102 protein-coding genes, 1 tRNA gene and 1 other annotated feature (1 of these 104 only partly in view) are annotated in these 115,343 nt (G+C 26.3%); of the genes, 21 read left to right on the forward strand and 82 right to left on the reverse strand.

Features of this window, described 5'->3' with window-relative positions:
• Nucleotides 1-129: 129 nt before the first annotated feature.
• From AC4FQV_RS07340 to AC4FQV_RS07350, 3 genes are all read right to left on the reverse strand, one after another.
• A complete protein-coding gene (locus tag AC4FQV_RS07340) occupies nt 130-771 on the reverse strand; it encodes an NUDIX hydrolase (protein WP_491165214.1) in 642 nt (213 codons plus the stop codon).
• A gap of 387 nt (nt 772-1,158) precedes the next feature.
• Complete coding sequence (locus AC4FQV_RS07345; protein ID WP_491165215.1) at nt 1,159-1,335, reverse strand: hypothetical protein; 177 nt, start codon at nt 1,333-1,335, stop codon at nt 1,159-1,161.
• 204 nt (nt 1,336-1,539) lie between these two features.
• Nucleotides 1,540-2,079, reverse strand: coding sequence for a GNAT family N-acetyltransferase (locus tag AC4FQV_RS07350; RefSeq protein WP_491165216.1), 540 nt, complete (start codon nt 2,077-2,079; stop codon nt 1,540-1,542).
• A gap of 422 nt (nt 2,080-2,501) precedes the next feature.
• Here AC4FQV_RS07350 and AC4FQV_RS07355 point away from each other — a divergent pair, with 422 nt between their 5' ends.
• Nucleotides 2,502-3,173, forward strand: a complete 672-nt coding sequence (locus tag AC4FQV_RS07355; RefSeq protein ID WP_491138085.1) for a YitT family protein — start codon at nt 2,502-2,504, stop codon at nt 3,171-3,173.
• Nucleotides 3,174-3,250: 77 nt separating this feature from the next.
• Here the strand turns inward: AC4FQV_RS07355 and AC4FQV_RS07360 are convergent, their stop codons facing one another.
• The 3 genes from AC4FQV_RS07360 to AC4FQV_RS07370 all read right to left on the reverse strand — a co-directional run bounded on the left by AC4FQV_RS07360 (nt 3,251) and on the right by AC4FQV_RS07370 (nt 6,765).
• A complete protein-coding gene (locus tag AC4FQV_RS07360; RefSeq protein WP_491165217.1) occupies nt 3,251-3,700 on the reverse strand; it encodes a GNAT family N-acetyltransferase in 450 nt (149 codons plus the stop codon).
• 39 nt (nt 3,701-3,739) lie between these two features.
• Nucleotides 3,740-4,867 carry an aminopeptidase gene (locus tag AC4FQV_RS07365; RefSeq protein ID WP_491138083.1) on the reverse strand — a complete coding sequence of 376 codons (1,128 nt, stop codon included), beginning with the start codon at nt 4,865-4,867 and terminating at the stop codon, nt 3,740-3,742.
• Between the two features lie 122 nt (nt 4,868-4,989).
• Entirely contained in the window at nt 4,990-6,765 is a 1,776-nt protein-coding gene (locus AC4FQV_RS07370; protein WP_491165218.1) for an aminopeptidase P family protein, read from the reverse strand.
• Between the two features lie 291 nt (nt 6,766-7,056).
• Here AC4FQV_RS07370 and alr point away from each other — a divergent pair, with 291 nt between their 5' ends.
• On the forward strand, nt 7,057-8,217 hold the full coding sequence (gene alr, locus AC4FQV_RS07375) for an alanine racemase (protein ID WP_491138081.1): 1,161 nt from the start codon (nt 7,057-7,059) through the stop codon (nt 8,215-8,217).
• A gap of 35 nt (nt 8,218-8,252) precedes the next feature.
• Here alr and AC4FQV_RS07380 read toward each other — a convergent pair whose 3' ends face one another.
• The 6 genes from AC4FQV_RS07380 to AC4FQV_RS07405 all read right to left on the reverse strand — a co-directional run bounded on the left by AC4FQV_RS07380 (nt 8,253) and on the right by AC4FQV_RS07405 (nt 17,733).
• The gene (locus AC4FQV_RS07380; protein ID WP_491165219.1) at nt 8,253-9,629 is read right to left on the reverse strand and encodes an MATE family efflux transporter; all 1,377 of its coding nucleotides are present in this window, start codon (nt 9,627-9,629) and stop codon (nt 8,253-8,255) included.
• A gap of 173 nt (nt 9,630-9,802) precedes the next feature.
• Nucleotides 9,803-10,258 carry a hypothetical protein gene (locus tag AC4FQV_RS07385; RefSeq protein ID WP_491165220.1) on the reverse strand — a complete coding sequence of 152 codons (456 nt, stop codon included), beginning with the start codon at nt 10,256-10,258 and terminating at the stop codon, nt 9,803-9,805.
• A 163-nt stretch (nt 10,259-10,421) separates the two neighbouring features.
• Nucleotides 10,422-11,858, reverse strand: a complete 1,437-nt coding sequence (locus tag AC4FQV_RS07390; protein ID WP_491165221.1) for a DEAD/DEAH box helicase — start codon at nt 11,856-11,858, stop codon at nt 10,422-10,424.
• A gap of 91 nt (nt 11,859-11,949) precedes the next feature.
• Nucleotides 11,950-13,086 carry a glycerate kinase gene (locus AC4FQV_RS07395; RefSeq protein WP_491165222.1) on the reverse strand — a complete coding sequence of 379 codons (1,137 nt, stop codon included), beginning with the start codon at nt 13,084-13,086 and terminating at the stop codon, nt 11,950-11,952.
• A 111-nt stretch (nt 13,087-13,197) separates the two neighbouring features.
• The gene (locus AC4FQV_RS07400; RefSeq protein ID WP_491165223.1) at nt 13,198-14,373 is read right to left on the reverse strand and encodes an iron-containing alcohol dehydrogenase; all 1,176 of its coding nucleotides are present in this window, start codon (nt 14,371-14,373) and stop codon (nt 13,198-13,200) included.
• Between the two features lie 291 nt (nt 14,374-14,664).
• Nucleotides 14,665-17,733, reverse strand: coding sequence for an alpha-mannosidase (locus AC4FQV_RS07405; RefSeq protein WP_491165224.1), 3,069 nt, complete (start codon nt 17,731-17,733; stop codon nt 14,665-14,667).
• 358 nt (nt 17,734-18,091) lie between these two features.
• Between AC4FQV_RS07405 and AC4FQV_RS07410 the strand changes: the two genes are divergently transcribed.
• Together AC4FQV_RS07410 and AC4FQV_RS07415 are read left to right on the forward strand one after the other, a co-directional pair.
• Nucleotides 18,092-19,579, forward strand: a complete 1,488-nt coding sequence (locus AC4FQV_RS07410) for a phytoene desaturase family protein (protein WP_491165225.1) — start codon at nt 18,092-18,094, stop codon at nt 19,577-19,579.
• A gap of 318 nt (nt 19,580-19,897) precedes the next feature.
• Nucleotides 19,898-20,200: a Dabb family protein gene (locus AC4FQV_RS07415; protein WP_491138072.1), complete on the forward strand. Its 303-nt coding sequence runs from the start codon at nt 19,898-19,900 to the stop codon at nt 20,198-20,200.
• A gap of 97 nt (nt 20,201-20,297) precedes the next feature.
• On the opposite strand, the gene AC4FQV_RS07420 is transcribed toward AC4FQV_RS07415, so the two are convergent.
• From AC4FQV_RS07420 to AC4FQV_RS07490, 15 genes are all read right to left on the reverse strand, one after another.
• Complete coding sequence (locus tag AC4FQV_RS07420) at nt 20,298-21,833, reverse strand: glycoside hydrolase family 31 protein (protein WP_491165226.1); 1,536 nt, start codon at nt 21,831-21,833, stop codon at nt 20,298-20,300.
• 152 nt (nt 21,834-21,985) lie between these two features.
• Nucleotides 21,986-23,554, reverse strand: a complete 1,569-nt coding sequence (gene cloSI, locus AC4FQV_RS07425) for a clostripain (RefSeq protein WP_491138061.1) — start codon at nt 23,552-23,554, stop codon at nt 21,986-21,988.
• A gap of 131 nt (nt 23,555-23,685) precedes the next feature.
• Nucleotides 23,686-24,180, reverse strand: coding sequence for a hypothetical protein (locus AC4FQV_RS07430; protein WP_491165227.1), 495 nt, complete (start codon nt 24,178-24,180; stop codon nt 23,686-23,688).
• Between the two features lie 247 nt (nt 24,181-24,427).
• On the reverse strand, nt 24,428-25,744 hold the full coding sequence (locus AC4FQV_RS07435) for an MATE family efflux transporter (protein ID WP_491165228.1): 1,317 nt from the start codon (nt 25,742-25,744) through the stop codon (nt 24,428-24,430).
• 182 nt (nt 25,745-25,926) lie between these two features.
• Nucleotides 25,927-27,717: an ABC transporter ATP-binding protein gene (locus tag AC4FQV_RS07440; protein ID WP_491165229.1), complete on the reverse strand. Its 1,791-nt coding sequence runs from the start codon at nt 27,715-27,717 to the stop codon at nt 25,927-25,929.
• On the reverse strand, nt 27,707-29,527 hold the full coding sequence (locus AC4FQV_RS07445) for an ABC transporter ATP-binding protein (protein WP_491138057.1): 1,821 nt from the start codon (nt 29,525-29,527) through the stop codon (nt 27,707-27,709). Before AC4FQV_RS07445 ends, AC4FQV_RS07440 begins: the two co-directional genes overlap by 11 nt.
• 348 nt (nt 29,528-29,875) lie before the next feature.
• Nucleotides 29,876-32,290, reverse strand: coding sequence for a glycoside hydrolase family 2 protein (locus AC4FQV_RS07450; RefSeq protein WP_491165230.1), 2,415 nt, complete (start codon nt 32,288-32,290; stop codon nt 29,876-29,878).
• Nucleotides 32,291-32,466: 176 nt separating this feature from the next.
• Complete coding sequence (locus tag AC4FQV_RS07455; RefSeq protein ID WP_491165231.1) at nt 32,467-33,408, reverse strand: hypothetical protein; 942 nt, start codon at nt 33,406-33,408, stop codon at nt 32,467-32,469.
• Between the two features lie 187 nt (nt 33,409-33,595).
• Nucleotides 33,596-34,519 carry a polysaccharide deacetylase family protein gene (locus AC4FQV_RS07460; RefSeq protein ID WP_491138053.1) on the reverse strand — a complete coding sequence of 308 codons (924 nt, stop codon included), beginning with the start codon at nt 34,517-34,519 and terminating at the stop codon, nt 33,596-33,598.
• A gap of 186 nt (nt 34,520-34,705) precedes the next feature.
• On the reverse strand, nt 34,706-35,053 hold the full coding sequence (locus AC4FQV_RS07465) for a hypothetical protein (RefSeq protein ID WP_491165232.1): 348 nt from the start codon (nt 35,051-35,053) through the stop codon (nt 34,706-34,708).
• 209 nt (nt 35,054-35,262) lie between these two features.
• Nucleotides 35,263-35,640 carry a DUF956 family protein gene (locus AC4FQV_RS07470; protein ID WP_491138051.1) on the reverse strand — a complete coding sequence of 126 codons (378 nt, stop codon included), beginning with the start codon at nt 35,638-35,640 and terminating at the stop codon, nt 35,263-35,265.
• Between the two features lie 116 nt (nt 35,641-35,756).
• Nucleotides 35,757-36,668, reverse strand: a complete 912-nt coding sequence (locus AC4FQV_RS07475; RefSeq protein WP_491138049.1) for a PTS system mannose/fructose/sorbose family transporter subunit IID — start codon at nt 36,666-36,668, stop codon at nt 35,757-35,759.
• Between the two features lie 18 nt (nt 36,669-36,686).
• Nucleotides 36,687-37,490, reverse strand: coding sequence for a PTS mannose/fructose/sorbose transporter subunit IIC (locus AC4FQV_RS07480; protein ID WP_491138048.1), 804 nt, complete (start codon nt 37,488-37,490; stop codon nt 36,687-36,689).
• Nucleotides 37,491-37,553: 63 nt separating this feature from the next.
• Complete coding sequence (locus AC4FQV_RS07485) at nt 37,554-38,534, reverse strand: mannose/fructose/sorbose PTS transporter subunit IIA (RefSeq protein WP_491138047.1); 981 nt, start codon at nt 38,532-38,534, stop codon at nt 37,554-37,556.
• A 325-nt stretch (nt 38,535-38,859) separates the two neighbouring features.
• Nucleotides 38,860-39,687: an HAD family hydrolase gene (locus tag AC4FQV_RS07490; protein ID WP_491165233.1), complete on the reverse strand. Its 828-nt coding sequence runs from the start codon at nt 39,685-39,687 to the stop codon at nt 38,860-38,862.
• A gap of 396 nt (nt 39,688-40,083) precedes the next feature.
• Between AC4FQV_RS07490 and AC4FQV_RS07495 the strand changes: the two genes are divergently transcribed.
• Together AC4FQV_RS07495 and AC4FQV_RS07500 are read left to right on the forward strand one after the other, a co-directional pair.
• On the forward strand, nt 40,084-40,410 hold the full coding sequence (locus tag AC4FQV_RS07495; RefSeq protein ID WP_491138045.1) for a hypothetical protein: 327 nt from the start codon (nt 40,084-40,086) through the stop codon (nt 40,408-40,410).
• Between the two features lie 203 nt (nt 40,411-40,613).
• Nucleotides 40,614-41,099, forward strand: coding sequence for a hypothetical protein (locus AC4FQV_RS07500; RefSeq protein ID WP_491165234.1), 486 nt, complete (start codon nt 40,614-40,616; stop codon nt 41,097-41,099).
• 83 nt (nt 41,100-41,182) lie between these two features.
• Here the strand turns inward: AC4FQV_RS07500 and AC4FQV_RS07505 are convergent, their stop codons facing one another.
• Nucleotides 41,183-42,472 carry an L-cysteine desulfidase family protein gene (locus AC4FQV_RS07505; RefSeq protein ID WP_491165235.1) on the reverse strand — a complete coding sequence of 430 codons (1,290 nt, stop codon included), beginning with the start codon at nt 42,470-42,472 and terminating at the stop codon, nt 41,183-41,185.
• Between the two features lie 219 nt (nt 42,473-42,691).
• On the opposite strand from AC4FQV_RS07505, the gene AC4FQV_RS07510 reads away from it, so the two are divergent.
• A complete protein-coding gene (locus AC4FQV_RS07510; protein ID WP_491165236.1) occupies nt 42,692-43,327 on the forward strand; it encodes a lysozyme inhibitor LprI family protein in 636 nt (211 codons plus the stop codon).
• 152 nt (nt 43,328-43,479) lie between these two features.
• Here the strand turns inward: AC4FQV_RS07510 and AC4FQV_RS07515 are convergent, their stop codons facing one another.
• From AC4FQV_RS07515 to AC4FQV_RS07525, 3 genes are all read right to left on the reverse strand, one after another.
• Complete coding sequence (locus tag AC4FQV_RS07515) at nt 43,480-43,986, reverse strand: hypothetical protein (protein WP_491165237.1); 507 nt, start codon at nt 43,984-43,986, stop codon at nt 43,480-43,482.
• A gap of 95 nt (nt 43,987-44,081) precedes the next feature.
• Nucleotides 44,082-45,917, reverse strand: a complete 1,836-nt coding sequence (locus AC4FQV_RS07520; RefSeq protein ID WP_491165238.1) for a glycoside hydrolase family 13 protein — start codon at nt 45,915-45,917, stop codon at nt 44,082-44,084.
• A gap of 157 nt (nt 45,918-46,074) precedes the next feature.
• On the reverse strand, nt 46,075-46,542 hold the full coding sequence (locus AC4FQV_RS07525) for a hypothetical protein (protein WP_491138036.1): 468 nt from the start codon (nt 46,540-46,542) through the stop codon (nt 46,075-46,077).
• Between the two features lie 409 nt (nt 46,543-46,951).
• Here AC4FQV_RS07525 and AC4FQV_RS07530 point away from each other — a divergent pair, with 409 nt between their 5' ends.
• A complete protein-coding gene (locus AC4FQV_RS07530; RefSeq protein ID WP_491138035.1) occupies nt 46,952-47,479 on the forward strand; it encodes a hypothetical protein in 528 nt (175 codons plus the stop codon).
• A gap of 77 nt (nt 47,480-47,556) precedes the next feature.
• Here the strand turns inward: AC4FQV_RS07530 and AC4FQV_RS07535 are convergent, their stop codons facing one another.
• Nucleotides 47,557-48,303 (reverse strand): hypothetical protein, encoded by a 747-nt coding sequence (locus AC4FQV_RS07535; protein ID WP_491165239.1) that lies wholly within the window; start codon nt 48,301-48,303, stop codon nt 47,557-47,559.
• A 206-nt stretch (nt 48,304-48,509) separates the two neighbouring features.
• On the opposite strand from AC4FQV_RS07535, the gene AC4FQV_RS07540 reads away from it, so the two are divergent.
• Nucleotides 48,510-49,097, forward strand: a complete 588-nt coding sequence (locus AC4FQV_RS07540) for a phosphatase PAP2 family protein (RefSeq protein WP_491165240.1) — start codon at nt 48,510-48,512, stop codon at nt 49,095-49,097.
• Nucleotides 49,098-49,135: 38 nt separating this feature from the next.
• Here the strand turns inward: AC4FQV_RS07540 and AC4FQV_RS07545 are convergent, their stop codons facing one another.
• From AC4FQV_RS07545 to AC4FQV_RS07555, 3 genes are all read right to left on the reverse strand, one after another.
• Nucleotides 49,136-49,639, reverse strand: coding sequence for a hypothetical protein (locus tag AC4FQV_RS07545; RefSeq protein WP_491165241.1), 504 nt, complete (start codon nt 49,637-49,639; stop codon nt 49,136-49,138).
• Between the two features lie 199 nt (nt 49,640-49,838).
• Complete coding sequence (locus AC4FQV_RS07550; protein ID WP_491165242.1) at nt 49,839-50,768, reverse strand: 2-dehydropantoate 2-reductase; 930 nt, start codon at nt 50,766-50,768, stop codon at nt 49,839-49,841.
• A gap of 32 nt (nt 50,769-50,800) precedes the next feature.
• Nucleotides 50,801-51,859 (reverse strand): PTS sugar transporter subunit IIC, encoded by a 1,059-nt coding sequence (locus AC4FQV_RS07555; RefSeq protein WP_491138028.1) that lies wholly within the window; start codon nt 51,857-51,859, stop codon nt 50,801-50,803.
• Nucleotides 51,860-52,202: 343 nt separating this feature from the next.
• Here AC4FQV_RS07555 and AC4FQV_RS07560 point away from each other — a divergent pair, with 343 nt between their 5' ends.
• The gene (locus AC4FQV_RS07560) at nt 52,203-53,582 is read left to right on the forward strand and encodes a GntP family permease (protein WP_491165243.1); all 1,380 of its coding nucleotides are present in this window, start codon (nt 52,203-52,205) and stop codon (nt 53,580-53,582) included.
• A gap of 47 nt (nt 53,583-53,629) precedes the next feature.
• Here the strand turns inward: AC4FQV_RS07560 and AC4FQV_RS07565 are convergent, their stop codons facing one another.
• The gene (locus AC4FQV_RS07565) at nt 53,630-53,785 is read right to left on the reverse strand and encodes a zinc-ribbon domain-containing protein (protein WP_491138026.1); all 156 of its coding nucleotides are present in this window, start codon (nt 53,783-53,785) and stop codon (nt 53,630-53,632) included.
• A 283-nt stretch (nt 53,786-54,068) separates the two neighbouring features.
• Between AC4FQV_RS07565 and AC4FQV_RS07570 the strand changes: the two genes are divergently transcribed.
• Nucleotides 54,069-55,340 (forward strand): DUF4317 domain-containing protein, encoded by a 1,272-nt coding sequence (locus AC4FQV_RS07570; protein ID WP_491165244.1) that lies wholly within the window; start codon nt 54,069-54,071, stop codon nt 55,338-55,340.
• A 28-nt stretch (nt 55,341-55,368) separates the two neighbouring features.
• Here the strand turns inward: AC4FQV_RS07570 and AC4FQV_RS07575 are convergent, their stop codons facing one another.
• Complete coding sequence (locus AC4FQV_RS07575) at nt 55,369-56,166, reverse strand: MerR family transcriptional regulator (RefSeq protein ID WP_491165245.1); 798 nt, start codon at nt 56,164-56,166, stop codon at nt 55,369-55,371.
• A gap of 127 nt (nt 56,167-56,293) precedes the next feature.
• On the opposite strand from AC4FQV_RS07575, the gene AC4FQV_RS07580 reads away from it, so the two are divergent.
• Entirely contained in the window at nt 56,294-56,920 is a 627-nt protein-coding gene (locus tag AC4FQV_RS07580) for a GNAT family N-acetyltransferase (RefSeq protein WP_491138022.1), read from the forward strand.
• 40 nt (nt 56,921-56,960) lie between these two features.
• Here the strand turns inward: AC4FQV_RS07580 and AC4FQV_RS07585 are convergent, their stop codons facing one another.
• Nucleotides 56,961-57,899, reverse strand: a complete 939-nt coding sequence (locus tag AC4FQV_RS07585) for a hypothetical protein (protein WP_491165246.1) — start codon at nt 57,897-57,899, stop codon at nt 56,961-56,963.
• 111 nt (nt 57,900-58,010) lie between these two features.
• On the opposite strand from AC4FQV_RS07585, the gene AC4FQV_RS07590 reads away from it, so the two are divergent.
• The gene (locus tag AC4FQV_RS07590) at nt 58,011-58,700 is read left to right on the forward strand and encodes a YjjG family noncanonical pyrimidine nucleotidase (RefSeq protein WP_491165247.1); all 690 of its coding nucleotides are present in this window, start codon (nt 58,011-58,013) and stop codon (nt 58,698-58,700) included.
• Between the two features lie 52 nt (nt 58,701-58,752).
• Here the strand turns inward: AC4FQV_RS07590 and AC4FQV_RS07595 are convergent, their stop codons facing one another.
• Nucleotides 58,753-59,163 carry a peptide deformylase gene (locus tag AC4FQV_RS07595; protein ID WP_491165248.1) on the reverse strand — a complete coding sequence of 137 codons (411 nt, stop codon included), beginning with the start codon at nt 59,161-59,163 and terminating at the stop codon, nt 58,753-58,755.
• Between the two features lie 157 nt (nt 59,164-59,320).
• Here AC4FQV_RS07595 and AC4FQV_RS07600 point away from each other — a divergent pair, with 157 nt between their 5' ends.
• On the forward strand, nt 59,321-60,520 hold the full coding sequence (locus AC4FQV_RS07600; RefSeq protein WP_491138017.1) for a PucR family transcriptional regulator: 1,200 nt from the start codon (nt 59,321-59,323) through the stop codon (nt 60,518-60,520).
• Between the two features lie 81 nt (nt 60,521-60,601).
• On the opposite strand, the gene AC4FQV_RS07605 is transcribed toward AC4FQV_RS07600, so the two are convergent.
• Nucleotides 60,602-61,537 (reverse strand): DMT family transporter, encoded by a 936-nt coding sequence (locus AC4FQV_RS07605; RefSeq protein ID WP_491165249.1) that lies wholly within the window; start codon nt 61,535-61,537, stop codon nt 60,602-60,604.
• 47 nt (nt 61,538-61,584) lie between these two features.
• Nucleotides 61,585-62,340: a creatininase gene (locus tag AC4FQV_RS07610; RefSeq protein ID WP_491138015.1), complete on the reverse strand. Its 756-nt coding sequence runs from the start codon at nt 62,338-62,340 to the stop codon at nt 61,585-61,587.
• A 437-nt stretch (nt 62,341-62,777) separates the two neighbouring features.
• Here AC4FQV_RS07610 and codA point away from each other — a divergent pair, with 437 nt between their 5' ends.
• Nucleotides 62,778-64,040 (forward strand): cytosine deaminase, encoded by a 1,263-nt coding sequence (gene codA / locus AC4FQV_RS07615; protein WP_491165250.1) that lies wholly within the window; start codon nt 62,778-62,780, stop codon nt 64,038-64,040.
• 601 nt (nt 64,041-64,641) lie between these two features.
• Nucleotides 64,642-66,099 (forward strand): cardiolipin synthase, encoded by a 1,458-nt coding sequence (gene cls / locus AC4FQV_RS07620; RefSeq protein WP_491165251.1) that lies wholly within the window; start codon nt 64,642-64,644, stop codon nt 66,097-66,099.
• A 39-nt stretch (nt 66,100-66,138) separates the two neighbouring features.
• Here the strand turns inward: cls and AC4FQV_RS07625 are convergent, their stop codons facing one another.
• From AC4FQV_RS07625 to AC4FQV_RS07635, 3 genes are all read right to left on the reverse strand, one after another.
• A complete protein-coding gene (locus tag AC4FQV_RS07625; RefSeq protein ID WP_491138011.1) occupies nt 66,139-66,450 on the reverse strand; it encodes a bacteriocin immunity family protein in 312 nt (103 codons plus the stop codon).
• A 160-nt stretch (nt 66,451-66,610) separates the two neighbouring features.
• The gene (locus AC4FQV_RS07630; protein ID WP_491138009.1) at nt 66,611-70,009 is read right to left on the reverse strand and encodes an FtsX-like permease family protein; all 3,399 of its coding nucleotides are present in this window, start codon (nt 70,007-70,009) and stop codon (nt 66,611-66,613) included.
• 15 nt (nt 70,010-70,024) lie between these two features.
• Entirely contained in the window at nt 70,025-70,726 is a 702-nt protein-coding gene (locus tag AC4FQV_RS07635) for an ABC transporter ATP-binding protein (protein WP_491138008.1), read from the reverse strand.
• A 266-nt stretch (nt 70,727-70,992) separates the two neighbouring features.
• Here AC4FQV_RS07635 and AC4FQV_RS07640 point away from each other — a divergent pair, with 266 nt between their 5' ends.
• Nucleotides 70,993-71,547, forward strand: a complete 555-nt coding sequence (locus AC4FQV_RS07640; RefSeq protein ID WP_491138007.1) for a TetR/AcrR family transcriptional regulator — start codon at nt 70,993-70,995, stop codon at nt 71,545-71,547.
• A gap of 47 nt (nt 71,548-71,594) precedes the next feature.
• Here the strand turns inward: AC4FQV_RS07640 and AC4FQV_RS07645 are convergent, their stop codons facing one another.
• The 4 genes from AC4FQV_RS07645 to AC4FQV_RS07660 form a co-directional block, all read right to left on the reverse strand.
• Complete coding sequence (locus AC4FQV_RS07645; protein ID WP_491165252.1) at nt 71,595-73,292, reverse strand: alpha/beta hydrolase fold domain-containing protein; 1,698 nt, start codon at nt 73,290-73,292, stop codon at nt 71,595-71,597.
• Nucleotides 73,293-73,481: 189 nt separating this feature from the next.
• Nucleotides 73,482-74,795: an APC family permease gene (locus tag AC4FQV_RS07650; RefSeq protein ID WP_491165253.1), complete on the reverse strand. Its 1,314-nt coding sequence runs from the start codon at nt 74,793-74,795 to the stop codon at nt 73,482-73,484.
• An 82-nt stretch (nt 74,796-74,877) separates the two neighbouring features.
• Nucleotides 74,878-76,164, reverse strand: coding sequence for a YeeE/YedE family protein (locus AC4FQV_RS07655; RefSeq protein WP_491138003.1), 1,287 nt, complete (start codon nt 76,162-76,164; stop codon nt 74,878-74,880).
• An 88-nt stretch (nt 76,165-76,252) separates the two neighbouring features.
• Nucleotides 76,253-77,953 carry an FAD-dependent oxidoreductase gene (locus AC4FQV_RS07660; protein WP_491165254.1) on the reverse strand — a complete coding sequence of 567 codons (1,701 nt, stop codon included), beginning with the start codon at nt 77,951-77,953 and terminating at the stop codon, nt 76,253-76,255.
• A gap of 341 nt (nt 77,954-78,294) precedes the next feature.
• Here AC4FQV_RS07660 and AC4FQV_RS07665 point away from each other — a divergent pair, with 341 nt between their 5' ends.
• The gene (locus AC4FQV_RS07665) at nt 78,295-79,191 is read left to right on the forward strand and encodes a LysR substrate-binding domain-containing protein (RefSeq protein ID WP_491138001.1); all 897 of its coding nucleotides are present in this window, start codon (nt 78,295-78,297) and stop codon (nt 79,189-79,191) included.
• 69 nt (nt 79,192-79,260) lie between these two features.
• Here the strand turns inward: AC4FQV_RS07665 and AC4FQV_RS07670 are convergent, their stop codons facing one another.
• The 7 genes from AC4FQV_RS07670 to AC4FQV_RS07700 all read right to left on the reverse strand — a co-directional run bounded on the left by AC4FQV_RS07670 (nt 79,261) and on the right by AC4FQV_RS07700 (nt 86,065).
• Nucleotides 79,261-79,437: a hypothetical protein gene (locus AC4FQV_RS07670; RefSeq protein WP_491138000.1), complete on the reverse strand. Its 177-nt coding sequence runs from the start codon at nt 79,435-79,437 to the stop codon at nt 79,261-79,263.
• Nucleotides 79,438-79,548: 111 nt separating this feature from the next.
• Nucleotides 79,549-80,571 (reverse strand): spore photoproduct lyase, encoded by a 1,023-nt coding sequence (splB, locus tag AC4FQV_RS07675; protein WP_491137998.1) that lies wholly within the window; start codon nt 80,569-80,571, stop codon nt 79,549-79,551.
• 116 nt (nt 80,572-80,687) lie between these two features.
• The gene (locus tag AC4FQV_RS07680; RefSeq protein ID WP_491165255.1) at nt 80,688-81,476 is read right to left on the reverse strand and encodes an HAD family hydrolase; all 789 of its coding nucleotides are present in this window, start codon (nt 81,474-81,476) and stop codon (nt 80,688-80,690) included.
• A gap of 222 nt (nt 81,477-81,698) precedes the next feature.
• Nucleotides 81,699-82,874 (reverse strand): AI-2E family transporter, encoded by a 1,176-nt coding sequence (locus tag AC4FQV_RS07685; protein ID WP_491137995.1) that lies wholly within the window; start codon nt 82,872-82,874, stop codon nt 81,699-81,701.
• Nucleotides 82,875-82,999: 125 nt separating this feature from the next.
• Nucleotides 83,000-84,004 carry a glycosyltransferase family 2 protein gene (locus AC4FQV_RS07690; protein ID WP_491165256.1) on the reverse strand — a complete coding sequence of 335 codons (1,005 nt, stop codon included), beginning with the start codon at nt 84,002-84,004 and terminating at the stop codon, nt 83,000-83,002.
• Between the two features lie 44 nt (nt 84,005-84,048).
• The gene (locus tag AC4FQV_RS07695; RefSeq protein WP_491165257.1) at nt 84,049-85,251 is read right to left on the reverse strand and encodes an alanyl-tRNA editing protein; all 1,203 of its coding nucleotides are present in this window, start codon (nt 85,249-85,251) and stop codon (nt 84,049-84,051) included.
• 310 nt (nt 85,252-85,561) lie between these two features.
• The gene (locus AC4FQV_RS07700) at nt 85,562-86,065 is read right to left on the reverse strand and encodes a GNAT family N-acetyltransferase (protein ID WP_491165258.1); all 504 of its coding nucleotides are present in this window, start codon (nt 86,063-86,065) and stop codon (nt 85,562-85,564) included.
• A 500-nt stretch (nt 86,066-86,565) separates the two neighbouring features.
• On the opposite strand from AC4FQV_RS07700, the gene AC4FQV_RS07705 reads away from it, so the two are divergent.
• Together AC4FQV_RS07705 and AC4FQV_RS07710 are read left to right on the forward strand one after the other, a co-directional pair.
• Nucleotides 86,566-87,696: an MGDG synthase family glycosyltransferase gene (locus tag AC4FQV_RS07705; RefSeq protein ID WP_491165259.1), complete on the forward strand. Its 1,131-nt coding sequence runs from the start codon at nt 86,566-86,568 to the stop codon at nt 87,694-87,696.
• A 70-nt stretch (nt 87,697-87,766) separates the two neighbouring features.
• Nucleotides 87,767-88,231, forward strand: a complete 465-nt coding sequence (locus AC4FQV_RS07710; RefSeq protein WP_491137989.1) for a hypothetical protein — start codon at nt 87,767-87,769, stop codon at nt 88,229-88,231.
• Nucleotides 88,232-88,365: 134 nt separating this feature from the next.
• Here the strand turns inward: AC4FQV_RS07710 and AC4FQV_RS07715 are convergent, their stop codons facing one another.
• From AC4FQV_RS07715 to AC4FQV_RS07805, 19 genes are all read right to left on the reverse strand, one after another.
• Nucleotides 88,366-89,535 carry an aminotransferase class I/II-fold pyridoxal phosphate-dependent enzyme gene (locus AC4FQV_RS07715; RefSeq protein WP_491137988.1) on the reverse strand — a complete coding sequence of 390 codons (1,170 nt, stop codon included), beginning with the start codon at nt 89,533-89,535 and terminating at the stop codon, nt 88,366-88,368.
• Nucleotides 89,532-90,014 (reverse strand): Lrp/AsnC family transcriptional regulator, encoded by a 483-nt coding sequence (locus tag AC4FQV_RS07720; RefSeq protein ID WP_491137987.1) that lies wholly within the window; start codon nt 90,012-90,014, stop codon nt 89,532-89,534. Before AC4FQV_RS07720 ends, AC4FQV_RS07715 begins: the two co-directional genes overlap by 4 nt.
• Before the next feature lie 70 nt (nt 90,015-90,084).
• Nucleotides 90,085-90,408: a binding site (T-box leader), on the reverse strand.
• Between the two features lie 214 nt (nt 90,409-90,622).
• Nucleotides 90,623-91,894: a conjugated bile salt MFS transporter gene (locus tag AC4FQV_RS07725; RefSeq protein ID WP_491137985.1), complete on the reverse strand. Its 1,272-nt coding sequence runs from the start codon at nt 91,892-91,894 to the stop codon at nt 90,623-90,625.
• A gap of 97 nt (nt 91,895-91,991) precedes the next feature.
• Nucleotides 91,992-92,981 carry a choloylglycine hydrolase gene (gene bsh, locus AC4FQV_RS07730; protein ID WP_491137984.1) on the reverse strand — a complete coding sequence of 330 codons (990 nt, stop codon included), beginning with the start codon at nt 92,979-92,981 and terminating at the stop codon, nt 91,992-91,994.
• A 478-nt stretch (nt 92,982-93,459) separates the two neighbouring features.
• On the reverse strand, nt 93,460-94,668 hold the full coding sequence (locus AC4FQV_RS07735) for an ABC transporter permease (protein ID WP_491165260.1): 1,209 nt from the start codon (nt 94,666-94,668) through the stop codon (nt 93,460-93,462).
• A 2-nt stretch (nt 94,669-94,670) separates the two neighbouring features.
• Nucleotides 94,671-95,561, reverse strand: coding sequence for an ABC transporter ATP-binding protein (locus AC4FQV_RS07740; RefSeq protein WP_491137982.1), 891 nt, complete (start codon nt 95,559-95,561; stop codon nt 94,671-94,673).
• Between the two features lie 209 nt (nt 95,562-95,770).
• The gene (locus AC4FQV_RS07745) at nt 95,771-96,277 is read right to left on the reverse strand and encodes a hypothetical protein (protein WP_491165261.1); all 507 of its coding nucleotides are present in this window, start codon (nt 96,275-96,277) and stop codon (nt 95,771-95,773) included.
• A 57-nt stretch (nt 96,278-96,334) separates the two neighbouring features.
• The gene (aroQ, locus tag AC4FQV_RS07750; protein ID WP_491165262.1) at nt 96,335-96,775 is read right to left on the reverse strand and encodes a type II 3-dehydroquinate dehydratase; all 441 of its coding nucleotides are present in this window, start codon (nt 96,773-96,775) and stop codon (nt 96,335-96,337) included.
• 121 nt (nt 96,776-96,896) lie between these two features.
• Nucleotides 96,897-97,406: a shikimate kinase gene (locus tag AC4FQV_RS07755; RefSeq protein ID WP_491165263.1), complete on the reverse strand. Its 510-nt coding sequence runs from the start codon at nt 97,404-97,406 to the stop codon at nt 96,897-96,899.
• 138 nt (nt 97,407-97,544) lie between these two features.
• On the reverse strand, nt 97,545-98,360 hold the full coding sequence (aroE, locus tag AC4FQV_RS07760) for a shikimate dehydrogenase (protein WP_491165264.1): 816 nt from the start codon (nt 98,358-98,360) through the stop codon (nt 97,545-97,547).
• A 421-nt stretch (nt 98,361-98,781) separates the two neighbouring features.
• Nucleotides 98,782-99,063, reverse strand: coding sequence for a chorismate mutase (locus AC4FQV_RS07765; protein WP_491137977.1), 282 nt, complete (start codon nt 99,061-99,063; stop codon nt 98,782-98,784).
• Nucleotides 99,064-99,157: 94 nt separating this feature from the next.
• Nucleotides 99,158-100,228 (reverse strand): chorismate synthase, encoded by a 1,071-nt coding sequence (gene aroC / locus AC4FQV_RS07770; protein ID WP_491165265.1) that lies wholly within the window; start codon nt 100,226-100,228, stop codon nt 99,158-99,160.
• Between the two features lie 62 nt (nt 100,229-100,290).
• Nucleotides 100,291-101,562, reverse strand: a complete 1,272-nt coding sequence (gene aroA, locus AC4FQV_RS07775) for a 3-phosphoshikimate 1-carboxyvinyltransferase (RefSeq protein ID WP_491137975.1) — start codon at nt 101,560-101,562, stop codon at nt 100,291-100,293.
• A gap of 51 nt (nt 101,563-101,613) precedes the next feature.
• Nucleotides 101,614-102,666 carry a 3-dehydroquinate synthase gene (gene aroB / locus AC4FQV_RS07780; RefSeq protein WP_491137974.1) on the reverse strand — a complete coding sequence of 351 codons (1,053 nt, stop codon included), beginning with the start codon at nt 102,664-102,666 and terminating at the stop codon, nt 101,614-101,616.
• A gap of 77 nt (nt 102,667-102,743) precedes the next feature.
• On the reverse strand, nt 102,744-103,757 hold the full coding sequence (aroF, locus tag AC4FQV_RS07785; protein WP_491137973.1) for a 3-deoxy-7-phosphoheptulonate synthase: 1,014 nt from the start codon (nt 103,755-103,757) through the stop codon (nt 102,744-102,746).
• Nucleotides 103,758-104,198: 441 nt separating this feature from the next.
• Nucleotides 104,199-104,699, reverse strand: a complete 501-nt coding sequence (locus tag AC4FQV_RS07790; protein ID WP_491137972.1) for a hypothetical protein — start codon at nt 104,697-104,699, stop codon at nt 104,199-104,201.
• Nucleotides 104,700-104,995: 296 nt separating this feature from the next.
• Nucleotides 104,996-105,643: a fructose-6-phosphate aldolase gene (gene fsa / locus AC4FQV_RS07795; protein ID WP_491137971.1), complete on the reverse strand. Its 648-nt coding sequence runs from the start codon at nt 105,641-105,643 to the stop codon at nt 104,996-104,998.
• Between the two features lie 358 nt (nt 105,644-106,001).
• Nucleotides 106,002-106,544, reverse strand: a complete 543-nt coding sequence (locus AC4FQV_RS07800) for an NADH peroxidase (RefSeq protein ID WP_491137970.1) — start codon at nt 106,542-106,544, stop codon at nt 106,002-106,004.
• 285 nt (nt 106,545-106,829) lie between these two features.
• Nucleotides 106,830-107,192, reverse strand: coding sequence for a YccF domain-containing protein (locus AC4FQV_RS07805; protein WP_491137969.1), 363 nt, complete (start codon nt 107,190-107,192; stop codon nt 106,830-106,832).
• Nucleotides 107,193-107,394: 202 nt separating this feature from the next.
• Here AC4FQV_RS07805 and AC4FQV_RS07810 point away from each other — a divergent pair.
• Nucleotides 107,395-107,483: transfer RNA gene (locus AC4FQV_RS07810), tRNA-Leu, on the forward strand.
• A gap of 236 nt (nt 107,484-107,719) precedes the next feature.
• Here the strand turns inward: AC4FQV_RS07810 and purD are convergent.
• The 8 genes from purD to AC4FQV_RS07850 all read right to left on the reverse strand — a co-directional run.
• Nucleotides 107,720-108,970: a phosphoribosylamine--glycine ligase gene (purD, locus tag AC4FQV_RS07815; RefSeq protein WP_491165266.1), complete on the reverse strand. Its 1,251-nt coding sequence runs from the start codon at nt 108,968-108,970 to the stop codon at nt 107,720-107,722.
• Between the two features lie 114 nt (nt 108,971-109,084).
• Entirely contained in the window at nt 109,085-110,590 is a 1,506-nt protein-coding gene (purH, locus tag AC4FQV_RS07820) for a bifunctional phosphoribosylaminoimidazolecarboxamide formyltransferase/IMP cyclohydrolase (RefSeq protein WP_491165267.1), read from the reverse strand.
• Between the two features lie 12 nt (nt 110,591-110,602).
• Nucleotides 110,603-111,217 carry a phosphoribosylglycinamide formyltransferase gene (gene purN, locus AC4FQV_RS07825; RefSeq protein WP_491137965.1) on the reverse strand — a complete coding sequence of 205 codons (615 nt, stop codon included), beginning with the start codon at nt 111,215-111,217 and terminating at the stop codon, nt 110,603-110,605.
• Nucleotides 111,205-112,206, reverse strand: a complete 1,002-nt coding sequence (gene purM / locus AC4FQV_RS07830; RefSeq protein ID WP_491165268.1) for a phosphoribosylformylglycinamidine cyclo-ligase — start codon at nt 112,204-112,206, stop codon at nt 111,205-111,207. Before purM ends, purN begins: the two co-directional genes overlap by 13 nt.
• Nucleotides 112,207-112,208: 2 nt before the next feature.
• A complete protein-coding gene (purF, locus tag AC4FQV_RS07835) occupies nt 112,209-113,654 on the reverse strand; it encodes an amidophosphoribosyltransferase (RefSeq protein ID WP_491137961.1) in 1,446 nt (481 codons plus the stop codon).
• Nucleotides 113,655-113,713: 59 nt separating this feature from the next.
• Nucleotides 113,714-114,421: a phosphoribosylaminoimidazolesuccinocarboxamide synthase gene (gene purC, locus AC4FQV_RS07840; RefSeq protein WP_491165269.1), complete on the reverse strand. Its 708-nt coding sequence runs from the start codon at nt 114,419-114,421 to the stop codon at nt 113,714-113,716.
• The gene (gene purE, locus AC4FQV_RS07845) at nt 114,421-114,900 is read right to left on the reverse strand and encodes a 5-(carboxyamino)imidazole ribonucleotide mutase (RefSeq protein WP_491165270.1); all 480 of its coding nucleotides are present in this window, start codon (nt 114,898-114,900) and stop codon (nt 114,421-114,423) included. Before purE ends, purC begins: the two co-directional genes overlap by 1 nt.
• Before the next feature lie 128 nt (nt 114,901-115,028).
• On the reverse strand, nt 115,029-115,343 hold the 3' portion of the coding sequence (locus AC4FQV_RS07850; protein WP_491165271.1) for a phosphoribosylformylglycinamidine synthase. 3,471 nt of this gene lie beyond the right edge of the window; the window shows 315 of its 3,786 coding nt (coding positions 3,472-3,786); its start codon lies beyond the right edge, outside the window; its stop codon occupies nt 115,029-115,031.

Raw genomic sequence — 115,343 nt, forward strand, 5'->3', positions numbered from 1 at the left:
ATTTTTTTCATTTTTAATGCACTTTTGTGTTATTTACGTATTATTGAATGTGATTAAAAAGGACAAATACTTTTAAGTATTTGTCTTTTTTATTTTTAAAGATATAAATAAAATTCTAAAAATATTTTCCTATTTATTATATTTTCTATACTCTCTTAAAAAATTCTCTAATATTCTTGCAGTTATTCCCCATATCACATACTTTTCATACTTATAAAAAATAACTCTATATTTTCCCTCTTTAAATTTATAGTCTTTTCCTCCTAATATATTATTAAAAGGAAAATCCTCTCTAGGAATATTTAAAATCTTATTATAAGTTACCTCTGTCTTATAGTTTAAGAAATAACTTAAAGGGATTATTAATACATCATAAACCTCACTTTTATTTATCTTAATAAACTCCTTTATATTAAAAGGACTTTCCTTTTGAACAGCTAAAAAAGGATAGATTAATATATTATTTGGAGAAATATAATAATCTAATTGCGTTATAATATCAAAATTAGCTTTTCCTAATCCAACCTCCTCAAAACATTCTCTAAAAGCAGCTTCCTTAGGTGTTTCATTATTTTCTATAGCTCCACCAGGAAAGCAAATCTCTCCAGGATTGCTATTTAAATTGTTATTTCTTATTTCAAAAAGTATGCATTCTTCTCCATTTACTTTTAAAATTGGAACAAGAACAGAACATCTTTTCATATCTTCTTCCCCATTTATTCCTATATTATAATTAGAAAATATTTTTCTTATCTTCTCTATATTATCCATAAAATACTCCCCCTAAATTTTAAGAAATAAAAAAATAGTCCTCCCTTTTAACCGCACAGGAAGACTAAAAATAAATTATATAACTAAATCTATACATATATAAACCAATATCTTAATACGTTTACATTATAATTCTAAATTAACACTAAAGCAATAGTTTTTTAATAAAATAGTTATTTTTATCCATAATTCCAAAGTTTTTAAAAGTAATTTTATCTTTTTAATAATAAATATATATTTATAGCTATTAATCTGATTTCTTTCTTTTTGAAATAAATATATTTATTTCAAAAATTATAATTTAAGCCCTTAAATTCCCTTAATAGAATTAATATTATTAAAATAAAAAAGCCATAGAAATAATTATTTCTATAGGCTTATATGTAATTATTTTTCTAATTTTCTCATATATTCAGCTAATTTTTCTGATGTTTCTTTTAAAGCTTCCTCTCTATTTTTCTCATCTTCTTTTTCTTGTAGTTTTCTCATTTCCTCTGCAATAGATTTAGAAGACTCCTTAATAACTTCATTTCTAGCCTCTTTATTTTCATTTACATTACTCATAACTAATCCTCTTTTCTAAAAATCTATTTAATGTAAAACTCTCTAAAGTTTAAAATATAATTAAATCTTAAAACAAAACTTTACACTATAACATTATTTTACACTAGAGCTATTTTTCATACAATATCTATAAAAATTTGTAAAGAATATTTAAAAGTAAAGTTTTAAAAAGGAGCTTATTAATTAAGCTCCTTTTTAATTATTTTATTTTTTATATTCTAAAAATTCATTAGCATACCTTACAACACCACTTATATTTTTTAAGGCATCTTCTTCTAACTCTATAGCCATAAACTTTTCTTCTGGAACTTCAAAAGGTGCTTTCAAACCAAAATCACAAGCTTTTTTAAATCCTAACTTAGGATAATAAGTATCATGTCCTAAAACAACTATAGAATTGTAACCAAGTTCCTTAGCCATTTTCATTCCTTCTCTTACAAGCTCTCTTCCAATTCCAACGCCTTGATATTTAGGCAATACTGAAACTGGTGCTAAAGCAAGAGTTTCATATTTTTCATTTTCATTTTCTATATTAGCTTTAGTTAATAGTATGTGGCCAACTATTTCCCCTTCTCTTTCAGCTACTAAAGATAATCCTTCTATAAAGTTTTCTCCTTCTCTAAGTTTACTTACTAAAATATGTTCCATATGGTCGCTATACTCAGCATCTTTAAAAGCTTCCTCTACTAAAACCTGCACATTTTTATAATCTTTTTCTAATTCTTTTCTAACAATTACTTTCATAAGAAAACTTCCTTTCTTTAGATTTATTAATTTAAACTTTAAATTAATAAAATTTCTTATCAATTATAGTATTTCAAATAAAAATAAATTTATATCTATTAACTCTTTATTCATAGTAAGTTTTATTACTATTAACAACAAATTTTTAAGAATTCGGAAAAGCTTGTAAAAATGAAGAGTTTAAAGGAAATAAGATGACCGTAAAGGCCATTTATTTATATTAAAGAATTAACTCTTTAATACTTAAAATACTTATTTAAAGTGATTTGCCCTTATTATATGCAAATAATATAATATTTATAGAAAGTAATTTACTATAAAATATAATTTAAAATTCATAATTTTATTCTACATAGTAGGCCTATAAATAAGTCTGCTATTTTCTTTATAGTTAATTACTCTAAATTTAGGAGAGTGATATTTTGGAATCGAAAAAGAAGATCTTGAAAAGCATGTTTTTAATTGCATTAGGTTCAAGTATCTTAGCCTTTGGTAGTTATAACTTTAACTATCAAAACAATGTAACAGAAGGTGGAGTTTTAGGTTTATTGCTTTTAGTTAAAAACGTTTTTAACATATCTCCATCTATAACAAACTTAATAATTGACCTTTCTTTATTTGCTATAGGCTCTAAATTTTTTGGTAAGAAATTTTTAGCCTGCTCACTATTTGCAACTTTTTGTTTCTCTATCTTCTATAAGATTTGGGAAAGTATTGGTTTCTTAACACCAAACTTTTCAGACCATATGCTAATTGCTAGTATTTTAGCTGGTGTTGGTGTTGGTGTTGGTGCTGGTATAGTATTGCGTGGTGGTGGTGCCTCTGGTGGAGATGATGTTATTGCTTTATTAGGAAATAAATTTACTCCTCTTAAAGTTCAACATGTATATCTTTTAACAGATGCTATTGTTCTAATTATGTCTTTAGTTTATTTAGATTTTAAACAAATCTTCTTCTCAATAATAGCTGTTTGTATAAGTGGAAAACTTATAGGAATAATATATGAGTATAAAAACAAAGACTTAATAGACCCAGATATTAAAGATGATAAAGATAGTAAGGCCTTAGAAAAAAATGGTTCCTTTACAGTCTAATCTTAATAAAAGTAAAGAAAATTATTAAAATAAAGATACTAGAAAGTTTTAAAAACCTTCTAGTATCTTCTTTTAAACTACTCTTTTAAATTTTTTCTCATAATTGTTAGTTCTTCTGGAATTTCATATCCACCTTTTTTATAAAAACTTTCAGCTCTACTTCCTTTTAATGTCCAAAAATGAATTGTTCCTATATTATTTTCCTCTACAAGTTTCCCTTCTAAAAAGTTTAAAAGTTTTTTTCCATTTCCCTTTCCATGAGAATCAGAATCTACAAAAAATTCTTTTATGCAAAAATTTTCTCCATCAAACCATTGTTCTAAATTTCCTAAAATAGCTCCTTCTAATTTTCCTTGATTTTTTAAAATAGCTCCCTTAAAACCTGGAGTAAGAAATACATCCTCTAATCTTTTTTTTGCTCTTTCAAAAGTCCAAGGCTCCTTCCAAGGTTCTTCACCAAAGGTTTTTACAAAAAGCTTTGCACAACTATCTAAATCCTCTTTCTTTAATTCATATATATCGCTCATAAATAAAATTTCTCCTAAATTAAATAAGTTTTTCTTAAATTAAAGGTTATACTTTTCTAATATCTCCTTTTTTAATTCTCCATTTTCATAAAAAAGTTCTCCATCTGCATATATTCTTCCTCCATTTCTCATGTCGCAAAGCATATCCCAATGAAGTGATGAAGTATTTTTTCCTCCAGCTTCTGGCATAGAATCACCTATAGCCATATGAATTGTTCCTCCTATTTTTTCATCAAATAACATATTTCTAGTAAACTTCTTAATTCCATAGTTTGTACCTATTGCTACTTCTCCAAAATAGCTTGACCCTTCATCAGTTTCTAATAAAGCCTTTAATAATTCTTCTCCTTTTTTAGCTTTACATGAAACAACTTTTCCATCTTTAACCTCTAGTTCTATACCTTCTATTTCTTTTCCTGCATAAATTCCTGGGAAAGAGAAGGTTATATGTCCATTAATTTTATTTTCTACTGGTGAAGTAAATATCTCTCCATCTGGGAAATTAACTTTACCATCACAATTTATCCATTTTCTACCTTCTATTGAAACTTTAATGTCAGTTCCTTCTGCTATTATATGAAGCTCTTTTTTATTATTTAAATAATTAACCCATCTTTCTTGTTCTTTGCTTATCTTATTCCATTCTTCTACTGGGTCATCATAATCTAAAAGTCCAGCTCCATAGACAAAATCCTCATATTCACTAAAGCTCATAGAAGCTTCCTGTGCATCTGCATAAGTTGGAAATTGAGTTCCACACCATCTTAAAGAACCATCTCCCATTCTTCCCGAATAGAACTTTCTCCATCCTTTTTCTCCCGCTCTACTATCTTTTATTTTTTCAGAATCTATATTACTAAAAGCTCTGGTATCTCTAGAAGCCCAGGCACTTAACCAAACATCTGCTCTCTTTAACATAGTTTCCATTATTAAATTACCTGATAATAATTGTTCCTTTGAAGAATATTTAAGTCTTGCCTCCTTAGCCTCTTCTGATTCTAAAACATATTCAACATGAGCGCCTTTCTTTATAGCTTCCTTTACAACTTCACTAAGCCAAGGATTTGCAACCTCATTACAAGAAACAAAAACAAAATCCCCTTCCTTAACCTCTGTTGAATAGTTTACAAGTATTTTAGCTAACTTATTTAATCTTTGATCTGCCATATATATCCCTCCTATTATCTCTATTATACTCCTCTAAAATTTTTGAAACTATATAAAGAAAAAGAATATTTTTAAAAATACTTACAAGTTTATTTCTCTTAAAATTTAATAAATTAAAGATATTATATTCTTCTTGTTTCCTTTCTTAAAAACTCTCTCTCCTCCTTATTTAAGTAAGGCGATAATACTTCATAAACTTCTCTATGATAGTTATTTAGCCACTCTATTTCCTTTTTACTTAATAAAGTTACCTCTACTCCCTCTAAATCTATAGGACAATAAGATATAGTTTCAAATTTATAAAACTCTCCAAATTCTTCAGAATAAGTATCTTTTGCTACAACCATTGTATTTTCTATTCTTATACCATGTTTTCCTTCTCTATAAATTCCTGGTTCATTAGTTATAATCATACCTAATTCTAATGAAACTCTATTTGGTACTGGACTTATTCTCTGTGGTCCTTCGTGAACATTTAAGAAAAAGCCCACTCCATGCCCTGTTCCACATTTATAATCAATGCCTTCCTCCCATAAAGGTTCTCTAGCTTTTATATCTAAAGAAGAACCTGTAGCTCCTTTTAAAAATTTACTTGTAATAAGACCTATATGTCCCTTTAAGACTAATGTATAATCTCTTTTTTCTTCATAAGTTAAATCTCCTAAAACAAAGGTTCTTGTTATATCTGTTGTTCCATCTAGATATTGTCCACCTGAATCTATTAATAAAAATCCTTTTTTATCTAAAATATAATTACTTTTCTCTGTTGCAAAGTAATGCATCATAGCACCATGTTCCTTATGAGCAGATATGGTTTCAAAGCTAGCTCCCTTAAATAAATCTCCTAAAACTCTAAAATCATAAAGCTTATCAGAAGCAGATATCTCACTTATTTCAAAGTTTCCTATACCTTCTTTAAGCCATTTCATAAATCTAACCATGGCTACTCCATCTCTTATTTGACATTTCCTTAAATTTTCTAGCTCTACAGAATTTTTAATAGCCTTTAGCTTAGTTGTTATATTCATACCCTCTACAAGTTCATTTTTATTTTTAATACATTCATATAAATAAGCACTTATATTATCTGGGTCTATTAAAGTTTTTCCTTCTAATGATTTTAAATCCTCTCCTATATCCTTATAATCCTTTAATAAAATTCCCTCTTTAAAAAGTTTTTCTTTCATAATAGAATTAAACTTACTTTTATCTACATAAAGATAAGCTTCTTTATGATTTATTCTAGCATAACTTAAAACAACAGGATTACACTTTACATCATTTCCTCTTATATTATAAAGCCAAGCTATATCATCTAAAGAGGAGATAACATAATTATCAACACCTAAAATACTCATTTCTTCTCTAACTTCTCTTATTTTTTCCCTTGCACTTTTTCCACAATATTTAATTTCATGTAAAAATGCCTTTTCTTTAGGAAGACTTGGTCTATCTTTCCATAAATATTCTAAAAGGTCTTCATCTATTTTTATATTTAACTTATTTTCTCTTGATAAATTTTTAAAATCTTTATATTCACTTAAAGAAAAAACCTTTCCATCAAATCCTATGGTTTCTCCTTTCTTTGAATTTTCCTTAAGCCATTGAAAAAGACTTGGCCAACCTGCTATTCCCATTTTAAACATTTTAATTTCACTATCTTTTAGTTCTTTTACGGCCTGTATAAAATATCTTCCATCAGTCCATAAAATAGCTTCCTTTAAAGTTACAAGAAGAGTTCCAAAGGAACCTGTAAATCCTGATAGATATTCTCTTCCTTTATAATAGTCGCAAACATATTCACTTTGATGAGAATCATAGCTTGGCACTATATAATAATCAATATTTTTCTCTCTCATAAGATTTCTTAAAATCTCTAACTTTTTTCTTACTTCCATAAATTATTCTCCCCCTTATTATTTACTTATGCTTTCATAAAGATTAACACAAAAGCTCTTTAATTAAAATATAATAAAAAGACTTTAACATTTAATCATAAAAGTCTATCTTAGGTTTATATAAACCACCTATTATAAAAATTACAATTATAGTGGTTCTTTCCTTTATGGCAAAATATCTTATAATATTATATGTAGCTTATTTTGTAATAATAAATTTTTTTTATTACTTTAAAAAATTATTTTAAGCGTAAAAATGAGTTTTTAATTATTAATATGAGGTGTTTATAGATGGATATATGTGTTAGACCTGTATGGGCTGAAATAGATTTAGATAAAATAGCAAATAATATGAAAGAAATTAAAAATCTTGTAGGAGATAAAGAAATAATAGCTGTTGTAAAAGCTAATGCTTATGGCCATGGTGCCTTAGATGTAGCTTCTACTCTTTTAGAAAATGGTGCTTCTAGACTAGCTGTTGCCATAATAACTGAAGCTGAAGAACTTAGAGAAGCTAAAATAACTGCTCCAATTATGATTTTAGGATATACTCCTATAGATTTTGCTGAAAGATTAATAAATAATGATATAGAACAAACTGTTTATGACTTAGATTATGCAAATGAATTATCAGAAATAGCTTTAAAATTAGGTAAAAAAGCTAAAATCCACATAGCTTTAGATACTGGTATGGGAAGAATAGGTTTCCTTCCTAATGAAGAAGATTTTAAAAAGGTTTTAAAAATATGTTCCTTAAAAGGAATTGAAGTTGTAGGACTATTTACTCATTTTGCAACCTCTGATGAAAGAGATAAAAGATATACTTATGAACAATTTTCTAAATTAGTTTCCTTTAATAAAGCTTTAGAAAAAGAAGGAATAAAAATTCCACTAAAACATGCTTCTAATAGTGGTGCTATTATGGATTTACCTGAAACTTATTTAGATGGAGTTAGATGTGGAATAATATCTTATGGATACTATCCTTCTGAAGAAGTAAAAAAGGAAAACTTAAAACTTGAAACAGCACTTACTCTAAAAACAACTGTAGCCTTTGTTAAAGAACTTGATGAAAATATGTATGTAAGTTATGGAAGAACCTATAAAACTACTAAAAGAACTAAAATAGCAACACTTCCTATTGGTTATGCTGATGGTTATTCAAGACTTCTTAGCGGAAAAGCTAAGGTTATAATAAATGGACAATTTGCAAATGTTATAGGCAGAATATGTATGGACCAATGCATGATTGATGTAACCCATATAGAAAATGTTAAAATTGGTGATGAAGTAATTCTTTTAGGAGAGGATAAAGGATTAAGATTTGATGCAAATGACATGGCTAAAATTATGGGAACAATAAACTATGAAATACTTTGTATGATTAGTCATAGAGTTCCTAGAATTTATATTAAAAATAATAAAGTTATAAAGGTAAGAAACTATATTTAAAAAGGAAGATAATATTATCTTCCTTTTTTTATTTATTAACATCTAATTTCTTCAAGTTCGTAATTCTTAGTTACATCATTTACCCATTTTCCACTTAAAACTCTATAAACGCTAGTAAGAGATTTTAATATTTCATCACATTTTATAACTAAGAAAACTAAAGCAACTGGAAGTTCTAATAAAAATGCCACAAAAAATCCTCCTGGAATTGCCACAAGCCACATAAAAATAAGGTCATTTATTAAGACAAACTTTGCATCTCCTCCCCCTCTTAATACACCCATCATAAAGTTACTTGCAAGAGATTGAAAAACTATTACTAAAGAAGTTACTGTCATTATTTCCATTGCTATTGCCTTTGTTTCATAGGATACGTTATAAAAATCAACTATATAAGGTTTTATAAATAAAATCATAAGTCCTGATATAATTCCCATAATTATACTAAATATTCCTATACTTTTTGCATATTCTTTAGCCTTTTCTTTTTTGCCTTCACCTATGGTATTTCCTATAATAACCGCTGTAGCATTAGACATTCCAAAAATAAAAACAGTTACAAATTGATGAGCAACAGCATTTATACTATTAGCAGCAACTACATCAGTTCCCATTCTTCCAACTATTACGGATATCATAGATGCACCTATTGCCCAAAGTAATTCATTAAATAATACAGGAGTACATAAAGAAATAAAATCCTTTAAAATATCTTTATCAACCTTTATAAGATAACTTAACTTTAGTGCTATTTTTCTTTCATATATAAACATAAATAAAATAACTATAGAAAACTCAGTTATTCTAGCAAATACAGTAGCTATGGCAGCTCCCTTCACCCCAAGATTAGGAAAACCTAAGTTACCAAATATAAGAATCCAATTTAATATAGAGTTAACTATTAAAGAAGCTGTATAAACAATTATTGAAATACTTACAGTCTTAACAGAGCGAAGCATCATTATTGTGCAATTAGTTACAGAATAAAAAACATATCCTATTGAGACTATTCTTAAATAACTTGCTCCAAACTCTATAACCTCATTATCAGTTGTAAAAATCCCCATAAAATACTTTGGAAAAAACAAAGCTATTACTATAAAAATACCCGTTATTAACAAGCACACTCTATACATTATTGCTAAAATCTTATGAATTGTTTTTACATTTCCCTTCCCCCAATACTGAGAAATCATAATATTAGAACCACCAGCTAGCCCAAACATTAAAATAGTAAGAACAAAAAATAAATTATTAGCTATAGAAACTGCTGATAATTGAACTTCTCCTAAGGAACCAACCATCAATGTGTCTACCATACTTACCATAAAGGTTATTAAATTTTGTATAGCTATAGGTAAAGCAATACTAAATAATAACCTATAAAATCTTTTATCACTAGTTATAATCATAATTAGCCCCCCTTAATGTAAATTTTAAATGCCTTGTAAATTATAGCATTCTTCCTTAATTTAATATACTTGTAAAAATTTAATAATATATTAAATATTTTCAATATAATTCTTTGTAAAAATTAATTTTAAACATGAAAAAGTTCTAAGCATAAAACTTAGAACTTTAATAACTAAATAGAATCACCTTTAACTTTATAAAAAATCCCTTTAGTTACTTCTTTATCCTTTAACTTTTCAAGATTAACATATTTTCTAGGAACATATGTGTATTCTACTATTTTGTCTTTTCCTACTTCATTAGAATATCTAGAAAAGGCTAACATATAAATTTCATCCCTCTCTGATTTATATGTTTTTTCTTTAATATATATATTTCTTTCCTTAAAAAATTCTACTACATTTTCATAAGGAGAAATTAAATAAACTTCTTCCCATTCTAAATCTACACTTTTAGTTAAAGAATCAAGGTTAATTTTCTTATCCTCTTCACTCTCTATAATACTTGTAATTTTTTGATTTAATGATTGATTTTCTCCAAAATATTTATCATAATCTAAACCTATATATAGTACTAAAGCAAAAACTGCAAATAAAGTAATAATAGAGATAGCAAATTTTTTATTCATACAACCACCTCTTATATAAAAATTCTTCTAAAAAAGGTAAGATATAATAAAATACATCTTACCTTAATTCTCTTTAAAAGACTGCTTCTTTATTTACAATATATGCTTTTTTTATTTTATTTGTTACTTTATTAGTATTTAGTCAAATTACAAATTTAAATTTTTATTTTTTTGCTTTTTGTATTTTTACCTTTTTCCCCTTTATTGTAACTTCCTTAAAGTTTTTAAGTACTTTCTCTCCCTTTCCATTTAAAATATCTACATAGGAAAAGCCCTCTTGAACATCAATTATTCCAATATCTTCTCCTGTTAACCCTTGTAGATTACTAAAGCATCCAACAATATCAAAGGCTCTTATTTTCTTTTTCTTTCCTCCATTAATATGTATCTTAACTAAATCATTATGAATGTTAGCCTTAGGTTTTTTACTCTCTTTTAATTGAAGTTTTTGACTTTCCTTAAATAGTTTTCTCCCTAATTTAACTTCTTCCTCTGAAGGAAGAGATGCAATTTTTATAGAGTATCCAATATACTCTTCTATAGCTTCAAAATATTTTTTTTCATAATTATTTGAGAAGGTAATTGCTTTTCCTTCTCTTCCAGCCCTTCCTGTTCTTCCAATTCTATGAACATAACTTTCTCTCTCCATTGGAACTTCATAATTTATAACAAGTTCTATACTATCTACATGAATACCTCTTGCTGCTATATCAGTACAAACTAAAACCTTAAAATGCTTATCTCTAAAGTTTTCCATAACTTCAATACGTTTTTTTTGCTCCATATCTCCATGAAGTTCATTACAAGTTATACCTTCATCTTTAAGCATTTTATAAACATTTTTTACTTTATTTCTTGTATTACAAAAAACTATAGCACTTTCTGGGTGATATGCATAAAGACACTTCCATAAAGCTTTTTCTTTATTTTTTTCCTCTATATAAATTACACTTTCTTCTATTTTATCTCTATTAAAAATCTTTGATTTAACCTCTAAAAGAACAGGATTTCTCATATATTCTTCACATATTTCCTCTATTTCTTTAGAAAAAGTAGCAGAAAATAAAGCCGTTGTTTTATTTAATCTTAACTCATCTAATATATCCTTTATTTGGTCAATAAATCCCATTGAAAGCATCTTATCAGCTTCATCTATAACTACATAATTAATTTCACTTAAATCTAATGTTCCTCTTTCCATATGGTCAAAAACTCTTCCTGGAGTTCCAACTACAATGTGTACTCTTTGTTTAAGTTCTCTTATTTGTTCATTAAAAGGTTGTTTTCCAAATATAGCCGCACATCTAACCTTTTTTAATCTTCCTATATTAGAAAGTTCATCTTTAACTTGAATTGCTAATTCTCTCGTTGGGGTTAGAACTAAGCATTGAACCTTATTTTCATAAACATTTATTTTTTCACAAATAGGTATACCAAAACTTGCTGTTTTTCCACTTCCCGTCTGTGATTTAACTATAATATCCTGACCCTTTAATAATTTTGGAATAGATTCTTCTTGAACCTCTGATGGATTTTTATATCCTAAGTTATTAAGTGCTTTTATAATATTCTCACTTAAATTTAATTCGTTAAATTTCATATATTATGTTTATCTCCTTCTTAAAACTTTATTAGTCTTCTTATAGTTATACCATATATTCATTTTTTCTACTAATTTTAATTTCAAACGGCTAAATTCTAGATTTTAATTTTAAAAGTCTAACTACGTTTTCTGTGGTTATTTCTAAATTTTCAACTCCTCTTTTTAAAGCTTCTTCTAAAGATAAAGCTCCATTTACTATACTAAATATGCTATCTATTCCTATTTTATAAAGAGACTCATACCCTACTCCAACTTTTCCTGAAAAAGCAATTACAGGAACTTTATTTTCTTTAGCTAAAATTGAAACCCCACTTGGTGTTTTACCAAATATAGTTTGATTATCTATACTTCCCTCTCCAGTAAAAAGGAAATCTGCACCTTTTATTTTTTTATCTAATTCAGTATGCTCTATAACAAGACCTACTCCTTTTTTTAATTCTCCTCCTATTAAAATTAAAGCGGCACCTAACCCTCCTGCTGCTCCTGCTCCTTCTATATAGGCTATATCTTTTCCTAAATCTCTCTTTATTATAGATGAATAATAACATAAGTTATTTTCTAATTCACTAACCATTAAACTATCTGCCCCTTTCTGTGGTGCAAATATTTTTGATGCTCCTTTCTCTCCAATTAAAGGATTATTAACATCACAGGCCACTTCAATCTTTACATCTTTTATTCTCTTATCTAAAGAACTTAAATCAATACTTCTTATATTTTTTAATTCTCTCCCTCCAAATCCTATTTGATTTTTATTATTATCTAAAATTTTTGCACCTAAAGCCTGAAGCATTCCACTTCCACCATCATTTGTAGCACTCCCTCCTATTCCAATAACTATATGTTTTATTCCCCTATCTAGAATAATTTTTATAAGTTCTCCTGTACCAAAGGTTGTTGTTATTGAAGGATTTCTTTTTTCTTTTTTTATAAGCTGAATACCAGAAGCACTAGCCATCTCTATAACAGCAGTAGTTTTATTTCCTAAAATACCATAAAAAGCTTCAACCTTATCTCCTAAAGGACCAGTAACTACAGCCTTTTCAACTTTCCCAGAGGTAGCATAAACTAAAGCTTCCACAGTTCCTTCTCCTCCATCGGCCATTGGAACCTTTATGCACTCTGCCTCTTTAATAACCTTTTTAATTCCTCTTTCCATAGCATTGCAAGCTTCTATTGAAGTCATACTTTCCTTAAAAGAATCTGGTGCTAATACAAATTTCATTCCTATTTCTCCTTTAAATATTTTAATTTATTGAACTTAATTAAAAGGTAATGAAATTTTATAAAATTTCATTACCTTTTTTCTTAATAATTATTTACTTTTATGATTAACTTATTTTAATGCTATTTTATATATTTCTAAAATATCCTTAGAATTTAATTTCATAAATTTTCCTACGGTATGAGTATCATTATCTGTGCATTTTTTAGCCATTTCTTCTAATCTTTCTTCTCCAATTCCAAGCTCCTCTAAAGTTATAGGAAGATTTATTGATTTAAAAAATTTCTCTAGCTTATTTATTCCCTCTAAAGCAATTTTTTCCTTATTTTTCCCTTCAATTTTCACTTCAAAAACTCTAGTTGCAAATTGATTGAATCTATCTAAATCATGCTTATAAACAAACTTCATCCACGCAGGAAAAATAACTGCTAATCCTTCCCCATGAGTAACATCATATATCCCACTTAATTCATGCTCTATATCATGAGATGCCCAGTCTGTCTCTCTTCCTGTACTTAAAAGATTGTTATGTGCTATAGTACCAGACCACATTACCTCTGCAAAACTATTATAATCCTCTCTATTTTCTAAAACCTTTGGAACATTGTTTATTACAGTTTTCATTGTTCCTTCAATCAATCTATCAATAAGTTCAACATTTTTTGTATTTGTAAAATATCTTTCCATTAAATGTGCTAAAATATCAGCACTTCCAGCTGATATTTGCTTCTTAGGCAAAGTAAAACATAATTCAGGATTTAACATTGAAAATTTAGGATATAAAAGTGGCGAACCTGTTGATCTTTTATACCAACCTTCTTCATTAGTAATAACAGTTCCAGAGCTTGATTCACTTCCCGCCGCTGGTATAGTTAAAACTGTACCTATTGGAAGAGCTTTTTCTATTTTAATATCTTTAGTAAAGAAATCCCAAACATCACCAGAATAAGGAACTCCAATTGCTATAGCCTTAGCTGAATCAATTACACTTCCTCCACCTACTGCAAGTATAAAATCAACCTTGCTATTTTTACAAAGTTCTATTCCCTTTTTTACTAAGCTTAATCTAGGATTTGGTTTAACCCCTCCAAGTTCTATTACATGTAATCCTGCCTTATTTAAAGAATCTAAAATTTTATCATATAACCCACTTTTTCTAATACTTCCTCCACCATAATGAAAAAGTACCTTACTAGCTCCTAAGCTTTTAATTTCTTCTCCAACCTTACATTCAACTCCCCTACCAAAGTTAATTTTTGTAGGATTATAAAAAGTAAAATTATTCATTTAATTCACCCTTTCTTTTCCATATAATTTAAATTAATTACGTTTACAATATTATATATCACTTTTAAATTTAAGTAAAAGCTTAAAATTTTTAAAACCAAAAAAGGCAACCTTCCCTTAAAGGTTGCCTTTTCTTATATAACTAATTTCCCCCTTAGCAAAATTAATTGCTTATTACACTATTTAAGCAATATTATAAATAATTAAATTCCCCCACTCACTTTAAAATATTACCTAAACATAATTTATTTTAAAAATAAAACTTATATAAATTTTATTTTTATAACTTTATTATTTTAATACTACTTTCAAAGTATGAATTTCAAAAGGCTTAAATATAAGAGTTCTTTCTTCTTTTTCAAAGTCATATCCCTTTATTTCATCCTCAATTAAGTTAACTAATTCCACTTTTTTATATGGAATATTTATATTTACTTTAGACCTTGCATCTTGTCCATGACACTCATATAGTCTGACTATCATATCATCACTATCTTCAGCTTTTTTTATTGTGTCTATTATTACATTTTCACAATCGACTGAAATCATATCCTTACAAATTAAATTATCTCCTAAGTTTTCACTATAGATAACTTGAATTTTAGAATTAACCTCATGAGCTTCATGAACAACATTTCCTAAAACATAATCTCCCTTATGTGGAAATAGACAATAAGTAAATTCATGCTCTCCTCTATCTGCCTCTGGGTCTGGATACCCTGGGCTTCTTAAAAGATTTAAATCTATCTTGCTTCCTAAAATATTGTGTCCATATTTAGAATCATTTATTAAAGCAACTCCGTAATCTCTCTGTGATAAATCAACCCATCTTTGAGCACATATTTCTCCCTTTGCCATATCCCATGAAGTATTTTCATGAGTAGGTCTTTTTATTGTACCAAACTGTATTTCACAATCAGCCTCTCTTGTATATACATTGGTATTAAAAGATGTTCTAAGCATTTTACCATTTTCATTCCAATTAACCTTTGTATTAAAGTCAATTCGCTTACTTCCTTGTAAAATACTTATTTCTTGAACTAAAGTAGAATCCCCATATTCATACTCTTGATTCATTATTGCTTTTGGTCCATCTATTTTAACTTCTGATTTTACTAATCTAAAGCTTTCAGATGGTCTATCTCCATAAACCCCTGAAAAGTCCCAAGCATCTCCATTATCCTCATAAACTCTAAGCTCATTTCCCTTTTCATCTTTTAAGACTTCTTTATTTAAATCTTTATCAAAAACTCTTAAAATTGTTCCATCTTCATTAAATTGAACCTTAATTAATTCATTTTCTAAGATATTATTTGAAGCTTTAATCTTTGAAAAATCTAAATTAGTCTTAATATAATCTTTTTTAATAATCTCTCCACTTAAAGGATTTAATTTAACCTTTGTCCATAAATCATAAAGCTTAATCCATTGCTCCCTACTCCATGATAATGAGTTTATTAAAATAACCCCTTCTTCTTTGCTCTCTTTATTCTCTATAATATCTCTATATAACTTTTCAGTCATTTCATTAACTTTTAAAAGCATCTTTTCATAGGCCTCAACAGACTCATCATAAACTCTCCCTATAGATGAACCTGGTAAAATATCATGGAATTGATATAAAAGAACTTCTTTCCAGATATTTTCTATTTCTTCCTTTGGATATTCTCCTTTTCCTAAAACCTTAGCTTGCATTGCTGCTAACTCTAAGTTTTTAAGAGCGATTTCCATTTTTCTATTATACTTTTTATTTTTACCATGAGTCGTATAAGTTCCTTGATGTTTTTCTAAATATAGCTCACCACTCCATACACTATACTTATCTATATCTTTTTCTATTCTTTTAAAGAAATCTGTTGAAAGTTCTTGCTTCACAGGAGCTATTCCATTTATATTTTTTTCTCTTTTTAATCTTTCTAAATGTTCTTCTCCTGGACCTCCACCTCCATCACCAATTCCAAATAACATTAAACATTCATCAGATAAACCTTTATCTAAAAAGGCTTTTTCTGATTTAGCAATAGCCCTTGGTGCAGCTGAACTATTATAAGTACCTTCAGGTGGCATATGTGATAATACTCTACTTCCATCTATTCCTTCCCAAAGGAACGTATGGTGTGGAAATTGATTATGATTATTCCATGATAATTTAATAGTCATAAAATAATCTATACCACTTTTATTAAGTATTTGTGGAAGTGATGCTGAATACCCAAAAACATCTGGAAGCCATAGAGTATCCATTTCCTTATTAAATTCTTCTCTAAAGTATCTTTTACCATATAATAATTGTCTTACTAAAGATTCTCCAGATGGAACATTAGTATCTGGCTCAACCCACATACCTCCTTGTGCTTCCCATCTTCCTTCTTCTACTTTTTCCTTAATCCTTTTATATAAATCTGGATAATAATCTTTCATCCACTTATAAAGTTGTGGTTGACTTGCTCCAAAAATATAGTCAGGATATTTTTCCATATTTGCTAAAACAGTTGAATATGTTCTAGCACCTTTTCTTATAGTTTCTCTTATAGGCCATAACCATGCTAAATCTATATGAGCATGTCCTATAGCTGAAATTGAAAGAGATGGATCTCCTCCCCTTTTGTCTAACTCTTTTTTTAATATTTCTCTAGCTTTTTTAACTTCTTCCTCCTTAAGTATTGTAACCTCCTGTTGTGTAACAACTCCATCCTTTAAGAAATCACATCCACTCATTCCTGTTTTTATACTTAAGACCTTTGAGGCATCATAAAGGGCATTTAAAATTGTATAATACCTTGCACTATCTTCTGGTAACTGATTCATAAGTTCACATAAAACTTCCACATCATAATAAAGCCCCTTTACTTCTTCATTGCAAGTTGCAATATATGCTTCTTTTATAATGCCCTTATCTCTATACTTTCCAAACAAATCATTACATGCACAATCTGCCCATATATCTATCTTTTCTCCTCCTTCAGAATTATCAATAACTGGAACTTCTCTTTTACCTGGCATTCCTAAGCTTAAATCAAATTCTGAATTTAAAGTTGTAAGACCTCTAATTGGATTACCTTCTTTATCTACTACAAAAGCCTCTCCACTTACATCTATTAAAAGTACAATTTTTTCTCCAAGACAATCTTTAGGCACTTCGCCCTTAAAATTAAACCAAGCACAATCCCAAAGCTCTCCCCAAGATTGTCCTATAAGGCCTTTTTTATACTCTCCAGATAATCTATCCTCATAACTTACTGGTTCCTTAGTTATGTACATATCTATTTCTAAAGGTGCAACTACCTTATATATTGCTTTTTCTAACTTCTCGCACAAACCGTTTACAATATTCTTACGTTCATTCATATGAAATAACATATTCTCACCCCTGTATAAACTTTAAAAATTAAAAATAAAGCTTTAAAACATCTAACTGATATTTTAAATTAAAAGGTTTATTCTATTTTTCTTCAAGAATTTTCTCTATTTTAAAGATATATTATAAGCAAGTAAGTGTAAAGTGGATAAATATTAGTTTTATAGTCTATATTTTTAATATTTATCTATTCCTTTTAATAAAAATACACTTATGTTTTATATAAACATATTTTTATATAAATTAATGGTTAAAGTAAATTATTCTTTTTAATACTATTCTTTTATCTTTTAAATATAAAAAAATATATTATAATTATATGTAAATAATAGCAATACTTATAAAAGAAGGTGATGTTTTATGGATTATGATGTTATTGTAATTGGAAGTGGACTTGGTGGTTTAAGCTTAGGTAGTAGATTGTCAAAGTCTGGTTATAAGGTTTGTGTATTTGAAAAACATTTTATACCTGGTGGATATGCAACAAATTTTAAAAGAAAAGGATATAATTTTGATGTTTCTCTCCATGGAATAGGTGGATTAGATGAAAAAGGTACCTTAAGATATATTTTTAAAGGTTGTGGAATACTTGATAAAATAACTCCTTTAAAAAATGAAGATGCCTATTGTATTTATTTAGATGGAGAAATAATATACATACCTAATAATAAAGATGGATATCTAAACCTTCTAATTAATAAATTTCCTTCAGAAGAAAAAGGAATAAAAAATCTTTTTAATGCTATAGATAGTTTTGAAATTGGTTTTCAAAAATTTATACTAGAAAAAGACTCTGGATTATTTAATAAACTTAATAAACATGTAGCTTTATTTATAAGTTGGTCAAGTAAAAGCACCTATGAAGTTATAAGTAAATATGTTAAAGATGAAAAACTAATAAAATTATTTACAACTTTATGGATGTATTATGGCTTACCTCCTAAAAAGTTAAGTGCACTTTACTTTTTCATACCTTGGATTTCTTATCATAAGTATGGAAAATATTATATAAAGGGCGGCGCTCAAGAACTATCTAATGCCTTCGTTGATGTTATAAAAGAAAATAATGGAGAGGTAAAACTTAAAAGTGAAGTAAGTAAGATTCTCTATAATAATGGACAAGCATATGGAATTGAATTAAAAAATGGAGAAATATTTAAAGCAAAAAGAATAGTTTCAGATATAAATCCTATAAGTACATATAATATGCTTCCTGAAAATGCTTTAAGTGAAAAGGAAAGAAAAAAAATATTTACTAATGAAATAGGTTGTACTCTTACTCAACTTTATATAGGCTTAGATTGTTCTCCTTGTAAACTAAATATACCTAAAGATGAAGTTTTCATTCTTGGAGAAGGAAGTCATGAACATAATTATGAAATCTCATTAAAAAGTGATTATGAAAATGCAAGTTTTCTTCTTACAAACTATAACGGAATGGATGAAAGCTTTAATGAAAAAAGCAAGGGCGTTTTAACAATAACTTATATGGATAATTATGATAATTGGACTAAGAATAATATATCTGACTATAAAAAACAAAAGGAAATTGTTACAGAAAAAATTATAGCTAGAGTAGAAAAATATTATCCTGGAATAAAGAATCATATAGTTTTAACAGAACTTGGAACACCTAAAACCATGGAAAGATATACTAATAACCCTAAGGGGGCTGTATATGGTTATGCACAGACAGTAAAACAAGCAGGGAAATATAGAATTCAAAGTAAAACATCAATTGAAAATTTAAGCTTAGTTGGTGCATGGGTAAGTCCTGGTGGTGGATATGAAGGAACTATATCAGGTGGTATTAGTGAAGCTAATAGAATATTAAAACTTGATAAATAGCTTATAAAAATAAGACTAAGAACGTTTTTATTTTTTTCTTAGTCTTAATTTATTTAAAAAGGATTAATTTTGTAATGTGCTAAAATGTGCGGAAGAAGTTATTTCTATAAAATAGGTTTAATCCTTCTTAAATACATAATTTTATATGCTTTTTTTAGTTTTTCCTTTTTTCAATCTTTATATTCTAGTTTTAAAAATAAAATTTTCAGCTAATTTTAAACAAAGTTCTACTTAAAATAAATAATTTAAATATATTTATATAAGTTTTAGTAGTATATAATAAAGCTATAAATATAATTTAAAGGGGTGCATGATTTTATGATAAAACATATAGTAATGTGGAAATTAAAAGATAAATCTGAAGGCTTTGATAAGGATTTAAATGCTAAAAAAATAAAGGAAGATTTAGAAAAACTAAAATCTATAATAAGTGAACCTATTTCTCTTGAGGTTGGAATAGATATAAATAAATCTAGTCAAGCTTATGATGTAGTTTTATATTCAACCTTTGAATCTCTAGAAAAATTAAATTCTTACCAAGAAAATCCTAATCACCTTAAAATAGCTTCTTTTATTAAAAGTGTAGCTTCTTCAAGAGTAGTTGTAGATTATGAGATTTAAAAAATTATAAAAGTATATAAATAAATTCTAATAAAAAATATTACTTAAAGCTATTTAAATAGCTTTAAGTAATATTTTATAAATTAAAGTTTTAATCTTATTTTATTTTTTCAAAAATAAGTATTTCATCTAAAGGTGAATTCATATCTATTTCCTTTGGTCCTAAAATTAATTCTTCTTTATACTTCCACTTCCCTCTTGGGAAAATAACCTTTCTTTTTCTGTCTCCTTTTTTTATATTAGGAGCTATCATATATTTTTCTCCTAACATAAATTGGTCTTTAATACTTTCAAAGCCCTCATTTGGAAATTCATATTCCATATATCTTACAATAGGTTCACAGTTAACACTTGATTTTTTTGCTAACTCATAAATATACTCTGAATATTTTAAATGTTCTAAAGCAGAATTTTTACAAATTTCAAAATTTTCCTCACTTAAAACTCTCCAAGGTGCTGCGGAAAATTGCATCATAGGCATAAAGGTTGCACATTGTGCATATCTTACAAATAATTCCTCATCTAAATTTGAACTATTTTCTAAAAAGTTAAGATACTCTCCTCCTCCAATCATATCTGGACAAGTATATGAATATCCTAAAAGCCCTTGTAATAGTTGATTAGGTATAAGAGAAGAAACCCCATTTAATTCCCAACTATGATTTTTATCTGCTAATCTTTGAACTAGGGGAAGTCCTGCACATTGAAAACAAGCTCTAAATTCATTATATCTATAATTTTCTCCTAGCCTTGCCCATAACTTACTTTGAGTGTTTGGATCTATTTTTTTATAAGTTATATCATCATTACTATAAAAACAAGCATCTCCAGCATCAAATTTAAATCCATCAATACCGTATTCTTCAATCAAAAAATTATTTTGATTTAAATACCACTTAACAGCTTCAGGATTTGTTAAATCTAAAACTGCTGAATAACCATTCCACCATTCCTTTATAGAAACAGAACCCTCTTTATTTTTTACTAAATATCCCTTATCTCTTAAATATCTAAACTCTTGTGTATCAGGAGTTATAAAGGGGCATGTCCATAGCATTACCTTAAAGCCTAATTCATGAAGCTTATCTATCATCCTTTTAGGACTTTTAAACTTTTCACCATTAAATCTCCATTTTCCATAGTAATCACTCCACCCATCATCAATCATTATTATTCCACTAGGCATACCATTTTTTATTATAGACTTTGCATACTCTAAGATTTTTTCTTCTCTTTGGTCATATAAAAGTTCAATCCATGTGTTATACTGTGGTTTAGTAAAGAAAATCTTAGGTGGTACCTTTCCCTTTGACTTAAAAAATTTTTTTGATGCATCTAAAAAAGCATCTCTTAAGGTTTCTCCAGCACTATACATTTTAGGAATAGAACTCTTACAAGAAATTTCAATTATTCCATTATTAATTTTCAAATTAAATCCTGCATCACACCATATATATCTTCCCTTATTAGAAAATAATATTGTATTTACTTGATTTGGACTTTTATTTATCTCTATGTTAACTTCATAGTTTGAACTACTGTTTAATGGATACTTAGCTCCATCATTAACAACAGGTCCATACCAATACTCATTTTCTATCATTTTAAAAATATAACTTTTTAAATTTCCCATATAAAATCCCTCTCAATACTATTAAGTTATATCTTTATAAAAACATAATTTGTAAAATTTATCAATAATTATATTTTAAATAATTATATAAAAGCTTTGATAAAACCCTACTTAAATTTTAAGTAGGGTTTTAAATAATTAAAAATTTCTATTTAATATCTATATCTATTATATCCACCAAAGGATGTATTATCTCTATCAAACCAAGAATCTAAAAGTTCAAACCAGTTACCAACTTTATTTATTTTAGGATTTAAGCCATCTTTACACCAAGCTAATTTTCCGTATCCAGTTCCTAAATTATAAGCATTTGTATCTAAAGGACTATACCATCTTTGAATATACCAATGAGGTATTGATTGGCCTGAATATTGGTCATAGTAATATCTATTACCATCAGGAAGAAAAATACTTATACCATTTTTTCCTTCTTTAAAGCCTTTAAAATCTTTACCTGCAAAGGAATATAAAATTAATTGGTCTACATTTTTCATAACATTTTTTGATAATTTTTTAGTAGTATCATTAAAATCATCACTTAAACTAATTTTTTCACATAAATCATATAAGTCAAAGTATGGATATTCAATCCATTCATACTGATCTCTTTCCTTGAAATAATGCATAGTTTCTACATTTTTACCTGTACCTCTTAATTTTTCAATAGCCTCTTTCTTATTATTTTTACTTAAATTTCTTGCTAAAGCATCAACTGATTTTTTAACTTTTTCTATTTTTGTAAGGTCATAGCAACTTAATTGTTGACTACTTGCACCATAACTATTTACTGAATCTCTTTGCTCCTCTACAAATAAAGCACCAAGCTCATTGTTAGTTACTGTAGAAGGGTCATATATCTTCTCTTTTCCTCCTAAAGTAGAATCAACTTCCCCATTATCACCCTTTGTGGATTTTAATCTTGAAAATATTTTATCATAAGGATAACCAAATCCCCAAACAACTGGTGCTGATGCTACAAGGGTTTTAGCTTCAAAACTTCCGTTGTTAGGTCTATATTGATAAGCTACCTCTGAATTTCCCATTAAACATGCATCAAATACTAAGACATCAACAGATTCTTCCTTACTTAATACATCTGAAATTTCTCCAGTATAAAGACAATCCTTATCATTACTATCATCCCAACAAATTGCCTTATTTATAGTACTAGCTTTGTCATTCTCATCCTTAGCACCACCACCATGATTAGACATTATTAGCATATACTTATCAGCTTCATAATTTTTTTTACAGAAATTAATAAATTTTTTTAAAGTATTTGCATCTCCCATATTAGCTTCATAATTGCTTGTAGTTGTTATTTCAGGAAACTCCTTTTCTCCACTAATTCTCTCAGCAGAATTTTCACCTATTTTATAAAGTCTTGTATCTTCAAAGTTAGAGCCTAATATCTTTGAATCATTAGAATATCCTGGTATTCTATCAACTAATACTATAATATTTAAATTAGGATTATTTTTATATCCCTCTTTCATTTCTTCAATATCATTAAGTATATATTCTTCTAAATTATTGTCACAATCGGCATAAACCATAACAGTTAACTTTTTATCACCTTCAGTTTTTTCAACATCTTTAATTTTTTCAGATACTGTTTTTTGTTTATGTCTTGGAGCTGCATTTACATTTAAAGTTTTAGTAAAAATTAAGCTTCCCATTGTAATAGTAGCCATAAGTAAGGCTAATTTTTTCTTAAACATATGAATCCCCCATTTAATTTAATATTTTATTAACAATAATTTAATATTAAATTAACATTAGGATTTTTCAATAGAATTTGCTTAACTGGTCAAAATTCATACATAACTGGATAAAATTATTAAGCTATTTCTTACCATTCATACTGTTTTAATTTAGTATCATACTCTAAGAAAATATCATCTCCATCTTCTCCAACAAGAGTCATTTCGTATTTTAAAATTTCAACATGATCAATATTTCCAGTACTTGGTCCAAAGGCCTCTGTTTTAGCACTTGTTTCCCCTGGCATTATTGTATCTGTAAAAGTTAAATAACTTTTTTTATTAACATCCTTATTTAAAATTGTAACTTCACAATATTTTATTGGTAATTTTGAGTTATTAGTTAAAGTTGCCTCTACATATACTGTTCCAGTTGAATCTGGCTCCTTAAGAGTAATATCTAATTTTATATCGTCAATATTTATAGGTGCTTCGTTCTTTTCCTCTTTTTTCCCCTTTGATTCATCTTTTGATACAGAAACATTTTCCTCACTACTTTCATTAGTAGCTGTATTTCCACATCCAATTAATCCTAAAGATAAAGTTAAAGCACACCCTAATGCTATTATTTTATTTTTTTTCATTACTATATCCCTCCTAAACCTATTTCACATTTTTATATTAATATATATCAATTTTTTGTCAATAAATTATAATAATTCCATATAAAAATTTAATCATTATACAAATTTTAATAATAAAATTCATATATTAGTTTCCTTTTTATAAATTTGTTAACTTTAATTTCTAAATAAAAAAGCTTAAATTTTATTAAAAACAAAAAAAATGTATTAGAATAATATTAATTTTTTATTCTAATACAGTAATTTTTTATAAAACGTAATTTCTATATATTCGTAACCTATATATAGTAAATGAAATAGTACCTTTTAATATATTAGATATTGCAATACTAACCCATACTCCCTTTACCCCTAAAAACTTAACTAAAAATAAAGCCATAGGAATTCTAAATAATGTAAATATAATACTTATATAAGAAGGTATTTTAGGAAGTCCTAATCCTGAAAAAACACCATTTGATATCATCTCAATGGTACTAAATATTTGAACAAAACCAAGTACCTTTAAATAACCACTTCCAATTATTATTGTAGCTCTATCCTTAACAAATAATCCAACTAATATACCTGGAATAAATATAAATAAGGCTGATATTATTAAAGAATAAACTCCTCCTAAAATCAAAGCTTTATTATATCCTTCATTTATTCTTTTTAATTTCTTAGCTCCATAATTTTGCCCTGTAAAACCTGCTATAGCACCATTTAATCCTCCAATTATCATAAAACTTACAGATTCTATCTGAAGTCCTATTTTTTGAGCTGCTATAGCATCTGCTCCAAAACTTGCTATAATCCTAGCTAAAATAATGTTTACTAAGGTAAAAAGCACTCTTTGAGATGCCATTGGAAAACCTAATCTAGCTATCTCTTTAACTTTTTCATAATTTAATTTCCTCTTAAAGTTTATTTTACATATATCTTTTAAATAATGTATATACATTAAAAACATAAGCAAATTAGAAATCAAGGTTGCAATAGCTGCTCCAAAAACACCAAGTTTAAATATATATATAAATAATGGGTCTAATAAAATATTTAAAACAATACCTGTAGCACTAATTTTTAAAGCTAATTTGTTATTTCCAAAACTAGCTAATATTCTAGTAAAAAGATAATTAAAAAAGCTAAAAAATAATACTGGTGCACTTACAAGTAAATATATATACGAGTCTCTCTCCACTATTAAATCCTTTAAATTTAAGAATCCTATAAATGCTTTTCCAAAAAACACTAATATTAAGGAATATATTATACCTATAAAAAGATTCATTATAAGACCTGTCTTTATATATTCCTCTGTTTCTAGTTCATTTTTTCTTCCTACCTCATGAGAAACTTTAATACCAGTTCCTGTAACTACTAATGCATTTATAGAGTATCCAAGACCTATAAAAAAACTTGAGGACCCAATACTAGCTATAGCACTACTTCCAAGTCCTCCTACCCAAAACATATCTATAATTCCATAAGCAAACTGAAGAAATGAACTTCCCATAATAGGAATTGCTAATGATATTAAAACTTTTAAAACTTTACCCTTTGTTAAATCTACTTTTTGCATTCTTATATTTTTTCTTCCCCCTTTTTTTAAATAATCTGTTCAATTATTATTAACTTTTTCTTAAAATATCACAAAATTTATTATTAAGTCAATTAATGAAATTAATTAATAAGTCCTTTGTTTTTCATATTAAATAAAATAAAAAACAAGCTAAACTTTAAGCTTGTTTTTATATTTTAATACTAAAAATAATATTTAGCTTGAGCACTATACATTATTTCATACTCTTTTCCTCTATCTTTTATAAGATTTTCATGGGTTCCATATTGTATAAGTCTTCCTTCTTTAAAAACAGCTATTTTATCACAAAACTTACAACTAGATAATCTATGAGAAATATATATTGTTGTCTTATTACCTATAAGCTCATTAAACTTGCTATATATTTCATATTCAGATTTTGGGTCTAATGCTGCAGTTGGTTCATCTAAAATAACTATTTTTCCATCTTTATATAAAGCCCTTGCCATAGCTAATTTCTGTGCCTGTCCTCCTGAAAACTCAGTTCCTCCTTCATCAAAATTTTTATATACAGGAGTATTTATTCCTTTTTCTAATCTCTTTAAATCCTCAAAAAAACCACTTTTTCTTAATACTTCTTCTATTTGATAATCACTAACTTTATCAATATCATTTAAGGCTATATTCTCCTTAATAGAAAAGGCTAATAACTTGAAATCTTGAAAAACTACTGATAAGAGCTTCATATACTCATTATAATCATATTTATTTATATTAATTCCATTTAACAAAATTTCTCCCTCAGTTGGTTCATAAAGCCTTGCTAAAAGTTTTATAAAAGTTGTTTTTCCTGCACCATTTAATCCAACTACAGATAGTTTCTCCCCTTGATTTATCTTTATAGAAATATTCTTTAAAGTAAAATTCTTACTTCTTGGGTATTTAAAAGATACATTTTTAAATTCAATATTAATTTCTTCTATATTATCTATTTTTTTATCTCCCTTTGTATTTTTAGGTTCTATACTTTCAAATTCTATAAAAGGTTTAAGGTATCTACACATTTGTCTTATCATTACATAATTTCTAAAAAGATTAGATATAGAGGTACTAAAATTTATAGCTGCTGTTGTATACATTGTAAAATCTCCAATTCCTATGCTATTTACTAAAACTTTATAAGATATATATCCATAAACTACTAGCATTTGAATTTGTAAAGATATTTCATTAATTCCTTCATAATTTCCTACCTTTTTAAAACTTTTTATAAAAGCCTTTGTACTATTTATATTAAAATCATCTAACTTTTTAACAAATAAAGGAGCCATATTATAAAGTCTTATATCTTTTCCAGAAGAAAAATCATTTATTACATTAAGATAATATATAAATTCTCTATTTAAAGGAATTAAGGAATCAAAAAATTTATGCTTTGCTTTTTCAGACTTTTTATATATAAAGGAATTTAAAATAACTATGAAAATTATAACAAGTATAATTGCTAAATCTAAAGTTGAAATAAGGCCAATTAACCCTATAACTTTAATAATTTCTGTTAATCCCTTAGATATATTACTTGTAAGTTGCCAAAGAGCTCCTTGATTTCTTATAGGAAATATTGCTCTTTCCTTTAAATTTAAAATTTCTGGGTCCTCAATATTTTCAAAATCTAAATCCATAGCCTTTTTTCCTATAAGAAGGTCAAAACCAGCAACTACCTCTTCATTTTTTAAATTACATTTCTTTTCTAAAAAAATATTTATTAAATTTAATATTCCATTTCCTAAAACAGTTAATACTACTAATATAACAAGTGTTTTTATCCTTCTTTCTCCTAAAAGTTCATCTATAATATACTTTGACATTATTATATTTAAAAAAGGTACTGCTGCTGAAAATAATGAAGATATAAAAAGTATTGGTATATAAGTTTTTGATATACCATTAGCTAATTTAAAAAAGTGTTTTATTATATAAAAATCACTTGCAGATTTATCTTTATTTTTCATTATTACATCCTTCCCCCTCTTCTTTATAATATTGTGCTTGTATATTAAACATCTTATTATATTTTCCTTGCTTATTTAAAAGTTCCTCATGAGTTCCATACTCTACAATTTCTCCATTTTCAAAGAAAGCTATTTTATCACAAAATTTTGTACTTGCAAGTCTATGAGATATATAAATTGCTGTTTTTTTACCAATTAAATCATTAAACCCTTTATATATTTTATATTCAGCTACTGCATCTAAAGCTGAGGTTGGTTCATCTAACACAACTATCTTTCCCTCTTTATACAAAGCTCTAGCTAAAGCCAACTTTTGATTTTCTCCTCCTGATAATTCAATACCCTCTCCATCTAAAATTTTTAAAAGTGAAGTATCTATTCCCTTTTCAAGAGAATTAATTTTTTCTAACATTCCAGCTTTTTCTATACACTTTAAAATCTTCTCTCTATTAGTATCCTTAGAATTTTTTAAGGATATATTTTCTGAAATAGTAAATGCAAAGGTCTTAATATCTTGAAATACTACAGATATAATTTTATAGTATTCTTCTCTAGAAAAATTTTTTATATCTATTCCATTTAATAAAATTTCACCACTACTTGGCTCATATAACCTACATAAAAGTTTAACAAAAGTTGTCTTTCCTGCTCCATTAACTCCAACTATAGCAAGTCTTTCTCCTTCTTTTATTTTTAAAGAAAGATTCTTAAATATATATTTATTTCCCTTTGGGTACTTAAAAGATACATTTTTAAATTCTATTTCATAGGTATCTTTCCTTGGAATTTCCTTATTATTTTTATCACCTTCACTTTGCATATTTAAAAAATCCATAAGGTCATCTAAATACATATTTTGAGATTTAATAAAAGCTAAATCCTCTAGTAGTTCCTTCATCCAATTTCCAAATCCATTTATAGCTGAAAAATACATTGTAAAATTACCTATGGTCATTTTCATAAAAAGTACCTTATATATTAAATATCCATAAACAATTCCTTCTCTTATTATTAAAAGAAATATATCAATCTCTTTAACCCTTGACTGCTTATCTTGAACATCCTTAGATATTTCTATTCTTTCCCCTCTAAACTTCTTAAATTTTTCTATAAGTATATTTTTTAAATTATATATTCTAATATCTTTACCATAAGCAAAGTCATACATTGTATCAAAAATATAAAAACTTCTTCTATCCTTATCTGCTGCCTTTTCTCTTTGGCTATATTCATATCTTTTTACTTTTATAGATAAAAAATAACTTATTAAAACATTTATTATTAAAAATATTAAAATTAAAGGACTTAAAAATAAAATTATAGAGATATAACCTAAAAATGCCACTAACCTTCCTATTAGTTCAAATATTCTTTGATATACTCCTTCTACCCCTTCTGTATTATTATTTATTGCATTCATAATACTTTTTATCTTATTTAAAATTTCAGGGTCCTCTGTATTTTTAAAGTCCATTTTCATGACTTTTTCCCCTATCATTGTTATATAATCACATCTTATTTTTGTAATTCTAGGTTCTGCTAAACATCTAAGGTAAACTATAGAGTAATTTACTATTGAAGATAATATAAAAAACCCTAATAAAGTTAAGATAATTACTTCAATTCTTTTTTTTCCTAAAAGTTCATCAATCAATAACTTTGGCAAAAAAATTCCTATAAAAGGGTAAATAGATAATAAAATTGTATAAATACTACATTGAAAAAATAAAAACTTATCTGCTCTCCAAGCATATCCCATAATATATTTAATGTTTCTTAAGAGAGTTCCTTTCTTTCTTAATTCCCCCATAAATTAATTCTCCTATATTGAAAAGTTTCTATTTAATTATACATAAAATACCAAAAAAGGTATATATATATATATATAGTTAACATAAATTTAATAACAATTTCTTCTATTAAATATTTTCAACTAATATAGCTAATAATAAATATGGACTCTCTTATTCTTAAAAATTATAATTTCGACAATTGTTTGTGTCCTTCAAAACTAAAAAAGAAGTTATATCAATTTAAACTTATAAATAAAAATTATAAAATTAACCTTAAAAATAATTTAGTAAAATATTATAATTTTTATATTTAAGTTTTGATATAACTCCTTTTTATTTCTCTAAAAACTAGTTCTAAATAAGATTTATTTAACCTCTATACAAACTTCTTCCTCAAAATACATACTTTTAACTTTTATTCTACAAAGCCCTGCTTTATTTTTAGTTCTAACCCAAAAAGCCACAGCCCCACCAGATATTCCAAACTTACTAGGTCCCATTATGCTTAAAGGACCTTCAATAGAAACTTCAATGAAATCATTATTTAAGAAAAGAACTTCTCCTAAATTATCTAAAAGTTTTACTACAATTCTAGTAGCATCATAACTTGTTTTATTTAATGAAAGTTCGAAATCATCAGGCTTAACATATAATTTTTTCATACTTCTAAGTTCTCCAATGTCCTTAGATGCAACTTCCTTATTATTTACAAACCCCTTTATTTTTAAAGAGTTTTCCTTATCTCCCCAACCACCTGCTAATTGATAAACTAAAGACATTATTTTAAATACAGGTATTCCAACCTTTTCACTAAAATCTTCTATATACTTAAAATCCTCCTCTGATAAGTTAGTTAAGTTTGAATCTTTTAACTTAACTAAAACAAAATCTTTTAATTCATTTTTTTCTTCTTCAGAAAGATTTATATCTGTATCCATAGATAAAATATGAGAAACTTCAATTGGAGGATGAGGTAAATTAGGAAACTTCTCTTTATTAGGATAATAAGTATCTATATATATTCCATCTTTAAATATTTTTATATAATCACAATTTGTAAGGACTGTAAAGGGAAGTATCGAACCTCCATCTCTCTCCCCTTTAGCACCTAAAGTCATAGGTTCTAACACAATTCCTTCCTTAGTATTCTTTTGACTAGCATAAGAATATGCTGCATACTTAGGATTTCTAAACATATCAGAAACTCCATGATAGCATATTTTATCTCCTGAACCAAAGGAACTATGTGTATTATAATCAAAAGCACACCATCCTATAGCACCACTTATTTCATCTAAAGCAAAGGATTCATTTATAACTCTTAAGTGTCTATATGCATGTTCTGTTTTTTTGCACTCTTGGTCAAAAGTTTTAGTAGGATACATATGTCCATTATATTCAGTTACTAAATAAGGAACTTTTTTATTCTGTCCTGTTACCTCCCTTTGAGTTCTTAATACTTTTTCTCCTCCGCTATGAATAAAATCATTCATTGTATAAACATCTTCTAAAAAATCACTATTTTCTAAGTATCTTACACCACCAGTTTGTCTAATACTATCTAATTTCTTTGCCATAGCATTAGTTTTCAAATAAAATTCATGACAGTCTTGAGATTCATTTATTCTAACTCCCCATAAAATTATAGAAGGTCTATTAAAATCTCTCTTTATCATCTCTTCTACATTTTTTATGGACTCTTCTTGCCACTTTTCATCTCCTATATGTTGCCATCCTGGTATTTCTTCAAAAGCTAATAAGCCAATTTCATCACATTTTCTTAAGAAATGTACTGATTGAGGGTAGTGAGATGTTCTAACTATATTAAGACCTAAGTCATATTTTAAAATTTCAGCATCTTTCTCTTGAACCCTTTGTGGCATAGCATATCCTACATATGGGTAAGATTGATGACGATTTAATCCTATAAGCTTTACTTTTCTACCATTTAAATAAAAGCCATCACCTTTAAACTCTGCTTCTCTAAAGCCAAAGGTATCCTTATAATCATCAATAAGCTCTGAACCTTTTAATAATTTAACTTTAATTTCATAAAGCTTAGGATTTTCTATGTCCCATAAAATAATCTTATCTAATTTATCTATTTTTATTTTTTTACTTGTTAAGCCTTCTTCAACTAAGAAATTTACTTTTTTGCTTTCTTTTAAAGTACCATCTTCAAGCTCTACTAAAATTTCTAAATTCTCTTTTAAATCCTTATAATTGCTTAATTCTATATCAAGTTCTAGAATCTTTTCTTCTTTTAAACAATCATAGGCCTTTGCATATATGTTATTTATAAAAATAGGTTCAACTATTCTTAAAGAAACCTCTCTATATATTCCACCATAAGTTAAATAATCAACAACATAACCATGAGGAGGAATATCTTCTCTTTCTCTTGAGTCCACAACAACCTTTAATATATTATCCTCATTAAATTTTATAAAGTTAGTAATATCTATTGAGAAATTAGTGTATCCTCCTTTATGTCCTCCAACATAAGCCCCATTTAAATACACTTCACTAGCTATCATAACTCCTTCAAAATCTAAGAAAACTTTTTTTCCTTTAATATCTTCTTCAAAATTTAAAACTTTAAAATAAGTAGAAATAAATTGATATAATTTTTCATCAAAATAATTGTATGGTAATTCTATATTACTATGTGGTAAATCAACTACTTCAAATTTACTAAAATCAAAATCATCTTTTAAATAAGATTCCTTATATTCATTTTTGTAAAACCAATTGTTATTAATGTGCCTTATATCTCTCATAAAATCCCCCTTAGAATTATAACTAAAGTACATTTTAGTTAATTATTACCATACATTAATTATACAGTTTTTATTATGAACTTTCTTTTAATAAATAAGTAAAAATCTTTAATTATAACTATTTCTAAAAATAAAAAACATCTTATAATGTTTATAAGATGTTTTTTATTTTTAGATTAATTTTTTTCAACTAAATTCATAAGCTTATCTTTTAATAAATTTAACTGTAAATCTCTGTTATTTTTTTCTTCCTCTAAAATTTTTATTAAATTTTCTAAGTTTAAATTTATTTCCTCAATAATGTATAAATAATCTTTAAACTCTACCTCATTGCTTGATTTTTCAAAAATATTATTAAAAATCACATTAATATTATTTGAAATATAATTTATTTCCTTACCTTTTAATAAAGTGTTTATTTCTAAATCTCCTAATTCTCTCTTTAATGCAAGTATTTCATAAGAAAGCCTATCAAAATTAAATTTAGCCTCTTCTAACTTCTCTTTATTTAAGCTCTTACTTAATACTCCTCTAGAAACTATATAGTTATAAGAAAATTCATTATCTTCTTTTAAAATTCTTATTAGCTCTTTACTTAAATTAAAGGAATTTTTAGCTTCCATAAGTGCTTCTTTAACTTCTTTATTCTTAATATATTCATCTCTTATATTAAATTCTAAAGTTATTATATCTTCTCTTATATTTAAATTAAATTTTTTTAGCAAATCTTTTTTGCTTTCAATAAGTTTCTTATAGGTATTTTCAATGTTTTTTAAAGGTTTTAAATCCTCATTTATACTTTCTAAATTAGACTTTAATTTACTTAATATAAACTTAAGATTATCATAATGCAATTTACTCTTTATACATTCCTTTTCTAAAGCTTTTACTCTTTCCTCATGACTATTAAAAATATTAAAAATAAAATTTGAAAAACTACTACCTTTTAAATTTTTTAAATCCAATAGTTCCTCATTTAAATTCTCATAAAATTTCTCTAATTCTTTTTCTTTTAATTCTATTTCTTTTTCTAAAGAATATTTTTTCTTTTTAAGTAATTCTTTTAAGGCAAGTTTTTTATTACATTCTTTTAATTTTTCATTTAAATCTCTTAACATTATTTTCTTACCTCCAAAATAATAAGATTTATATTATAAGTATTTTATTAAATAACATTAAAATAAGCTTTCATTTTTATAATCTTCAATTTTAAAAGTAAGATACATAGAATATACTTTTTATATTTTTTCTTATAAAAAATAAAAAACTACTATCTAAAATTATTAAATAGTAGTTCTTAAAATTTTAATTTGATTTAATACTCTTAAACTCAAAGCCCTTGCTTTTTAAATAATCTATTATTCTTGGAAGTGCCTTTACAGTTTCTTCTTTTCCATAAGTATCATGCATTAGTATTACTACATTATCAGCATCTGGTCCTAAGTCATCTATACTTTTTTGAGCAAAGGCAACTAATTCATCAGCATTTTTTTTCTTACCTTCAGCATCACCATTTAAAGCATTCCAATCAATATTTGCTATATGGTCTTGTACCATTCTCTCTTTCATAGGAGTTCTATCTTGCCAAGACCAGTATCCTCCTGGAAATCTAACAACATTTGTTGAAAAATCTTCACCTAAAATTTCTTTCATTAAGTTTTCATTTTTATCAAAATCAGAAATTATGTTATCTACATTCATTTTTCTATCAGGATAAAGATATTTATAGTCATGGCTATATGAATGGTTTCCTATAGCATGTCCTTCCTTAACAGTTTGCTTTAAAAGCTCCTGTGCTTTTTCTCCAGCTTTCAATGAGTCTCCTGTTACAAAAAAAGTAGCCTTTATTCCATAATCATTTAAAATTTTTAATACCTCTGGAGTATTAGTTGTTGATGGACCGTCATCAAAAGTTAAATAAGCTATCTTTTTACCATCACTTCTAACTGGATATTTAAGAGTTCCTTTTAAAAGTCCATTTGTATAATCAGATACAACCTGTGCATCCTCAGCATTTGGATCATCTTTTGCTTTTAAGTATTTTATTTCTGAATCATCTTTTGCCTTTTGATTATCTGAAGTTTGTTCATCTTGAGTGTTAGCTTTGCTTGAATCCTCTGTACTCTCAGTAGCTTCTACTTGTTTCTTTTGCATAGAATCACATCCAACAAAAGAACCTAAGCATATTAATACGCTAAAGACAAGAGTATACTTAAGTATTTTTTTCATAATTTTCATCCCCCGTATAACTTTCCTTTTTTGCACATCTTTTATTATATAAAAATAATAATATAAATAAAATACAAAATAGAAACAAAGACTTTAAAATTTACTTATTTTGCACTTTATTAATAAATATAATTAAATGTTAAAATATATTTATCAAAAATAAAAAGCCACTATTTTAAGTAGCTTTTATAAGATTGACCATGCCATGTAATAATCATCATTATTATTTTTATCAAAATTAACTTTAATTATTTTATAAGAGCTGTCTTTACAACAACATGTCATTTTATTTCCATGTCTATCAAAAATATAATTTTTATTATAATCATCTAATGAAACAAGGTCATATCCTAAGGAATTTACTATGCTTTTTAAAGTATTTATATCATTTCCCTTAATGCCTAACTCTTTTATTATATCGCATTGGCACTTATCACATAAAGTCATAGTATATAAATTTAAATCTTCATCATAAAGAATTAATTCTACAGTACCTTTAGTACTCAATAATTTTTTGAGTTTTTCTTTAAACATAAACCATCCCCCCTTTATGAAAAATATATTATTACATTTATATCCAATAAGTAAAGACTTAATACATTTATTATTTTATGTACCTTAAAATTAATTATACTCCTCTATATTTTTTCAATCAAACCTCTATAAAAAGCTTAAAATAGCAAAATTCATTAAAAATTTCAAAAACATAAAGATTTTTGCTAACTTAATAAATCTTATTTATCTTATCTTTTCTTTTTAAATAAGGATTTTAATTGTCTCTTTAAAACATCAAAGAAACTTAAAGACCTAACTATGCGATTTGCATCAACATAATTTCTTACAGTACGAAGTACTCTTTTTGGATCCTTAGAAGAAAAGGAATATGTTCCATTTTTCTTAGTTTGAATTGCATAACGAGGAATCCATTTTCCCTTAAACATTATAGATACAATTACATAATCTACTTCTTCCCAGGGAATTTGAATAAATTTTCTATAATCATTAGTATTGTAAAATTCAAATCCTTTATCTCCAACCATTATTTGACCATATTCAGCAAGTCCTAAAAAGGATGTTGCATCAACTACCAAATCCACTTTTGTATTAAGTGATTGAACCATAAAATATACCTCTTTTCTTCTATTTTAATTCACTTTATAAAATAAAATATTTAAATTTAAATTTTTAAGAAAAGCCTAGGCTAAGTAAATTATACTAACCTAGGCTAAAGAAAATATTACATTAATCCTATTACATGGAATACAATACCGATTACGAATAAAGCAAGAATAATTACAATTGGAGATACTTTCTTCTTAAGTAACCACATGCAAAGGAATGTTAATAATAATCCTGCAAGTCCAGGAATTAATGAGTCTAAGTTTCCTTGTAATGTAGTAACTTTTTCTGGTGTTAAAGATAGTCCAGCAGATTGTTGTATTAATGCTTCCTTAATACCTTGTGCTCCTTCTGTAATAGTAGTCCAATCTATGTACGCTCCTGGGCTTAGTTGTACTGTAGAAATTACAGGGGTGAACTTAATAGATACCCATCTATTAACTAATGACCCTAAGATGAACATACCAAGTATAGATGCACCTTTTGTGATATCTTGTAATAAGTTTCCAGATAAATCTTCTGTTATACGAGAACCAGCTTTGTAGCCGAATTCTTGAGTGTACCAAGTAAATGCCATACGTATAATATTCCATCCTAAGAAGAATATAATAGGTCCTAAAATATTACCTGACATAGCAAGTGATGCTCCTAAAGCACCTAAAATAGGTCTTACAGTGAACCAGAATACAGGGTCTCCTATACCTGCTAAAGGTCCCATCATACCAACCTTAACCCCTTGTATAGTTACATCATCAACTTGTGCTCCATTTGCACGATCTTCTTCTAAAGCTAATGTTACACCGATGATAGGTGAAGCTACATATGGGTGAGTATTAAAGAATTCTAAGTGACGTGTTAAAGCCGCTGATCTTTCTTCTTTAGTTTTGTATAACTTTTTAATTGCAGGAATTAATGCGAATGCCCAACCACCATTTTGCATTCTTTCATAGTTCCAAGATCCTTGAATGAAAGTTGAACGCCACCAAATAGAAAGACGATCTCTTTTAGTTAATTTTAAATTTTTTTCCATTTCGTCATCTCTCCCTTCTTAGTATTTATCGATAATATCGCCAACTGGATCTCCTATGTTTGATCCACCATTACCTGATCCACCTTTTTTGCTTAGTGCTAGGTAAATAAAGGCTAAAGCAACACCAATTGCACCTAATCCTATAAGTGTAAGTTGAGGAATAGTTGCTAATACAAAACCGATTGCGAAGAATGGCCATACTTCTTTTGTTGCCATCATGTTGATTACCATAGCGTATCCAACAGCAACAACCATACCACCACCAACAGCTAAACCGTCAGTTAACCATGCTGGCATAGCAGCTAGTAAAGAACTTATTGGACCTGCACCTATTAATAAGATTAAAGCTGCTGGTAATGCTATACGCACACCTTGCATGATAATAGCGATTACATGCCACATTTCAACTTTTCTTATGTTACCTTCTTTAGCAGCAGAATCCATAAAGTGTACAAACGCTGTAGCTATTGTACGACAGATTATTGTTAATAATAATCCTGCAACAGCTAGTGGAATAGCGATAGCTATAGCTGAAGATATTCCCGCTTGGCCTTCACCACTAAGAACTAAGATAATTGCAGCTGCAACTGATGCTAACGCTGCATCTGGTGCTACGGCAGCACCTATATTTGCCCAACCTAAAGCGATCATTTGAAGACTACCGCCTAGGATTAAACAAGGTATTAAATTACCTGTAACTAAACCAATTAAAGTACAAGCAACTAATGGTTGATGGAATTGGAATTCGTCTAGGATTCCTCCCATACCAGCTAAAAACGCAATAATAATAACTAATATTATTTGAATTATATTTAAATCCACTGTATTAATCCTCCTTTTCTTTAAAATAAATTATATAAGTTTAATATAAATATTTTTATTATATTACTTTAATTTATTTAATTCTTCTTGTGCTTTTTTAAGAATTTCATCCATGTTTCCTTTTGAGTCGCTTGGAACCTTACGAACATCAAATTCTAATCCAGCTTCTTTAAGTTTATTGAAAGTATCAATATCCTTTTGGTTAAATGCAAGAACCTTATTTGGCTGAACCTTACCTGGAGAGTGAGCCATAGAACCTACGTTAACTGTTTTTATAGGTACGCCACCTTCAACTACTCTAAGCACATCCTCTGGATTTTCAAAAAGAAGTAACGCACGCTGTCCACCGAAATGCTTATCATCTTTAGCGATTTTAATCATTTGGCTAATAGGAATAGTGTGTGCCTTAACTCCTGGAGGAGCTGCCTGTTGAATTAATTTTTTACGTAAATCATCTTTAGCTACATCATCTGAAACAACAATAATTCTTGTTGGTTTAACAGTTTTTGTCCAAGCAGTTGCTACTTGACCATGAAGTAAACGTGAATCAATACGTGCCAAAACGTATTCAAAAGAGCCAGGAGCACCTACATTATTTCCTTGTGGAGTTGCCTCTTTACTTGCATCACTAGAAACTTGTGGTTCTAAAGATTCAGGTTTAACTCTTACTCCATCTCTAGCTGTCTTTAAAATACTAGCAGCAATTTCTTGTGCTGATTCCATTGAAAAACGAGAAGCATAAGCTTCAATAACCATTGGTAAGTTCATACCAGCTACTATAGCCCACTTATCCTTGTGTTCTTCAACTAAGCTATCAGCTTGGTTAAATGGTGTTCCACCCCAAAGGTCTACTAAGAATAAAACCTCATCTTGATTATCAAAGGAAGCTATTGCTTCTTTCATTTTTGCTTTAATATCATCAGGACCTTCACTTGGCATTAATGTAACAGCTTTTACATTTTCCTGCTCACCAAAAATCATTGAGCCAGATTGCAAAATGCCTTTAGCAAATTCCCCATGACTAGCAAGAATAATTCCTACCATATGTATACCTCCTATTTTTTTATTGTTTAAGACAAATTTTTTACTTCATCTTACGTTAATTTTACAATTTTTACATCGCTTTTACAAGTGTTCGTCAAAATTTAAACATATACATATTCTCCAAAAACATAGCTTTTATTAAATAATTTAATGCCCTTTAAGCAAGTATTTATCAATATTTAAGGGATTTTTTAATTAAACTCAAATAGATTTAGCCATTTTAAAAAATTTTCAAAAAATTCAAACTCTATTTTGACAAAATACAAAGAAGTATAACAAATTATTATACTTCTTATATTTTTTTTGTTTATTTTTATTTATTTTTTTATTTCGCTCTTTCTACTAAAAATTTTACTACAGAATCTTCATTATTACTTCCTATAATTCCCGTAGAAATCTTTTTTAAATCTTCTGTTGCATTCTCTAGAGCATAGCATTCATCAGATATTTCGAACATTGGTATATCATTTTCCCCATCTCCAAAGCTTATTATTTTACTATGATTTATATATTCTGATAAAAACTTAATTCCCTTAGCTTTAGATGCCTCATTACTATATACATCTATAAAATAAGCTCCCTCATTATAGATATCCTTGTAACAATTGCCTGTAACACCCTCTATGTTCATAATCTTTTTAAAAATTTTTTCAGCTATATTTTTATTATTCTCAAAAAAAACGAAATTTATTATTCTATTATTTTCTAATACTTCATAATAATCACATATTTTTTCGAAAGATTTAAGTTTTTTGTTTAATCTTTCCCTGTAATATCTTTCTTCAAAGTCATAAGTAAAATCTTTATGATAAACCCAAAGATGATTATCCTTTATTCCATATAGGAAAAATGTCTTTTTATAATCCTCAAGTATTTTTATTATTTCTCTTGCACTTTCTTTTTCTATTTCCTTGACATCTATATATTCCTTATCTTTAATATTATAAATTAAAACCCCATTCATAAGAACTAAGGGAATCTTTATATTTACTTCCTTTAAAATTTCATAAACCGTAGCAGGACTTCTAGCAGTAGCAACTGTAAAATTAACCCCTTTTTCTATAAGATTATTTAACTCTCTTTTTGAAAACTCTGATATAACCTGTTCTTTATTTAATAAAGTTCCATCTAAATCTGAAACAAATAATTCCATTTTAATTACACTCTCCTAATAAATTCTAATTTATCTTTCAATTAACTTTATATTATCTATAAATAGTATCTTTAATCAAGTAAAAGAAAATTTAATATGCTTTAATAATAAATAAATGATAAAAATTCAAAAAATTATTTGAATGATTTTTATTTTTTTCAAATAATTACTTCATTTTTGTAAATTATTATTTTATTTCATATTAATAAAATCTTATAAATACTATAATTAGAAATATATTAACTTTCTGTGAATAAACAAAAAGTTTATTTAGTAATAATAATTATTATTTTTTGTATAAAAATTCATTTATTATTTTTTAATTACTTATCTTTTCTAATTAAAAAATTTTAATGATTTTACTTAGAAAAGATAAGTATGAAGGGAGCAAATGTTATGGTTTTACTTCTTATTCTCATAGTTGGACTGATTTTTTTATTTTTAGGAATTTATATTTTTAAAAATAAAAAATTTAAACTTGGATATTATCTTTTCTATTTTAGAAGACTTGAAGATTATTTTAATTTAAAAGATTTAAAAGACAAGAACTATATATCATACTCTATAGGAATGACCTTTATAATTATAGGAACAATACTAATTTTATCAGAATGCTTCTTTTATGTTTTTAAATTTAAAGAAGGATATTTATTAATTCCTCTTATAGGATGCTTTATTTATTATGTTTCTGAAATGTTTCAAATAGATAAGAAAATAAACTAGAAAAAGTTGCTAAAAAATAGCAACTTTTTTATTTATATTTATAAATTTAAACTAATTAATAAGAATAAATATAATCTTTAATTAATTTAATAAATTTAATTTTAAACCTTTACTTTTATTTACAAAAAGTTTATATTAGTAAGGTAAAATTTAAACTAAAGCCATACTAATAAAAATACTACACATATAAGGAGCTGAAAAAATTGAAAACAAGAAAAAAATCTATTTCAACTTTGATTATGACATTTTTATCTTTTTCTATTATTTATTTATTACATACTCTTTCAAAAGATTTAGTTTTATTATTATGTGGTGGAAAGATAGAGTTTAATAATGGAATTACTATAGTAAAAGATACTGTAGGCCCTATACCTTATATGCTTAATATAGTAATTGGTATAGCTATGCCTATATTATTTTTATTTTTACTTGTATTTATATTTAATAATTCTTTAAGAAATGGATTATATCATAAATTTACTTTAATATTTTTCATATGCTCTCTTTTAAGCATTTCAGCTTATTTAATTTTTTACCCTTTAATGTCCTTATTCACTAATATTACTTTTAATACAGAACTTGATGAGTTATTAAGTTTAACTGGAATTAGTCCCTTAATAATATTAATTGCTTCATTAATATTAGCAGCTTTATTAATGAAACTAGCTCATAAAAAAAACTTATTCTAAAAATATATTTTTTAAAAAGATTGTATTATTCTAAATTTAAATATATTAAGTATTAAATAGTATAATACAATCTTTTTTTCTTATTAATTATTATGCTTTTTTCTCTTTTCAAGCATTATATTAAGTACAGCATCATCAACTTCTTTAAAACCATGTTGCACTAAAGTTTCTATACTTTCTATAGTTTCCTCTACATCCTTTGCAACTATACCATCATTATCAGTTGCAGATATACCATTCATAGCTAAATTAGCACATTGTATTGCAGCATTTGTTCCTGTTGCAATTTTTAAAGCACAAGTTTCTTTAGCACCATCACATATCATTCCTGATAAATCAGAAATCATATTTTTTATACAATAATTTATATTTTCTAAATTTCCTCCTAAAAGATAAGTTATACCACAAGAAGCTCCAGTAGCCCCAGCTAGTCCAGCTCCACATAATGGTGAAAGTCTGCCCATATGCTTTTTAATTCTTATAGTAACTAAGTTACTTAAAACTAAAGCTCTAGCTAATTCTTCCTCATTCTTTCCTAAAAGCCTAGCTGTTTGTGCTACAGGAACAGAACAAGCAATCCCTTGATTTCCACTACCTGCAGTAGTCATTATAGGCATAGTGCATCCATCCATTCTAGCATCAGAAGCCGCTGCTGAAGCTGCAACAATTTTATTAGAAGCATCATTAGAAAATAAATTAAAATTATCATTTTTTATTATTTTACTTCCAACTTGAAGTCCATAAGCTCCCTTTAGCCCTTCTTCTGAAACCTTCTCATTCATCTTTGCACTTTCTAAAATAAATCTTATATCCTCAAAGTCAATATTTTTAGAAAAATTATAAATATCCTTAATTTTAAATAACTTATAATCTTCCTCTAAATCTTCATCAATATTACTATTTTTATTATCTAAAATTACTTCATCACCACTTTTTATTAAAGTTACATTAGTATGAGTATCTTCTATAATAACTAAAGATTTTGAAATATCCGATATAAGTTCAACTTCAATATATAGTGGTTTGTCAGTATCTTTTTGTTTTATGTTAATTATATTCTTATCTACTATATCCTTAGCTTCTTTAAGCTCTTCCTCTGTAAAATTTGATAATATAGTTAATTTTTTATAAGATTTTTGAATAGTAAGTCCTAAAGCAGCTGCTATTTCTATTCCTACTCTTCCTGTTCCAGGTATTCCAACTCCTAGAGCATTTTTTATTACATTTTTGCTTAATAAAATATTAACCTCTTTTAAATCTCCCTTTAAATTCTCTCTAGCTATAGAAGCAGCATAAGCTATTGCTATAGGCTCAGTACACCCTTCTGAAGGTACTACTTCCCTTTTTAATGTTTTTAAATATAACTCTCTCATCTTGTCACCTTCTTATATATTCCTTAATATATTTATTATAACACCAAGAATGACTTTTGTAATCATTTACATAAAAAGTTAAAAATTTTATTATATTTACGTAAAAATTTAAAAATTTTATAACTTATTTTCTTAATTATAACCATATAGTCAAAAGTCTTTTAAAAGTATAATTATATTAATGTATATAATTATAAATAAAGAAAGGAGTGTTTACATATGAAAAAGAAATTAATAGCTACTTTAATGCTAGGAACTTTTCTTATTTCTAATCTAACTTTTATAGGATGTAATAATACAGAAAATCAAAGTAATTCTGAAATAACTAAGGAAGAAAATAATGAGAAAACAGATTCACAAAAAGAAGATAATAACATAGATAAAAATAATAATATTGAAGATTCTTCTAATAATTCACATAAAGAAGATTATTCTGAAAAACAAGAAATCAATGAAGAAGAAACTAATAAACCTAAGAATATAGAAAAGCATAAAGAAGAAGTTTCAGAAAATGAAAGTAATAATTCTGATGACTTAAAAGATGATAACTCTCCTCAAAATAAGAATAATTCTAATAATAAAAGCTTGGAAGATGAATATGCAGAAGCTGATAAAGAACTAAATGAACTTTGGGGACATATAGTTAGCTATGGAGCAGATTATCCAGATGTAATTGAAAATGAGCAAAAATGGATAAAATATAAGGATAGCAAGGATTTACCTACTAAAATTAAGTTGACAAAGGAAAGAATTGAAACTCTTCAAAAATGGTTTTCTTATCAAAGAAGAATTCAAGGAGAACAAGGATATCAATTTGCTCAAACCCATCCATGTCCAAGTTTAGATTGGGAATAAACCTTTAAAAAATAAAATAATACATTGAAAATATCCTTACTAAAATAAGAATTTAAAAAGTGCTAGAAGATTTCTAGCACTTTTACTTATTTTTTCCTTAGCAGGATTTTGTATATTCCTTAAAATAACCTATTTATAAGTTTAAAATATAATTAAAAGGCAAAATAGGATTTTACATTATTATAATTATTAAATTCATAACCTGCTATTACATCATTTTTATGATTATTTATAGTATCATCATTTAAAATGCTACTTTTTTTAGGTTGCCAATTCCTAGGAGTATTAAAACTTTGCTTTAAGAATGATATACTATACTGAATTTGTTTAATATTTTTATCCTTATTTAATTTCTCTCCATCCTCTATAAGCTTTTCACTTATATTATTTTTATCTAGAAAATTTTCAATAGTTTCCTTAAGCTTCTTTGGATTTTCTGGTGGATTTGTAATTAAATAATACTCATGAACTATTAATACCTCTTCATCAAAAGTTCTAATAGCAGAATACATAGTATTTGGTATTTCATATATTTGTGTTTTTTTATCTAATAAATTAGTTCTGTTGTATAAAATATTTATTAATTCTACAAAGGCTACTATAATAAAAATTATTAAAATCACCTTAAAAACAATTTTTCTTAATGTTTTTTTATTCATTATTTTCTCCTTAGTAAAAATTTATACTTTTATAATAACATATAAATTTAACTCTTTAAAATAAAGAATAAAAAGTGCTTAAAAGCCTTAAAGCTTTAATTTATAATCTTATATAATTTAAAAGAGTATTCCTTTAAACTTATTACTTCTTCTAAATTCTCTATACTATTTTCATATAAATTCTTTACCTTTTTCTCTTTAATTTCTTTTGGTAAATTTATAATTTTTTTCTCCTCTGAATTATTTATAATAACAAAGGTCTTTCCCTTAGAGTAAATCAATACATCTTTATCCTCTTTATAATCTATCCAATTGTTATCTAGTAATTTAAAATCCTTATTTTCTTTTCTTACCCTTATTAAATTTTTCATAAATTCAAGCATATCTTTATCTTGCTTATTCTCATCCCAAATCATACATCTTCTATGAAGTTCCATATTCATCCCTTGATTCCCCTCCATAGCAACTTCATCTCCGTAATATATACAAGGAGAACCAGCTTGTGTAAACATAAAAAGATAAGCTAATTTCATTTTATTCTTATCCCCTTTAGCAACAGTTAATATTCTTGGCGTATCATGACTATCTAGAAGATTAAATATACTCTCTCCAATTTGTCTTAAATAACTAACCTTATTTTCCTCTACCATATATTTAAAATCCTCTCTACTACATCTATTTAAGCAAAAGTAATCCTTAATAGCCTCAGTTAGAGGATAGTTCATAACAGCATCAAATTGGTCTCCTTTAAGCCAAGGCAAAGCATCATGCCAAATTTCACCTAAAATATAAGTTTCACTATTAACACCTTTTATAACTTCTCTAAACTTCCTCCAAAATACATGGTCTACTTCATTAGCTACATCTAATCGCCAAGCATCTATCTCCATTTCCTCTACCCAATACTTTCCTACTCTTAATAAATAATCTACAACCTCTTTATTTTCTGTATTTAGTTTAGGCATAGTAGCAATTCTTCCAAAGGTTTCATAGTTTATATTTTCCCATCTTAAATCTTCTACTCCATTTTTAAAAATAGGAAACTCTCTTATACAAAACCAATCTCTATACTTTGAATTTTCTTTATTTTTTAAGACATCTTGCCACATTGGAGAAAGATACCCTATATGATTAAAAACTGCATCTAGCATAATTTTCATTCCTCTTTTATGAGCCTCTTTAACAAGCTTTTTAAAGGTTCTATTTCCACCTAATGCTTTATCTACATTAAAATAATCTATTGTCTCATATCTATGATTTTCACTTGCTTCAAAAACAGGACAAAAATATAATCCATTAACTCCAAGACTACATAAATAATCTAATTTTTCTAAAACTCCTACTAAATCTCCTCCCATAAAATTATCTTTAGTAGGCTCTGTACCCCAAGGTTCTACAAATTCATTATCTAAAGTTTTATCCCCATTACAGAATCTATCTGGAAATATTTGATACCAAATTGTATCCTTTACCCACTCAGGAGTTTTTGCAACATCTATAGGATTTAAATATGGAAAACAGAAAAAGTTTCCTATGTTACATAGTTTTTCCTCATCCTTTTCTCCATTTAATTCTTCTATTTTCTTTTCTGAAAATAAAATAGTTTCCTCTTCCCCCTCTAGTATAAAGGCATATCTTGAACGTTTACTAATAGGCTTATACTCTATTATAAAATTATCAAAATATTTTGTTTCTCCTTCTTTTTTCATTGGATAAATTTCTCCACCTATCCAACCTCCACCAGAAGCATTCATATTTCCACCATCACATCCGCCAACATCCCATATGTATGGATCTCCTATTTTTATTTTGGCATTTTTTACTTCACCTTTTTTAGTTTTAATTCTTATATGCAAAGTATCCTTATCATAACCATAAGAATAATTGCTTTTTACAATATGATGAATTGCTTCCTTTGTAATTTTACTCATAAAATCTCCTCCCTCTTTTTCGGAAACGTTTCCAAAATTCTATATAAAAAAATAAACCCTTCTCTTATGAATTATATCCTTATTTGTAAACATCTTCAAGTATATATTGTTAAATAGAACTAAGTGAAAAACACCTCACAATTTGTGAGGTGTTTTTTTATATATCGCAATTTTCTTCTATAATTCTAACCATAGCTGCCATGCAAAAAGTTAAGGCTTCTACAATTCCTAAGGAAAGAGCTAATGCTGTACCTATATGTATAAAATATTTTATAAAGGAAGTATTTAATGCCTGCATATCAATTATATTTAATGAAATTAGTAATATTCCTAAAATAATCATTATACTAAGTCCATATTTAAACATTCTAGTGTAAATTCTACTAAAATATTTAAGAGCCTTAATTCTCTCAATAAAATTATTTATTCCTCCAAATAGAGTTAATCCTCTTTTTTTAAGGTCCCATATGTGATATGCCAATGCAAATAAAACCCATACTAAAGCTATGCCACCAATAATTCCTTCTTCTAAATAGTTAGAAGCTCTTCTTATCATAAATATATAATCAAGCACAACTAAATTTGTAATAATTTCTATCTTTAGTTTTCTTTCGTAGCTTTTCATTCTCTCCTCCAAAACTTTTAAATCCTATATAAATATTATCAATTTAAAGTTTTTTTGTAAATATTTTTTAAACACTCTTGTTTTTTTCCTCAATTCAACTCTAATTTAATCTACCTTTCTTCTATATATGATTAAAAATTAATATATTAAAATATAAACTTATTTTAATTTTTAAAATTTTAATTAAAGGAGATACTTTTAATAAATGGATTTTTTTATATTTTTCTCAATGGTTATTTGTTATTGTTTTATATTATTAATAGGATAATTTCTATATATTATTAAATAAAACTCTTAAAATTAAAAATTCTTATAATAACTATAAATAAATCAAATAAGCAACTTTATTTTAGTATAAATAAAAAAATGATATACTTTAGGAAATATTTCTAAAGTGAGGTGAATATCTATGTTTACTATTAATAACTTTGCTTTTGATTCTATAAAAAGATTAGATGAATTAAAATTAAATAATTGCCTAGACATAAGATCTTATAAAAAAAATAGAAAGGTTGTTATAGAAAAACTAGAAAATTCCTTTAATGTATATGAAGATGGTTATGAAAAAAGAGAATTTTTAAATATTTCAAAGGAAGAGTTAAAAAAACTTTTAAAAACTATAGAAAAAATTGAATTTCCTAGAAGTAATAAGCTTAGAGTATATGTTTTAGAAAACAAGGAACAAAGTATATGTAGAGCAAATTATAGAGAAGAAAATATAGTTGATGAAGAAGAAGAAAAACTTTCTGTTTTTATAGAAACATCCTATAGCTCTTACGAAGGAATTAAGAGTTTAATTGAAAGTTCTAATGATTCTATAGTAGAAGTTGATTTTTCTCACAAGGTAATAATAAAATCAAAACTTTCTAAAGAAACCTATGAAAGCTTAAAAAATTATGTTAAAGATAAACAAGATACAGAGATTTATGCTTACTAAGTATAAATCTATTAATTTTTTTAAACTCATTAAAGAAAAACTCCATCCTAAAATTGTTTAGGATGAGGTTAATCTAATTATTTCTTAAAAAATTCTCTTATTTCTTCCATCATTCCTTCTTTATTTTCCTCTAAAATCTTTATTCTATTAACATTAGCTCCAGAAGGATGGGGAAACCCTTTAAGAATTTGCTTTTCATTGATTTTTCCTTCTTCACTTAATTTAAGAAGAACTTCCTCTACAGCCTTACCTAGAGGAATTATTAAAATATTTTCAAAATCATTTAAACTTTTAATTTCATCTAAAAAATTTGTATATACATATTTCATTAAAAAATCACTCTTTATAAGTTTTGGCGTATGCCCTGTATAATTTTTACCTTTATAAAATACAGCATAGGGAATTAAGGAAACAGTATGCATTAAATAATCCTTTTCATAAAAAAGTTCTTCACAATCCTCTATCCCTAAAGCCTTATTAAGCTTTAAATAGTTTAGCATTTCTATAGTATTTTTTCTTAATACTCCACTAAAACGTCCTGCAACCTTACATTTATATATAATATCTTCTACAGAACTTCCCTTTTCTATTTCTTCTCTTGCTTTTAATATAGCTACACTCATCTGATTAAAACCTGGTGTAATTCCAACTATAAAAATTTTAGCATTTTTATTTATATACTCATTGTGAGGTGCATAATAAACTTCAAGGTCTCCACTTTTATCAACTAGAAAATCTTTTGTCAAAAGGTCTTCCTTAGTATATTTCTTTTTTAAAGGTAATTTTTTTATTGCCTCTTCATAATCATAAAAAGTTTTTTTCATAATATCATCTCCTATTTGTTAAAGTAACTATAATATTAATAAAATCTTATTTCAAGAACTTAACATAACTATATTTTTTAATTTTTTGTAACTTTTATGTCATTTTCATAAAGATAAAATTATGTATAATTAATGTTAATTTTGTGTATAAAATTCATAAATTTTACATTTTTGCTTAACAAAAAAATATTAAGGAGAATTATTATATGACATTTTGGAATAATATTTTTAATAGTGTAAATAGCTTAGCAGGAAAAAGTTCTTTTTTAGATATAATCATGCTTTTTATCTCTAAAAAACTTCCTTATATAATGCTTTTTATGGTTATTATACTTTATTTAATAGGAATTATAAATAATAATAAAAAAGCTAGAGGTATTGCTGTAGACACAATAGTTTTTACTGTAATAAATCTAGCCTTATCAGTAATTTTAGGACACTTTTTTTATGCTCCAAGACCTTTTGTAAAAGACCCTAAAGCAAATCTACTTTATTACCACAAGGCAGATTCTTCATTTCCTAGTGGTCATTCTGTAGGAAGTATGAGTATAGCATTAGGACTAAATAGATATAATAAACTTTTAGGAATAATCTCTATAATCTTTTCTCTTTTAATAGGATTTTCTAGATTATATGTAGGACATCATTATCCGCAACATGTTTTATTGTCTTTTTTAATGGTCATTATACTTAATATTTTTTATATAAAACTTTTAAGTAAACCTGTTCAAAAAATATATTTTTCTATAGAAAAACATGTTCCAATTTTAAAAAATTTAGTCTATGTAAAATAAAAAATAGAAGCTTTATTTAAAAGCTTCTATTTTTTATTTTATAAACCACAATCTATTTCTATTTCATTATTAAAATTGTACTCTTCTTCTCCAAAAAGTCCTTCAATAAAATCTGGCATAAAATATTTTTTACTGCTACTTTTTAATATATTTTTATCTATATTTTTATACTTTTTTAAAATCTCTTTAGCTTCCTTTAAATTATCATTCATTGACCTTTCAATTGCCATTGCCTCTTTTGATTCTAAATTTCCACCACCATGATATAAAAATTCTCTTAAACTTATTAAGGAATCTCTAAATTTTTCATTTAATTCTTCAATGGAAACTATATCTTCTTTAGAAATATTATCAAAAGCTTCTTCTTTCTTTTCTCTACTATATAATCTATCTCCTATTAAGAAATAGCTTTTTTCAGAGGAACTGCTAAAAAGTGATTTTAAATCTGTTAAATCATAAGATTCTAAAGCCTCTATATTTTCTACATTATATTTATTCTTAAAATCTTCTAAGGAAATTTTTTCTATTCTTATTTCTTTCATAATTTTCTCCTTCTTAAATCTTTATCGCCTTAATTTTAATAAACAATACCTTATATAAAAATTTAAATAATATATATACTATATTAAATTTAAATTTTTAAATTTGCAATAAGTTAAAATAAGCTTATATAAAGTCATATAAAAAAGTTGATTTTTATAAAAATAAAAATCAACTTAAAATTTACTCTCTTATAAACTTTTATTTAATAAGCAACTGCTCTTTTCCATGAACAAGAATTGTAAGTAAATCGTTATATGGAGTACTTATATTAAATTCTTTTCCTTTTTTTGATACATATCCATTTATATAGTCTATTTCAGTAAGACGATGATGTTGTATTAAGTCTTGATGCATTGATGGATAATGTGCTCCTGCTTGACTTGGGTCATAAATTGCCTCTATTCCTCTTGCCACTTCTTCAACATCTAAGTTTACTCCATATTTACATGCAATACTTGCAAATTCTTTTATTATATTACGTATAAGCTCTGGTGCTTCTTTTAATTCACCAAACTCTTTAATATTACAATCTAAAATTGTACATCCACTATTTAAAGTTCCATTTACACAAGCTTTACGCCATATAGAAAATAATACATTTTCACTATAATGAGCTTTTAATCCAGCATTACTTAAAACATTACAGATTTCTCTTGTTTCCTTTTCCATGCTTTTATGAATATTTTGAACTTCTAAACTTCCATCTCCTGTTAAAACAACATGTCCTGGTCCTTTTAATCCTGCTGTCCATAAAGTTACTCCCATAAGTATATTCTTGCTATTAACATACTTTTCTAAGGTTTCATTATGTCCTAATCCATTTAAAAGACATAAAACCTTTGTATTTTCTCCTAATATTCCCTTTATAGACTCTAACATAGGTTCTAATCCCATAGATTTAGTAAATAATATTATAAGCTCTGGAACTTCTTTAGCCTCCTCTGGTAACATTGCTTTTATTTTTATCTTTTTATCTTCTCCATTTTCAGTAACAGTAAGACCTTCCTTATTTATAATATCAACATGTTCTTTCCATGCATCTATTAATTTAACATCATTACCTGCTTTATTTAGCATATATCCAAATCTTGAGCCCATAGCTCCTGCTCCAACAATTGCAATTTTCATTTGCTTAACTCTCCTCTTTATGTTTTTATAAATTAAATATATTTAAAAATATTTTTATCATATAAGTGAATAACTTTTCTTAAAAATAAATCTATTAAAAAAGCTCCTACAAAAGGTATTATAAAAAAGGCTATAATTACTTGCAATATAGTACTTGTAGCTCCTAAAGTATTTATTGCAGCTAAAGGACCTACTAAACCAACTATTCCAAAGCCTGCACTATTTGCTGTTCCTATTATGTTAAATAAATAAGCACCTATTCCACTTAATATTCCATTTAAAATTATAGGAACTGCAATAATAGGATATTTAACAAGATTAGGCATCATCATTTTCATAGCACCTAATAATATAGACAAGGTAACCCCACTTTGATTTACTCTAATTGAACCTATAACTAAAATTGCTGTACATGCTGTAACACCTATAGCTGCTGCACCTGCTCCTAAACCAGCTATTCCTATTGCTATTCCTATTGCAACAGTAGAAATTGGTGAAATAATAAGTATTGAAAAAGAAACGCTTATTAAAATACACATTAATAAAGGTTGCAAAGTAGTAAAATTGTTCATTATATTTCCAATAAATATAGTTATTTGTCTAATATAAGGCAATATAAGCATTCCTAAAAATCCAACTCCAGCTCCTGCTATAATAGGAAGTAATAATATAGTTAAAGAACCTAACCTATTTCCTATTAACCTAATAATATATACAGATATAAAGGAAACTAGCATAATATTAATCAAATCTCCGATACCAACCATTTGAACTCCAGCTTCACTAACTTTAAAGGCTCCAGAACCTAAAAATACTGCAGCTCCAACAATTACTGATTGCATTGCATTTAAATTAAATTGTAGTCCAACTAATACACCTATTATTACAGGAACTATAAACTGCATAACATTTACAGCGTTATAAAGAGTAGAAAATATAGGTGAAACATATAAAAAGTTCTTAAAAATAGCTCCTAATATAGCATTAGGTATTAATCCTACAACTATTCCAGTTGCAGTACCAGCTAAAATCTTATTTAAGTAATCTTTAGCTTTTAAATTTTCTTTTTTTAATTCTTTCTTTTGTGCCATAACAATCTTCTTCCTATAATAAATTTTTTGCTAGTTAAATAACATTGCAAAATTCACTAAATATTATTTCTCTGAAAAAATTTATTATTCAAGGATTTTGTAATAAGAAATTTCAATAATAAAATCTAAAGTTAATACCTTTTTATGTATTTTAAAAGAAAACTTTGTAAGTAAACGATTAATAAAAAAGATATTTTTCTTATTTGGGAATATTTTTTATTTAATATAGATTATTATATGATATAATATTTTGGCTAATGAAAATTATTAATTTACAAAAGAAAGGAGATATAGAAAATTAAAAATAAGAAAAATTTATTTTTAATTCTTCTATTTAAAAAGAATGCTAGATGTTTTAGGTTTAATATTATCTTTAATACTTATAATGTATCTTGCTTATAAAGGTTATTCCACAATTATAACAGCACCTATTGTAGCCTTAGTTACAATACTATTTATAACTGGAATTAACTCTCATTTTATGGCAACTTACACAGAAATATATATGACAGGCTTTGCTAATTTTATAAAAAACTATTTTCCACTTTTTATGACTGGAGCAATCTTTGCAAAACTAATGGAGGAAGTTGGTTATGCAAAATCTATTGCACACTTTATTACTAAAAAGCTTGGAAGAGAAAAATCAATACTAGCTGTTGTATTATCTGGTGCTCTTCTTACTTATGGAGGAGTTTCCTTATTTGTAGTTGCATTCATACTTTTCCCTATAGCTTCTACTTTATTTAGAGAAGCTGATATTCCTAAAAGACTTATCCCTGGAACCATAGCCCTTGGTGCTTTTACTTTCACTATGACAGCTATGCCAGGTTCTCCTGAAATACAAAATGTAATACCTATGAAGTATTTTGGAACAGATACCTTTGCAGCTCCTATTATAGGTCTTTTAGCAAGTGTTATTATGTTAACTTTAGGTATGTTATGGCTTACTTATAGAGCTAAAAAGGCTAAAGCTAAGGGAGAAGGATATGGAAATCATAAAGATGCTTTAGTTACTGAAAACTACAAAAATTTACCAAATATATTTAAAGCTATTTTTCCAATTTTAATAATATTTGTAGTAAATCTTTTTTTATCAAAGGTTTATTATGAAAATATAGATGGAAGTTATTTAAAGGATTTTAATACAACTTTAAGTAACGTATCTGGAACTTGGAGTGTAATAATAGCAATTGTTTTAGCTGATTTATTCTTAATTGTAACAAACTTTAAAAAAATCAAAAATTTAAAAAAGGTTTTAGATAAGGGAGTTACAAATTCCTTTAAACCTCTACTAAACTCAAGTGCTATAGTAGGTTATGGAAGTGTAATAAAATCTTTATCAGTTTTTACTCTTGTTCAAAGTGCTATATTTGGACTTTCCTCAAACCCTATTATTTCTGAGGCATTATCTGTTAATTTAATATGTGGTCTTACAGCCTCTGCTTCAGGAGGTCTTGGAATATCTTTAGATGCTCTATCTCAAACTTATTTGCAGATGAGTCAATCTTTAAATATTTCCCCTGAAATTCTTCACAGAATAGCCTCTTTATCCTCTGGTGGATTAGATACTCTACCTCATAATGGTGCAGTAATAACAACTTTGGCAATTTGTAGCTTAACTCACAAAGAAGCTTATAAAGATATGCTTGTTACCTCTGTACTTATACCTATATTTACAACAGTTGTAATTGTATTGTTAGTTTCTTTAAGATTTTCATTTTAAAATAAAAAAGGCTGTAGTTTAAAACTACAGCCTATAACAATTCAAAATTATCTTCTATTTTGTTGTTGTTTCTTAGCTCTTCTACAAGCCATACATCTTGTTGGCTCATTATCGAATCCTTTTTCTTTGTAGAATTCTTGCTCTCCTACTGAAAATACGAATTCGCTTCCACAATCTCTACATGTTATTATTTTATCTGACATAAACATTCCTCCTGAAATTAAAGATTCTAAATCGATATAATAATCCCTAATTTACGAGAAACTATTTACCTAAATGAAACTTTTTTTGTTAGCTTTTTGCTACCCTCTTATATTAACACACTATTAACATATTAGCAACTTATATTTAAAATTTATTTTTTAAAAGATTTTATTTAAATTAATTTAAATAAAAGTAACCTAATAAAAGCTTTAATAAAAATAAAAAAAATACTATACTTATAAAAGAATACTTATTCATTTATTAAAAATAAGGAGTTTATGTATGAATAAAAAAGATATACTTGAATTAAAAAAGCGTCTTAAAAAAGACCATTGCACCTTTACAAAAATGTGCGGTTGTTATGTAAATGGTGAAAAAAATATTATTTTAAACTTTAAAGAAACCTTTCTTAATCTAGATGAAGATGAATATTTTAAATATCTAGAAATAGCAAAAAAAGTTCTATCTGGTACTATAGGTAACAATATATTAGAACTTACCTTTCCTTTAAATGAGTATCTTGTCAATGAAAAACAAGTATCTCTTATGAATTTAAAAAATAGTAAATTAAAAGATGATGAACTTCTTAATGATTTTTATAGATTAATTATTGATAACTATGATTATACAGGAAATTTTCTAATACTCCTTTTCCATGATGCTTATGATGTAATAACTAAAACTAAAGATAATATTAAAATAGATGAATCTGAAGAGGTTTATGAATATATTTTATGTGCTATATGTCCTGTTTCTTTATCAGAACCTGGTCTTAGATATTTTGAAGAAGAAAATGAAATAAAATCTAGAATAAGAGATTGGGTAGTTGAAAATCCTTCTACAGGTTTTGTTTTCCCTGCTTTTACAGACCGTAGTTCAGATGTAAATTCTCTTATGTATTATACTAAAAATCCTAAAGATATACATGAGGAAGTTATGAAAAATATATTAGGATGCACTCCTAGACAAAGTGCAACTTTACAAAAACTAGCTTTTAAAGATATTATAAAATATTCCTTCCCTGATGAAGAAGAAGGGGAAAAAGCCTTTATGGAAGTACAAGAAAACTTACAAAACATGATAGAAGAACATAATTCTATGTATGAAGATATTTTAGAGAAAGAACCTATGTCCTTAGGAGATAAGGATATTCAAACCATACTTATAGAAAGCGATATTCCTGAAAATATTAAAGAAGAAATCGAAAAATCTTATATTGATAATTTTAAGGAGGATATTCCTTTAGCTGAAAGCTTAATAGATAAAAAAACTTTAAAATTAAAAGAACAAATAAGAAAAGAAGAACATCTTGAAAAACAGGTAAAGGTATTAAAGGATAAGCTTGAAGAAGTTAGTAAGGAAGCTGAAATTTTAAAAGAAGAAGAGGATGAGAATAATATAGATTTAGAAAAGGATTATGATATTATCCTTAAAGTAAAGCCAGAAAAAGTTCAAGAAATCAGTTCTCAAATAATAGAAGGTAAGAAATGCTTAGTAATACCTATAAATGAAAATGAACAAACAAAGGTAAATGATTTAGAAGATTTAATTTAAGTAAAGGGCTATAGGAAAATTTAACTTCCTATAGCTCTTTTTTTAAATATATTTTAACAAAATATTTAGCTTGTCTATCCTTTTTAGGAAGAAAAAAGCTATATTGAACAAAAATTAAAGCCTCTTTATTCTTGTTTAAATTAATATTCATAGATATTATATAATCTTCTATCTCTTTTAAACTTCCATAAAAATTTGTTGCATAAAAAACTCCTTGAATATTTTTCAAGATAGGCTTTTCCTTATATTCTATCTTTTTTAAAAATTCCTTTATATAATAATTCTCTCTTATAAATATAAATTCATCCTCTTCTATAGAAAATCTTCCTTTATCTATTTTATAAAAATATAATTGTCTTTCCTCTTTTAGTTTTAATAATTCTAAATTTTTATTTTTCTTTAAAATGCTTTCTATCTTTATTCCATAAACCTTAAAACTTGTTTTCACTTCTTTTATTTTCTTAAAGTCATATGTATTTTCAAAATTTTTAACCCTTTCTATTACTTTTTCACTATTATCTAAAGAACTTTTTAAATTTTTTAATTCTATTATTTTGTCATCTATTATTTTCTTTTGTGTCTCTATTAAATCAGAATAGGCTTTTAAATCTTCCTTTTCTATAACTCTTTTTATTTCCTTTAAACTAACTCCTAAATATTTTACCCCTAAAATTAAGGCTAATTGTTCTAAATCTCTAGTATTATAAAACCTATAATTATTTTCTTTATTAACTTCAGCTTTTAAAAGTCCTATTTTATCATAATACCTTAAGGTATCTTTACTTATATTAAAAAGCTTTGCCACTTCTCCTATAGATAGTTTCATAAATTCACCCTCTCTTTTAAAAGATTATATAAATATAATATATCATGTCTTGACATTAGAGTTACTCAATACTTTATACTTACTTTTTGAATAATATATTTTAAAATAAAAAAAGGATTGATAATATATGGATAATTTAATTTTTAGAGATTTAAAAAAAGAAGACCTTACTTATTTAGAAAACTTAACTTCTGAAACTTTTTGCTTTGATAAATTCATACATAATGAAATTCTTTTAAAAGAAATAGTAAAATCTTACTTAAAAGAAACACTTAAGGAAAGCTCTTATGCTAAGGTAGTTTGTAAAGATTCAAAGGTTTTAGGATTTATCTTATGTAAATCTGATAATGATAAAAAAAGCTTTGAAGAATTATATTCCTTAAAAGAAAAGAACTCTTTAGAAGACCTACCAGTAAAAGATGAAAATGACTTTCTTGAAATTGAAGAATTTATAAAAATAAAAGAAGGTTACTTAAGTCTTTTAAAAGACAAAGAAAATTTATTTGATAGTTCTATAAATTTATTTGTTATTTCTAAGGAAGCTAGAGGCTTAGGACTAGGAAAAAAATTATTAAAAGATGCACTTTCTTATTTAAAATCCAAAGATTCTTCTTCCCTTTATCTTTTTACAGATAGCAGATGTAACTATGGATTTTATGATAGTCAAGGATTTAATTGTTTATGCAAAGCAACTTTACACATAAAAACCATAAATTCTGACTTAGAAATATTTCTTTATTCTTATAAATATTAAAAAAATAAAACCTTTCTTAAAATTTAAGAAAGGTTTTATTTTATTCACTATAGTATTTAACCTTATTTACTACTCCCTCCTTATTAAGAACTAACACATAGCCATAATATGAAATTTCATAAATATCTTTATTTTCTGGTAAAGTATACTTTCTTCCAATTAATATATTTCTAGTATTATCTTCTCCTAAAACTTCTTCTAAAACAACCTCTGGTCCTTCTTCTTTAATATTTTTTAATTTATCTTCAATAGTTTCTATATTTTCTCCTATTATATTAATATCACCATATCTCACTATATCTTCATTTATTGTAGCCTCTTTTACACCAACCTCATTATCATCAAACTTAACTATTATATTACCAAAATCATAAGTATTATCTCCTAAGTACTTAAAAACACCACTATTAAATTTTTTCTTTGCACTAAAAACATTTAAATTTTTAAAGCTACTTTCATCTCTTATATCTAAAAATTTACCTTCTAAAAATCTTTTTTCATCATAATCATAAATATTTTTAGGGAAATTAATTTTTAAATCTTCGTATTTACTACTATCTTTCATTAAAAAGAAATTTATAGGCTCATAAAACTTTATAGTAGAATTTTTTAAAGTTGAACTAGAATTTGCAATTAATAAATTTCCTTCTCTATAAGCTAATATTTCTTGATTTGAATAGAAAAAATAAGGCATTATTACAAAACCTAAAATTAAAATAAAGCTTACAAAAAAAGATAAGGATATAGTAATAGCCTTAAAAAAACTTCCTACTTTTTTCTCCTTACAAATAAACTTAATTATTATAATGTTTCCTAAGAAAACTATTAAAAATTTACATAAAAGCATTAAATTATCTAGATTTTCTCTAAACTCAATTCCATTTTTCATTAAAACTCTTTTAGATATTATGTAAAAAATATAAATTACAATATTCAAAAGAAAAAACAGAACTAAAAAGTTCATTTTTTTGTTTTTCATAAAATTATCCCCCTTTTAAAAATAAAATGAAAAAATATGCCCCCTTATATTATAATATATGTAAAAGCTAAAGAAAATCTTTAAAAATTTTAAACTCTTGGAGGAATTATTATGAAATATGAACTTATAATATTTGATGCTGATGAAACATTATTTGACTTTGAAAAATCTGAAAAAGAAGCTTTTAAATTAGCTATGAATGAATTTAACATAAACTATAATGAAAACTATCACTTAAAAATATATAAAAAGATTAATTCAAGCCTTTGGAAAGATTTCGAAAATGGTCTTATTACTCAAAAATCTCTTAAAATAGAACGCTTTAAAAGACTTTTTAATAAGCTAAATTTAAATATTGATGCAAATACTTTTTCAAATTCTTACACAAAATATTTATCTTCCGCTTCATTTTTATTTGATGATTCTCTTAACCTTATAGAAAATTTAAAAGATTTTTATAAACTTGCTATAATAACAAATGGATTAAAAGTTGTGCAAGAGAAAAGAATAAAAAAATCTGAAATTGCAAAATACTTTGAAGCTATAGTAATTTCTGAAGAAATACTAATTTCAAAGCCTGATAAAAAAATATTTGACTATACATTAAAAGAAATGAATTTTAATGAAAAAAATAAAGTCTTAATGGTTGGAGATAGTTTAAATTCTGATATTCAAGGAGGAATAAATGCAGGATTAGATACCTGTTGGTATAACCCTAAAAAAATAGAAAATAAAAAAAATATAAAACCTACCTATGAAATAAATACTCTTAAAGAATTAGAAAACTTACTGATTAAATAAAATAATAGCTAGTTTTATTTAAAATAAAACTAGCTATTATTTTACTATGTACTTAAATTATAATTCCATTAAAATGGTCTATTTCATGTTGTATTATCTCTGCAATAAATCCCTTAAAAATTTCTCTATGCTTATTAAAGTCTTTATCAAAATATTCAACTTCTATAATTTTATATCTTAAGGTTTTTCTAAGACCTTCTAAAGATAAGCAACTTTCTTCTACCTCATAAGGCTTTTCACTCTTTAATATAACAGGATTAATCATAGGTACTATTAAATTTCCTAAAGCAAAAACAAGTATTCTTTTTCTAACACCTATCATATTAGCAGCCATTCCAACACAGTTTTCTAAATTTGCTCTTAAAGTATCTGTTAAGTCATAAACAACTTGAATATCCTCTTTTGTAGCCTCCTCTGACTTTTGACTTAAAAATAAAACATCTTTAACTATTTTTTTAACCATACTATCTCCTTTTATTATTAACATAATTTACTTTAACTTACTTAAAATATAACTTTAATAAACAAATATGTAAATATGTTAATTAATATTTAATATATTAATAAAAAATGGTAAAATAAATAATATGAATTGAAATGGGATTAAAAGGAGTGACTTTATGAGTTTTTGTTGCAAAGATTTATTTCAACTTAAATATTTTTCAAAGGCAAAATTAATTGCTGGTAAAAATGGTTTAGATAACCAAATTTCTTTGCCCTATGTAAGGACAACAGAATCTATTTCAAATTGGCTTTATGGGGGAGAACTTCTCTTTGTTATTTATAAAGATAGTAATGAAAATATATCTTTATTAATTGAAGAATGCATACAAAAAAAACTAGCTGGAATTGTTATTTTAATTGATGAAAAAAATATAAGTCAAATTACTGAAGATATGATAAATAGAGCTAATAACAAATCACTTCCCTTATTTATAATGCCTTGGGATATAAAATTAATTGATATAATTCAAGAAATATTCCTAAAAATAGAACAAAAAAGAGAGGAAGCTAAAAACGGAAAGCACTTTCTTGAATCTCTTCTTTTTTCACAAGACCAAATAAATGATAATATAAGTGTATTAGCAGAATTTTATAATATAAAATTAAGACCTTTCCATTATATTAGCATATTAAAAATGAGAAATTCCTCAAAATCACCTTATGATATAAGCTCTCTTAGTAAAAATATCTCTAGTTCCTTAGAAGATATTTTAAAAGGAAATAACTACACCTTAATTCATATGGAATATGCAAATTACATATTAAGCTTAGTTTTTAGCAATGACTATGAAGATGCTAAAAAATCTATGGAATATATTGAATCTGGATTTAAGCTTATGTCATCAAAATACTCTGGTAATGTAGAAATGAACCTAAGTTTTAGTCGCATAAGAGAAAGTGAAGAAAATATTAAGGCAAGCTATAAAGAAGCTTTTAAAGCACTTTCTATGATTGATATGTATGATAACGATTCAAAGGTAATTAAATATAATGAACTTGGAATTTTAAGACTTTTTATTGAACTTTCTGAAATAAAAGATGTTCATCAGTATTGTTATGAAAATATAGGACCAATTTTAGAATATGATAAAAGTCATGGAATGAATCTTTTAGAAACCTTAAAATGCTACTTTAAAAATAATAGGCATCTTTTAAAAACTTCTCAAGAATTATTTATTCATAGAAATACTCTCTTATATAGATTATCTACAATTAAAAACCTTCTCAAGAGAGATTTAGATGATGCTATGACTGACCTTGAGCTATTTAATAGCATACTTATTTTTGAATTTTTAAATCTACAAAACAAGCTATAAATTATAGTTTTAAAATGGACTATATAAAAATAAATTTTATTTTTATATAGTCCATTCTTTTTCATTTGTTAAGAAATTATATTAATTTGCAATTGATTTTTTCACTTCTAAATTAGCATTTTTAGCTTTTGGTTTTTCTTTAGCAAAGGATAAAATTAATACTCCTGCAAAAATTAAAGCACATGCAATTATTTTCATAGGTGTTATTTTTTCTCCTAAAAGTATTGCTCCAAATACAACGCTAGTTATAGGTTCAAAAGTACTTATAACAGCGGCTTCACTAGCCCCTATATATTTAATACCAACTTGTAATAAAGATAAAGCTACTACTGTACAAAGGAAAGCAAATACTGCTGATAAAATCCATGCTTTAGGTGTTAAATTAGTTAAAACAAGTTCCTTTGTAATTATGCCATAGATAAACATTCCTATACTAGATGCTACTGCAACATAAAATGTTATCTTAAAAGGTGGTTCACTTTTTAAACCACTCTTATCCATAAAGATAATATAAAAGGCATAAAACATTCCTGAAGCTACAGCTAATATAAGGCCTAATATAGCACTTTTACCAACGGATTCTGATGTTAAGGCAGTTAGGAAAAAACATCCTATTCCTGACATAGCAACAATCAAAGCAAATACTTTTTGTTTGCTTAATTTTTCATGGAAGAAAATAACACAACCTAAAGTTACAAAGATTGGATAAGTAAAATGTATTGGAGTAACTATTCCAACATCTATACAAGCAAATGCCATATTTAACATTAAAGTTGTGATTGCATTTCCTACAAATCCAAGTATTATAAGGTCTCTAAGTTGTTTTTTTGTTACTCTCAAATCTATTTTTAATAGTAAAATTATTACTAATAAAAATGGCAAACTTAAAAAATTTCTTAAAAAGGTCAAGGTTACTGGATTGCTTCCTTCAAGTCCATAGGTCATTGGTCCTAAGGTAAAGGCAAAACCAAAGGTAATTGAAGATAGCATTGTTAAAATAATTCCTTTTAATTTCATAGTATCCCCTACTTCTTTTTTAAAATTTATCAAATACTAATTTAATATTAATTAAAAGCTTTGTCAATTATTTTGATAATGTTTGGAATAACATCATCTACCATTATTTTTCCTCTTTCTGCTGAAGAAGATTTAGCTGAGGCAAGTATTCCTGTTTCTGGAACAATATCCTTTTCAATTGGGTATCTATAATAAGTTGCTGGACTTGCATTTTCTGTATCCATTATTTTATCTTCTCTAACAAGTTCTGGTGCAAAATACATCATTAATGAAGTTTCTGTAACAGCAGCATGTTCTAAAGCCCAACCTGGGAATGGTACTTCATCAAAAACTTTATCAATTACATCAGGAGACATTGGATCCCACCAGTTAGTAAGAAGTAATTTTACTTTATCTCCGTATTTAGCTGAACATAAATCCATAGCTTCTACTATAAATGCTTCGTTTTCAAAATGAGCACTTAATATAAATATTTTTGTAAATCCATCACGTACAAATTCATCTATAATATCCATTACTAAAGCTTGTAATGTAGCTCCATTTAAATCTATAGTTCCTGGGAATAATGGTCCACCACCACTTAATGGTTTTGATTTATATCCATATGATAAAGCTGGTGCAACAACCCCATTTATTTTTTCAGCAATTCTATAAGCAAACCCCTTTGCTATTACAGTATCTACACAAGTTGGAAGATGTGGTCCATGTTGTTCTGTAGATCCTATTGGTAAGATGATTACATCATCTTTTTTCTTCGCAAATTCTCTCCATGTCATGTTTTCCATTTTTACATTTTCGTACATAATAAAATCCCCTTTTCTTGTCTTAATATTCAGCTCATCTTAGTTTATCAATTGATTTTTAGCTAGAATATTCACTTAAATCCTTTACAATAAAAAATTTATTAAATACCTAGCTAAAAATCAAAGCTTCTTAAAATATAGCTTCTAGCTGAAAATTCTTTAAATGAATTTTGCTATGTTCTCAGTATACAATGAGTAAAATTTTGTTACAATGTACTAAAAATACAAAACTCTTTACCAAAATATGTTCTTTATGTGCACAGTAATATTAAGCTATTATTGTATATTTAATACAATGACTACAGAAATCTTTCATGCTAAACTTTCTTTATTGACAACTTAAATTACTAAAAGCAATTATAAAATTTTAATTTTTTCTTTAATAATATAAGTTAATTTTTTTAGTAAAATACCAAAACTGAAGGGAGAAATTTTAAATGAAAACTATTTTATTTAAAAATGCTAGATTAAAAGGAAAAGAAACACCAGTAGATTTATTTGTAGAAAATGGTGTATATAAAGAAATAGGACCAAATCTTTCTGAAAAATATAAAGATGTAGAAAGTTATGACTTAAAAGGAGACCTTGTTGTTCCTCCTTATGTTGACCCACATATACATTTAGATTATGTATACACAGCTCGTATGCCTGGCGCAAATAATGGAACAGGAACTCTTTTTGAAGGAATTCAAAGATGGTCTGAAACTAAAGGTAATATGACAATAGATGAGATTAAAGAGCGTGCAAGAATAGCTCTTAAAAAAGAAATTCTATATGGAACACAATATATGAGAACACATGTTGATGTAACTGACCCTAAATTTACTGGATTAAAAGCTATTATGGAATTAAAAGAAGAATATAAAGATATTATAGATATACAAATTATTGCCTTCCCTCAAGAAGGAATGTACTCCTATAAAGGTGGAGATGAATTAGTAGAAGAAGCCTTAAAAATGGGTGCTGATGTAGTTGGTGCTATTCCTCACTTTGAATTCACAAGAGAAATGGGAGAAAAATCTGTTAAGAAAACTATAGAACTTGCTTTAAAATATAATAAATTAATAGATGTTCATTGTGATGAAACTGATGATGATCAATCAAGATTTGTTGAATTATTAGCAGCAGAAGCTTACTTAAACGGAATAGGAGAACTTACAACTGCAAGTCATGCTTGTGCTATGGGTTCTTACAACAATGCTTATGCCTTTAAATTATTTAAACTTTTAAAATTATCAAAAATGAATTTCATATCATGCCCAACAGAAAATATTCATTTACAAGGAAGATATGATACTTATCCAAAAAGAAGAGGTCTTACAAGAGTTAAAGAATTAAATGATGCTGGAATTAATGTTTGCTTTGCACAAGATTCTATCTCAGACCCATGGTATCCTTTAGGAAATGGTAATTTAATGAATATACTAGATGCTGGTATTCATATATGTCATATGATGTCTGTAGACGAAATAAATAATGCCTTAGATTTAATAACAGTAAATGGTGCTAAAACTCTTCATATTCAAGATAAATATGGTATAGAAGTTGGAAAAGATGCTAACTTTATAGTTTTAAATGCAAAAAATGAATTTGATGCAATTCTTGAAAGAGTTGGAGTTAAATGCTCTGTAAGAAAAGGAGATTTCTTATTTAAGAGAGAACCTGAAGTAATAGATACAAATATAACTTTATTAAGATAATTTAATTTTAAAGATTACAAATATATTAAAAGTAAAATAGATTAAAACCTACAAATCTATTATCTTAAAATATATTTGTAATCTTTATGATTTTTAACTTAATTAATATTTTCATTAGCATACTTAAAACCTTTTAATTTATTAAAAATAGTCCTACTTTATCCTCTTCTTTTTCCTTGTTTAATCCTTCACAGTATACTCCATAAAAAATTATCCACCTGTAAATTTAATTAAAAATTTTGAAAAAAATAATTTCTATTTTATTTCTTTTATGATTTAAATTCCCTATTTTATAAGCTTTCACAAAAAATTAATTTAAATTTAATTGATATTTTTTCTGTTTTATTGCATAAATAAAATTTAAATAAACTTATATGATAAAATTCTAATATTTAATATTAATTTTAATAAAACTTTATTTGAAGAAAGTATCAATTTATACATATTTAACTACAAATACTTTGTTAAAATAGTATATAATATTAGTAATACTTAGCGTATTAATTAAGTTTAAATTCTTATCACATCAAGATTCTATGTAAAAAACAAAAAGACAAAAAAATTACAAAAAAATAAGAACTATAGAAAGGATTTATTAATTATGATTTTTACTTTTTTATCCAATTTAGTACATATTATAAACTTACTAACTATTTTTTACATGATTTTTAAAGAAAATCGTTCTTCAAAAAGTATAATATCTTGGACATTAGTATTAATTATATTACCTTACGTAGGTTTTATTCTATTTTTAATATTAGGTAGAAAAGTTAATACTAAAGATATTTTTATAATGAAAAAATCTGAACTTAAGCTTTTCAATAAATACATTAAAAGCTTAAAAGGTACAAACTCTGTAAAAGAAGATTTAAAAAATTACAAGCATTACGATACTATAAAAGCTATTGAAAGCATGGAATATTCTCCTTATAGAGAAGATGTAGAAACTAAAGTTTTTTTTGATGGTAAAGAATTATTTGATGATATGATAGAGAGCTTAAAAGCAGCTAAGAAAAGTATAAATATAGAATTTTACATATTTAAAACTGATGACTTAGGTAGAAAAATTCTAAATATACTTGAAGAAAAAGCAAAAGAAGGTTTAGAAGTTAGACTTCTTTACGATTCTGTAGGAAGTAGATCTACTAACAGAAAAAAATTAAAATCAGCTATAGATGCTGGAGTTAAAGTTGGAGAATTCTTCCCTTCAATGCTTAAATTTATAAACCTAAACATGAACTTTAGAAATCACCGTAAAATAGTAGTTATAGATGGTAAAGTAGGTTATGTTGGTGGATTTAACGTAGGAGATGAATATTTAGGAAAAGACCCTAAATTTGGTTATTGGAGAGATACTCACATAAAATTCATTGGTGATTCAGTAAGAGATTTAAATTTAAGATTTTTAGCTGACTGGAGATATGCAACTAAGGAAGATTTAGATTTAAGCCACTTAATAGATTACAAAAATGAAGAAACACCATCAAAAAGAGTTGATTACTCAAAATGTGGTATGCAAATAATATCTAGTGGACCAAACCCTAATAACTTCTATGAAATAAAACTTTCTTATTTAGAGCTTATACAAAAGGCAAAGAAATATATTTATATACAATCCCCTTACTTAATATTAGATAATAGTATAGCTGATAGTTTAAAACTTGCTTCTATATCAGGTGTTGATGTAAGAATAATGATACCTGGTAAGGGAGACCATCCTTTTGTTTATTGGGCTAACTTAAAATATGCAGGAGAATTATTAAACTTTGGTGTTAAAATATATCACTATGACAAAGATTCCTTCCTTCACTCTAAAGCTTTAGTTATTGATGATGAGGTTTGTTCTATAGGTACAGCTAATATGGATACTAGAAGTTTTGAATTAAACTTTGAGGTAATCGGTATGCTATACTCTGATGAAATAGCTAAACTTCAACGTAAAGCGTTTGAAAAGGACATGCTTGTTTCTGTAGAATTAACTAAGGATGAATATGTAAATAGAGGTAACTTAGTTAAATTTAAAGAGTCTTTCTCAAGACTATTCTCTGCATTACTTTAATAAAAAAACTCCCTTATATAAAGGGAGTTTTTTTATTTATTAAAATATTATTTTACTTGCACAAATACCTGTAGCTACATTTCTATTTCTTAATCCTATAGTTGAAATTTTCATATAAAATTTTCCTACAGCATCACTTAAACATTTTTTATCTTTATAATTTCTAAGAGATAATAATCTTAATTTTTCTGCTAAGCTCATAATCTCCTCTTGAAAATCCTTTCCATTTTCTAAGGAATCTTTAAAAGAAACTAGAATCTCTCTTTCTTCCTTTGAAGTTTCCTTGTTTAATATTAAATCATAAACAATTCTAAGTATATTTTCCTTATTGTCTTTAGTTAATTTCTCCAAAATAATACCCCCTAAATACTTATTATTACTTTTATTTAATTTATTTCTATTAAATACACACTTTAATTTTAACATTAATTTAATATTTTTTAAAATTTATATTTATTAGTCAAAGAAAAAATAAGCCATAATATTTATTATGGCTTATTTCTATTTATTTTTATTCATTTGATTTTAAAGCATCAATCATATTAACCTTCTTTAACTTAATATGCATAAGTATCATAACTATTACTGTGAAGAATATAGTTATTAAGGCTGCTGCTACATAACTTATAAAGCTTACATTAGGATACATCATCATAGCATCTGATTCTGCTGTATTTAATATAAAGGCATGTAATAACTTACCTAAAACAGAACCTGCTAGTATTCCTAGAATTGTTAATATTATATTTTCTCTTAAGATATACATAGTAACCTCATTATCAAAGAATCCAAGAACCTTTATAGTACATAACTCTCTTATACGCTCTGAAACATTTATATTATTTAAGTTATATAAAACTACAAAGGCTAATGCACCTGCTGATAATATTATTACTAAAAGTACTACATTCATATTAGCAGCTGACTCCTTAGTTGTTTTTTCCATTTGAGAAGTCATAGTTACATTTACTACATCCTTACAGCTCATAAGTTTTGAAGAAATATCTTCATTTGACATTTCACTTTCATTAAAGTTAACAAAGTCTGTATTGTAAATTAAATTCTTTCCAAAGACTTTTTCATAATAAGAAGGAGACATATACATTGAATGCATAAGATAATTTTCTGCTACATTACTTACAACAACCTCATAAGATTTATCATTTTCATCCTTAAAGGTAATTGTATCTCCCCTAGAAGCACCTAAAAGCTTTGCTAATTTTTCGCTTATTATAACCCCTTCATCAGAAATCTCATAAGTTTCTCCTGATTTTCTATCATTTAAAACTACAAAGTTTCCTATTTCTTCTTTATTTTCTGGAACATAAAGAGTAACTGTTTGTTTATTCATACCCTCTTTTTCAAAAATCATAGCTTCTTGATGCATTCTTAAATTATTCTCATATCCTGAAATAGAATTTAAAGTTTCATTGTAATTTTTTAATTCTTCCTCAGTAGGTTGCTTTCCAAACACAACCATAGTTTCATACTTCCATAATTTCTCAAACTGCTTATTAGTCATAATATTATTTGAATCCTTAAGACCAAAACCAGTAACTAAAAGTGCCATAGAACCAGCAATACCAAATATAGTCATAAACATACGCTGTTTATATCTAAATATATTTCTAAAAGTTACCTTTTGATTAAAGTTTAATCTCTTCCAAAGAGGAGTAATTCTTTCTAAGAATATTTTCTTTCCTAACTTTGGCGCCTTTGCTCTCATTAAATCAGAAGGTTTATTTTTTAACTCAACTCTTACTACAAATAAAGCTGCTCCAACAGTACAAAGTAGTGATATAACTAAAGCTTGTACAATATAAGAAATATAATAGTGAAGTTCTATTTTTGGAAGGAAATATAAACTAGCATAAGAATCATTTATTATTTGAGGAACTATATTTACTCCCACTAATATACCTAATATACATCCAAATATACTTGCTAAAGCTGCATATATTAAGAATTTTAAAGATATTTCAAAGTTTCCATATCCTAAAGCCTTCATAGTTCCTATTTCTATTCTCTTTTCTTCAACCATTCTTGTCATAGTTGTTAAACAAATTAATACGGCTACTATAAAGAAGAATACTGGTAAAACAGCTGCTATACTATCTAAGCTTTTTATGGAATCCTCATATCCTAAATATCCTGGATTGTCAGTTCTATCAAAGATAAAGTAATTACATTCTTCTAAACTGCTTAAAGCTTCTTTTTCTTTATCTTGAACTTCCTTTTTTCCTTCTTCTAATTTTGTTTTATTTTCATCTATTAAATTTTGTCCTTCTTGTAATTTATCTTTAGCAGAATTTAATTCTCCTTGAACCTTTGAAAACTCTGCTTCTGCCTTACTTTTTCCTTCTTGTAAAGATTTTTTTCCTTTGTTTAATTCCTCAAGGCCTAAATTTAATTTATTTTCTGCCTCAGAAAGTTTACTTTTACCTAAATTAACTATTTCTAAATTCTTTTCATATTCTTTTACTCCAAGGTTATATTTATTAACTTTAGAAACTAAAAGACTTGCTTTTGAAATATTATTTTTAACTACGCTCTTTTCATTGTTTAAAGAAGATAAAATATTTAAGGCAATCTCTTTATTACTAGGTTCCTTTTCTAGAGAATCTAATAACTTAGTAACTTCGTTTAATCCTAGGCTATTAGCTGTATTTTTCCAATTTATAATCTTATCCTTAGGTATTTCTTCTCCCTCTGAAATATTGTTAACAGTAGAATCTATGTCCTTATAAAAATTTTCAACTCCCTTAGATAAATTATTTAAACTTTCTAAGTTGCTATTTAATTTACTTAAATCCTCAGATGGATTAATTCCTAATTTTAAAAATTCTTCTTTTCCTTTATCAAGTACAGCTTTTAAAGATGTTAACTTTTCTTCTCCCTCTGCTATATTTGCTTTTTGTTTATTAATCTCATCTTTTCCTAAGTTTAACTGTTCTTCTCCCTTTAGAATTTTATCTTCAGCATTGCTAATACCATTTTCAAATTCTAACTTTTTATTGTTAAACTCTTCTTTACCCTCTTGTAATTTTATTTTTCCTTCTTGTAATTCTTTTTCTTTATCTAAAATTAATTGTTCACTTTCTTTTAACTCATTATAAGGATTTTTAAATTCCTCTTTTACTTCATTTTTTACCTCATCAATTCTTTCTATTTCTCTGTTAGAATATAAATTTTCAAGATATTCATTATTTTCTTCCATTAAATTTTCATACTCAGTTCCATAAGCATTAAGCCCTCTAACATTCTTAAACCTTACATAAACTTCAGTAAAAAATTTCATATTGATATCATCTTTATTTATAACAGCAAAATAATCTACAGTTCCTTTTCCTACAGTACTTGTCCCTCTAGATTCTCTTTCAATATACATAGGACTTCTTACCATACCAACTATTTTAAATTTATTACCTTTAAAATTTTTCATGGTATCTTCATCAGTATCTAAAACAAATTCATCACCAATTTTTAAATCCTTATTTAATTTGAAAGCTTTCTCATCTAAGGCTATTTCTCCACTATTTTCTGGAGCCTTTCCTTCTAAAATAATTAAATTATTTATATTACTATCTTTATCATACTCCATAAATCTAACTAAATTATTTCTATTAGTTAAATTTACATCTATACTACGAGTACCATAATAATCTAAAATATTAGGGTCATTTTTAAGTATATCTAAATCTTTTTCACTTAATCCTAAAGTTGAAACAATCTTACTATCCATAAGATTATTATCACTATAAAATTTATTTATAGTGTTATTCATATCAGGACCTGAAGATTTTATTCCAGAATAAAAAGCAACTCCTAAAAATATTATTACCATTATAGAAAAGAACCTAGCTTTTGAAGATAATATCTCTCTTACTATGGATTTTTTATAAGCCTTCATAAAATCTTCTCACTCCTACCATTCTATATCTTCAACTGAAATTGGTTTTTCATTAATTTCAATGCTTCTAACCTTTGCATCATTAATTTTAATAACCTTATCTGCCATTGGTGCTATAGCTGAGTTATGAGTTATTATAATTACAGTAGTGCCCATCTTTCTACAAGTATCTTGAAGAATTTTTAAAATTTGTTTTCCTGTACTATAATCTAAAGCACCAGTTGGCTCATCACAAAGTAAAATCTTAGGATTTTTTGCAATAGCTCTAGCTATAGAAACTCTTTGCTGTTCTCCTCCTGATAATTGTGCTGGAAAGTTATCTTTTCTATGAGAAAGGCCAACTAAATCTAAAGTTTTATCTACATCTAAAGCATTTTTTGAAATTTGAGTGGCTAGTTCTACATTTTCTCTAGCTGTTAAATTTTGAACTAGATTGTAAAATTGAAATACAAATCCCACATCATATCTTCTGTATTTAGTAAGTTCTCTACTTGAAAATTTTGATATATCTGTTCCATCAACTATTATTTTTCCTTCATCACAATTATCCATACCACCTAAAATATTAAGTGTTGTTGATTTTCCAGCTCCACTTGGTCCTAAAATAACAACAAACTCACCCTTTTCAATGGAAAAGTTAATACCATTATTTGCAACAACCACATTTTCTCCAACTTTATATCTTTTATAAACATTTATAAGATCTATATAAGCCATAATATATTCCCCCTAATAATCCATAAAAAATTAACTTTATACTAAAAGTTATTAAATAGACACAATGTTCAATTAAATTTATAATAAATAGTATAAATTACTAAAAGTTTCTATACAATAATCACATAAATTCTTAACGTTATAAAATAGACATTTAATAGTAATTTGTTCATTTTATGACACTTAAGAGTAAATTATCTAAAATAATTTTTAAGTTAAATTTACTTTAAAATTAAAATAAGTAAATGGTGGGAGGAAATATTAAAATGACTGGTATAAGTGGAAATAGAAGAACTCTTTATACAAAAAAAGTTATTAAAGAGAGTTTGATTGAATTACTTAAAACTCGTGAAATTCATAAAGTTACCGTAACAGATATTTGTAAAATGGCTGATATTAATAGAGGTACCTTTTACACTCATTACAAAGATGCTTTTGACTTATTTCAATCTATGGAAGATGAATTATTTTATCAAATATTAAAATATATAAAAGAAATTCCAGTAAAGGATTATAATAGTCTACTTCTTCTTAAGGTTCTTGAATTAATAAAAGAAAATAAAGAATTATGTAAAGTATTGTTTTGTAATCAAAGAGATAACAGTATATTAAATAGAATTTTAGATATAGCAAATCAAATAGATGTTATGAAACTTTTTAATAATTACAACTTAATAGATAAAAATCTTGCAAACTACTATCTTAGATATTCTATAGGTGGTTGTCTTTCAATTATTGAAACTTGGTTAGAAAATGACCTTCCTGAATCTCCTAAAGAACTTGTTATGATAATAAATAATATAAATAAATTAAATAGTTAAATAAAATAAAAAGACTATAGAAAACTATAGTCTTTTTATTTCACTTTTTAGATATTATTTATTGCGTCTAAAAATTCCTTTGACATTTCATTTATTACATCTTCAGCTTGTGGATATATTCCAAGATTATCTAAAAAAGCATGGTTAACTCCTTCATATCTTATTATCTTTGTTTTTACCTTAGCTTCTTTAAGAAGTTTTCCATAAATCTCTCCTTGAATTCTTAAATAATCATATTCAGAAACTGCAATTAAAGCCCTTTTAGATTTTGATAAATCTCTATTAAATATAGGAGAAATATCCTCTCTTTTTAAATCTATATCTTTTTGTATATAAAGTTTATCTATTAAGCCTTCACAATTCTTAAGTGATAATATAAACTCATCTACTAACTTTTCATCATATTCATTATTATAGTAACCTTTGCTCCAAGTAAAAAATGGATTTTCATAAACAAAACTTACTAAAGGATATATAAGCCCTTGAAATTTTAAGTTATCATTTTCATTAGCTAAGATAGCAGCAAAATTTGCTCCAGCACTTTCTCCTAAAACTCCAATTTTATCTTTGTCTATATTATATCTTAAAAAATTCTCCTCAATATAATTAATAACTTTTCTACAATCATTTAATCCCTTAGGATATGGCTTTTCTGGTGCTAAGGCATAGTCTACACTTATTACTATGCTATTTGTTTTTTCAGCTAAGAGCTTACAAGGATTTTCTGAAACCTCTAAACTTCCTCCTATAAAAGCTCCACCATGCATATAAACTATACAAGGATTTAATTTACCTTTTAATAAATCCTTTTTATAAACCCTACAATTTACTCCATCTATAACTTCTTCTTTAGATAAAATCTTACTTCTACAAAGATTTACATTTAATAATCCCATATTTTCACGCATATTTCCAACAGCTTCACCCTTAAATACATAAGGATTATTTTTCTTTTCAGGTCTTTTGTGTTCATGAAAATATTTAATTCTTCTATCTATTCTTGTTCCTTCTACAGGGTCTGGTATTCCCTTAATCAAAATTTCATTTCCCTTTTCATTGATAATTTTTGAGTTCTCATTCATACTTTTTATTAACTCCTCTTGACTTTTATAATCAAGTTCAAAAGGTTTTAACATATTAACTAAATAAGAAATCTCTATATTATCTAAAATATAATTTTCTAATTCTTCCTTGTCTTCTATGACTAAATCTTTATTTTCTTTAATAAATTTATCTATATCTATATATCCATCTAAAAACTTACTATTTCTAATCCAAGAATTAACTTCCCTAACTAAATTATATAACTTTTCTTCTTTATTTAAATTTGGTATAGTTGTAAAAACTATTCTTGCCTTATTTTTATGTGATATCTCAATTTTTTTAATTAAAGAATCTATTATATCCTCTATAGACTTTAGGGAATTATTTTCTAAATAAAATAAATCTTTAATACTTCCTAAAACTAAAACTAAATTACCCTTATTTCTCTTAAATACTTCTCTCTCAAATCTTTTACATATAACTCTTTCAAAATTTATAGTTACCTCTGAATTATATGACTTATAATACTTTTGTACCTTTCTTAAAATACCAGAAGATAAAATGAAATTTTTATCAAGTTCTCTTCCCCAAAGTACTAAATTTCTTGGGCCATTTTCTGTGTTAATTTCACACTTAACAACTTCAACTAAAGAATATTTCTCAGAAATCTCCCTATTGAAAACCTTTAAATCTTTAACCATAAAACCTCATATCCTCTCTTTTCATAAATTATTCTTTAAAAACATATTTAAAAAGAATATTTATTTTTTATTTAACCTTTTGTAACCCTCTTTACTTTAAGTATAATAAAAAACTGTATTAAAACCAATTATAAAAGCAAAATTTTTTAAAATTACCTTTATATGTTTATAATACAGTTTAATTTAAATTTATTTTATTTTAAGATAAGCTAAAGTTCCAACTATACACCAAACTAATAAAGCTATTAAAGATTCCTTAGAAAGTGAAGCTGGAGAAAATGGTAAAAGCAATAAAAGTATAAATATTATGCTTATTATTACTCCTAATATTGATAAAATTTTTGTTTTTTTATTATTACTATTTTTTAAAACTATAAATGAAACATAAAAATATGCAACTGATGCTCCTAAGGAAGACATATCAACAATCCAAGTTATTGCTTGTCGTCCAAACCAAGGTGCTATTAAACTAACTATAGTTATAAAAATTATTGCATTTCCAAAAACTCCATTTTTATTTACTTCTCCTATTTTTTTTGGTAACATTTCATAATTTCCTATAGAACCTAGTAATTTAGAACTACAAATCATAAAGCCATTTATTCCGCTCCAAACAGCAGCAGTTAAAGCTATTATAAGTAAAAAGAAAGCTCCCTTACCTAAAGTGTTAAAAACAGCACTTCCAGCTGCCCATTCTAAAGAAATAGCCTCCCTAGGAGAATAAGCTAAAGCTGTTATAATATTTAATAAATTATAAATTAAGGCACCAATTACAAGGGAAATAATAGCTACCTTAGAGGCTTTCTTCTTAGAAAAATTTAATTCTTTACTTAATTGAGGAATAGCATCAAAACCAATAAAAGCAAAGGGAGTTATAGCAAAAACCTTAATTACTTCATTTATATTAAAAGAATAATTTGTAATATAATTATGAAAAAATTTATTTTTATCTCCTTTAATTATCATTCCTACTAAAACAATGAAAATCATTAATATTAAACTAAAAATTATTAAATTTTGCACCTTACTGGTTTTCTTTATCCCCTTTAAATTTAAAAAAGCAAAGATAAATATTATTATACTTGATGTTAAAATTTCTCCTAAATAAATATTATACCCTGCTACATTATATAAATATCCAAATTCTAATACATTTCCAAATATTTTTTTAATTACAAGTGGAAAGGCAGTTGCATTTAATGGAATCATAGTAAAATAAGCTAAAGTTAAAAACCATCCAACAATAAAGCCATGCTTCTTTCCTAAGTTATTATAGGTAAAAGAAAACTCTCCTCCTTCTTCATTGCTACTTTTCATCATTATTAAATAATTTTTTTCAATAATTATAATACAAAGTACCCCTAAGAAAAGACCTAAAAATGTATTTATTACACCAGATTCTTTCAAAAACTTAGTACCAGGTAACATAAAGGAACCCCAACCTATAATAGCCCCTAAAACTATAGAAAATATATCTATCTTGTTTAATTTTATTTCCTTCATTATTTATTCCTTTCGCCTAATAAAAAAAGCTATAATCAGTTTTATTTTAACCAATTATAGCTTTTTAACTAATTTATAAAATTTATTTTCCCTTAGTATTTAAAGAACAAGCTTTCTTTGGTGAAACTCTTTTATAAACTATATTACCTACAACTCCACCTATAACTAAGAATAATAAGAATATCCATCCAGATAAAGAGAAGTTAGCAATTGGTGTATAAAGAGCTCCTACATTACATCCATTAGATAATCTTGTTCCAAATCCCATGGCAAAACCTCCAATAGAATATAATAATCCTTCTTTAAAACTTATTTTTAATCCTGCTTTAAAAGTTTGTGCAAATTTTCCTGCTAAAAGTAATGCAATTAAAGTTCCTAAGATTATACCAAAGTTTTGTACATTAGTTCCATTTGAGAAAAATGGTGCAGTAAACATTTCAATTGGTTTTCCTGAAAAACTTGCAACTTTTTCAGGTGAAATTCCAAAGGCTACAAGAATTCTACCAAACCAGAATCCAAATGGAGTAGATGCACCCCATCCTGCTTTTGTTACTCCCATTAATAATATAAATAAAGAACCTATTACTAAAGCACCTGTATAAAGAGTCCATGGTCTAACAAATAATTTTTCATATGTATTTTCACTAAATAATTTGAATTTACCTTTTTCTTCATGTTTTTGTTCTTGAACAATCTCTGAATTAACTCCAGTATAAGTATTATTCGCTTTTCTTCTATCCTCATATAATTTTGCTATCCATATTACTAAACAAGCTAAAACAATAGTAACTATTATTGCACCTAAATAACCATCTAAACCATCCCACTTAAATAAGTCTGGTAAAAATACTCCATTTTTAAAAGTTTCTGTAGATATAACAGTATCTTTTACCCAAGATGCTGAATTTTGAACTGGGAATCCTAAATATACTCCCATTCCAAAGAAAAATAAAGTTACAAAAGCACGTGGTAGAGCAGTTATAACATCTGTTAAAACTCCTGAAGCACAACAACTAGCAAAGGCCATACCAAAACCAAATAGTAATCCACCTAGTATAAGCCCTAAATTAATTGGATTAATCCATAAATCATATTCTGTAGGGTCTTGACCTATAAAGAAACAAACACTTACAATAGCAGTTCCTGCAAATAATATCATTAATGTTCTCATTAATTTTGTAGAACCAGTTCTATAACTTCTATTTACTCCTCCTGCAAAGCCAAAAAATGATCTTGTAAGTGCATATCCAAGTCCTAATCCTATAAGCAGTCTAAAAAATAACATTGAACTGCTAAGATTCATCTTACCTATTACTATTATTAATAATAATAAGACAAAACCTACAATGTATTCCGTGTATTTTTTCACCTAAAATCCCCCTTATAAATTGGTAATTAAAATTATAATATATTTTTACTATGGTGCCTTAATAAAATTAAAACACCATAGATTATTTTTAGTTAAAATTGTATTCTGTAACTATAGGCTCTCTATTTTTAGATTTATCATTATAATATTCATAAAAGCTTATTCCCATAAACCCTCCTGACACATTATAAACATTTTTAAAACCTAAATGTTGTAATGCTAGACATGCATTATAACTTCTTTGAGCACTTCTACAATGTAAATAAACAGGTCTATCCTTTGGTATTTCATCTAATCTATCTCTTATTTCACTTAAAGGAATATTTTTAGCTCCCTTTATATGCCCAGCTTTATATTCATTTACTTCTCTTACATCTATTATAAACTCTTTATTGTTAACCAAAGCTCTAACATCTTGAACATAAACCTGTTTAAAAGCTCCTTCTAAAAGATTTGAAGCAACTAAAGCAGCATGATTTACAACATCCTTAGCTGTTCCAAAAGGAGGTGCATAGCAAAGTTCTAAATCTTTTAAATCCTCTACTGTTCCTCCCATTTTTATTAAGGTAGCTATTATATCAACTCTTTTATCTACATTTCCTTTTCCTATTCCCTGTGCACCTAAAATTCTACCAGTTGGAACTTCAAATATAAGCTTAAAGTGCAATGGCTTACTATCTTTCATTAATCCTACCTTATCTTGTGGTATAACTCTTACAACCTCATAATTTAAGCTTAAATTCATAGCCTTTATTTGACCTTCTGTAAGCCCTGTAGATGCTCCATTATAATCAAAAATTTTAATACAAGAGGAACCTATATATCCACTATTTCTAGATGTTCTTCCATGTATATGGTCTGCTACTGCCCTAGCTTGTTTTTGAGCAGGTCCTGCTAAAGGTAATTTAAAAGTTGAATTTGTCAATGCATTATAAACTTCTACAGCATCCCCCACAGCATATATATCACTATCATTAGTTAAATAATTTTGATTTACCTTTATAGCTCCTGTTTCACCAATTTCTAAACCAGCTTCCTTAGCTAATTCAGTTTCTGGCATAACACCAATAGCCATAACAATAGCCTCAGAATTTATCTTTTTACCTGATTTTAAAACAACACTTCCATTTTCAAAGGAGCTTACTTTATCTCCAACTATTAAATTTACACCCTTATCATACATTTCTTTATGAAAAATTTGAACCATATCATAATCAAAAGGTTTCATTATTTGTTCCATAGCTTCTATTAATGTTACATTATATCCAGCTTCCTGTAAATTTTCTGCTACCTCAACGCCTATAAATCCTCCTCCAATTACAGATACATTCTTTATATTATTATCTTTTATAAATGATTTCAACCTTGCAATATCTACAACATTTCTAACAGTAAATAAATTAACATCTTCAATACCTTCTATATTTGGCACTATAGCCTTAGCCCCTGGTGAAAGAACTAATTGATCATAACTTTCAGTATATTCCTTGCCATTTACTACATTTCTTACCTTTACTCTTTTATTATTTCTATCTATTGATACTACCTCAGTATAAACTCTTGCATCTATTCTATATTGCTTATAAAATTTTTCAGGTGTCATAAGAACTAAATCTTCATGATTTTCAATCTCTCCACTTAAATAATAAGGAAGGCAACAATTTGAAAAAGAAACATGAGGGCCTCTTTCAAACATTATAATTTCATTTTTTTCATCTAACCTTCTAAGTCTTGCTGCTGTTGAAGCACCACCTGCTACTCCTCCAACAATAACTATTTTTTTACCCATTATCTCTCCACCTTTCTTAAATAAAGATAAAAGTTTTAAAAATCTTTGTTAAAAATTTATCTATCTTTCTTATAAAACTTCCTTCTTTTTAATCATAGCATAGGTTATTATACCTAGCATAATAAAACTATGTTATGCTTAATAACAGTTTGTTATACATCTTGCTTTAACTAAAGCTTTTAAATTAAAATTGAATTATATAATATTACTTATTTTCTAATGTTAATTATTTTAACAAATAAACTTTTAAAATATATAAAAATACATTCTTTTTATATAAAATTATGAAATAATACATAGACTATATTAAATATAAATAAAAAAAATTAGGAGGTGATTTTATGAATTTAACCTATCTTAGGTCCTTCTATACAACAGTTAAATGTAATAGTATTTCTAAAGCTTCAAAAAAACTACATCTAACTCAACCAGGAGTTAGTATGCAAATTCAAAAGCTAGAAAATGATATAAATTTTAAACTTTTAAATAGAAGTAATACAGGAGTAAGTTTAACAAGTGCTGGTGAAATACTCTTTGAATTTGCTGAATCTATGCTTTCTATAGAGGATAACTTACAAAAAAAATTAGACGAACTAAAAAATATTAATTCTAAACTAATTATTTCTTGTTGCAAAAGTCTAGGTGAACATGTAATGCCCTGTAGCATATATACCTTTAAGGAAATTCATTATAAAACTGATATATCTATGGAAATAGATAATACATCAAATATATTAAAAAAATTAACTAATCATGAAACTAACATAGGAATAATACAAGGAAAACCTAAAGAACATAAAAACCTAGAGCTTATCCCACTTATGAGCGATAACTTAGTCTTAGTTGGTGGAAAAAATACCTTATTTAAATCTATAGATATAAAAACTCTTTCAACTCTTCCTTTAATAACTAGAGAAGAAGGTTCCTGGAATAAACTATTAATTGAAGAAAGCTTAAAAGAAAATAAACTTGATATAAATAAACTAAACTTTGTTTTATCTCTTAATTCTCCTCAATCAATAAAATCTTCAGTATCCTTTGGACAAGGATATTCCTTTTTACCTGAAATATCCTTAACTCATGAGCTAAGAAGTGGAGAATTAAAAAAAATAAATATAAAAGATTTAAATCTTTCTTTTAAATACTATATAGCTCTTAGAAAAAATTATAAATTAGATTATTATGAAGAAAAATTTGTAGATTTTTTAACTTCAAAAAAAAGATGTTTTTGTTATTAAAAACAAACTAAAAGGCAAGGTAAAATACCTTGCCTTTTTTATAATTAAAATAATAAACCTATCTGATATTTAATCATCACTACATACGCAAAAAGAATTTTGAATTTCTATATACTCTTCAGGAGTTAAGGAAAGAATATATTTATCATAATGGTCCTCACTACAAAAATATCCTATTTTATTTTCTATATAATCTTCCTTTTTTTCCTTTTCTAAGTCCTTTCCACAATATAAACATTTCTTCATATTAATCACCCCTTTTTTTAAACTTTATAATCTTTATTTTAATTATAAGCTTTTTAGATAATAAATAAAAATCCTTAAAATAAATGTATTTATTTAATTAACTATAGAAATTTAAATAATATATTTTATTTCACTCCTTGGAAAATATTTTAATATTATTTCCTTGAAAAACTCTTTGATTTCTTTTATATCTTCTTTTTTATAAACATACTTTCCATATCCAAATTGTCCGTATTTAAATGTCCTTTCCTCGTCTACCATAGGTAATTTATTATTAGGAAATACCTCCATTATTATTTCTTTTGCCCTTTTTGTATATCTATGAGAAATAACTTCAAAGGTTAATTTATGATTTAAATCATCTTTAATTTCTCTTTTTAAAACTTTTAGTAAAGATTCATAGTCCTCTTTCCATCCTTCGTATAAAAATACAGGAGCAATTATAAACCCTATAGGATAATTAGCCCTTGCCATTTTAACACTTGCTTTTATTCTTTCTAAAAAAGATGGAGTTCCTATTTCATAATTTTTTATTACAAAGTCAGTATTTATGGTAAATCTAACTTCTGTTTTTCCATTATGATTTAAATTTAACAAAGAATCAATGTCTGTATATTTAGTTACAAATCTAAACTTTGCATAATCATTTTTTGCAAAAAACTCTATAGCTTTTTTTAAAGAATTTGTATAAGGCTCAACTGGTATTGGGTCTGAGGTAGCAGAACCTTCAAAAATAGTTATATTAGGCTTTGCCTCTTCAATATAATTATTAGCTTGGTTTAATATATCCTCTACATTTACATTAATCTTAACATAAGGCTTATCCCCTAAATTAGTATTTAAATAACAATATTGACATTTACCAATACATCCACTTAAAAGAGGAAGTTGCCAATTAGCTGATGGTTTACAAGACTGAAACTTTCCTCCCCTCTTAACTCCAACAACTATAGTCTTTTTTCCTTCTTTATAAAATTCTTCAAAATCCTTGTAAGGTATATTTTCTTTTATTCTATTATTCTTAAGCTCAATAATTTCTACTTCTTTAAAGTCCTTAAAAAAATTATAAATATTTTTTCCAATCTCATAATTTAAGGAATTCTTTTCAAATAAAATTCTTTTTGGTTTAAACATAAAATTATCTCCATTCATAAAATTTATAAAAAAAATAATAGTAGTAATTACTACTATTATTCTTAATTTTCTAATTTTAAATGTATTTAAGATAATTTTATTAATAATAATCTTAATTAAATTCCTATAACTTTTTTTATTTCATGAATAACTCCATCTTCATCATTATTTTTATGAGTTATAAATCTTGAAACCTTCTTTAAATCATCATGGGCATTTTCCATAGCATAACTATAATATGCACTTTCCATCATTTCTAAATCATTTAGATAATCACCAAAGACCATAGTTTCCTTGTAATCTATATTTAAAAGTTCTTGTATCTCTCTTATAGCTACACCCTTATTAACTCCCCCCTTAGTTATATCTAACCATATATCTCCTGAAATAGTTACTTGAAGATTTTCTCTATATTTATCAAAATATTTATTGCTATTTTTTTCTGAACCATTAAAATCACACATTGTAACTTTTAAAACAGTATCATGAACCTTTTCTAAGTCATCTACTATTTCACATCTTTCATAATATTTTCTAACTTCCTTTAAAAATCTTTCATCATTACTCTCAACATAAGCTGAATTCTTACCACATAAAACTACATTTGAGTTTTCTATAGTTCTTCCTATTCTTATAAGCTCATTAGCTAATTCTCTATCTAAACCATTAGTTACAAGCTCTTTACCTTTATAAACAACAAATGTTCCATTTTCTGCAATAAATAGCATGTCTTCTTTTATCTTGTCAAATTCCTTAGCTAAAGTATAGTATTGTCTACCACTAGCTGCTGCAAAAAGTATGTTTCTTTTCTTTAGTTCATAAAATATATCATAGAACTCTGAACTTAATTCCTTATTATTATTTAGTAAAGTTCCGTCCATGTCTGTTGCTATAAATTTTATCATATATATAATGTCCTCCTAAGTAAACTGTAAAGTTTTCTTCTCTTTAAATTTTATATACTTTATTTAAATATACTAATTCTTCTGCAATTTTTAAGTTTAATTTATTAAATTTTATTTTTTATTCTCCATTTATTATTATATTACCTTATTTTTTTAAAGCAATAGAAAAACCTTCCTTAAAGCTAAGTATTAACCTTAAGGAAGGCTTTTAATTATTAATTATTAAACATGGATTTTTCCACTATCCTCTATTTTTTCTTCATCTATTTTTATACCTTTTTTATTTAATCTCTTATTAGTTGCACTTCCAAATACGCAGTATATAACAGCTGCAGTAGGAACTCCTACTAACATTCCTACAAATCCAAAAGCACTTCCTCCAATCATAATTGCAAGCATTACCCATAAAGAAGATAATCCTACTGAACTTCCAACAACTCTTGGATAGATTAAATCTCCTTCTACTCTTTGTAGACAGAATATAAATACAATAAACCAAAAAGCTTTAATAGGGTTTATTATAAATATTAAGAAGAAAGAAGGTATTGTTCCTATAAATGCTCCTAATATTGGAATTAAGCTTGTTGTACCAACAAGAACACTTATTAAGAAAGCATATGGCATCTTTAATAATAACATACCAAAGAAACATAAAGTACCTATTATTACAGCTTCTGTACATTGACCTACTATAAATCCTGAGAAAACTCTATTAGTAGTTTGTCCAACACTTAAAATTTTATCTGCTATATCTTTTCTAAGATAAGCATATATTACTTTTTTTAGTTGACATACTAATTTTTCTTTGCTTGATAACATATATACAGCTAGTACAATTGCTAAGAAGAAATCAATAACAGCTGTAGTAAAATCTACTGTTAAACCTACAAGATAGGAAGCAAGTCCACCAAATAAATGAGTAATAGTTTTTAATATTTCTTGCCATGCATTAGTAACTTGATCCCAAACCTTGCTTAAAAGTATTGTTGAATCAGCATAATTATTCATATTTGATTCAAAAGCTTTTAAATATGTAGGTATGCTTTCTGTAAGTTTAACTATACTAGAAGTAAGTTCAGGAACAACAAATAATATAATAGTCGTTATAGCTCCAACTAAAACTATTATAGTTAATGTTATTGATAATGGTCTTTTCATGCTTCTAACCCATGATTTTTTACTATTATCTAATCTTTTAAAAAGCTTTCTTTCGAAAAACTTCATAGGTATATTCAAAACAAAAGCTATTGCTATACCTAAAATTAAAGGTCTAATAAGGCTTGTAATATACCCTAGCCCTCCAAAAATTGTAGAATACTTCATAAATATAAAACATAAAATAATAGCATAAGTAATAAGTATTAAAGCACCTTTAAACTTTTTATCATTCAAAAACATATTTTCACTTCCTTTATTCTATTAATTTTTATATTTAAAAAAATAAATAATTTACTTTATCTTAAATATAACATATTGTTAATTTTTTGTTAATAACCTCTCTCCAAGTTTATTTATTTTTTTAATTATTTTCCTGTTTTCTTCAAATATGTTTTTACAAATAAACTGGGAAAATAAGCAGCCATTTTGATGTAAATAGATAAACTCCTCCCATATCTACTACTCTTTAACATGGAATTTTTTAAGTATTTTTTAATATCCCTTCTATTTAAAACCTTTAAAACCTCTTCCTCTTTTCCACTTTTTAAATAACCTAAAACTTGATACATTATATGCTCACTTATAAATTCTTTTTCTATAAAATCTTTTAACTCAGAACTTAAATTATTTTTTATAATAAAATCTGACACATCCTCCATAGATTTAACAACTGTTATGTTTTTTTCTAGATTAGGATTATTCGTTAAAGATTCTTTTCTTTGGCAATAAAATGTCAAGCTATCCTTTATACCCATAACCTTATTAGAACTTAGTAAAGCTTTAAAAATAAAGTTTAAATCTTCAGCACCATAAGCATTTTCTAAGAATCTAATATTATTTTTTTCTAAAAATTCTTTCTTATATATTAGACTACCAGTCCAAAGTTTTATTTTGTTATTTTTATAAGCCCTAAAAACCTCCTCTCCTGATTTTAATTTTCCAAATTCAAAGTTTTGATTTATGCTATTTTTTATAGTATTATCTTCTCTCATTCTTTTAAAATCAAAGAAGATAATATCTGGTTTATTAAAAATATTTTTTTCTAAAACTTCAACTAAATTATTCTCTGCAAAATCATCAGAATCTAAAAATAGTAAATACTCACCCTTTGAATAATCCATTCCTATATTTCTTGCAGTACTTTGTCCTCTGTTTTTTTCACATCTAATTACTTTATGGTCTAATTTTTTTTCTTCTAAAAAGTTTTTGCTTAACTCACAAGTATTATCTGTAGAACCATCATCTATAACTATAACTTCAAAATTCCTTGAACTTTGCTTTGAAAGAGATAAAAGATTCCTTTTTATATATTTTTCAGAATTATATGCAGGAACTATTATACTTAAAAACTTTTTATTACTTAATGTCATATATCTTCAACTCCACTATAGTTTTTAATCCTTTCCTCATAACTTTAGATTAAAAAATCTCTTATTTTATTATATGCATAATCTAAAGCTACCTCTGTATTTCCATTATTTTTTCCTCCACCTTGAGCTAAAAATTGACTTCCTCCACCTTTTCCATCAATTAAAGTTATAGCATCTTTTAATATTTCATTCATGCTAAGATTTTTTACATTCTTTGAAGAATTAAATATTAAATTAACTCTCTTATCATTTTTAACTGCAAATAAAACTATAGCCTTATAATTCTCACTAATTTTATTAGCTAATTTTTCTATATGCTTTACCTCTTCATTAGAAAAAACCTCTTTTAATAAGTATGTATCTTTTATATTTTCACCTTTATTTAATAAATCTTTTATTTTGTAATCTATTAATTCACTCTTAGCTTTTTTATTTTCTTCTAAAAGATTTTTATTTCTTTCTGATAAATTTTTAACAGCATTTAAGGTGTCTCCCTCACCAGATTTTAAAATTTTACTAATCTCACTTAATATATTATCCTTAAAGAAAAAATCATCTACAGCTCTTTTTCCTGCTACATATTCTATTCTTGTAGAATTCTTATGTTTTTCCCATCTTCTTATTTTTATTAATTGTAAATCTCTAGTGTTCTTAGGATGCACTCCGCAACAAGCATTTAAATCTAAGCCTATAATTTCTACAATTCTTATTTCCTCATTTGTTTTAGGAAGTTCTCTTCTAGTTTTTATCTTTTTTAATTCTTTTCTACTAGGAGCATAACTTTTTACTTCTAAATTTTCAAAAATTAATCTATTTGCTTCTCTTTCTACTTCTCTTATAGTTTTCTCATCTAAAAAACCTATAATATCAACAGTACTTATATCTTTACCTAAATGAAAACCACAGGTATTTGCTCCAAATAAATCGTAAAAACATCCAGAAAGCAAATGCTGTCCTAAGTGTTGTTGCATACCGTCAAATCTTCTTTCCCAATCTAATTTACAATTTAAATTTTTTAACTTCTTAGGTTTTTCTTCAAGAACATGATATATTTCTCCCTCTTCTTCATATACATCAATAACTTTAAGGCCATCAATAAACCCTAAATCCTTCATCTGCCCTCCCCCACCTGGGAAAAACGCAGTATCTTCTAGAGAAACATGAAATTTACCATCTTTCTCTTTAATATCAATTATTTCAGTATTAAATTCTTTTATATACTGATTTTCATAATAAAGTTTTGTCATTTAAATATACACCTCAACTGTCTAATACTAGCTTAATTTTAATTCTAAGTTACATTATAACATTAATTTGCTAAATTAAAACTTATATGTAAATACTAAATTAAAAGTTATAAAGTTATATATTTTTTAAATTAAAAAAATATATAAAAATTAATTATTATTATTTTAAAAAATAAAACTTACAAATATATAATTGGATTTAAGAACCTAATTATACTTTGTAAGTTTTATAAATTTAATCTATAATACATATACATGTATTACAATTATACCTATTTACCTATATAGAACTATAAAAAAATATTCCCTATTAATAATTTTGGTCATATTGTAGTCTATATCTAAACTTTTCTAATTTATAGTTTCCATACTTATCTAATTCTTTTAGGTTATATTTGTGATCAAAACCTAATTTTTTATAAAAATCACAAACTTTATCTGAAGCTTTAAGCTCTATTCTTCTTGACCTTATATAATACTCATCATTTTCTAAAACTCCCATTATCTTTTTACCTATTCCTCTCCCTTGAAACTTTGGTAAAACACAGATAGGATAAATCATACTTTCATCTTCTTTTTCTAAAAAGCTATCAATCGCACCAAAAGCAACTATTTTATTATTTACTAAAGCTATATAAATATGAATTTTATCAGCTTTATCTAAAATACTTTCTTCGTGATCTTTAGAAAACATTGCCTTAAAGTATTCCTTTGAAAATTCTTCTGATATCACACATAAAAAAGTATCTTTTATAAGTTTTAGAATTTCTCCCCCTTCTCTTTCCTCAACTCTTCTTACTTTTAATTCCTCCATTAAACAACTCACCTGACTTCCTAAATTTAATTAATTACCCAAATATATTAAATTGAGTTTTTTAATTTATTTTTTAAAATATGCTTTATTTATATTTAATTTTTCTCTTAAAAGACCTATAAATTAAAAAAACTCACATATAATATCTAATTTAATGTAAATTTGTTATTTTTATATAAATTCATTCTGCCCTCACTTATGATAGAATTTATTATACACTTTTTCTTTTCATTGTAAATATTGTTAAAGTAATAGTTTAATTTTACAAACCCATTATTCCTGTCAAATTAATTAACACATCTGCACAATTATAATAATTTATTTATTTAAAGGTAAAACAATAAAAATCTTTATAATATTTAAGCATGAAAATTTGAAAAATATCATCAAAATTTGTTCAATATTTATTTATAATTTATTAATATTTTTAACACTTTGTTAATTTACAATGGTTATAAACTAATTTAGTTACTAAAATTCTATTAATGGGGGGATTTATTATGAAGGTTATAATTTTTTACACAAAAACAGGTGGTGGACACTTATCAGCTTGTAAATCCTTAGAAGAATCTTTTAATAAACTTAATATCTCTACAATTACTTTAGATTCCTTAGAATTTGCAGGACATTCTATATCAAAGGAGGTATCCTCTGCCTATAATTACATAGTAAAAGCAGTTCCTAAACTTTTTGGTGCTATTTATAAAGCTGGTGAAAGGGTTAGTGATTCTAATAAAAAATCTATAATTTATAAATTAAATTCCTTTTATTCAGAAAACATACTTTCTGTAATTGAAGAAGAAAAACCAGATATTATAGTATCTACTCATATTTTTGCAACTCAAAGCCTTACTTATTTAAAAGATAATAACAAATTAAAGACCTTAACAGCCTCTATTGTTACAGATTATACTTGTGCTCCTTTTTGGGAAGAAACAAATTTAGATTATTACTTTTTACCTCATAAAGATTTAATTAAAGAATTTATAAATAGAGGATTAGACTCTTCAAAATTAATATCCTATGGAATGCCTATAGGTAATTCTTTTAAAGAAAAAATTCCTAAAACTTTAGCTAAATCAAAATTAGGTCTTGAAAAAGAAAAACCTCATATTTTAATTATGGGAGGAAGCATGGGTGCAGGTTCTCTTAAAGACACAACCTTATACCTAAGTGATAACTTAAAAAATTGCAATATAACTGTTGTTTGTGGAAATAATAAAGAACTATTTAAAGAAATGCTTAGTTTAACTAAAAATTTATGTAATTTAACAGTCCTTAATTTCACTTATGAAATGAATCTACTTATGGAATCTGCAGATATTTTAATAAGTAAACCTGGTGGCTTAACCTCTACTGAAGCAATTAATAAACATTTACCAATTATAATGATAAATCCCATTCCTGGAGTTGAAAGTGCAAATTGTAGCTTTTTTATTAAACATAATTTAGGAATTAAATCAAAATCAATATATGAAACTCTAAAACTTTGCAAAAAACTTTTAGAAGATAAGGAATATTATAATAAAATTACATATTCTCAAAGTTTAAATTCAAAGCTAAATGCATCTGATGATATATGTAAATTTTTAATAAAAAAGTGTGCAGAAAATAATAAAATAAAACCTTAACAATCTCTTTGACTGTAGTTGAAATTTATTGTAAACTTATAAATAAAATCTAAGAATATAGGTGGTTCTAGTGGCATTTATCATTATAGGAATATATATTTTAATAAATATAATTTTGCTCCAAAAAACAAGAAAAGCAAAGAAAGGGAAAAAAACTGTAAATATAAAAATAATGAGTTTAATCTCTATATTTATGTTTATGCTTTCAATCTTAATACTTTTATTTGGTATTATGTCTTATTTACATAATAAAAATATATTAAACCTTTCTATATCTATTATATATTGTTTACTTTTAATATTTTTATCCTATAAACTATCCTGTTTTTATATTACAGAGGATAGCATTATATATGGATACGCAGTTTATAAATTTAAAGATATACAAAAAATAGAAATACAAGGAATTAAAAATAAGTTTACTGTAAATATATACACAGGAGGAACTAGTACTTTATACTTTAAACTAAACTATTTAAAGAAAAAAGAACTTTTAAAAGCTCTACATGGTAAAGTTTTATGTATAAATCTTTAATAAAAAAGCTATCTAACCTTTATTAAAATAAATGAGGTTAAATAGCTTTTTATTATTTAAAAAAACAAATTAAATTCTTTAGTATATTATAGATAGTAAAAATTTTAATTTTCCTATATATAAAAGTATGTATATTAAATTTTATGTCTTTCAACAAAAGCTTTTATTCTTTTTATAGCTTCCATTATATCTTCCATAGAAGCAGCATAACAAGCTCTTATAAATCCCTCTCCACAGTCTCCAAAGGCATTACCTGGAACTATCAAAACTTTTTCTTCAATAAGAAGTTTTTCACAAAACTCATCTGAACTCATTTTAGTTGACTTTATACAAGGAAAAACATACAAAGCACCTAAAGGCTCAAAACATTCTAACCCAATACTTCTAAAACCCTCAACTAAAACTCTTCTTCTCCTATTATATTCTCTTGCCATTTCAAAAACACTTTCATCACCATTTTTAAGGGCCTCAATAGCTGCATATTGTGCAGTTGTAGGAGAGCACATTATTGCATATTGATGTATTTTTTTCATAGCATCTATTAAAATCTTATTACCACAAACATATCCTAATCTCCATCCTGTCATAGCATAAGCTTTAGAAAATCCATTTATTACTATAGTTTTTTCTCTTACTTCTTCAAAAGTAGCTATTGAAACATGGTCCTTATCATAAGACAACTCTGCATATATTTCATCTGAAATTATTATTATATCCTTATCTTTTAAAACATCTACAATTTCTTTAAGTTCTTCTCTAGTCATTATTGCTCCAGTTGGATTATTAGGAAAAGGAATTATTACTACCTTTGTCTTATCTGTTATTGCTTCTTCTAAAAGTTCTTTAGTTAACTTAAAATCATCCTCTGCTCTTAAATTTATTGTTTTAGCTGTTGCTCCTGTAAATGTTGTACATCCCTTATATGCTACAAAACTTGGCTCTGGTATTATAACTTCATCAGAAGGACCAACTAAAGCTCTAAGTGCTAAGTCTATCCCTTCACTTCCTCCTACTGTAACAAGTATTTCTTCCTTAGGATTATATTTTAAAGAAAATCTTCTATTTAAATATTTTGATATTTCCTCTCTTAGCTCTATAAAACCAGCATTTGATGAATAGTGAGTATGCCCTTGCTCTAAAGAATAAATTCCAGCCTCTCTAACATTCCAAGGAGTTACAAAATCAGGCTCTCCAACTCCTAAAGATATTACATCATCCATTTCATTTATTAAATCAAAATATTTTCTAATACCAGAAGGTGGCATATTTTTAACATTGTCTAATATCATATTCTCTAGCATCATATAAATAACATCTCCCTATCATCTGTTTTTTTCTCTTTAAATATTGTACCGTGATCCTTGTACTTTTTAAGAACAAAGTGAGTTGCTGTTCCTGTTACATATTCTTGAATAGAAAGTTTATCTGAAACAAACATTGCAACCTCTTTCATTGTTTTTCCTTCTACAATTACAGTTAAATCAAATCCTCCAGAGGACATTAAATAACAGGCCTTAACTTGAGGAAACTTATATATTCTTTCTGCAACCTTATCAAAACCAACACCTCGTTGAGGAGTTATTTGAACTTCTATTAAAGCTGTAACTGTTTCTTTTCCTGTGTTTTCCCAATTTATAAGAGTGGTATAGCCAGCTATTATATTTCTTTCTTCATAATCCCTTATAGCTTCTCTAACTTCTTCAACACTTTTTCCTGTCATAACTGCAATTTCATTATCTGTGTATCTACTGTTTTTTTCTAATACTTCTAAAATTTCATCCATGCCACATTGGCCCCCTTTTATTACTTATTTTAAAAATTTATTTTGATATAAAAAAATTCCTTCATCCCTAAAAAGGGACGAAGGAACTACTTCGCGGTACCACCCTAATAAGTAAATTAAATTTACTCACCTCAGTTAGAAATCTCAATTATTAAATATAATAAAATTCAATTGCTATCCTCTTTAACGGGAGGAACTCGTCTTAATCTAATTAAAAGTTATGTATATGTTAAAATTAATTATTATAATCAAAATAAATTGCTTATTACTTAACCTTTAGTTCTCAACAAGAAACTCTGAGACTGCTTCCTTTAAACTTTCCTACTAAATCACACCAAACCTTTAGCTCTCTGAAAAGTCCATTTAAAGTACTCCTTCTCTTCATAGTTTTATTTCTTTATTTTTGTTTTTTATAATTATATACACAAAACTTAATAAATTCAATATTTTTTTAAGAAATTTAACATAAAACTGTTTATTTTTTTCAAAATATTCTAATAATATGTTACTTTAATAATTAAAAAATGCTTTAGCTAAGAAGAACTTATCTAAAGCTAAAGCATTTTTAATTATTAAATTTCTATACACTAAATCTATATTTATTATTTTTAAGCTGTCATTTTTTGTACTTCTTTTTTGAATAATTTTATTGAGCTTAATAATAAGAAATATCCAACTGCTAAGAATACAAGCATTGCAACCCAAGCAATCTTAAATCCTACAAGTTGTACGAATTCACCAAAGATTGTTGAACCTAAAGCAAATCCAACTGCAAAGAATAAGCTTAATACACCTAAGTTAACACTTGAATCTTTTCTACCAAATACGTCTGTAGCCATAAATGCTGGACCTGACATATATGAGAATACACATAATCCATAACAAATTGAGAATAAGAATGCAAAACTATGTGAAGTAGATGCTAATAACATACCTATTATTGCAACACCTTGTAGGATACATCCTATTAACATAGTATTGAAACTTCCTAATTTATCGAATAAACGTCCACCACCAACATTTCCTATTAAGCAGAATAATGCAAATGTTGAACCTAAAATACCTATTAATTTTGAATCTAAGTGTAAGCTTAATCTAAAGTATGATGCATATTGAGTACTACATGCTGCTATAGCAACACCTATTAAAGCGTATCCAATACCAAATGTCCAGAAATATTTATTTTTTCTAGTTGCAGCTGCACCTAAACCTTCGAAAGTTTTTACAACTTTTGCTTGGCTTGAGTTAGCATTTTGAGTAGTATCTTCTTGAATTTCGCCAGCTTTTGGAAGTCTGATGAATAATAATACTATTACTAAACTTACTATAAGAGAGAATATTCCAAAAGTTATGTATGAAAAAGCTGAACCTTTTTGAGCTAACATGTTAGAAACGATAGGTTGTAAGAATACGTTACCTATAGAACCACCTGCAAATGCTATACCTAAAGCTGTACCTCTTCCTTTTTTAGGGAACCAATGGTTTATTACATAAGGTACACCTAAACCTGAGAATAAAACACATCCTATTTGAGTTACTGCTGATAAAGCGTAGAATAAAGGTAAACTTTTAACAAGACCAAAACCTAAAAATCCTAAACTTGATAAAACAGTACCTGCTATAAATAAAATCTTTATATTTACTTTACCAAAAAGTTTTCCTAGGAAAGGAGAACAAATTGAAGATGCTAAAGCACCAAAAGTAAATATAAGTGAGAATGCTGCTAAAGAAAAGTTAAATTCTTTTACAACATATGGTATAAATAATGGTTGTATATTTTGAGCTACTCCAAAAGGAATGGCTTGCATTAACATACATACAAAAATCATGAAATATTGCTTTTTGTTACTTCCGCTTTTTGCCATTAAATTATCACTCATAATCCTTACCTTCTTTCTTTAATCCTATGGCAAGATAAGGCTTGTCCTAACTTGCCATAAGACTTTATTTTTATTTAATTTTTATAATTGTTTTTAATTAGTTTTCATAATTAACATTTAATGTTGTATTATACTTATAAATTTTCATCTCTGTTCCATTTATATCTTCTTTTTTCATATCAATAACATTTATTTGATTATTTTCATATGTATTGTATGAATAAGTTTGTTCTTCAAGGTTCATGCATGAGCTATATTGTGTTATATCCTTTTTGTTAGCTGCAGTTAATACTGAACCATTTATCATTGCAACATTGTTTAAGATATGGAAAAACTCTGTCATATCTATAGTATCTTGAGAATTTTTTATCATAGCATCTCTTAAGAAAGCTGCTCTTACAAATCTAGATGCTGGAGTAAAATCTCCTGGTAATCCTACTAAACCAGTACCAACTCCTAAAGCTTTTAAGTTTTGCTCACCTAATGTTAATTCATCAGCATGGCTATATCTTAAATTTACATATTGATTTAAGTTAGTTATATGCCAGTCAAAAGTTGGTGAATTAGTTAAAACTCCTACATGATTATCAAATACTTTTAATCCTTCTTTAGATTGTTCTATAACTATTGCTTTACCAGTTATATCTGTAACCATCCAATGTAAAGTAGAGTTAGATACTTTTTTACTAATTGTTTCATCAACTATTAAAGTATTTTTTAAAGCTTCTTTAAGCTCATCAACAGTTTCAAAGTTAGCTAAAATCCATAGTAAAAAGTCATATTGAGGAACGTTTATTTTTCCTTCTTCTTCTTCTAAAGGATAGTATGCATATTGTGGGAAGTTTAATCCTGCTGCTGCTAATCCTTTTTCATTAAATCCATCTGCAAATGTTGGATAACTATTAAAAACAGTTCCCATACCAAGTACAGCATACTTAGGTTCAACTCTTCTTCCTGTTTCAGTATTTACCCCTACATAGTTTCTAGGTAAAAATATTATAGATTGATTAAAAGAAAACTCTATATCCATATTTCTTCCAAATAAATGATTTCCGTCTTTAGTTTTTAACATTAATCCTGTACACATTTTAATCACTCCTATATTTATGTTCTTCTTTGTAAAATAATATACTACAAAGTTAATACTTTTTCATATGACCTAATTGACATTTTAATTGTTTTTTCTTGTTTTTTTTACATTTTTTTAATTCTTTTTGCCCATTAATTATATTCTCTTCCATTTAATTCAACAATAAATGATAAAATAAGTAATTTTATCATCTATTTTATCAATTTATTCACTAGATTTTACTTTAAAAAAAAATTGTATTAAATTCATTAAAAAAATTTAATACAATTTTATACATTTTATATATTTACTGTTTTTATTACTACTTTTCTTTCTTAATTAATACTTTGGAAACATTTTCTATAATTAAATTCATAATTTTACTTTTATAATTAATTATTTAAGTTATTTGATTAACTATATTTTACTAAAAATAAATTTTAATAAATTAACCATAAAAAATTTATACATTTTTATACATTTTAAATTTATTATCTTATTTTCCTCTTATAATTTTTAATATAGAAACTTTTTTTCCATAATGTAAAGTACCTTTTTTATATAATTTACTACTTAAAAATCCTACAATTATTATAAAAGCAATATTAATAATAGTTGTTATTATTATTTCTCCAAAGGAAACCTTAGATAAAACTACTCTCTCAAACATTATTAAAGGAGAAGCAAAAGGAACATAACTAAAGACCTTAGCTAAAGTAGATTCAATATTAAACATGCAATTCATTGAAAGTAAAAATACTAAAACAAATATTAAAGTAATAACTCCCATAGAAGAATTAACATCTTGAGAACTTGTAGCTAAAGAGGCAACAGCTGCATAAAGCATTGAAAATGTTAAGTATCCTAAAAGAAAATAAAAAACAAAAGCAAATATTATTTCAAAATTTAAATTCATCGAATATAAAAATTCCAAACTCTTTCCAGAGGTCTTAAACATTAAAAATCCCCAAGCTAATATAATAGCTATTTGTGTAAGCCCTACTGCACAAACCCCTAAAACCTTTCCAAAAAATAGTTCCATAGGTCTTGCCATGGTTATTAAGGTTTCCATTATTCTATTACTTTTTTCTTCTATAACTGAGTTAGCAACCATAGCACCAAAAGTTAATGTTATTATATAAATTCCAAAAACAAGAGCATAAACTAAAATCATTCTTCCTTGAGATGCATTTCCCATTTGCACAACTTCAAGTTTAGCTGGGCTCATTAAATTACTATATTCCTCTTTGGTTAAATTAAACTTCTCCATAGAGACCATAAGCTTATTATCATTTAAGATTTTATCAACCTCATCTTTTAAAGAAGCACTTGGAAGTTCATTTACATAAAGCTTTCCTTCAAGGTCATTATTATTAGAAATTTCAAGTAATGCTTTATAATCTGATTTTCCATCTTCAATTTCTTTTTTTACTTTATTACTTTCCTCAGCACTTTTACTTAAAACAACTTCAAATTCTCCTTCATTTAAATTTTTTAAATTATCTTCACTAAAGAAACTGTCTTTTTCATCAACGCTAACCATTATTAAATCTTTGTTTCCATCTTTGTGAAAGATTTTAGCTATCTTATCCATATTAAAAAACCCTAGAATTACTATTAAAGTTATTATTGTAGATATTATTAAAGCCTTATTTTTTATCGTTTCTTTATATGTAAAAGCAAAAATACTCCAAAACTTTCTCATAATTAATTACCTAACCTTTCTATAAAAATATCATTTAAAGAAGGTCTCTCAAAATAAAATCCTCTTATGTCTAAATTAGAATCTACAATATCTTTTAATAGTTTTTTACCTAAAGTTACATCTTTAATATTTAACCTATAACTTCCTTCCTTAAAAATAGAAAATTCAAGACCTGACTTATTGAAAAATCCCTCTAAACTTTTATCTCCCTCAATAATTAAAGCTTTTATTCCATATTCTTCTTTTATTTTATTAAGATTTCCCTTAAGTATTGTTTCTCCTTTTTTAAGCATTATAATATCATCACAAAATTCCTCTACATCAGCCATTCTATGACTGCTAAATATTAAGGTTTTCCCAGAACTTAATAGTTCTCTTATAACCTTTTTAAATAACTCTACATTTACAGGATCTAGCCCACTAAAAGGTTCATCTAAAATTATTACCTCAGGATTATGCATAAGTGCAACTATAAGCTGTATTTTTTGTTTATTTCCCTTTGATAAGGTTTCTACCTTTTTATTTAAATACTCACTTATTTCAAATTTATCAAGCCAATACTCTATACTTCTTAAGCTCTCCTTTTTTTTCATTCCATATAAAGTTCCAAAATGCATAAGTTGACTTTTTACAGTATATTTAAGATATAACCCTCTCTCTTCTGGTAAATAACCAAAAGTATTTTCATCAAAATTTAGTTTTTTATTATTAATTAATATCTCTCCTGTATCACTTGGAAGTATTCCAAGTATAACTCTTATGGCAGTAGTTTTCCCTGCACCATTCCTTCCTAAAAGCCCTAAAGCTTTTCCCTTTTCAATTACAAAACTTAAATTTTGTAATGCTTTAACCTCCCCAAAGCTTTTGCTAATATTTATAGCTTCAATTTTCACATAAAATCCTCCTCTTAAAATTTACTTCTAATTTAAATATTACCATTTTTAAAAATATTTTTAAACATATTAAATCCCCTCTAATATGGCATTTTATTTTTATACTTAAAAAGTTTAAAGCAATAATTTATTTTTATAAAATAAAAAAGAAGAATCTTTTATTTAGTAATTAAAAAAAGATTCTCCTTTTAATTTTAAAATAATAATTATTAATTTAAAACCATTAAGCTTTTTTCTATTTTTCTAAGTGATATTTTTCTCAAAAAATATCTATAATTAGTTATTATTTTTTTAGAATTATATTTTTCTAATTCTTTTAAAGTTGACTTATTATTCCCATTAAAAAGAAGTCCTAAGGAATATCTTAAATAAACATTGCAATAAACTTCAAAATATATAAATTCATACTTACATATTTTTTCTTCAACTTCATAGTTTATTTCTCTAGACAAAACTTTAGCTTCCTGTGATAATCTAGTCCACAAATTAACAAATTCCTCATAACTTGCAGGATAATTCTTTTCATTAAATATTTCTTCAACCTTTTTTTCAACTAAGTATTTTAAAGTTCTTAAGAACTTAACTTCTTCAGTTAAACACTCTGATAAAGACATCCTTAATCTTAAGCTATTTTTTAAATTTCCTTGAATCTGCTCATCTGTAGTTGCTAAAATATTTTTTATTATCACTTGTAAAATTTCATCTCTCTCCTCCATAGAACTCTCCTTATCCTCTTAAAATTTTAAAGAATATATAATAAAACTATTTTTTTACTACTTAGATTTTTCATAATTTTTTAATGCATTCATTGCCATAATATATCCATACTCACCAAAACCACTTATTTGTCCAATACAAGCTTTAGCTGTAACTGATTTATGTCTAAACTCTTCTCTTTTATGAATGTTACTTAAATGAACCTCTACAGCCGGTAAAGCTACTCCCTTTAAAGCATCATAAATTGCTAAACTATAATGTGTATAAGCACCTGGATTTATTATTATCCCATGAAAGTTTTCAAAATACGCTCTATGAATAAAATTTATTATTTCTCCTTCTATATTACTTTGTAAAAATTCTAAATCTAAGTCTAACTTTTCTCCTTCTGCTTTTAAGTAACTTATAATATCCTTAAAAGTCTTTTTGCCATATATATCTTTTTCTCTTATACCTAAAAGATTTAAATTAGGTCCATTTATAACCATTACTTTCATAACTAATATAAACTAAAGAACTAACTTTCTTAATTCTTTAGTTTAATTCACCTCTACTTTCTATTCTTTAAAACCTCCTATAAAAATTTATAGAAGGCTTTAAATTTTCTTATGTTTATTTTTACTTTTCTAAACTTATTTCATAAATAGATTTTACTATATTTAAAATAGCATTATTAATACTGCCACTATTTAATATTTCTATTTCGCTATATTTTTTATAAAGGTCAATTCTTTCTTTATATAAAGAAAGAAGCTTTTCTTTTCCATTAGATAAAAGTGGTCTTTCATCTATACTTATATCATTTATTATTAAATCTATAGGTCTATTAATAAAAATAATTAAAAAGTCTTTAAAAAATTCCATATTTTCTTTTCTAGTTACTATGCCCCCACCTGAAGAAATAACTACATTTTTTAAAGTACTTAAAAGCTCACAACTTTTACTTTCTAAGTCTCTAAAAACCTCTTCTCCTTGAAGAAAAATTTCCTTTATACTTTTATCTACACTTTTTTCAATAAATTCATCAATGTCTAAAAAATTCATTTTTAAAGCCTTTGATAATTCTTTTCCTATAGTAGTTTTCCCACAGCCTGGCATTCCAATTAAAAGTACTCCTCTTTTTTTCATGAAATCCTAATCCCCTTTTCGTACTTTTTACTTAAATAAATTTCTATTTATTTCTAATTATACCTAAAAAAACTTATTTTTTTATTGAAAACTACTTAAATTAACAATTTCTTATTACAAAGTTAACTTAAATAAAACTTAAAATTCCTTCTTTAATTTTTCATAGATTTTATCCTCTAAATCCTTATTGATTTTAAGGTTATTCCAAATTTCTTCTGACTTAATTCCTTGTCCAACTAACATCATTAATCCATTTACTGTTTTTAAACCCTTTTCCCTTGCAATCTTTAAAAACTTAGTTTCTAGAGGATTGTAAACTATATCTATAGCTACCTTAAAATTCCCTATTAACTTTGGTGAAATAGCAATTGAATCTATCTTAGGATACATACCACAGGGAGTTGTATTTATTATAGCAAATTCATCTAAAACATTTTCAAGGTCCTTATAATCCATAAAACTTATCTTAAAATCTTTGAATTTATTCTTAGCATTTTCTTTATTTCTTGAAACTAAAACTATTTCTTTAGCTCCATTATCTTCTAAATACTTAACAACACTTCTAGCTGCTCCTCCTGAGCCTAAAACAAAAAAACTATTTCCTAAAACCTTTATATTCTCTTTATTTAACATTTTTCCAAAACCATAATAGTCTGTATTATAGCCATAAGATTTATCTTCCTTTATTAAAATTGTATTTACAGCTCCTATTATTTTAGCTTCTTCCGAAATAAAATCTAGCTGATTTAAGACAACTTCTTTATAAGGTATGGTAACATTAGCTCCATTTATTCCTAAGACCTTCAAACTCTCTACAATATTATCTTCAAACTTTTTATCTACTGAAAATAAATTATACAGTCCTAAAATATTGCTAGTTTCTAAAATTTCTTTATGCAATTTAGGAGAAAAACTATGTTCTAATTTCTCCCCTATTAGTCCAAAAACTTTCATAACTTCACTTCCTTAAGCTATAAATTTAAATATTAGTTTTATATTTTTAAAGTTTAAAAATATATCTCCTTAATAAATCTCCATAATAAATTCATATTTATATGTTTAAATTACCATACAAAACTTATGATAATCTTTTGCATCCCCTGTTAAAAGATTGATATAATTTAAGTTTTTTTGTTTAAATATCCAAAACCAAATGCACAAGTTCATATAAGACACTTAGCTTTTAAGCTAAGTGTCTTTGTCATTTACTTGATAAAATTTATATGCTTTTAACTTTATATAACATAATAATAAAAATTAATTCTACAATAGCTAAAAATGCTCTTATAGCAAAATTAGATGTAAATAGAGCATATACAAGAGTTACTACAATTAACACTTTCAAAAATTTAATCAAAGTTTTAATTTCCAAAATTTACTCCCTCTTTTTTTCTATAAAATCTTTCTGATACTTTTTACTTATATTCATTAAATCTACAAGCATTTCTTTAGCATAGGGGGTTAGATTTTTATTTCTTATTTTCTTTAAATTTTTTTCAATAACTTCTTTTTCTCTATCTTCATGAAATATATCTAATCCCTTTTCTTTTTTATATGTAGCTACCTTTAAAACAATATTCATTCTCTCTTCAAAAAGCTTAACAAGCTCTTTATCTATGTTATCTATTTCTTCTCTAAACTTAATTAAATCATCCATGAAAAATATTACCTCATTTCTTTAAGTTATATAAAATTTTATCTCTTTAATTAAGTTTATAATATATCATATTTACCTTTAAATTTCACTAATTTTAAAATGAATCTAAAATAGCAAGGGCTGAGATAGCTTCTATAACAACTAAAACTCTCTGTACTATACAAGGGTCATGTCTACCTGTAACCTTTATAATTTCTTCTTTCATAGTTTTTATATTTACACTTCTTTGAGCTTTAGAAATTGAAGGAGTAGGTTTTATAACAACTCTAAATATAACTGGCATGCCATTTGATATCCCTCCAGTTATACCACCATTATTATTAGAATATGTTTTAATTTCTCCCTTTTCTATAAAGTACTCATCATTTGCTTCTTCTCCACTCATATTTGCAAATTCAAACCCAGCACCAAATTCAATGCCTTTGACAGAAGGAACTGAAAATGCTAAATGAGCTATTGTGCTTTCTAAAGAATCAAAAAATGGATTTCCAATTCCAGGGTTTAAACCTAATATTGCACATTCAACAATTCCTCCTATAGAATTTCCATCCATTCTATAAAAATTAATTTCCTCTTTTACTTCTTCTATTTTTTTTGTATCTATTAGTGGAAGTTCCTTTTTTAAAATTTCTTTTAAATCTTCTTTTGTTAAATTTAAAAAATCAAAGGAAGCATCTTTTACTTTTCCAACTTGTTTAATATGAGAACCTATAAAAATTCCCTTTTCCTTAAGTATTTCCTTAGCTAATGCACCTGCAAAAACTAAAGGTGCCGTTATTCTTCCTGAAAAATGACCTCCTCCTCTATAATCATTGAAGCCATTATATTTTATGTACCCTGGAAAATCTGCATGCCCAGGTCTTACTAAATCTTTTATTTTTGAATAATCCTTAGACCTTTTATCATTATTTCTAATTATCATAGAAATAGGTGCCCCAGTAGTAAATCCATTAAATATTCCACTTAAAATTTCTGGTTTATCCCCTTCTTTTCTTTGAGTTGATAAACTATTTCTTCCTGGCGCTCTTCTTTCCATTTCTTTTTCTATATTTTTAATATCTACTTTAATTCCAGGTTCTATTCCATCTATTACAATACCTAAGCCCTCACCATGAGATTCTCCAAATATAGATAATTTTATTTTATTACCCCAAACTCCTCCCATTTCTTCGCTTTCAAAAAAATTATTCTTTAAAAGCTTCCTCCTTTCATCTAAAATATGTATTATTACTTATTAAAAATTCCACCTAAACTCTTAAAATCTTCCCAAAAACTAGGATAAGATTTTTTTACGCAATCTGGTTCATTTATAGTAACTTTATTTTTACACCTTGTTGATGCAATAGCTAAGCTCATAGCTATTCTATGGTCTTTATGGCTATAAACCTCTCCTCCAATTAATTCAGTAACTCCTTTTATTTTAAGCCCATCCTTTAATTCTTTTATGTTTGCTCCTAGTTTATTAAGTTCTTTGCATATAGCACTTAATCTATCACACTCTTTTATTCTAAGCCTTTCTCCATTTATAATTCTAGTTTCTCCATAACTTAAAGAGGCTACTACTGTTAAAACTGGAATTATATCAGGGCATTGTGAAGCATCTATAATAACTCCCTCTAAGGATTTATAAATAATCTTTAAGGAATTATTTTTTTCTTTTATAAATTTTGCTCCCATATTTTCTAATATTTCAATACATTCCTTATCTCCTTGATAGGAATTTAAAGTTAAATCAAAACAATTAATATCTGAACCTAAGGCACCTGCTGAAAAGTAAAAAGCTGCTTGAGAATAATCGCCTTCAACTTTATATGTAATTGGTGAATATTTTTGTCTACCTTCTATAAGAAACTCTTTATAATCATTATTTTTTATTTTAACACCAAATTTTTTTATCATATCTAAGGTTAAATCTATGTATCCTTTAGATTCAAGTTCTGTAGTTATTATTATTTTAGAATCTTCCTTTAACAAAGGTAAAGTAAATAATAAACCACTTATAAACTGAGAACTTATATTTCCTTTAACTCTAAATTCTCCTCCTTTTAACTTACCCTTTATTTTTAAATCAAGATTTTCTTCTTCATAAGAATATTCAATTCCTTGAGTATTAAAAATTTCATAATAAGTTTTTAAAGGTCTTTTTCCTAAATTACCTCGTCCTATAAACCTAACTTTATTTTCTTCTATTAAAGATATAGGAACTAAAAATCTTAAAGTAGAACCTGATTCATTACAATCTATTATTCTCTCTATAGAATTTTTCAAAAAATTTTCTCCATTTATAATTAACTTATTATCTTGTATCTTTATATCTGCACCTAAGGCTTTCATTCCTTCCATGGTTGCAATAATATCTTCTGAAAAGTCAATATTAGAAATAATACTTTCCCCCTTGCTCAAAGAGGCACAGATAATAGCTCTATGAGCTAAACTTTTAGAAGGTGGAATTTTTACATCTCCCTTTAATTTCCCTGGAGTTATAGTTATGCTTTTCATTCTTTCCCTCACTTTCCGTATTTTATGAGATTAAATTATAAACTTAAAAGATTAATTAAAAAACTCTATATCTGTACTATAAATATAACTATCACCAATATCCTTTAAAAGAATAACATTTAAATTACCCTTTAAATTTTTCTTATCTAACTTAATAGCCTCTTTAATAGCTTCCTTATCTCTAATTTTAATACTTTTATTTAATCCATATTTACTTAATAAAGCTTCAATCCTATCTGCTGTTCCTTTTTTAGTAAGTAATTTATCCTCAGCAATTTTACTTATCATATTCATTCCCATAGCAACGGCTTCTCCATGAGAATAGGTTTCATAGTTATATATCTGTTCTATAGCATGGCCTAAGGTATGACCAAAATTTAAAATCATTCTTTCTCCTAAATCTTTTTCATCACCTTCAACTACTTCTCTTTTAATATTACAACATTCATAAATTATATCGCCAATATTTTCTTTTAAATCCTCTTTATTTTCAAAGCTTTCTAACCTTTCAAATAACTTTTTGCTTTTAATACATCCATATTTTATAACCTCTCCAAGACCATCATTAAAATATTTTTCTGGAAGTGTTCCAAGCATATTAGGGTCTATTAAAACTAACTTTGGATGATAAAAACTTCCAACTAAATTTTTTCCCCTATCTAAATCTACTGCAACCTTTCCTCCAACACTAGAATCAACTTGTGCTAGTAAAGATGTTGGGATTTGCACAAAAGAAATTCCTCTTAAAAATGTAGAAGCAACAAAACCTGCAATATCTCCAACAACTCCTCCTCCTAGTGCTACAATTAAATCGCTTCTTGTTAAGTTAAAATCTAAAAGCTTATTATAGATATACGGTAATGTAGAAAAACTTTTACTTTTCTCTCCTGGTTTTATAGAAATAATATCTACTAAAAAACCTTCAGCTTCAATATTTTTCTTGACAAAATCTCCATATATATCTTTTAAATTATCATCAGTTATTATTGAAACCTTATTCCCTTTAAAAATGTTCTTTATAAAATATCCAAAACTATCTTTTAAATCTTTTTTTATTACTATATCATAACTATTTTCCTTTAAGTTAACTTTTAAGGTTCTCATCTTTACTCCCCCTTATAATATTATTTTAATATAAATTTAATGGGAGTTTTTAAACTCCCAAGAAAATAAATAATATATTAAAGTTCTCTTCCAACTGCTTTTGCTATGGCTCTTAATTCCTCTAAAAGCTTTCCATATTCTTCTGGTTTTATAGATTGCTGTCCATCACATAAAGCATTAGCAGGATTATTATGTACCTCTATAATAAGACCATCAGCACCTACAGCTATAGCTGCCTTTGATAAAGGTTCTACCATCCATGCTTTTCCTGTTGCATGACTTGGGTCAACTATTACTGGTAAATGACTTAATTTTTTTATAATAGGTATGGCACTTAAATCTAAAGTATTTCTTGTATATGTCTCAAAGGTTCTGATTCCTCTCTCACAAAGAATTATTTTTTCATTTCCTCCTGCCATTATGTATTCAGCTGACATTATAAGTTCCTCTATTGTAGCTGATAATCCTCTCTTTAAAAGAATAGGTTTATCTATTTTACCAAGCTCTTTTAAAAGATCAAAGTTTTGCATATTTCTAGCTCCTACTTGAATTATATCAACATCTTCCACAAATTTATCTATCATGCTAGTTGACATTATTTCTGTAACTATAGGAAGAGATGTTATCTCTTTAGCCTTTTTTAATAACTCTAACCCTTCAAGTTCTAACCCTTGAAAACTATAAGGTGATGTCCTAGGTTTAAATGCTCCTCCTCTTAAAAAGTTTGCACCTAAAGCTTTAACTTCTTTAGCTATATTTACTATTTGTTCTTCACTCTCTACAGAACAAGGACCAGCTATTAATGCTATTTTATTTCCTCCTATTTCATTACCTAAAACATCAATTATTGTATTCTCTGGATGAAATAATCTATTTGCCTTTTTAAAGGGCTCTTGAACATGTATTATTTTTTCTACATTCTTATTAGCTTCAATTTTAGCTGGATCTATTTTACTGGTATCTCCTATTAAACCAATAACACAGACCTCCTCACCAGATATTTTCTTAGTTTGCGCTCCTAGAGATTCTATTTTTTTAATAAACTTTATAATCTCTTCTTCCTCTGTTCCTGGTTTTAATATAACTATCATATTAGCCCTCCTTTTTTATTTTAACCTTTTTAATAAAAATAGTCTAAATTAAAATCAAAATTCCAAATCATAACATTCAAAAAAAAATAGAACCCATTTTAATGAGTTCTATTAAATAAATTATAATTCTATATTATTATATATCAATATAAAAGTAAAAACTCATTATTTAAAAGATTATAAATTTTATTTCAAACTAAAAATTTGAAAATTTTTAAAAGTTCAATACTGAACCCATATAAAATATTATTATTAATCCTTTAACTAACAAATTTAGCATAAATTCTTAAAAGAATTTAACTATTCTCTCTAAACTTTTAAATTTATTATACACTTTGTAACTTTAAAGTCAATAAACTTATTTCTTATTAAAAAGTTAAAAATATAACTAATAAAAATAAATAATGTAGATATTTAAATATCTACATTATTTATAAAATATTATTCTGCCTTCTTCCATTGATATTGTTTTAATCTAGCATCATATTTTAAGTTTATATCTTTTCCATCCTCTTCTCCAAGTGTCATGTTATAGCTTATTACTTCTACATCTTCAATCTTCCCACTTTTTGGCGCATATGTAGAAGACTTATCGCTAGTTTTACCAGGCATAATAGTATTTGCAAAAGTTACATAAGATTCTTCTCCAGTATCCTTGTTAAGCAAAGTAATATTACAATATTTAATAGGTAACTTAGTGTTATTTGTTAAAGTAACATCTATGTACTTATTTCCTTTTGAATCTGTACTTCCAGGTTTTATATCTAACTTAACATCATCCATATTTATTGGTGGTTTATTTTTATCTTCCTCTTTAGGTGCCTCTGTAGTCTTTGTTTCTTTATTATCAGCATTGTTTTGATTGCTATTTCCACCACAACCTACTAATCCTACAGCTAAAGCTAAACTGCAAACTAAAACCATTATCTTATTTTTTAACATAATTTTAACTCTCCTTTTTTTACCATTTACAAACTACTATATGTATAATATTAATATATTGTTATTCTTTGTCAATAAATCGAAATAATTCAATTTAAAATTTTAAATTTTATACAATATATTATAACAATTTTTACATTTATTTTATATATAAATTTTCTTGTACATATTAAAATGTATAAAAAAGAACTATCTAAAAAGATAGTTCTTAAAGGATTAATTGTTGACTATAAGTAAAATATATTTTATAAAATTTGTTAATTTATATTGTATTTGTATTGTAAATGCAGATTATATTATTTATTGAAAGCCTTATTGTAATCTTCAATGAATTTCTTCATTCCAGCATCTGTTAAAGGATGCTTAACCATTTGAAGAATAACATTATAAGGTATTGTTGCAATATGTGATCCTGCCATAGCTGAATCTAAAACATGCATAGGATTTCTAACACTTGCAGATATTATTTCAGTATCTATTCCATGTAATGCAAACATTTCAGCAATTTGAGTTACTATTTCAATTCCTGGATTTCCAATATCATCAAGTCTTCCTAAGAAAGGACTTACAAAGGATGCCCCAGCTCTAGCTGCTAATAAAGCTTGTAGTGGTGAGAATATTAAAGTAACATTTGTTCTTATTCCTTCACTAGCTAATATTTTTACAGCTTTTAAACCTTCTTCACACATAGGTATTTTTATAACTATGTTTTTATGTATTTTAGCTAATTCTCTTCCTTCTTTAACCATTTCTTCGCATTCTAAAGCCATAACTTCAGCACTTATTGGTCCATCTACTATGCTACATATTTCTTCAATTACTTCTTTAATATCTCTACCTTCTTTTGCTATTAATGAAGGATTAGTTGTAACACCAGCTAAAACTCCTAATTTACTAGCTTTTCTTATTTCTTCTACATTAGCAGTATCTATGAATATTTTCATGTCAGATCTCCTTTTCATTTCTTAAAATATTAATTTGAATTCCATACATTTCTATTAATCGTTTCCACAGATAGATATTAACATTGAGATAAAAAATATTCAATATATTTATTTAAAATTTACATTTTGTTAATTTATTTTTTCTATTTATTATGCTATAATAAAATATTTTAACAATTAAACGTATTCTATTAACCTATTAGCATATAACTTATACTTCTTTTATCCTTTAAAGCATACACAAATAATCTATAATTTTTATCCACCTTTTATTCTTATACTCTCCCCCTAACTTTATTTTATTTATAAAAAAAGAATGTTTCTACTAATGTAGAAACATTCTCCTATATCTTAAATCTTATTTAAAATATCTTTTTAATAATCCTTCGAAAGCTCTTCCATGTCTAGCTTCATCTTTACACATTTCATGTACTGTGTCATGGATTGCATCTAAGTTTAATTGTTTTGCTAATGTAGCTAAGTCTTTCTTACCTTGGCATGCTCCATGCTCTGCATTTACTCTTGCTTGTAAGTTAGCTTTTGTATCAGCTTCTACAACTTCTCCTAACATTTCAGCAAATTTAGCAGCGTGCTCTGCTTCTTCGAAAGCGATTCTCTTATAAGCTTCTGCAACTTCTGGGAAGCCTTCTCTATCAGCTTGTCTTGACATAGCTAAGTACATTCCTACTTCTGTACATTCTCCAGTAAAGTTAGCATGTAATCCTTCGATTATTCTTTCGTCAACACCTTTAGCAACACCAATTCTGTGTTCATCAGCAAAAGTTAATTCTCCGCTTTGCTCTACGAATTTATCAGCACCTGCTCCACAGATTGGACATTTTTCTGGTGCTTTTTCTCCTTCATAAACATATCCACAAATTGTACAAACAAATTTTTTCATAATAAAATCCTCCTAATTCGATCCTTAGTATTTTAAATATATAGGTTATTAAGAATAATTATTTCTTAAATGTCTTTCTTTACAATCTACAGATTAATATGTTAAATTTTTCTTAACCTTTATTAGTATTATATAATAATAATTTTCCATTATCAACATTTTTTAAATAATTTATACTTTTAATAAAAAATAATACTCTTATCTCTTTTTTATCTAAAATTACACTAATGAAAATATTATTTTTTCTATTAAAATCTAATAACTTTTATCATTTTAATTTTACTATTATCTAACCTCTTTTCCAAAAGGCATAAGAGAAAGTTTTGCTAACTTTAGAGATTGTATTGCAAAAGGAATTCCTATAATAGTAATAGCAAAAATAACAGCACTAATTAAATTAGCTAAAGCTAAGGTAAAGCCTCCAAAAACTATCCATAATATATTTAATATAAAATGACTTGTGCCATCATTTACAGTTACAATTTCCTTTCCAAAAGGAGCTAATTGTAGTCCTGCTAGCTTAAAACATTGAAGTCCAACTGGAATACCAACTATAGTTAAGCACCAAATAACACCCCAAAAAAGCCATCCTAGTGCATTAAAAAAGCCACCAAATATCATCCAAATTATATTTCCTAAACAGCTCAAAATTAACCCTCCTTAAAATTAACTAGAAAATTTATATTATTAATTTTTTAATTATAAGCTTATAAGTTTTTCTTTATTAAAATAAAATATTTCAAAATAAAATATCATTTTTTTATATTAAATTCAACTTAAAATATTTTTTTAAAATTTTTGTTGACATTTTTCTTTTAAGTATATATAATAAATATTGTCAACAGGACATGCCGAAGTGGCGGAACTGGCAGACGCACAGGACTTAAAATCCTGCGGTGCTAACACACCGTACCGGTTCGATTCCGGTCTTCGGCACCAAAACTCTTAAACTAAGTTTAAGAGTTTTTTTATTTTTAACAAAACTAAAAAAGTCCAAACACAACGGCTCTATTAGAGTATTTTTTTATTAGATATAGATAAAACAATCTAAATTCACTGCTATTAGTTTGCTTATCTATATCTAATTTTTTATTAAAAAACATATAATATATATTATTTCTTTTTTTATAGTTTTAGACTATTTATTTTAAAATTAATTTTCTTAAATTTTAAACTTACTTTGAAACGCCTATGTCTTTTCTATAATACATTCCCTTAAAGTTAACCTTATTAAGATTTTCATATGCATTTTTTCTAGCTTCTTCTAAGGTCTTTCCTTTTCCAATTACAGAAAGAACTCTTCCTCCTGTAGTTATTAATTCATTTCCCTCTTTTTTAGCACCAGCTATAAAAATATTTTCTTTAACACTTCTATCTATATTTATTTTATATCCTCTTTCATATTCTTCAGGATATCCCTTTGAAGCTAAAACAACATTAACACAATATCCTTCTTCCCATTTAATAATAGTTTCCTTTAATCTTTCATCTAAAGCATTTAATATTATATCTAATAAATCACTTTCCATTAAAGATAAAAGACTTTGTGTTTCAGGGTCACCCATTCTAACATTATACTCTAAAAGTTTAACTCCCTCTTCTGTTATCATTATTCCAAAGAAAATAACCCCTTTAAAGTCTATTCCCTCTTCTTTTATTCCAAGTAAAGTTTTTTCTAATATGTTCTTATTAAAATCCTCTAAAATTTCTTTAGTCAAATATTTATTAGGAGCTACAACTCCCATTCCTCCTGTATTTTTCCCCTTATTACCCTCAAATATTTGTTTATGATCTTTAGCTGATAAAAAGGGCAAAATATCCTTTCCATCTGTAACTGAAAGTATTGATGCCTCAACTCCTATTAAAAATTCTTCTATTACAATCTTTTTACCTGCTCCATTAAATAAATCTTTTATCATAAATAAATCTAAGGTTTTTATAGCCTCATCTTTACTATTACATATAACAACACCTTTACCTGCTGCTAATCCGTCAGCTTTTATAACCTTTGGATATCTACAACTTTCTAAATATTCTTTAGCCTCTTTATAATCATAAAACACTTCATAATCAGCTGTTTTAACTCCATATTTTTTCATAAAATTTTTAGAAAAGCTCTTACTTCCTTCAAGTCTAGCCCCACTTTTATCTGGTCCAAATATTTTTAATCCCTCTTTCTTAAAAATATCCACTATACCATTAATAAGAGGCTCCTCTGGACCTACTATTGTTAAATCAATTTCTTTATCCTTTGCAAAATTTAATAAATCCTCTATTTTAGTAAGTTCTATATTTTCACATTTATTTTCATTAGCAGTTCCTCCATTTCCTGGAGCAACATAAATTTTTTCAACCTTAGGACTTTTTCCTAATTTCCAAGCTAAAGCATGCTCTCTTCCACCAGAGCCAACTAAAAGTATTTTCATATATAAAAGGTCATATAAATTAAAGTAGTTTCAATAATTTTAATTTAACTAATTAAAACTTTAATTAAATATATGACCTAATTCACCTCCTATATAAATTTTTTATTTTTATTCTTAATGTTTAAAATGTCTAATTCCTGTAAATACCATACTTATTCCATGCTCATTACAAGCTTTTATAGATTCCTCATCTCTAATAGAACCACCTGGTTGAATTATAGCTTTTATTCCCTTTTTAAAAGCTTCATCAACACAATCTCTAAATGGGAAAAAAGCATCTGATGCTAAAATAGCACCATCCTTCCCTCTTTCTAAAGCTTCTTTTGTAGCCCAAATTCTATTAACTTGTCCACCACCAATACCAGTTGCTACTCCATCTTTTACTACTACAATAGCATTAGATTTTACATACTTTACAACCTTCATTCCAAAAATCATATCTCTTAATTCTGTTTCTGTTGGCTCTTTTTCTGTAACTACTTTATATTCATTAGCTAACTTATTATCTTCTTCTTGAACTAATATTCCTCCATCTACTGTTACCATATAATTTTTATCTTTAGGTTTATTTTTACACTTTATAACTCTTAAGTTCTTCTTCCCTCTTAATATTTCTAAGGCATCACAATCAAAATCAGGTGCAACAACTACTTCTAGGAATATTTTAACCATTTCTTTAGCAGTGTCCTTATCTATCTTTCTGTTTATTGCAACTATTCCCCCAAATATAGAAACTTCATCAGCTTCATAAGCTTTTAAATAAGCTTCTTTTGTGTTTTTGCCTATTGCTACTCCACAAGGAGTATTATGCTTTAATGCACAACAAGCTGGTTCTTCAAATTCACAAGCAACCTTCCAAGCTATATCTAAGTCCTTTATATTGTTATAAGACAATTCCTTACCATTTAAAATTTCAAAACTATTCATAGCTCCATCAAATTCTGTTGAGCTATAATAAGCAGCTTTTTGGTGTGGATTTTCTCCATATCTAAGTTCTTGAACCTTTTTATATGAAAGAGATAGATATTCCTTATGCTCCTCTTCTCCCTCTAATAAAAAATTAGAAATTGCTGCATCATAAGCACTCATTAAATTAAATACTTTTCCTGCAAGAATTTTTCTTAAATTATAAGATACATAATTATTATCTTTAAGTTCCTTCATAACTTTCTTATAATCTTTTTTATCAGATATAACTACTACATCCTTAAAATTCTTAGCAGCCGCTCTTAGCATAGTTGGGCCACCTATATCTATAAACTCAATTTTCTCATTAAAACTTAAATCTTCTCTAAGTTTTTCAAAAAAAGGATATAGATTCACAATTACATAATCTATTGTATTTATCTCTCTTTCCTTTAAAGATTCCATATGCTCTTTATTATCTCTTATTGCTAATATTCCAGCATGAATTAAAGGATGTAATGTTTTAACCCTTCCATCTAACATTTCTTTAAAATTAGTTATTTCACTTACTTCCTTAACTTCTATATTATTATCCTTTAAATATTTATAAGTTCCACCACTTGATATTATTTCCACATCTCTATCTACTAAAAACTTTGCAAGTTCTAAAATTCCTTCCTTATCAAAAACACTTATTAAAGCTCTCTTTTTCATAAAAATCCCTCACTACTTTAATATTTTTACTTTTCCATTATGAATTTTTATTTTTTCTTCGCAAAAATATTTAATAACTTTTGGTAAAAGTAAATGTTCTTTTTCTAAAACCTTTTTTTGAAGACTTTCTTTTGTATCATAAAAGTCAACCTTAACTATCTCCTGTTCAATAATGAAGCCTCCATCAACCTCATCATTAACAAAATGAACTGTACATCCTGAAAACTTAACTCCCTTTTCTATAGCAGCCTTATGTACATTTAATCCATACATTTTATTTCCACAGAAAGATGGAATAAGTGAAGGATGTATATTAATTATTTTATTTCTATATTCTTCTAAAATTTTTCCTTTTAATATTGAAAGATATCCTGCTAAAACAATTAAATCAATATTATTACTTTTAGCTAATCTTAATATTTCATCTGAAGTTTTATCTCCAAAATTCTCCTTAGAAACAACTACTGTATTTATATCTTTTTTTCTAGCTCTTTCTAAGGCAAAAATTCCTTCTTTACTTCCTATAACTAAGGATACTTTTCCATTTATATTTCCATTATCTATATTGTCTAAAATTGATTGAAGATTAGAACCACTTCCAGAAGCTAATACAGCTATTTTATACAAACTCCTTCACCTCCAGAATTTATATATCCAATCTCAAAAGCTTTTTCTCCATAACTTTCTAATTCATTTAAAATATCCTTAACATCTTTATCACAAACACATAAAACAAATCCTATACCCATATTAAAAGTGCTATACATTTCCTTTTCTTCAATTCCAATTTCCATAAGCTTTTTAAATATATTAGGAACTTCATAACTATTCTTATTAATAACTATAGAAAGTCCCTCTTTGCTTATCATACGAGGAAGATTTTCATAAAATCCTCCACCTGTTACATGAGCCATTCCCTTTATATCAAATTTTTCTATAAGTTTTAAAACAGGCTCTACATAAATTTTTGTAGGAATTAATAATTCTTCCCAAAGTTTCTTTCCATAAAAATCTTCATCTAAATTCCTAAAGGCTTTCCTTATAAGAGAATATCCATTTGAGTGAATACCTGAAGAAGCAATTCCTATAAGCTTATCTCCACTTTTTATATTCTTACCATTAATTATTTTATCTTTATCTACTATCCCTACAGCAAAACCTGCAATATCATAATCTCCATCCTTATACATTCCTGGCATCTCAGCTGTTTCTCCACCAATTAAAGAACAGTTAGCTAAAAGACACCCTTTAGAAACTCCTTCTACTAATTTAGAAGAAACTAAAGCTTCTAATTTTCCACAAGCTATATAATCTAAAAAGAATAAGGGTCTTGCTCCATGGCATAAAATATCATTTACACACATTGCAACACAGTCAATTCCAACAGTATCAAACTTTCTTTTTTCACAGGCAATATTAAGTTTTGTTCCAACACCATCTGTTCCCGAAACTAAAACTGGCTTTTTATATCCCTCTGGAAGCTCAATCATACCTGCAAAAGAACCTAAACCATTTAATACATATTCACTCATAGTTTTTTTTGCATATTCTTTTATTAATTTTACTGATTTATATCCTTCTTCAATATTTACTCCTGAATCCTTATAAGTTAACATATCTAATTCTCCACCCTTTCAAGATTATCCTCTAAAGCCTCCATAGGTGCTGAAACTGGATAAACTCCATTAAAGCATCCTACACAAAAATTTCTTCTTCCTCCAAAACTTTTATACATACCTTCTAAACTTAAATATCCTAAAGAATCACACCCTATCCTTTCTCTAATTTCCTCTAAGCTTCTATTAGCTCCAATTAACTGACTTCTATAAGGTGTATCAATTCCAAAATAGCATGGATACTTAACACTTGGTGAAGCTACTAAAAAATGCACTTCCTTTGCTCCAGCTCTTCTTAATGACTCAATTAAATGCTTTGAAGTTGTTCCTCTAACTATAGAATCATCAATTAAAATTACCCTCTTATCCTTTATATTCACCTTTAAAGGATTAAGCTTTACAGCTACTGCTCTTTCTCTAATCTCTTGAGAAGGAGATATAAAAGTTCTCCCTATATATCTATTTTTTACAAAACCAACTTCATAAGGAATGCCAGAAGCCTTAGAATATCCCATAGCTGCTGGTATTCCAGAGTCTGGAACTGCAACAACAATATCTGCCTCTATTTTATATTCATCAAATAATATCTCTCCCTGCTTAACTCTTGTACTTTGCACATCTAAACCATCTATAACTGAATCAGGTCTAGCAAAATATATATATTCAAAAGCACAAGTTTGACAAACTGTGTTTTCTGAATATCTATAACTTTTAATTCCCTCACTATCTATAACAACAATTTCTCCTGGTTTTATATCCCTTACAAATTCCGCTCCAATTGTATCTAAAGCACAACTTTCTGAAGTTAATATATACCCCTCTTCAAATTTTCCTAAACATAAAGGTCTAATACCATGAGGGTCCCTTATTCCAATTAATTTATTTTTAGTCATTATTACCATGGCAAAAGAGCCTTTAACAGCTGATATAGCATCAATTACCGCTCTCTCAATTCCTTTTTTAGCTCCTCTTGCAATTAAACTTGTAATGACTTCTGAATCAACACTTGTATGAAAAACTTGTCCTCCATCTTCTAAAAGACTTCTTATTACTTCGGCGTTAACTAAATTTCCATTGTGAGCAGTTGATATAGGTCCAAGCTTAGTATTACTAACTAAGGGTTGTGCATTTTCAACGGTTTTAGCTCCAGCTGTTGAATATCTAACATGCCCTATGGATATATATCCATTAAAGTCCTTAAGATTTTCTAAGTCTTTTTTATGAAAGGCTTCAGTTAAAACACCTAAGCCTTTATGAACTTTTATATCCTCTCCATTTGCTACTGCAATTCCTGCACTTTCTTGTCCCCTATGCTGAAGAGCATATAATCCATAATAATTTATAGCCGCAACATCTATTGGTTTATTTGCATAAACTCCAAAAACTCCACATTCATCTTTAAACTTATCATTTTGTGGATCAATAAGATTAAAATTCTCCTTAACCATACCTTATTACTCCCTTTAATACCTAATTAATTTTAATGAAATTATACTTTTTAAAAAGTTTATGATTTCAATCTGCTTAAAACTTCTTTATATCCATTTATTACATTTCCCATATCTCTTCTAAATCTATCTTTGTCCATTTTTTCTCCTGTATTAGCATCCCAGAATCTACAAGTATCTGGTGAAATCTCATCTGCTAATAATATTTCTCCCTTATATCTTCCAAACTCTAATTTAAAATCTATCAAAATTATATTTTGCTTTTTAAATACTTCCTTTAAAATTTCATTTACCTTACTAGTTATTTCATAAATTTTATTTAATTCTTCAAAAGTTGTAGCACCAATTCCCACAGCATGATAATCATTTATAAGTGGGTCTCCTAAAGAATCATCTTTATAAGAAAGTTCAAAAACTGTAGTTTTTAAAAGATATCCTTCCTTAAGACCTAATCTCTTAGCCATACTCCCTGCTGCTACATTTCTAACTATTACTTCTAAAGGTATTATTTCAAGCTTTTTACATAACTGCTCTCTCTCACCTAATTTTTCTATAAAATGAGTTTTTATTCCCTCCTTATTTAACATTTCAAAAATAAGACTAGTAATTTCATTATTTAACATTCCCTTACTTTCTATTTCTGCTTTTTTTTCTCCATTAAAGGCTGTAGCATCATCCTTATAATAAACAATAACCCTATCTTCCGTATCAGTTTTATATATTTTTTTAGCCTTTCCTTCATATAACATTTCTAATTGATTTACCATTATAACTCCACTCCCTCACCATTTTCTTTTATAAACTTATTTTTCATGTTTATTCTAAATTCAACTAACTTTTCTCTTAACTCTGGATATTTTAATGAAAGTATTTGAACTGCTAACATTCCTGCATTATAACTATTATTTATTCCAACTGTAGCTACTGGAATTGACTTTGGCATCTGAACTATTGATAATAATGCATCCATTCCCTCTAAAGAAGCCTTTACTGGAACTCCTATAACAGGAAGTATTGTATGAGATGCTATAACCCCTGGAAGATGAGCAGCTAGTCCTGCTCCTGCTATAATAACTTCACAACCTTCCTTTTCAATTTTTTCTAAAGTTTCAATAAGCTTTTCTGGCACTCTATGTGCAGATAATATATAGGAACTATAAGATATTTCAAACTCCTTAAGTGCCTCTCCTGCCCCTTTCATAACATCTATATCTGATTTGCTTCCAAAAAATATTGCTACCTTCATTAAAGATTTCCTCCCACTATATAAAAAATTTAATAATATTTGCCATTAAACTTTAAAGAACTAGCCTATAGAATATTGCTTTATTATAAGTATTAAATATAAAAGCTAGTTCTTTATTCTTTTAAAAACTATTTTCTAAAATAATCTACTCCTGCCTTAAATAGTTTTTGGTCAAAATTTCCTTCTATATTCTTATAAAGATTTTCACCAATTCTTTCAGAATGCCCCATTTTACCTAATATTCTTCCATCTTCACTTGTTATTCCTTCTATTCCTAGATACGATCCATTAGGATTATAAGGCATATCCTTTGCTACATTCCCATCTAAATCTACATATTGAGTAGCTATTTGATTATTTTTTACTAATTCTTCTAGTAAAGCCTTTGGTGCTACAAATCTTCCCTCTCCATGAGATATTGGAATGCTATGAATATCTCCAAG

Source organism: Clostridium sp. TJA038, from assembly GCF_058310255.1.

Bases quoted from the DNA above. Each gene is read 5' to 3' on its own strand.
- AC4FQV_RS07340 (WP_491165214.1), bottom strand. From the start codon at position 771: ATGGATAATATAGAGAAGATAAGAAAAATATTTTCTAATTATAATATA.
- AC4FQV_RS07345 (WP_491165215.1), bottom strand. From the start codon at position 1,335: ATGAGTAATGTAAATGAAAATAAAGAGGCTAGAAATGAAGTTATTAAG.
- AC4FQV_RS07350 (WP_491165216.1), bottom strand. From the start codon at position 2,079: ATGAAAGTAATTGTTAGAAAAGAATTAGAAAAAGATTATAAAAATGTG.
- AC4FQV_RS07360 (WP_491165217.1), bottom strand. From the start codon at position 3,700: ATGAGCGATATATATGAATTAAAGAAAGAGGATTTAGATAGTTGTGCA.
- AC4FQV_RS07365 (WP_491138083.1), bottom strand. From the start codon at position 4,867: ATGGCAGATCAAAGATTAAATAAGTTAGCTAAAATACTTGTAAACTAT.
- AC4FQV_RS07370 (WP_491165218.1), bottom strand. From the start codon at position 6,765: ATGGAAGTAAGAAAAAAGTTAGAGATTTTAAGAAATCTTATGAGAGAG.
- alr (WP_491138081.1), top strand. From the start codon at position 7,057: ATGGATATATGTGTTAGACCTGTATGGGCTGAAATAGATTTAGATAAA.
- AC4FQV_RS07380 (WP_491165219.1), bottom strand. From the start codon at position 9,629: ATGATTATAACTAGTGATAAAAGATTTTATAGGTTATTATTTAGTATT.
- AC4FQV_RS07385 (WP_491165220.1), bottom strand. From the start codon at position 10,258: ATGAATAAAAAATTTGCTATCTCTATTATTACTTTATTTGCAGTTTTT.
- AC4FQV_RS07390 (WP_491165221.1), bottom strand. From the start codon at position 11,858: ATGAAATTTAACGAATTAAATTTAAGTGAGAATATTATAAAAGCACTT.
- AC4FQV_RS07395 (WP_491165222.1), bottom strand. From the start codon at position 13,086: ATGAAATTTGTATTAGCACCAGATTCTTTTAAGGAAAGTATGACTTCA.
- AC4FQV_RS07400 (WP_491165223.1), bottom strand. From the start codon at position 14,373: ATGAATAATTTTACTTTTTATAATCCTACAAAAATTAACTTTGGTAGG.
- AC4FQV_RS07405 (WP_491165224.1), bottom strand. From the start codon at position 17,733: ATGTTATTTCATATGAATGAACGTAAGAATATTGTAAACGGTTTGTGC.
- AC4FQV_RS07410 (WP_491165225.1), top strand. From the start codon at position 18,092: ATGGATTATGATGTTATTGTAATTGGAAGTGGACTTGGTGGTTTAAGC.
- AC4FQV_RS07415 (WP_491138072.1), top strand. From the start codon at position 19,898: ATGATAAAACATATAGTAATGTGGAAATTAAAAGATAAATCTGAAGGC.
- AC4FQV_RS07420 (WP_491165226.1), bottom strand. From the start codon at position 21,833: ATGGGAAATTTAAAAAGTTATATTTTTAAAATGATAGAAAATGAGTAT.
- cloSI (WP_491138061.1), bottom strand. From the start codon at position 23,554: ATGTTTAAGAAAAAATTAGCCTTACTTATGGCTACTATTACAATGGGA.
- AC4FQV_RS07430 (WP_491165227.1), bottom strand. From the start codon at position 24,180: ATGAAAAAAAATAAAATAATAGCATTAGGGTGTGCTTTAACTTTATCT.
- AC4FQV_RS07435 (WP_491165228.1), bottom strand. From the start codon at position 25,744: ATGCAAAAAGTAGATTTAACAAAGGGTAAAGTTTTAAAAGTTTTAATA.
- AC4FQV_RS07440 (WP_491165229.1), bottom strand. From the start codon at position 27,717: ATGAAAAATAAAGATAAATCTGCAAGTGATTTTTATATAATAAAACAC.
- AC4FQV_RS07445 (WP_491138057.1), bottom strand. From the start codon at position 29,527: ATGGGGGAATTAAGAAAGAAAGGAACTCTCTTAAGAAACATTAAATAT.
- AC4FQV_RS07450 (WP_491165230.1), bottom strand. From the start codon at position 32,290: ATGAGAGATATAAGGCACATTAATAACAATTGGTTTTACAAAAATGAA.
- AC4FQV_RS07455 (WP_491165231.1), bottom strand. From the start codon at position 33,408: ATGTTAAGAGATTTAAATGAAAAATTAAAAGAATGTAATAAAAAACTT.
- AC4FQV_RS07460 (WP_491138053.1), bottom strand. From the start codon at position 34,519: ATGAAAAAAATACTTAAGTATACTCTTGTCTTTAGCGTATTAATATGC.
- AC4FQV_RS07465 (WP_491165232.1), bottom strand. From the start codon at position 35,053: ATGTTTAAAGAAAAACTCAAAAAATTATTGAGTACTAAAGGTACTGTA.
- AC4FQV_RS07470 (WP_491138051.1), bottom strand. From the start codon at position 35,640: ATGGTTCAATCACTTAATACAAAAGTGGATTTGGTAGTTGATGCAACA.
- AC4FQV_RS07475 (WP_491138049.1), bottom strand. From the start codon at position 36,668: ATGGAAAAAAATTTAAAATTAACTAAAAGAGATCGTCTTTCTATTTGG.
- AC4FQV_RS07485 (WP_491138047.1), bottom strand. From the start codon at position 38,534: ATGGTAGGAATTATTCTTGCTAGTCATGGGGAATTTGCTAAAGGCATT.
- AC4FQV_RS07490 (WP_491165233.1), bottom strand. From the start codon at position 39,687: ATGGAATTATTTGTTTCAGATTTAGATGGAACTTTATTAAATAAAGAA.
- AC4FQV_RS07495 (WP_491138045.1), top strand. From the start codon at position 40,084: ATGGTTTTACTTCTTATTCTCATAGTTGGACTGATTTTTTTATTTTTA.
- AC4FQV_RS07505 (WP_491165235.1), bottom strand. From the start codon at position 42,472: ATGAGAGAGTTATATTTAAAAACATTAAAAAGGGAAGTAGTACCTTCA.
- AC4FQV_RS07510 (WP_491165236.1), top strand. From the start codon at position 42,692: ATGAAAAAGAAATTAATAGCTACTTTAATGCTAGGAACTTTTCTTATT.
- AC4FQV_RS07515 (WP_491165237.1), bottom strand. From the start codon at position 43,986: ATGAATAAAAAAACATTAAGAAAAATTGTTTTTAAGGTGATTTTAATA.
- AC4FQV_RS07520 (WP_491165238.1), bottom strand. From the start codon at position 45,917: ATGAGTAAAATTACAAAGGAAGCAATTCATCATATTGTAAAAAGCAAT.
- AC4FQV_RS07525 (WP_491138036.1), bottom strand. From the start codon at position 46,542: ATGAAAAGCTACGAAAGAAAACTAAAGATAGAAATTATTACAAATTTA.
- AC4FQV_RS07530 (WP_491138035.1), top strand. From the start codon at position 46,952: ATGTTTACTATTAATAACTTTGCTTTTGATTCTATAAAAAGATTAGAT.
- AC4FQV_RS07535 (WP_491165239.1), bottom strand. From the start codon at position 48,303: ATGAAAAAAACTTTTTATGATTATGAAGAGGCAATAAAAAAATTACCT.
- AC4FQV_RS07540 (WP_491165240.1), top strand. From the start codon at position 48,510: ATGACATTTTGGAATAATATTTTTAATAGTGTAAATAGCTTAGCAGGA.
- AC4FQV_RS07545 (WP_491165241.1), bottom strand. From the start codon at position 49,639: ATGAAAGAAATAAGAATAGAAAAAATTTCCTTAGAAGATTTTAAGAAT.
- AC4FQV_RS07550 (WP_491165242.1), bottom strand. From the start codon at position 50,768: ATGAAAATTGCAATTGTTGGAGCAGGAGCTATGGGCTCAAGATTTGGA.
- AC4FQV_RS07555 (WP_491138028.1), bottom strand. From the start codon at position 51,859: ATGGCACAAAAGAAAGAATTAAAAAAAGAAAATTTAAAAGCTAAAGAT.
- AC4FQV_RS07560 (WP_491165243.1), top strand. From the start codon at position 52,203: ATGCTAGATGTTTTAGGTTTAATATTATCTTTAATACTTATAATGTAT.
- AC4FQV_RS07565 (WP_491138026.1), bottom strand. From the start codon at position 53,785: ATGTCAGATAAAATAATAACATGTAGAGATTGTGGAAGCGAATTCGTA.
- AC4FQV_RS07570 (WP_491165244.1), top strand. From the start codon at position 54,069: ATGAATAAAAAAGATATACTTGAATTAAAAAAGCGTCTTAAAAAAGAC.
- AC4FQV_RS07575 (WP_491165245.1), bottom strand. From the start codon at position 56,166: ATGAAACTATCTATAGGAGAAGTGGCAAAGCTTTTTAATATAAGTAAA.
- AC4FQV_RS07580 (WP_491138022.1), top strand. From the start codon at position 56,294: ATGGATAATTTAATTTTTAGAGATTTAAAAAAAGAAGACCTTACTTAT.
- AC4FQV_RS07585 (WP_491165246.1), bottom strand. From the start codon at position 57,899: ATGAAAAACAAAAAAATGAACTTTTTAGTTCTGTTTTTTCTTTTGAAT.
- AC4FQV_RS07590 (WP_491165247.1), top strand. From the start codon at position 58,011: ATGAAATATGAACTTATAATATTTGATGCTGATGAAACATTATTTGAC.
- AC4FQV_RS07595 (WP_491165248.1), bottom strand. From the start codon at position 59,163: ATGGTTAAAAAAATAGTTAAAGATGTTTTATTTTTAAGTCAAAAGTCA.
- AC4FQV_RS07600 (WP_491138017.1), top strand. From the start codon at position 59,321: ATGAGTTTTTGTTGCAAAGATTTATTTCAACTTAAATATTTTTCAAAG.
- AC4FQV_RS07605 (WP_491165249.1), bottom strand. From the start codon at position 61,537: ATGAAATTAAAAGGAATTATTTTAACAATGCTATCTTCAATTACCTTT.
- AC4FQV_RS07610 (WP_491138015.1), bottom strand. From the start codon at position 62,340: ATGTACGAAAATGTAAAAATGGAAAACATGACATGGAGAGAATTTGCG.
- codA (WP_491165250.1), top strand. From the start codon at position 62,778: ATGAAAACTATTTTATTTAAAAATGCTAGATTAAAAGGAAAAGAAACA.
- cls (WP_491165251.1), top strand. From the start codon at position 64,642: ATGATTTTTACTTTTTTATCCAATTTAGTACATATTATAAACTTACTA.
- AC4FQV_RS07630 (WP_491138009.1), bottom strand. From the start codon at position 70,009: ATGAAGGCTTATAAAAAATCCATAGTAAGAGAGATATTATCTTCAAAA.
- AC4FQV_RS07635 (WP_491138008.1), bottom strand. From the start codon at position 70,726: ATGGCTTATATAGATCTTATAAATGTTTATAAAAGATATAAAGTTGGA.
- AC4FQV_RS07640 (WP_491138007.1), top strand. From the start codon at position 70,993: ATGACTGGTATAAGTGGAAATAGAAGAACTCTTTATACAAAAAAAGTT.
- AC4FQV_RS07645 (WP_491165252.1), bottom strand. From the start codon at position 73,292: ATGGTTAAAGATTTAAAGGTTTTCAATAGGGAGATTTCTGAGAAATAT.
- AC4FQV_RS07650 (WP_491165253.1), bottom strand. From the start codon at position 74,795: ATGAAGGAAATAAAATTAAACAAGATAGATATATTTTCTATAGTTTTA.
- AC4FQV_RS07660 (WP_491165254.1), bottom strand. From the start codon at position 77,953: ATGGGTAAAAAAATAGTTATTGTTGGAGGAGTAGCAGGTGGTGCTTCA.
- AC4FQV_RS07665 (WP_491138001.1), top strand. From the start codon at position 78,295: ATGAATTTAACCTATCTTAGGTCCTTCTATACAACAGTTAAATGTAAT.
- AC4FQV_RS07670 (WP_491138000.1), bottom strand. From the start codon at position 79,437: ATGAAGAAATGTTTATATTGTGGAAAGGACTTAGAAAAGGAAAAAAAG.
- splB (WP_491137998.1), bottom strand. From the start codon at position 80,571: ATGTTTAAACCAAAAAGAATTTTATTTGAAAAGAATTCCTTAAATTAT.
- AC4FQV_RS07680 (WP_491165255.1), bottom strand. From the start codon at position 81,476: ATGATAAAATTTATAGCAACAGACATGGACGGAACTTTACTAAATAAT.
- AC4FQV_RS07685 (WP_491137995.1), bottom strand. From the start codon at position 82,874: ATGTTTTTGAATGATAAAAAGTTTAAAGGTGCTTTAATACTTATTACT.
- AC4FQV_RS07690 (WP_491165256.1), bottom strand. From the start codon at position 84,004: ATGACATTAAGTAATAAAAAGTTTTTAAGTATAATAGTTCCTGCATAT.
- AC4FQV_RS07695 (WP_491165257.1), bottom strand. From the start codon at position 85,251: ATGACAAAACTTTATTATGAAAATCAGTATATAAAAGAATTTAATACT.
- AC4FQV_RS07700 (WP_491165258.1), bottom strand. From the start codon at position 86,065: ATGGAGGAATTAAAAGTAAGAAGAGTTGAGGAAAGAGAAGGGGGAGAA.
- AC4FQV_RS07705 (WP_491165259.1), top strand. From the start codon at position 86,566: ATGAAGGTTATAATTTTTTACACAAAAACAGGTGGTGGACACTTATCA.
- AC4FQV_RS07715 (WP_491137988.1), bottom strand. From the start codon at position 89,535: ATGATGCTAGAGAATATGATATTAGACAATGTTAAAAATATGCCACCT.
- AC4FQV_RS07720 (WP_491137987.1), bottom strand. From the start codon at position 90,014: ATGGATGAAATTTTAGAAGTATTAGAAAAAAACAGTAGATACACAGAT.
- AC4FQV_RS07725 (WP_491137985.1), bottom strand. From the start codon at position 91,894: ATGAGTGATAATTTAATGGCAAAAAGCGGAAGTAACAAAAAGCAATAT.
- bsh (WP_491137984.1), bottom strand. From the start codon at position 92,981: ATGTGTACAGGATTAATGTTAAAAACTAAAGACGGAAATCATTTATTT.
- AC4FQV_RS07735 (WP_491165260.1), bottom strand. From the start codon at position 94,668: ATGAGAAAGTTTTGGAGTATTTTTGCTTTTACATATAAAGAAACGATA.
- AC4FQV_RS07745 (WP_491165261.1), bottom strand. From the start codon at position 96,277: ATGGAGGAGAGAGATGAAATTTTACAAGTGATAATAAAAAATATTTTA.
- aroQ (WP_491165262.1), bottom strand. From the start codon at position 96,775: ATGAAAGTAATGGTTATAAATGGACCTAATTTAAATCTTTTAGGTATA.
- AC4FQV_RS07755 (WP_491165263.1), bottom strand. From the start codon at position 97,406: ATGAAAAAAAGAGGAGTACTTTTAATTGGAATGCCAGGCTGTGGGAAA.
- aroE (WP_491165264.1), bottom strand. From the start codon at position 98,360: ATGAAAGTTTTTGGACTAATAGGGGAGAAATTAGAACATAGTTTTTCT.
- AC4FQV_RS07765 (WP_491137977.1), bottom strand. From the start codon at position 99,063: ATGGATGATTTAATTAAGTTTAGAGAAGAAATAGATAACATAGATAAA.
- aroC (WP_491165265.1), bottom strand. From the start codon at position 100,228: ATGGGAGGAGTTTGGGGTAATAAAATAAAATTATCTATATTTGGAGAA.
- aroA (WP_491137975.1), bottom strand. From the start codon at position 101,562: ATGAAAAGCATAACTATAACTCCAGGGAAATTAAAGGGAGATGTAAAA.
- aroB (WP_491137974.1), bottom strand. From the start codon at position 102,666: ATGAGAACCTTAAAAGTTAACTTAAAGGAAAATAGTTATGATATAGTA.
- aroF (WP_491137973.1), bottom strand. From the start codon at position 103,757: ATGATAGTTATATTAAAACCAGGAACAGAGGAAGAAGAGATTATAAAG.
- AC4FQV_RS07790 (WP_491137972.1), bottom strand. From the start codon at position 104,699: ATGTTAAAAAATAAGATAATGGTTTTAGTTTGCAGTTTAGCTTTAGCT.
- fsa (WP_491137971.1), bottom strand. From the start codon at position 105,643: ATGAAAATATTCATAGATACTGCTAATGTAGAAGAAATAAGAAAAGCT.
- AC4FQV_RS07800 (WP_491137970.1), bottom strand. From the start codon at position 106,544: ATGAAAAAATTTGTTTGTACAATTTGTGGATATGTTTATGAAGGAGAA.
- purD (WP_491165266.1), bottom strand. From the start codon at position 108,970: ATGAAAATACTTTTAGTTGGCTCTGGTGGAAGAGAGCATGCTTTAGCT.
- purH (WP_491165267.1), bottom strand. From the start codon at position 110,590: ATGAAAAAGAGAGCTTTAATAAGTGTTTTTGATAAGGAAGGAATTTTA.
- purM (WP_491165268.1), bottom strand. From the start codon at position 112,206: ATGTTAACTTATAAGGATTCAGGAGTAAATATTGAAGAAGGATATAAA.
- purF (WP_491137961.1), bottom strand. From the start codon at position 113,654: ATGGTTAAGGAGAATTTTAATCTTATTGATCCACAAAATGATAAGTTT.
- purC (WP_491165269.1), bottom strand. From the start codon at position 114,421: ATGGTAAATCAATTAGAAATGTTATATGAAGGAAAGGCTAAAAAAATA.
- purE (WP_491165270.1), bottom strand. From the start codon at position 114,900: ATGAAGGTAGCAATATTTTTTGGAAGCAAATCAGATATAGATGTTATG.